Source organism: Sorangium sp. So ce836, from assembly GCF_028553905.1.
Classification (GTDB): Bacteria; Myxococcota_A; Polyangia; order Polyangiales; family Polyangiaceae; genus Sorangium; species Sorangium cellulosum_D.
The window spans coordinates 10,173,631-10,288,973 of the sequence record NZ_CP102233.1 but is presented as its reverse complement, the minus strand read 5'-3'; the positions used below and the strand labels follow the sequence as shown (position 1 = coordinate 10,288,973).

General features: G+C 71.9%; 88 protein-coding genes, 1 tRNA gene and 2 pseudogenes (1 of these 91 running past the window's edge). 41 read left to right on the top strand and 50 right to left on the bottom strand.

What is annotated here, in order from left to right; translation table 11 throughout:
* Nucleotides 1–757 precede the first annotated feature (757 nt).
* Nucleotides 758–1,282, top strand: a complete 525-nt coding sequence (locus NQZ70_RS37405) for a hypothetical protein (RefSeq protein ID WP_237244391.1) — start codon at nt 758–760, stop codon at nt 1,280–1,282.
* 202 nt (nt 1,283–1,484) lie between these two features.
* Here NQZ70_RS37405 and NQZ70_RS37400 read toward each other — a convergent pair whose 3' ends face one another.
* Both NQZ70_RS37400 and NQZ70_RS37395 read right to left on the bottom strand, forming a co-directional pair.
* Nucleotides 1,485–2,093 (bottom strand): hypothetical protein, encoded by a 609-nt coding sequence (locus tag NQZ70_RS37400; protein ID WP_129578503.1) that lies wholly within the window; start codon nt 2,091–2,093, stop codon nt 1,485–1,487.
* A gap of 418 nt (nt 2,094–2,511) precedes the next feature.
* Nucleotides 2,512–2,778, bottom strand: coding sequence for a hypothetical protein (locus NQZ70_RS37395; RefSeq protein ID WP_207218056.1), 267 nt, complete (start codon nt 2,776–2,778; stop codon nt 2,512–2,514).
* A 733-nt stretch (nt 2,779–3,511) separates the two neighbouring features.
* Here NQZ70_RS37395 and NQZ70_RS53550 point away from each other — a divergent pair.
* The 3 genes and pseudogenes from NQZ70_RS53550 to NQZ70_RS37380 form a co-directional block, all read left to right on the top strand.
* A pseudogene (locus NQZ70_RS53550) lies at nt 3,512–4,123 on the top strand (tyrosine-type recombinase/integrase); the annotation flags it as partial.
* A 218-nt stretch (nt 4,124–4,341) separates the two neighbouring features.
* Nucleotides 4,342–4,425 (top strand) — tRNA-Leu (locus NQZ70_RS37385).
* A 733-nt stretch (nt 4,426–5,158) separates the two neighbouring features.
* Entirely contained in the window at nt 5,159–5,359 is a 201-nt protein-coding gene (locus NQZ70_RS37380) for a hypothetical protein (RefSeq protein ID WP_129578501.1), read from the top strand.
* 168 nt (nt 5,360–5,527) lie between these two features.
* Here the strand turns inward: NQZ70_RS37380 and NQZ70_RS37375 are convergent, their stop codons facing one another.
* On the bottom strand, nt 5,528–5,875 hold the full coding sequence (locus tag NQZ70_RS37375; protein WP_237244389.1) for a hypothetical protein: 348 nt from the start codon (nt 5,873–5,875) through the stop codon (nt 5,528–5,530).
* A 107-nt stretch (nt 5,876–5,982) separates the two neighbouring features.
* A complete protein-coding gene (gene hutH / locus NQZ70_RS37370; protein ID WP_237244388.1) occupies nt 5,983–7,581 on the bottom strand; it encodes a histidine ammonia-lyase in 1,599 nt (532 codons plus the stop codon).
* A 240-nt stretch (nt 7,582–7,821) separates the two neighbouring features.
* Between hutH and NQZ70_RS37365 the strand changes: the two genes are divergently transcribed.
* Together NQZ70_RS37365 and NQZ70_RS37360 are read left to right on the top strand one after the other, a co-directional pair.
* Nucleotides 7,822–9,609 (top strand): hypothetical protein, encoded by a 1,788-nt coding sequence (locus tag NQZ70_RS37365; protein ID WP_237244387.1) that lies wholly within the window; start codon nt 7,822–7,824, stop codon nt 9,607–9,609.
* A 187-nt stretch (nt 9,610–9,796) separates the two neighbouring features.
* Nucleotides 9,797–10,786, top strand: a complete 990-nt coding sequence (locus tag NQZ70_RS37360; protein ID WP_129578499.1) for a D-cysteine desulfhydrase family protein — start codon at nt 9,797–9,799, stop codon at nt 10,784–10,786.
* A 92-nt stretch (nt 10,787–10,878) separates the two neighbouring features.
* Here the strand turns inward: NQZ70_RS37360 and NQZ70_RS37355 are convergent, their stop codons facing one another.
* Nucleotides 10,879–11,646 (bottom strand): NTP transferase domain-containing protein, encoded by a 768-nt coding sequence (locus NQZ70_RS37355; protein WP_129578498.1) that lies wholly within the window; start codon nt 11,644–11,646, stop codon nt 10,879–10,881.
* A 141-nt stretch (nt 11,647–11,787) separates the two neighbouring features.
* On the opposite strand from NQZ70_RS37355, the gene NQZ70_RS37350 reads away from it, so the two are divergent.
* Nucleotides 11,788–12,561, top strand: a complete 774-nt coding sequence (locus NQZ70_RS37350; RefSeq protein WP_129578497.1) for an acyl-CoA desaturase — start codon at nt 11,788–11,790, stop codon at nt 12,559–12,561.
* 130 nt (nt 12,562–12,691) lie between these two features.
* Here the strand turns inward: NQZ70_RS37350 and NQZ70_RS37345 are convergent, their stop codons facing one another.
* Nucleotides 12,692–13,786 carry a hypothetical protein gene (locus tag NQZ70_RS37345; protein WP_129578496.1) on the bottom strand — a complete coding sequence of 365 codons (1,095 nt, stop codon included), beginning with the start codon at nt 13,784–13,786 and terminating at the stop codon, nt 12,692–12,694.
* A gap of 130 nt (nt 13,787–13,916) precedes the next feature.
* Here NQZ70_RS37345 and NQZ70_RS37340 point away from each other — a divergent pair, with 130 nt between their 5' ends.
* The gene (locus NQZ70_RS37340) at nt 13,917–14,834 is read left to right on the top strand and encodes a TIGR01777 family oxidoreductase (RefSeq protein WP_129578495.1); all 918 of its coding nucleotides are present in this window, start codon (nt 13,917–13,919) and stop codon (nt 14,832–14,834) included.
* A gap of 518 nt (nt 14,835–15,352) precedes the next feature.
* Here NQZ70_RS37340 and NQZ70_RS37335 read toward each other — a convergent pair.
* Nucleotides 15,353–17,224 (bottom strand): HEAT repeat domain-containing protein, encoded by a 1,872-nt coding sequence (locus NQZ70_RS37335; RefSeq protein ID WP_129578494.1) that lies wholly within the window; start codon nt 17,222–17,224, stop codon nt 15,353–15,355.
* 798 nt (nt 17,225–18,022) lie between these two features.
* Between NQZ70_RS37335 and NQZ70_RS37330 the strand changes: the two genes are divergently transcribed.
* The 6 genes from NQZ70_RS37330 (at nt 18,023) to NQZ70_RS37305 (ending at nt 31,012) form a co-directional block, all read left to right on the top strand.
* Entirely contained in the window at nt 18,023–25,330 is a 7,308-nt protein-coding gene (locus tag NQZ70_RS37330) for a SpvB/TcaC N-terminal domain-containing protein (protein WP_129578493.1), read from the top strand.
* A gap of 44 nt (nt 25,331–25,374) precedes the next feature.
* Nucleotides 25,375–25,722 (top strand): hypothetical protein, encoded by a 348-nt coding sequence (locus NQZ70_RS37325; RefSeq protein WP_129578492.1) that lies wholly within the window; start codon nt 25,375–25,377, stop codon nt 25,720–25,722.
* Nucleotides 25,723–25,941: 219 nt separating this feature from the next.
* Nucleotides 25,942–28,011, top strand: coding sequence for an RHS repeat-associated core domain-containing protein (locus NQZ70_RS37320; protein WP_237244386.1), 2,070 nt, complete (start codon nt 25,942–25,944; stop codon nt 28,009–28,011).
* Complete coding sequence (locus tag NQZ70_RS37315; RefSeq protein ID WP_129578491.1) at nt 28,008–28,394, top strand: hypothetical protein; 387 nt, start codon at nt 28,008–28,010, stop codon at nt 28,392–28,394. The genes NQZ70_RS37320 and NQZ70_RS37315 overlap by 4 nt, the downstream gene beginning before the upstream one ends.
* Nucleotides 28,395–28,806: 412 nt before the next feature.
* A complete protein-coding gene (locus NQZ70_RS37310; protein ID WP_129578490.1) occupies nt 28,807–29,355 on the top strand; it encodes a barstar family protein in 549 nt (182 codons plus the stop codon).
* A 406-nt stretch (nt 29,356–29,761) separates the two neighbouring features.
* On the top strand, nt 29,762–31,012 hold the full coding sequence (locus NQZ70_RS37305) for a glycosyl hydrolase family 18 protein (protein WP_129578489.1): 1,251 nt from the start codon (nt 29,762–29,764) through the stop codon (nt 31,010–31,012).
* A gap of 25 nt (nt 31,013–31,037) precedes the next feature.
* Here NQZ70_RS37305 and NQZ70_RS37300 read toward each other — a convergent pair whose 3' ends face one another.
* Nucleotides 31,038–32,123, bottom strand: coding sequence for an acyltransferase family protein (locus tag NQZ70_RS37300; protein ID WP_129578488.1), 1,086 nt, complete (start codon nt 32,121–32,123; stop codon nt 31,038–31,040).
* A 408-nt stretch (nt 32,124–32,531) separates the two neighbouring features.
* Here NQZ70_RS37300 and NQZ70_RS37295 point away from each other — a divergent pair, with 408 nt between their 5' ends.
* The 6 genes from NQZ70_RS37295 (at nt 32,532) to NQZ70_RS37270 (ending at nt 35,974) form a co-directional block, all read left to right on the top strand.
* On the top strand, nt 32,532–33,116 hold the full coding sequence (locus NQZ70_RS37295) for a thioredoxin family protein (RefSeq protein WP_129578487.1): 585 nt from the start codon (nt 32,532–32,534) through the stop codon (nt 33,114–33,116).
* Nucleotides 33,117–33,176: 60 nt separating this feature from the next.
* Nucleotides 33,177–33,362 carry a hypothetical protein gene (locus NQZ70_RS37290; protein ID WP_129578486.1) on the top strand — a complete coding sequence of 62 codons (186 nt, stop codon included), beginning with the start codon at nt 33,177–33,179 and terminating at the stop codon, nt 33,360–33,362.
* 719 nt (nt 33,363–34,081) lie between these two features.
* Nucleotides 34,082–34,285, top strand: coding sequence for a hypothetical protein (locus NQZ70_RS37285; protein WP_129578484.1), 204 nt, complete (start codon nt 34,082–34,084; stop codon nt 34,283–34,285).
* A gap of 83 nt (nt 34,286–34,368) precedes the next feature.
* On the top strand, nt 34,369–34,647 hold the full coding sequence (locus tag NQZ70_RS37280; protein ID WP_129578483.1) for a hypothetical protein: 279 nt from the start codon (nt 34,369–34,371) through the stop codon (nt 34,645–34,647).
* Nucleotides 34,644–34,886, top strand: coding sequence for a type II toxin-antitoxin system RelE/ParE family toxin (locus NQZ70_RS37275; protein ID WP_129578482.1), 243 nt, complete (start codon nt 34,644–34,646; stop codon nt 34,884–34,886). The genes NQZ70_RS37280 and NQZ70_RS37275 overlap by 4 nt, the downstream gene beginning before the upstream one ends.
* A gap of 377 nt (nt 34,887–35,263) precedes the next feature.
* Nucleotides 35,264–35,974: a hypothetical protein gene (locus NQZ70_RS37270; RefSeq protein WP_129578481.1), complete on the top strand. Its 711-nt coding sequence runs from the start codon at nt 35,264–35,266 to the stop codon at nt 35,972–35,974.
* A 1,254-nt stretch (nt 35,975–37,228) separates the two neighbouring features.
* Here the strand turns inward: NQZ70_RS37270 and tnpC are convergent.
* From tnpC to NQZ70_RS37255, 3 genes are all read right to left on the bottom strand, one after another.
* Nucleotides 37,229–39,265, bottom strand: a complete 2,037-nt coding sequence (gene tnpC, locus NQZ70_RS37265) for an IS66 family transposase (RefSeq protein ID WP_165373930.1) — start codon at nt 39,263–39,265, stop codon at nt 37,229–37,231.
* Nucleotides 39,266–39,541: 276 nt separating this feature from the next.
* Nucleotides 39,542–39,943 carry an IS66 family insertion sequence element accessory protein TnpB gene (gene tnpB, locus NQZ70_RS37260; protein WP_129574487.1) on the bottom strand — a complete coding sequence of 134 codons (402 nt, stop codon included), beginning with the start codon at nt 39,941–39,943 and terminating at the stop codon, nt 39,542–39,544.
* The gene (locus NQZ70_RS37255) at nt 39,883–40,296 is read right to left on the bottom strand and encodes a helix-turn-helix domain-containing protein (RefSeq protein ID WP_129572580.1); all 414 of its coding nucleotides are present in this window, start codon (nt 40,294–40,296) and stop codon (nt 39,883–39,885) included. The genes tnpB and NQZ70_RS37255 overlap by 61 nt, the downstream gene beginning before the upstream one ends.
* Nucleotides 40,297–40,989: 693 nt before the next feature.
* Here NQZ70_RS37255 and NQZ70_RS37250 point away from each other — a divergent pair.
* The 4 genes from NQZ70_RS37250 (at nt 40,990) to NQZ70_RS37235 (ending at nt 44,042) form a co-directional block, all read left to right on the top strand.
* Nucleotides 40,990–41,235, top strand: a complete 246-nt coding sequence (locus NQZ70_RS37250; protein WP_129578480.1) for a helix-turn-helix transcriptional regulator — start codon at nt 40,990–40,992, stop codon at nt 41,233–41,235.
* A 410-nt stretch (nt 41,236–41,645) separates the two neighbouring features.
* Nucleotides 41,646–41,831, top strand: coding sequence for a hypothetical protein (locus NQZ70_RS37245; protein WP_129578479.1), 186 nt, complete (start codon nt 41,646–41,648; stop codon nt 41,829–41,831).
* A gap of 553 nt (nt 41,832–42,384) precedes the next feature.
* A complete protein-coding gene (locus NQZ70_RS37240) occupies nt 42,385–43,251 on the top strand; it encodes an STAS domain-containing protein (RefSeq protein ID WP_129578478.1) in 867 nt (288 codons plus the stop codon).
* Between the two features lie 35 nt (nt 43,252–43,286).
* A complete protein-coding gene (locus NQZ70_RS37235; RefSeq protein WP_129578477.1) occupies nt 43,287–44,042 on the top strand; it encodes an SAM-dependent methyltransferase in 756 nt (251 codons plus the stop codon).
* Between the two features lie 214 nt (nt 44,043–44,256).
* On the opposite strand, the gene NQZ70_RS37230 is transcribed toward NQZ70_RS37235, so the two are convergent.
* Both NQZ70_RS37230 and NQZ70_RS37225 read right to left on the bottom strand, forming a co-directional pair.
* The gene (locus NQZ70_RS37230) at nt 44,257–45,756 is read right to left on the bottom strand and encodes a hypothetical protein (RefSeq protein WP_129578476.1); all 1,500 of its coding nucleotides are present in this window, start codon (nt 45,754–45,756) and stop codon (nt 44,257–44,259) included.
* A gap of 2 nt (nt 45,757–45,758) precedes the next feature.
* Entirely contained in the window at nt 45,759–47,981 is a 2,223-nt protein-coding gene (locus tag NQZ70_RS37225; protein WP_129578475.1) for a bifunctional serine/threonine-protein kinase/formylglycine-generating enzyme family protein, read from the bottom strand.
* A 487-nt stretch (nt 47,982–48,468) separates the two neighbouring features.
* Here NQZ70_RS37225 and NQZ70_RS37220 point away from each other — a divergent pair, with 487 nt between their 5' ends.
* Complete coding sequence (locus tag NQZ70_RS37220) at nt 48,469–49,896, top strand: porin (RefSeq protein WP_129578474.1); 1,428 nt, start codon at nt 48,469–48,471, stop codon at nt 49,894–49,896.
* Here NQZ70_RS37220 and NQZ70_RS37215 read toward each other — a convergent pair.
* The 3 genes and pseudogenes from NQZ70_RS37215 to NQZ70_RS37205 form a co-directional block, all read right to left on the bottom strand.
* Nucleotides 49,897–50,070 (bottom strand): annotated as a pseudogene (locus tag NQZ70_RS37215) (transposase); the annotation flags it as partial.
* 90 nt (nt 50,071–50,160) lie between these two features.
* On the bottom strand, nt 50,161–50,616 hold the full coding sequence (locus NQZ70_RS37210) for a DUF6968 family protein (RefSeq protein ID WP_129578473.1): 456 nt from the start codon (nt 50,614–50,616) through the stop codon (nt 50,161–50,163).
* Nucleotides 50,617–50,625: 9 nt separating this feature from the next.
* On the bottom strand, nt 50,626–50,943 hold the full coding sequence (locus NQZ70_RS37205) for a hypothetical protein (RefSeq protein ID WP_129578472.1): 318 nt from the start codon (nt 50,941–50,943) through the stop codon (nt 50,626–50,628).
* 520 nt (nt 50,944–51,463) lie between these two features.
* Between NQZ70_RS37205 and NQZ70_RS37200 the strand changes: the two genes are divergently transcribed.
* The 3 genes from NQZ70_RS37200 (at nt 51,464) to NQZ70_RS37190 (ending at nt 55,315) form a co-directional block, all read left to right on the top strand.
* Nucleotides 51,464–53,053 carry a DUF1565 domain-containing protein gene (locus tag NQZ70_RS37200; protein WP_237244385.1) on the top strand — a complete coding sequence of 530 codons (1,590 nt, stop codon included), beginning with the start codon at nt 51,464–51,466 and terminating at the stop codon, nt 53,051–53,053.
* 38 nt (nt 53,054–53,091) lie between these two features.
* Complete coding sequence (locus NQZ70_RS37195; RefSeq protein WP_165374360.1) at nt 53,092–54,645, top strand: hypothetical protein; 1,554 nt, start codon at nt 53,092–53,094, stop codon at nt 54,643–54,645.
* A gap of 211 nt (nt 54,646–54,856) precedes the next feature.
* Nucleotides 54,857–55,315, top strand: coding sequence for a VOC family protein (locus tag NQZ70_RS37190; protein WP_129578470.1), 459 nt, complete (start codon nt 54,857–54,859; stop codon nt 55,313–55,315).
* 151 nt (nt 55,316–55,466) lie between these two features.
* Here NQZ70_RS37190 and NQZ70_RS37185 read toward each other — a convergent pair whose 3' ends face one another.
* From NQZ70_RS37185 to NQZ70_RS37145, 9 genes are all read right to left on the bottom strand, one after another.
* A complete protein-coding gene (locus tag NQZ70_RS37185; RefSeq protein WP_165374359.1) occupies nt 55,467–56,144 on the bottom strand; it encodes a hypothetical protein in 678 nt (225 codons plus the stop codon).
* Nucleotides 56,145–56,312: 168 nt separating this feature from the next.
* Nucleotides 56,313–57,371, bottom strand: a complete 1,059-nt coding sequence (locus tag NQZ70_RS37180; RefSeq protein WP_207217587.1) for a hypothetical protein — start codon at nt 57,369–57,371, stop codon at nt 56,313–56,315.
* Complete coding sequence (locus NQZ70_RS37175; RefSeq protein WP_129578466.1) at nt 57,371–58,654, bottom strand: lactonase family protein; 1,284 nt, start codon at nt 58,652–58,654, stop codon at nt 57,371–57,373. Before NQZ70_RS37175 ends, NQZ70_RS37180 begins: the two co-directional genes overlap by 1 nt.
* Nucleotides 58,655–58,706: 52 nt before the next feature.
* Nucleotides 58,707–59,387, bottom strand: a complete 681-nt coding sequence (locus tag NQZ70_RS37170) for an NrsF family protein (RefSeq protein WP_129578465.1) — start codon at nt 59,385–59,387, stop codon at nt 58,707–58,709.
* Nucleotides 59,377–60,063 carry an RNA polymerase sigma factor gene (locus tag NQZ70_RS37165; protein WP_237244384.1) on the bottom strand — a complete coding sequence of 229 codons (687 nt, stop codon included), beginning with the start codon at nt 60,061–60,063 and terminating at the stop codon, nt 59,377–59,379. Before NQZ70_RS37165 ends, NQZ70_RS37170 begins: the two co-directional genes overlap by 11 nt.
* A gap of 53 nt (nt 60,064–60,116) precedes the next feature.
* Nucleotides 60,117–61,133 (bottom strand): putative DNA-binding domain-containing protein, encoded by a 1,017-nt coding sequence (locus tag NQZ70_RS37160; RefSeq protein WP_129578463.1) that lies wholly within the window; start codon nt 61,131–61,133, stop codon nt 60,117–60,119.
* On the bottom strand, nt 61,130–62,011 hold the full coding sequence (locus tag NQZ70_RS37155) for a DUF692 domain-containing protein (RefSeq protein ID WP_129578462.1): 882 nt from the start codon (nt 62,009–62,011) through the stop codon (nt 61,130–61,132). The genes NQZ70_RS37160 and NQZ70_RS37155 overlap by 4 nt, the downstream gene beginning before the upstream one ends.
* A gap of 31 nt (nt 62,012–62,042) precedes the next feature.
* Complete coding sequence (locus NQZ70_RS37150; protein WP_129578461.1) at nt 62,043–62,447, bottom strand: hypothetical protein; 405 nt, start codon at nt 62,445–62,447, stop codon at nt 62,043–62,045.
* 185 nt (nt 62,448–62,632) lie between these two features.
* Complete coding sequence (locus tag NQZ70_RS37145; RefSeq protein WP_129578460.1) at nt 62,633–63,481, bottom strand: hypothetical protein; 849 nt, start codon at nt 63,479–63,481, stop codon at nt 62,633–62,635.
* Between the two features lie 402 nt (nt 63,482–63,883).
* Here NQZ70_RS37145 and NQZ70_RS37140 point away from each other — a divergent pair, with 402 nt between their 5' ends.
* Nucleotides 63,884–64,519, top strand: a complete 636-nt coding sequence (locus NQZ70_RS37140; protein WP_237244383.1) for a hypothetical protein — start codon at nt 63,884–63,886, stop codon at nt 64,517–64,519.
* 312 nt (nt 64,520–64,831) lie between these two features.
* Nucleotides 64,832–65,206, top strand: coding sequence for a hypothetical protein (locus tag NQZ70_RS37135; RefSeq protein ID WP_129578459.1), 375 nt, complete (start codon nt 64,832–64,834; stop codon nt 65,204–65,206).
* A gap of 56 nt (nt 65,207–65,262) precedes the next feature.
* Here NQZ70_RS37135 and NQZ70_RS37130 read toward each other — a convergent pair whose 3' ends face one another.
* The 3 genes from NQZ70_RS37130 to NQZ70_RS37120 all read right to left on the bottom strand — a co-directional run bounded on the left by NQZ70_RS37130 (nt 65,263) and on the right by NQZ70_RS37120 (nt 69,901).
* Nucleotides 65,263–65,520, bottom strand: a complete 258-nt coding sequence (locus tag NQZ70_RS37130; protein ID WP_129578458.1) for a hypothetical protein — start codon at nt 65,518–65,520, stop codon at nt 65,263–65,265.
* A gap of 101 nt (nt 65,521–65,621) precedes the next feature.
* A complete protein-coding gene (locus NQZ70_RS37125) occupies nt 65,622–68,174 on the bottom strand; it encodes an ATP-binding protein (protein ID WP_129578457.1) in 2,553 nt (850 codons plus the stop codon).
* 104 nt (nt 68,175–68,278) lie between these two features.
* Entirely contained in the window at nt 68,279–69,901 is a 1,623-nt protein-coding gene (locus NQZ70_RS37120) for an ABC-F family ATP-binding cassette domain-containing protein (protein WP_129578456.1), read from the bottom strand.
* Nucleotides 69,902–70,099: 198 nt separating this feature from the next.
* Here NQZ70_RS37120 and NQZ70_RS37115 point away from each other — a divergent pair, with 198 nt between their 5' ends.
* Nucleotides 70,100–71,260: an SMP-30/gluconolactonase/LRE family protein gene (locus tag NQZ70_RS37115; RefSeq protein WP_237244382.1), complete on the top strand. Its 1,161-nt coding sequence runs from the start codon at nt 70,100–70,102 to the stop codon at nt 71,258–71,260.
* A 114-nt stretch (nt 71,261–71,374) separates the two neighbouring features.
* Complete coding sequence (locus tag NQZ70_RS37110) at nt 71,375–71,731, top strand: arsenate reductase family protein (RefSeq protein WP_020739063.1); 357 nt, start codon at nt 71,375–71,377, stop codon at nt 71,729–71,731.
* Nucleotides 71,732–71,821: 90 nt separating this feature from the next.
* On the opposite strand, the gene NQZ70_RS37105 is transcribed toward NQZ70_RS37110, so the two are convergent.
* The 4 genes from NQZ70_RS37105 to NQZ70_RS37090 form a co-directional block, all read right to left on the bottom strand.
* Complete coding sequence (locus tag NQZ70_RS37105; protein ID WP_129578454.1) at nt 71,822–72,535, bottom strand: hypothetical protein; 714 nt, start codon at nt 72,533–72,535, stop codon at nt 71,822–71,824.
* A 326-nt stretch (nt 72,536–72,861) separates the two neighbouring features.
* Nucleotides 72,862–73,920 carry a hypothetical protein gene (locus NQZ70_RS37100; protein ID WP_237245700.1) on the bottom strand — a complete coding sequence of 353 codons (1,059 nt, stop codon included), beginning with the start codon at nt 73,918–73,920 and terminating at the stop codon, nt 72,862–72,864.
* A gap of 113 nt (nt 73,921–74,033) precedes the next feature.
* On the bottom strand, nt 74,034–75,677 hold the full coding sequence (locus tag NQZ70_RS37095) for a serine/threonine-protein kinase (RefSeq protein ID WP_129578452.1): 1,644 nt from the start codon (nt 75,675–75,677) through the stop codon (nt 74,034–74,036).
* 354 nt (nt 75,678–76,031) lie between these two features.
* Entirely contained in the window at nt 76,032–78,104 is a 2,073-nt protein-coding gene (locus tag NQZ70_RS37090) for a hypothetical protein (RefSeq protein ID WP_129578450.1), read from the bottom strand.
* 348 nt (nt 78,105–78,452) lie between these two features.
* Here NQZ70_RS37090 and gndA point away from each other — a divergent pair, with 348 nt between their 5' ends.
* Nucleotides 78,453–79,985, top strand: coding sequence for an NADP-dependent phosphogluconate dehydrogenase (gene gndA / locus NQZ70_RS37085; RefSeq protein WP_129578449.1), 1,533 nt, complete (start codon nt 78,453–78,455; stop codon nt 79,983–79,985).
* 76 nt (nt 79,986–80,061) lie between these two features.
* Here gndA and NQZ70_RS37080 read toward each other — a convergent pair whose 3' ends face one another.
* The 5 genes from NQZ70_RS37080 to NQZ70_RS37060 form a co-directional block, all read right to left on the bottom strand.
* Complete coding sequence (locus tag NQZ70_RS37080; RefSeq protein ID WP_165374357.1) at nt 80,062–80,550, bottom strand: hypothetical protein; 489 nt, start codon at nt 80,548–80,550, stop codon at nt 80,062–80,064.
* A 361-nt stretch (nt 80,551–80,911) separates the two neighbouring features.
* The gene (locus tag NQZ70_RS37075) at nt 80,912–82,054 is read right to left on the bottom strand and encodes a hypothetical protein (RefSeq protein WP_129578447.1); all 1,143 of its coding nucleotides are present in this window, start codon (nt 82,052–82,054) and stop codon (nt 80,912–80,914) included.
* A gap of 130 nt (nt 82,055–82,184) precedes the next feature.
* Complete coding sequence (locus tag NQZ70_RS37070; protein ID WP_129578446.1) at nt 82,185–83,429, bottom strand: AgmX/PglI C-terminal domain-containing protein; 1,245 nt, start codon at nt 83,427–83,429, stop codon at nt 82,185–82,187.
* 220 nt (nt 83,430–83,649) lie between these two features.
* On the bottom strand, nt 83,650–84,114 hold the full coding sequence (locus NQZ70_RS37065) for a response regulator (protein ID WP_129578445.1): 465 nt from the start codon (nt 84,112–84,114) through the stop codon (nt 83,650–83,652).
* 319 nt (nt 84,115–84,433) lie between these two features.
* On the bottom strand, nt 84,434–88,549 hold the full coding sequence (locus NQZ70_RS37060; protein WP_165374356.1) for a chemotaxis protein CheB: 4,116 nt from the start codon (nt 88,547–88,549) through the stop codon (nt 84,434–84,436).
* Between the two features lie 248 nt (nt 88,550–88,797).
* Here NQZ70_RS37060 and NQZ70_RS37055 point away from each other — a divergent pair, with 248 nt between their 5' ends.
* Nucleotides 88,798–89,475: a hypothetical protein gene (locus NQZ70_RS37055; protein ID WP_129578443.1), complete on the top strand. Its 678-nt coding sequence runs from the start codon at nt 88,798–88,800 to the stop codon at nt 89,473–89,475.
* Here the strand turns inward: NQZ70_RS37055 and NQZ70_RS37050 are convergent, their stop codons facing one another.
* Nucleotides 89,476–90,090 carry a hypothetical protein gene (locus NQZ70_RS37050; RefSeq protein WP_129578442.1) on the bottom strand — a complete coding sequence of 205 codons (615 nt, stop codon included), beginning with the start codon at nt 90,088–90,090 and terminating at the stop codon, nt 89,476–89,478.
* A gap of 98 nt (nt 90,091–90,188) precedes the next feature.
* The gene (locus tag NQZ70_RS37045) at nt 90,189–92,690 is read right to left on the bottom strand and encodes a M1 family metallopeptidase (protein WP_129578441.1); all 2,502 of its coding nucleotides are present in this window, start codon (nt 92,688–92,690) and stop codon (nt 90,189–90,191) included.
* Nucleotides 92,691–93,053: 363 nt separating this feature from the next.
* On the opposite strand from NQZ70_RS37045, the gene NQZ70_RS37040 reads away from it, so the two are divergent.
* A complete protein-coding gene (locus tag NQZ70_RS37040; RefSeq protein WP_129578440.1) occupies nt 93,054–94,268 on the top strand; it encodes a hypothetical protein in 1,215 nt (404 codons plus the stop codon).
* 11 nt (nt 94,269–94,279) lie between these two features.
* Complete coding sequence (locus NQZ70_RS37035; RefSeq protein ID WP_129578439.1) at nt 94,280–95,746, top strand: OmpA family protein; 1,467 nt, start codon at nt 94,280–94,282, stop codon at nt 95,744–95,746.
* 98 nt (nt 95,747–95,844) lie between these two features.
* Here NQZ70_RS37035 and NQZ70_RS37030 read toward each other — a convergent pair whose 3' ends face one another.
* From NQZ70_RS37030 to NQZ70_RS37005, 6 genes are all read right to left on the bottom strand, one after another.
* Nucleotides 95,845–96,894 (bottom strand): hypothetical protein, encoded by a 1,050-nt coding sequence (locus NQZ70_RS37030; RefSeq protein WP_237244381.1) that lies wholly within the window; start codon nt 96,892–96,894, stop codon nt 95,845–95,847.
* On the bottom strand, nt 96,872–98,530 hold the full coding sequence (locus NQZ70_RS37025) for a protein kinase domain-containing protein (protein WP_129578438.1): 1,659 nt from the start codon (nt 98,528–98,530) through the stop codon (nt 96,872–96,874). The genes NQZ70_RS37030 and NQZ70_RS37025 overlap by 23 nt, the downstream gene beginning before the upstream one ends.
* Nucleotides 98,531–98,605: 75 nt before the next feature.
* Nucleotides 98,606–99,658 carry a TOMM precursor leader peptide-binding protein gene (locus NQZ70_RS37020; RefSeq protein ID WP_129578437.1) on the bottom strand — a complete coding sequence of 351 codons (1,053 nt, stop codon included), beginning with the start codon at nt 99,656–99,658 and terminating at the stop codon, nt 98,606–98,608.
* 22 nt (nt 99,659–99,680) lie between these two features.
* Complete coding sequence (locus NQZ70_RS37015) at nt 99,681–100,463, bottom strand: SagB/ThcOx family dehydrogenase (protein ID WP_129578436.1); 783 nt, start codon at nt 100,461–100,463, stop codon at nt 99,681–99,683.
* An 11-nt stretch (nt 100,464–100,474) separates the two neighbouring features.
* Nucleotides 100,475–102,622, bottom strand: a complete 2,148-nt coding sequence (locus tag NQZ70_RS37010) for a TOMM precursor leader peptide-binding protein (RefSeq protein ID WP_129578435.1) — start codon at nt 102,620–102,622, stop codon at nt 100,475–100,477.
* 236 nt (nt 102,623–102,858) lie between these two features.
* Nucleotides 102,859–103,116: a hypothetical protein gene (locus NQZ70_RS37005; RefSeq protein WP_129578434.1), complete on the bottom strand. Its 258-nt coding sequence runs from the start codon at nt 103,114–103,116 to the stop codon at nt 102,859–102,861.
* Nucleotides 103,117–103,677: 561 nt separating this feature from the next.
* Between NQZ70_RS37005 and NQZ70_RS37000 the strand changes: the two genes are divergently transcribed.
* Nucleotides 103,678–105,561 carry an amidohydrolase family protein gene (locus tag NQZ70_RS37000; protein WP_237244379.1) on the top strand — a complete coding sequence of 628 codons (1,884 nt, stop codon included), beginning with the start codon at nt 103,678–103,680 and terminating at the stop codon, nt 105,559–105,561.
* 89 nt (nt 105,562–105,650) lie between these two features.
* On the opposite strand, the gene NQZ70_RS36995 is transcribed toward NQZ70_RS37000, so the two are convergent.
* Nucleotides 105,651–106,742: a serine/threonine-protein kinase gene (locus NQZ70_RS36995; protein ID WP_272826402.1), complete on the bottom strand. Its 1,092-nt coding sequence runs from the start codon at nt 106,740–106,742 to the stop codon at nt 105,651–105,653.
* Between the two features lie 257 nt (nt 106,743–106,999).
* Here NQZ70_RS36995 and NQZ70_RS36990 point away from each other — a divergent pair, with 257 nt between their 5' ends.
* From NQZ70_RS36990 to NQZ70_RS36975, 4 genes are all read left to right on the top strand, one after another.
* Nucleotides 107,000–107,155, top strand: a complete 156-nt coding sequence (locus NQZ70_RS36990) for a hypothetical protein (protein WP_165374355.1) — start codon at nt 107,000–107,002, stop codon at nt 107,153–107,155.
* A gap of 494 nt (nt 107,156–107,649) precedes the next feature.
* Nucleotides 107,650–108,918: a hypothetical protein gene (locus NQZ70_RS36985; protein WP_272826401.1), complete on the top strand. Its 1,269-nt coding sequence runs from the start codon at nt 107,650–107,652 to the stop codon at nt 108,916–108,918.
* 124 nt (nt 108,919–109,042) lie between these two features.
* Complete coding sequence (locus NQZ70_RS36980) at nt 109,043–109,696, top strand: MBL fold metallo-hydrolase (RefSeq protein WP_129578431.1); 654 nt, start codon at nt 109,043–109,045, stop codon at nt 109,694–109,696.
* 258 nt (nt 109,697–109,954) lie between these two features.
* Nucleotides 109,955–111,076, top strand: coding sequence for a branched-chain amino acid aminotransferase (locus NQZ70_RS36975; protein WP_129578430.1), 1,122 nt, complete (start codon nt 109,955–109,957; stop codon nt 111,074–111,076).
* An 83-nt stretch (nt 111,077–111,159) separates the two neighbouring features.
* Here the strand turns inward: NQZ70_RS36975 and NQZ70_RS36970 are convergent, their stop codons facing one another.
* The 4 genes from NQZ70_RS36970 to NQZ70_RS36955 all read right to left on the bottom strand — a co-directional run.
* Nucleotides 111,160–112,554: a sigma-54 dependent transcriptional regulator gene (locus NQZ70_RS36970; protein ID WP_129578429.1), complete on the bottom strand. Its 1,395-nt coding sequence runs from the start codon at nt 112,552–112,554 to the stop codon at nt 111,160–111,162.
* A 189-nt stretch (nt 112,555–112,743) separates the two neighbouring features.
* The gene (locus NQZ70_RS36965) at nt 112,744–113,142 is read right to left on the bottom strand and encodes a CBS domain-containing protein (RefSeq protein ID WP_165374354.1); all 399 of its coding nucleotides are present in this window, start codon (nt 113,140–113,142) and stop codon (nt 112,744–112,746) included.
* A 252-nt stretch (nt 113,143–113,394) separates the two neighbouring features.
* Nucleotides 113,395–113,844 carry a response regulator gene (locus tag NQZ70_RS36960; protein ID WP_129578427.1) on the bottom strand — a complete coding sequence of 150 codons (450 nt, stop codon included), beginning with the start codon at nt 113,842–113,844 and terminating at the stop codon, nt 113,395–113,397.
* Nucleotides 113,845–113,913: 69 nt separating this feature from the next.
* Nucleotides 113,914–115,343: the 3' portion of a protoglobin domain-containing protein gene (locus tag NQZ70_RS36955; RefSeq protein ID WP_237244377.1), read on the bottom strand. Its footprint extends 172 nt past the window's final position; only the last 1,430 of its 1,602 coding nucleotides appear in the window; its start codon lies beyond the right edge, outside the window; the stop codon is at nt 113,914–113,916.

The window sequence follows — 115,343 nt, the reverse complement described above, 5'->3', positions numbered from 1 at the left end:
CGTCGAGGGTGAGGACCCGATCTAGCGCACACTGCGGATCGTCGTGTTCGAGCATGCGCGCTGGCTACCGTTCCTCACTTCGCCGGTGACGGCGTGCTGGGCGGTCCGTCGCCAAGCGACCCGGTGCGACTGGTTTCGGAGCGCGTCCCAGAGATTGTCCTCGGATCGGGCCGGTACTTGCTTCCGGCGTTCCTGGCGGCGATGAGCAGCTGCTGGTTCCAGGCGACATCACCCGGATTGAGCCGGGGGCGGAGTGGTAGCAGGAACTGCGCCAGAAGGTAGCCCTGCAGAGCTCGGCCACGACCGGCGCGTTCGGCCGATCTGCGGCTGGCGTGGCATCGAGCTGATCTCCGACTGTGCGCCCCACGAGCGATACCGCACGGAATCGACGCAGCTCCGCGCCCCGTCGTGCTCCGATGTGCAGTGGAGAAGATCCGATGCCCCCGATGAACCCTACCGCCACGGTCCGGCCACCCGCGCGATCGCTGCCGGTCTCGGCGCAAACCCCGGCCTGCCTCCACGCGGCACCGCGGGGTCACTCCGAGATACCAAATTGACCCCTTCGGACCCCCTCTCTCTTGGCCCCTCTGCAGCGCTTCCCAGGGTAGCTAACCCCGCGTGATTACAACAATTTCCTCCACGAGCATACAAGGGTAATTCGCGTGGAGATACCTTCGGCTCCGAGATACCTTTTCGGGCGTCTTCCGGCAGCGTCGGTCACGGTTGCCCACGAACCCTACACGGATGGAGGTACGGCATGGCATCGGTGGCTCTCGCGCGTGGCTCGTCACAGCTTGCTATTTGTGGGGCTGACAACAGTATACGCGCGATCGAGAGGACGTTCCCGGCGACGCCCATGGGCGGATCGCAGCGCCCCAGGGTGAGCAACCCCTCTGCCACGGCCACTGCGACGCTCGCGATCCCGCTTGACGGGCTCACCATCGCAGCGCCGCAGCCGGAGATGCTCTCGCAGAAGAACGTCGAGTCGGTCACCGGCATCCCGGCGCGCGTCTTCCTCGACACCATCCGCGCGCCCGGCTTTCCCCTGCCGGTCACGAAGCTCGGCAAGCTGCGCCTGGTCCAGCGCGAGGCGTTCGTCGGCTATCTCCAAGCGCTGGCCAGTGATGACCCGGCACCGCGCCGACCCGTGGCGGCGGACGAGCGGACGGGGGTCGCTGCGGTGCTGGCCGCTGCCGGTCTTGAACCGGTCCGGCAGCCGCGGGCTGGCCGGGCGAGCGCTCCTCCCGAAGGGGCGAGGCGTGGCAGGCTGCCGCCAAAGTAGAGCGGTCCGCTTGGTGCTACCACCGGCTCGGCGCGGACGCGTGTGGCTGGCCGGGGGCCATTACGACAGCGCCGGCCTCCCAGCTCCCGGTGCTGGGCGCTCCGCGCAGGGCCGCCTGTGGATCGCGAGCGTGCGCGCCGGCTGAGCGCGCGGTCCATGGCAGAGGTGGACCACCTCCACGCTCGAGGTCCCCGGAGGGCTCTCAGGGCGTGGTTTCGCGAGGTCGCCGGCCCTTCTTTGAAGGCGCCCCAGGCATGGACGCGACCGGCGGCGCGGCGAGGCCAGCCCTCTGAGCGAGCGCTCCCGAGCGGGCGCCGATCCGATCGACGAGTGCGCCGAGCGCGGCTTGCACCGCGGCGTCGGCTTCGTGGAGCTTGTCGAGACGGCGCACCCAGGTCGAGAAGCGCACGCCCGGCGGTCGTTGCGGGATCGGCTCCCGCGGGTCTGGCCCGGCGCCGAGCGCGGCCCGTGCCCTCGTCCGGCGTGCGAGAGCCTGCTCGAGGACACGCTCCTCGGGACGATGCCGTGGCGAACGATAGACGAGCCCGGCGCAGCGACGGCAGCGCAGGCCTGGCGCATCAATGTAGAGCACCGCCGCCCGTGCGGAGCACCCGGGGCAACGCACCCAGACCCGGAGGTGGCCCGCGGCCATGCGGGTCGTCTCGAGCGGCAGGGCGACCGTTCCGGCCAGCACGAGGCGCGCGTCGGCGATGTTGATCTCGACATCGGTGTCGACCTCGCCGCGTCGTGCGGCGCTGGCAAGGGCAGCGATGTTGACAGAGGCGATCTCAGCGGTCGTGCGCCTGGGCACGCCGGCAGCGTAGCAGGGTTTGAGGCCTGCAGGCGGCTGCGAATGTCAGAGTTCCGGTGCGGGACGTCGTGCCGGCACGTCCTGCCCGCGCGCACGCACCTTAGGAGTTCAGTCCACCCTCCAGGGCATCGAGGCCGGCGCGCGCTTACCTCCGCGACGACCTTTTCGTGCGGGATTCAGGGGCCGTCAGCTGGCTCCGCGACCGCTTTACGCTCCTCGTTGGTGATCATTTCGCTCTCGACCACGGGCGCGCGAAGAAACGCCTGCCAGACCGGATCGTCTGCGGATAACCCGCTGGCGAACAGCAGCGGCGGTGCTGTTTCGTTGAGGGCTCATGGATCAGGGCTACGACGAGACGCCTGTTGGAACGACGGCGCCAAGTTTGGAAAACGCAGGCCGCAGCGTGGAATGGACCACCTCAACGTCGCGCGTTTTCCCGCTCCCAGCGCTCCTGCGCCGCGATCGCGTCGTCCGCGGCGCGGACACCCGAGACGAAGAGCGCTGCGTCCGCAGGGTCGTTCAGGTCGAGGCCAAACCGGAGCATCACGGCGCGGTCGCGCGGCGGGACGGAGCGGAGGATCTCGGCGGCGGAGCGGTCGCGGCGGTAGGAGGGCACATTACGAGCATACCAGACGTTCCGTGCTGACGTCGTAAACGAGAAGTATAAGAAGGTGCCGCTCGTCATCACCTTGTCGGGCGAGCGGCGTTGATGGCCCGGCTCGACCCGGCTCGAGACGAAGCATCACGCCGCCCCTGCGCTCCCGGAGCGCTCCCGGAGGACGACCCGAGCAAGGGGGCGGCGCAGCGGCGGTGCTCCGTGAGGCCGGCCTCCGGCTGGCCCCAACGCCGACGGGCCGTCCCAGGCGTGAGCGCGGCCGCAATTCGCGGTAGAAGAGAGCCGCCATGCCCCGCAGGCCCACTGGATCGCTCTTCCGCAACGCCGCTGACCGGCTCTACATCCGCGTCCTCGTCGGCGACAACGACCGCGAGAGCTTCCCGCTCGACCCCAAGCTGACCGAAAAGCAGGCTGAGCAGCGCAAGGAGCTCGTCGCCGACCTCGCCGCGCGGCTGCGCGCCTCGCGCAACGTCACGCGGGATGCCATCGTCGCGCTGCTGGAGCGTGCGGCGGTACGCGAGGGCAGGGCGCTCCGCGACGTCATCGAGGCGGTCGAGGTCGTCTGCAGAGGCGGAGCACAAGCAAAGGTGGTCCCCGGCAGCGGCTCGGTACCGAAGCAGGTCACCCTCCAGCAGTTCGGTGAGCTCTGGACCTCGGGCGAGCTCGCGCGCATGTACCCCGACCACGTCAAGCCGAAGCGCAGCGTGGAGCAGGACGTCTACCGCTTCGACCGCCACATCTACCCGATCGCCGGCCGCGTCCCCGTCGCGTCCTTCACGCTCGACGACGCGGAGCGCGCGTCATGCGCGCGCTCCCGCCGATGTCGCCCGCGTCGCGCCGTCACATCGCGCAGCTCCTGCACCGGCTCATGGCGATGGCCGTCTTCCCCTGCCGCCTTCTCGCGACGAACCCGCTCCCCCGCGGCTTCCTCCCGAAGCTCGGCCCTGCGAAGGCGAAGGCCTGCCTCTACCCAGACGAGGACGCTCGCCTGCTGGCCTGCACCGCGATCCCGCTCTGCTGGCGCGTTCTCTGGGGCTTCCTGAACCGCGAGGGCCCCCGCATCAGCGAGGCGGCGCGCCTGCAGGTGCAGGACATCGACCTCGACCGCGGCGCCCTGCGCCTCGAGAAGAACAAGACCAACGACCCGCGCGCCTGGGCGCTCTCGTCCGGCGTGCCACAGGCGCTCCGCGCCTGGCTCGCGCTCCGCGGCAACCCGCCTCCCTCCGCGCCGCTCTTCGTGAACGAGGACGGCGATCGCTTCAGCGTCGAGCACGCCGCCGAGCGCTTCCGCGCTCATCTCCAGCTCGCCGGCATCGACCGCCCGGAGCTCTTCGAGGGCTCCGCCGAGCGCCAGCAGGTGCGCGCGCACGACACGCGCTTCACCTTCATCACCGTCGCCCTCGCGAACGGCCGCAGCGAGACCTGGGTCGCCGACCGGACCGGGCGCCGGAGCTCCGTCATGAGCCAGAGGCATCGCCAGGCGGCCAGGACGTTTGCAGAGCTGGGCCTTGGCGAGCTAGCTTCCCTCGCCGAGGCGATCCCCGAGCTCGGGGGAAAAGCCAGCGGAATAGCCAGCGGAGGGGGTGGTGCGGAGCAGGTCGAAGCGATAATATCCAGTAAAATCAACAACTTGGCCCCGTGGCGAAATGGCAGACGCGGTGGATTTAAAATCCGCGGCCCCTCGCGGGCGTGCCGGTTCGAGTCCGGCCGGGGCTACCTCATGGAGGACGTACCGAGCTGGTCCGCGCTGTGACGTGATGGGGGCGCTCGGTGCTTCCAGCTGAAAGCCGCCGGGCGGCTCGAGCTTCGCCCCGGAGGCGGGCGGGCCCTGCCGGGAGTGCACATCGACGACCTACAGCTGTCGAGCTCTGCGCGTTCCGCCAGTTCCGTGTGACCGCGTGCCCTCCAGGCTCGTGGGCATTCTGCCGTCCCTCGCGCTCCCTTACCCCTGAGCTTCCTGCCTGACACGCTCGTCCTGAGCCCTCCCAGACATACGCTCTGCCGTCGCTCATGGCATCTCACACCCTCCGGGGCTGTGGAGTGTTTCACCCGCCCTGCGGTGAGCTCGGAGCTTCGCATGACGTCGCGCGTCAACCTCGGGCGGGAGCCGAGCGGAAGCGGCGGCTCGCCCATCCACGGCGGCAGCTCGCTCATCCGCGGCGGCGGCTCGCCCATCCACGGCGGCAGCTCGCCCATCCGCGGCGACAGCTCGCCCATCCGCGGCGGCGGCTCGCCCATCCGCGGCGACGGCTCGACCCGAGCAGCTTGCTCGCCTCGAACGGGACCAGGTCGCTCTGTGTCCCACGTGGCGCCGACCTGCCGGGGACGTCGCGCGCCTGTCACGGTCTGATGGCGCTTGTCGTGGTCTGAAGGGAGGCGGCGCGCGCCCCGTTGGGGTCCTCTGGGGCTCGACAAACCAAGTGGATTCGAGTAATGGGAGCGCCACTACATGGATCTGGACATCGATTGTCTGCGTGAGGCGAAGGTAGAGAACGTAGAACGTCTTGCACACGCTCTGGGCGTCAGGCTGCCCGAGCACAAGCGTCATGACAGGCGTGCTTACACCCGCGAGCTCATTCGCGTGGTGATGCAGGGCATCCGGCGCGATGCCGAGCGGTCCCGCGGCCGCAGGTTCTTCGGTCGCAGCTGACGATTCTACCCACACAGTACGCACCCTGAGCGTGCCGGCTGGACTGTCCGTTCCCGCCGAGCCCCGCTTTTGTGCCTCTGCTGTAGCCGTCCCTTGCTCCTGGCCGAACCGTAGGCCCCTAGCCACCGTCGTTTTCTCGCCGGCTCCTCGCCAGCCCCCGCCGCCCCCCTACCGCCCCTGGGGCTTGCTCCGCATGGCCAGCCGGCTCCCCGTCACGCGGCTCCGCGCCGCCAGCAGGAGCGGCGCCGCCGGCGTGAGCGGATCGACCAGGTCGTTCACCTGGAGCATCGCCTTGTCCGTCACCTTCCACGCCGCCGAGTGACCCGACACCCCCTGCTGGGGCGACCCCGCCAGATCCAGCGCCCGGCTCAGCTCCCGCCCCACCCGCGCGATGCGCGCCAGCTCCTCCCGCGACGCCCCCCCGTCCTTCGCCGCCGCGTAGATCGCCCGCACCACGCCGAGCAGATCTCGAACGGCATCGAATGGAAACGGCGGGGTGCTGACCGGAATGGGCACTGCGCCAATGTACAGCAACTCGCCCTTCGATGGAGCATTTGCATTCCGATGAGCCGCGTCAGATTTCCACAGGATCGTCTCAGTTGTAATTCTTAAAACAGAAAAAATCAGTTGAGCGGACCCACCGCCTCCTCCACCGCGGCGATCAGCGCTCCGCTCCGGATGAGCTCGGTGGCCGCCGCGATGTCCAGGTAGAGCGGCCGGTCCTCGACCAGCTCGGGCACCACCCGGCGGATGGCGGCGTGGGCCGCGGCCACCCCCGCGCTCGGGCGGAGCGGCCGCCGCTGGTCCACGCCCTGCGCCGCCGTGATGAGCTCGATCGCCAGCGAGCTGCGGACGTTCTCGATCACCTGCGCGAGCTTCCGCGCGCTGATGCTGCCCATGCTCACGTGGTCCTCGCGGCCGGCGCTCGAGGGGATCGAGTCGACGCTCGCCGGGTGGCAGAGCACCTTGTTCTCGCTGACCAGCGACGCGCTCGCCACCTGGGCGATCATGAACCCCGAGTGCAGCCCGCTCCGCGGCGCCAGGAACGGCGTGAGGCCGGTCGAGAGCGCCGGGTTGACCAGCTGCTCGACCCGCCGCTCGCTGATGTTCGCGAGCTCCGCCGCCGCCACCGCCGCGAGATCCAGCGCCAGCGCCACCGGCTGCCCGTGGAAGTTGCCGCCCGAGATCAGCTCGGCGACCCCCTCTCCGCCCCCTTCTCCGAGGAACACTGTCGGGTTGTCCGTCACGCTGTTGACCTCCCGGGTCAGCACCTCGGCGGCCCAGGCGAGCGCGTCGCGCGTCGCGCCGTGCACCTGGGGCATGCAGCGGAGCGAGTAGGCGTCCTGCACCCTCGGGCAGTCCGCGTGGCTCTGCATGATCTCGCTGCCCCCGAGCAGCGCGCGCAGGTTGCCGGCCGTGCCGGCCTGGCCCGGGTGCGGGCGCACCCGCATGAGCCGCTCGTCGAACGGGCGCTTCGAGCCCATCAGCGCCTCGAGGCTCACCGCGCCGGCGATGTCCGCCACCGTGCAGAGCGCGGCCGCGTCCCGCAGCGCGAGCGCGCCGAGCGCCGTCATGTACTGGGTCCCGTTGATCAGCGCGAGCCCCTCCTTCGCGGCGAGCTCGATCGGCGCGAGGCCGGCCTTCGCGAGCGCCACCGCGCTCGGCATGAGCTGCCCCTCGAGCCGCGCCTCCCCCTCGCCGATGAGCGACAGCGCGAGGTGCGCGAGCGGCGCGAGATCGCCCGACGCGCCGACCGAGCCCTGCGCAGGGATGCGCGGGCACACGCCGCGCTCGAGCAGGGCGGCGAGCAGGTCGAGCACCTCCGTGCGCACCCCCGAGTGCCCCAGCGCGATCACCTGCGCGCGCAGGAGGATCATCGCGCGCACCTCGGCCTCGCCGAGATCCGGCCCGACCCCGCAGGCGTGGCTCCGCACGAGGTTCCGCTGGAGCGCACGGATGTCGTGATCGGCGATGCGCGTCTCCGCGAGCGCGCCGAAGCCGGTGTTGATCCCGTACACCGCGGGCGCGGCGTCGCCCGCCGCCGCGATCGCGTCGATCGCGCGGCGCGAGGCCGCGGCCCGCTCGCGCGCCTCGGCGCAGACCGCCACCGGCCGCCCGCGCCGCGCGACATCGTCGAGATCCGCGAGCGAGAAAGGGCGGCCCAGGAGCAACGGAGAAGGAGAAGGAGAGACGGCGGCGGCGCGCGGCGTGGAGAGGGTCACGGGGGCGCACGCTAGAGCGGCGGATGCCTCGAGAAAAGCCGCTGGCGCCGCGATCCGCGGCGCCGCCCGGCCGCCCGCCAGCGACGGACGAGGCCCGGCAGCGCCCCGGCTGGAAAGCGCGGAATCGCGCTCCGCCGCCGCCGATGAGCGCGGAATCGTGCTCCGCCGCCGCCGATGAGCGCGGAATCGTGCTCCGCCGCCGCCGACGGGCCGCCCCGCCGGCGACGGAAGAAGAATCCAGTGCCCCGCAGGGATCGATCCGCCTATCCTGCCGGCGCGCTCCGGCCTGCGCCGGCGCGCGGCCGCTTGCTTCCGATGCGCTTCGCCCTGGCCCACCTCGCCCCCCTTGCGCTCGCCGCCGCGCTCGCCTCGCCGAGCGCCGCGCAGCCCGTCGAGGGCGCGAACGCGGGGCAGGGCGCGCCGCCGGCCGCGGCAGACGCCGACCGCTTCGAGGAGCGGCTCGTGCTGGACACCGGCCGCGCGCCGCCGCCCCCGCCGGACCCGACCCGGTCGACGTTCTCGGTGCAGGGCGAGTACCAGCTCCGCTACCGCGCCATGACCGACCTCCGGCTCCGGGCCCCGCGCCTCTCGGATCCGGGCGCGACGACGCTCGGGCAGAACCAGTACATCGCGCACTGGCTGCGCCTCTCGCCGCGCTTCCACTACAAGGACAAGGCGTCGATCGTGGCCCAGCTCGACGTCGTCCGCGGGCTCATCGCCGGCGACACCACGCGGCACGTCGAGCAGGTGCGCGACGCGCGCGCCGCCCTGGCCTGGTACGACGTGCACCCGCGCTACCTCTACCTGGAGCTGCCGTCGTCCGTCGGCGTCTTCCGGCTGGGCCAGCAGGGCGCGCACTGGGGGATGGGGCTCGTCGTCAACGACGGCGAGCGCGCGACCCTCTTCGGCGACTACGAGCGCGGCTCGCTGGTCGAGCGCGTCATGCTCGAGGCGACGCCGATGGGGCGGGCCGGGCCGCTCGTCGTGACGGTCGCGGCGGACCTCGTGTTCGAGGACAACGCGGCCGACCTGCTCGGGAACGACGTCGAGGGGCAGGACGAAGGGGAGGGCGATCGCGCGGTCCAGGCGGTCGTGTCGGCGCTCTGGCGCGAGCGGCGCGGCGAGGTCGGGATCTACGGCGCCCTCCGGCGGCAGGCCCGCGAGCGCCGCGCGAAGACGAGCCCGGCCCGGTTCACCGAGGCGCTCGCGGCGGCGGTGATCGACGTGGCCGGCAGGTTCGACGCGCCGGTGCCGGGGGGCGGCGCCCACGTCTACGGCGAGCTCGAGGCCGCGGTGATCCTGGGCGCGACGTCGTTCGTCCCGCGCGGGCCCGCGCCGCTCGCGGGCGCGGCGGCGGGGCGCGCGCCCGTGGCGGTGCGCTCGGTCGGCGGCGCGGCCACGCTCGGGGCGGTGCACGTCGCGGGCCGCGGGCGGCGGCCGGCCGAGCGGTGGGGGCGCGTCGTGACCGAGCTCGAGGCCGGCTACGCGTCGGGCGACGACGACCCCAGGGACGACGTGGCGCGGCGGTTCACCTTCGACCCGAGCCACAACGTCGGGCTCCTCCTCTTCGACCAGGTGCTCGCCTGGAAGACGGCGCGCTCGGCCACGATCGCCGAGCGGGAGCTCTTCGCCGCGTCCCCCGAGCCCGGGATCAGGTCGCTGCCCTCCAAGGGCGGCGTGTTCGGCGCCGCCTACGTGAACCCGCGGATGGTGGTGCGGCCGGCGCGCTGGCTCGACCTCAAGGCGGGCGCGGTCATCGCCGAGGCGACGGCCGACGTGGTCGACCCGTACGGCACCCGGTCGGGCGGCAACCTCGTCAACTACGACGGCGGCGACAGGCGCCGCCGCGATCTCGGCGTCGAGCTCGACCTCGGCGTCGACGCGCGCATCGCGATGGGCAGGCTCGTCACCATCCAGCTCGGCACCGAGGCCGGCGTCCTCTTCCCCGGCGGCGCGTTCGACGACGCCGCCGGCACGGAGCTCCCCGATCAGTACCTGCTCACGCTCAAGCTGGGCGTGATCCACTGATCCGGCCGGGGCTCGCCGGCCTTCGAGCGAGCTCGCGCGCGACACGGCAGACGAGGGCCGCCCAGGGTGGTAGAGGGCGTCTGCGTGGCGGGCGCGGCGCGGCGCGGCGGGCGCGCGGCTCGTCGAGGTCGGGCGACGGCGCCGGCCGCGGCCTCGCCCTCCGGAGGAGAGACATGGGAGAGAACCGATGCGCAAACGACTCGCGCTGAGCCACCTTCCGACCCCGATCCAGCGCCCGCGGCGGCTCGCCGAGGCGCTCGGCGTCGACCTCTACGTGAAGCGCGACGACATGACCGCCGGCGCGGAGGCCGGCAACAAGATCCGCAAGCTCGAGTACCTGCTCGCCGCCGCGCAGGAGGAGGGCGCCGACTGCGTGATCACCTGCGGCGGCCTTCAGTCGAACCACGCGCGCGCGACCGCGCTGCTCTGCGCCTCGCTCGGCCTGCGCTCCTTGCTGTTCCTGCGCGCCGCGGACCCGTCGGCCGGGGCGCCGCTCGCGGGCAACGCGCTGCTCGACCGGCTCGCCGGCGCGGAGATCCGGCTGATCTCGCTCGAGGCGTACCGGGGCCGCGACGCCGTCATGGCCGAGGCGGCCGCCGAGATCCGCGCGGCGGGCGGCCGGCCGTACGTGATCCCCGAGGGCGGCTCGAACGGCCTCGGCGCGCTCGGCTACGTGCGCGCGATGGAGGAGATCCGGAAGCAGCTCGACCTCGGCCTCGCGGGGGGCAAGCCGTTCGACGTCCTCGTGCACGCGTGCGGCTCGGGCGGGACGGCGGCGGGCGCGGCGCTCGGCGCGGCCCGCTACGAGGTGGCCGGCGAGGTGCGCGCGATGGCGGTGCGCGAGGACAAGGCGACGTTCGCGCGCGTCGCGGTCGAGATCATGGACGACGCGCGCTCGCTCGATCCGCGCCTCGGCGCGCCGGCCCACCTCGTGATCGACGACTCCGCCCGGGGGCCGGCCTACGGGGTGTCCACGCCGGAGCAGCGGGCGCGCATCGTCAAGGCGGCGCGGCTGTCGGGGCTCGTCCTCGACCCGGTGTACACGGGCAAGGCGTTCTGCGGGCTCTGGGACATGGCCGAGCGGGGCGAGCTCTCGGGCAAGCGGGTGCTGTTCCTGCACACCGGCGGGCTGCCCGGGCTCCTCGCGCAGGGCGCCGACTTCGCCGACGCTTTCTAGGGCGGGCGCTCGCGCCGGCCGCGCGCCGGCCGCATCTCAGGCCCCGCCGCGCGCCGGCCGCATCTCAGGCCCCGCCGCGCGCCGGCCGCATCTCAGGCCCCGCCGCGCCACCACGCGTCGGCCAGCGACGCGTCTTCCAGCGTGTCGATCTCCATGTAGCCGCCGTGCGTGTCGATCTTGTGCAGGGCCGCGCCCGACTCGAGCATGTGCTGGAGCAGATCGATGAGGTAGGCGCGCCGGAACGAGCGGCCCTCGCGGAACTCCGGCCGCTCCGCGAACGCGGCGCGCGCGGCGTCGAACGCGGCCAGCAGCCGCGCGGCGCCCAGCGCGGAGAGCTTCATCACCCCGATGAACTCGCCCGTCGCCGCCTCCGAGGGGATGCGGCGCGAGATCTCCACGACGCGGTCCCCGTCGGCGCGGAGCTTCTCGGCGTCGGTCTCGGGGTGCTGCGAGCGGTTCACATACCGGCGCCGCCAGTCGGTGTCGCAGGCGAGCGCGATGTCGTGCGGGGAGCGCACCAGATCCGCCACGATCCCGGGCCGGTAGACGATGTCCGCGTACGTCGAGACGAAGCCGCCCTCGAGGTGCTCGCGCGCGCAGAGGAGCGAGAGCAGGATGTTGTTCTGCTCCCAGTCGCGGTTCTCGACGTACGTGAGGTCCGGGTAGGCAGCCCGGATCACCTCGGCCTTGTAGCCGCAGACGAACACGACGTCCGACCGCTTGAAGCCGCCCGCCGCGAGCGCGTCGAGGATGCTGTCGAGCATCGGGCGGCCGAGGATCGGGACCAGCGTCTTCGGCAGCTCTTCGGTGAGGTGACGCAGCCGGCTGCCCCGGCCCGCCCCGATGATCACGGCCTTCACGGCTCCGCCGTTACCACGGACGGACGGGGAGATCCCAGGGACGTGAGGAGCCGCGAGAAAACACGCGGGATCCCGGCCCCGTTACGGAAACGTGACCGTGCGCTGACCCCCTGCCGCGGACCGCCGGGCTACGACCCGAGCATGGAGATCGTGATCGTCCTCATCGCCCACTCTACGCTCTCGGTCTTTTTCCAGACCTTCTTCCTGCACCGGTACGCCTCGCATCGGATGTTCACGATGTCGAAGCGATGGGAGCGGACTTTTCACTTCCTGACGTACCTGACGCAGGGGTCTTCGTATCTGGTTCCGTGGGTTTACGCGATCTTGCACCGCATGCACCACGCGTACAGCGACACGCCGAAGGACCCGCACTCGCCGCGGTACTACTCGAGCGTCGTCCCGATGATGCTCGACACCGCGAAGCGCTACGACGCGATCTACGACGGCACGGCCGACGTGGAGCCGCGCTTCCGCGGCGGCTACCCCGAGTGGCGCACGCTCGATCGCATCGGCAACTCGTGGATCAGCCGGCTCGCGTGGGGCACGGGCTACGTGCTCTTCTACGCGGCCTTCGCCTCGCACTGGTGGCAGTTCCTGTTCCTCCCGCTCCACTGGACCATGGGCCCGCTGCACGGGGCGATCGTGAACTGGTGCGGCCACCGCTACGGCTACCGCAACTTCAACAGCGACGACGACTCCCGCAACACGCTGGCCCTCGACCTCGTGACGCTCGGCGAGCTCTTCCAGAACAACCACCACAAGTACTCGATGAGCCCGAACTTCGCGGTGCGGTGGTTCGAGATCGACCCGGCCTACCAGGTCATCCGCGTGTTCGCCTGGCTGGGCATCCTCCAGATGTCCGACAAGGTCCAGGTCGCCCGCCTCGAGCCCGAGGTCGCGCGGGCCGAAGGGTAGGGCGACCCGCTCCCCCGGCCGCGCGTACGGCGCGGCCGGCCCGCGAGACCGCGCGCACGGCGCGGCCGGCCCGCGAGGCCGCGAAGCGAGGCGCGCGGCGCCGAGGCCCCGCGCGCCGACCCCCTCGACGTTACTCGAACAGCAGCCGGAACGCGCCGGGCACGTCCTTCGGCCCGATCTGCGCCTTGCGCTCGTTGAACTCCGGGAGACAGGCCTGGTAGGCCGCGTCCACCCGCAGATCGCTCCCGTCCCAGCTCGGCCGCCAGATCTCCATCGTGTCGCGCGCGAGATCGATGACGTCCCTGAACTGCCCGCGCTCCTTCAGGATCTGCGTGCTGAGCCCGTACATCAGCAGCCCGCCCGGGATCGCCCCGAGCGCCGTCGTCGCCAGGGCCGGGTAGCAGATGCGCGCCGTCTTCACCCCGAACCGCCCCTGGATCTCCGCCATCGTCTGGCGCTGCAGCTTCTTCGCGCCGGCGAGCGGGCCCATCGCGTAGACCGGATCGTCGCTCGGGTAGTCGTAGTCGCAGAACGACACCACGCTCTCGCCCTTCGCGAGCAGCCCCGCCGCGGCGAGCGGCTCGGCCCACAGGAGCGACGATGTGCCCATGAACTTGTTCGTCCGCTCGATGTCCGCGTCGTTCGCGACGTCCACCTCGACGAGCCCGAGCTTGCGGATGTTCTCGGCGCGCGAGAAATCCGGCACCTGGAGCACCGGATCGAACGCGACGTCGAGGTCCTTCACCTTCGTCGGCCCGTGCTCCGCGTACCGCTTCATCGCGCCCGCCGCGATGCCGTTCACGAGGTGCACCGCCCGATACCGCTCCTTCAGCGCGGCGACCACCTCGTCGATCACCTGCGGCCTCGTGGCGTCGTTGTTCCAGAAGCGCGCCGTGAGCCCCTCGGCCGCCGCCGCGTCCGTGATCGCCTTCACGTGGTGCGGGCCGATCTGCATCTTCTCGCTGTCGAAGTGCACCGCGAAGACGGCGGCCCGCTCCCCGAAGAGCAGCTGCAGCGCGAGCGCCCGGGTGATGCCGTTCGAGCCGCCCAGGATCAGCACCGCCGTGTCCGGGGCGATCTGCGTGCCCGCCGGGCTGATGCGGGCGCGGTGCGCCGCGAGCTGCTCGTTCGCCACGCGCGCGCCGTGCTCGGCCAGCGCGCCGACGAACGAGCGGCGATCCAGGCCGCCGAGGGGAAGCTTCTTGAAGGTCTCTAGGTCATCCATCACGTCCGGCGTCTTACCGTCTCCCGCGCTCCGCGTCACGACTGGACAGCTGGCGCCCGTCCCGGCGCGCCCCCGTCGCGGCGCCGAAGGCGGAGCCCCGCCTCCGTCCGAGCCGTGATAGAACGATCCCGTGAAAACGGTTCTTGTCACCGGCGGCAGCGGGTTTATCGGGCGCGGTCTCGTGAAGGAGCTGCTCGCGCGGGGGGATCGGGTGACGGTGCTGACGCGCGACGTCGGGCGGACGCAGGCGGCGCTGCCCGGGGCGCGCGTCGTGTCGTGGAGCCCCTACAGCGCGGGGCCCTGGTTCGAGGAGCTCGACGGGGTGGACGGCGTGATCCACCTGGCGGGCGAGTCGATCGTCAAGCGGTGGTCCGAGGAGGCGCGGCGCGAGATCGTGAACAGCCGCATCGACACGACCCGCCTCATGGGCGAGGCGATCGGCAAGGCCAAGCGCAAGCCGGGCGCGTTCGTCTGTGCCTCCGCGGTCGGCTACTACGGCCCGCAGCCGGGCGAGAAGGTGCTCGACGAGGGCGCCCCGCCCGGGCAGGGCTTCCTCGCCGACGTCGTGGTCCGCTGGGAGGAGGCCGCGCGCGCCATCGAGGAGCAGCACGGCGTCCGCTCGGTGCAGCTGCGGATCGGCGTGGTGATCGGCGAGGGCGGCGGCGCGCTCGACAAGATGATCGCGCCCTTCCGGTTCTTCCTCGGCGGGCCGATCGGCGACGGCAAGCAGGTGATCCCGTGGATCCACCGCGACGACGTCGTGGCGCTGACCCTGCTCGCCCTGGACAGCGACGCGGTCCGCGGCCCGCTCAACGTGACCGCGCCGCACGCGGCGACCGGCGAGGAGGTCGCGCAGACGATCGGCGCCGTGCTCCGCCGGCCGTCGTGGCTCCGCGTGCCCGAGGCCGTGGTGAAGCTCGGGATGGGCGACGCGGCCGAGATCGTGACCACCGGGCAGCGCGCCTACCCCCGGCGGGCGGAGGAGCTCGGCTACAAGTTCCGCTACGCCCACCTGACGCCCGCGCTCCAGTCGATCTTCAGCCGCTGAGCGACGGGCCCGCGCCGCGGAGCGCCCGCGGCGGAGCGGGCGCCCATCCGCCCCGGCAGCGAAGGATCTGCCTGGGCAGCTGGGCGCCGCGGCGCGGCGCCCAGCTGCTGCCCACGCAAGAAGAGCCGCCGGTGGCGCGCTGAGAAGTCGACCGTTGTCGAGCAGCGCACCATCGGGAGCCCGGACGGCGGTTTCCCAGCGCTCCCCCAAGCGCTCCGTCCGCTTCCATGCTTACGACATCGCGCACCGAGAAGCTTTCGGGATGAGTTGGATTGGCGCGTGCAGGGTATCCCGACTCATGGGCGCAGCGCAGCCCCCCATCGCGACGCCAGACACAAAGTCGTTAGGGGAATCCCCTTGCCGCAGCGCACAATCGCGGGGTTGCTCGTCGTAGGCGGTTTTCCAGCGCGTGAGCGGGGGTGAGGGGCGGACGCAGCCAGCTGTCGCCGTCCGGACAGGCAACTACCCCGGCTCCACGCGGGGCGGCGCGGCGGGGGCGGACAGGCGCGCTTGTGCGCTCATGGGCTGATGCCGCGACTCTGGAGGATCTCGCGCACCACGGCCTGCGTCGAGGCGGGCAGCTCGGCGAGCGAGGCGCGGGCGAGCTCCACGAACTTCATGCCGCGCGCGCGCTTCAGCGCCTCGACGGCCGCGGCGCGCTCCTCGGCGCCCTCGTGCTGGAGGATGCCGAGGAGCATCTCGCCGGCCTCCAGCGTGTCGATCTTCGCGATCGCGCGCACGGCGCTGGCGCGGACGGCGGGCGCCTGCGACTCGCGGTAGATGCGGGCGAGCGGATCGAAGGCGTGGGCGAAGCGGAGCTCTTCGAGCGCGCGGGCGGCCTCGTGGACGACGGTGGGGTCGGGGTCCACGAGCGCGTCGCGGAGCGTGATGAACGTGCGCTTGTAGAGGAAGCGGGAGAGCGCGCGGACCACGGCCACCCGGATCTTCGGCTCGGGGCGGCGGAACAGGTGCTCGAGCGGCGAGAGGATCGTGTAGAGCTCGACCGTCGCGAGCTGCTCGGCGAGGCTGATGAGCTGCTGCGCGGGCGAGCGCTGCGCCGGGGCGGCCTCGGGCGTCGCGCCCTCGACGGCGAGCGCGGTCAGGCGGGCGAGCATCGCGCGGCGGCGGGTGACCTCGGACCACTGCGCCGGGTCGAGGACGATGTCGCCGCACGCCTGGCTGGCGCTGCCGGCCTGCTCCCACTCGACCAGGTCGATGTGCCAGACGTCGGGGAAGCCGAGCTCGTGGCGGAGGTGCGCCGGCAGCGGTGACGCGTCGATCGGCAGGTCCTGCGCGTTGACGTAGCGGCCGCCGGCGCGGGCGTAGTGCTTCTTCCGGTTCTCGTCGAGCGGCAGCTGCGTGAGGGCGCGGTAGACGCTGCCCACCTTGCTGTACTGCCCCGCCTCGCCGAGCGCGATCACGGCGGCGAGCAGCGCGTTCTCGGCGATCTCGGGCGGCGCGGCGCGCTTCTGCGAGACGGCGGACACCTCCTGCCAGAGGCGGGCCTGCGCGAGCACGGCGAAGTTGGCGACGGCGGTGAGCCCCTCTTTGCGCGCGTACGCGGCCATCTCGCGGGCGAGCGTGGCGGCGGCGGAGATCTCCCCCTGCTTCTCGGCCGCGGCGACCGCCTCCTCGTAGGACTGGAGTGCGTAGTAGCGCAGGTGGTCCTCGCGCAGGATGCGGATGACGTTCACGTAGCCCTCGAGGACGTGCTCGAAGGCGCGGCTCTCGCGGCCGACGGCGATGAGGACCTGGTAGCAGTCGAAGGCACGCTCGCGCTGGCCGATGGTCTCGTACCGGTCGGCGGCCTCCTCGAGCAGGTGGACGGAGGCGAAGACGGCCTCGCGCGCGGCCGCGGCGTCGCCCGTGCGGAGCGAGGTGCGGGCGAGGTTGAAGCGGGCGAGGCCGGCGGCGTAGAGGTCGCTGCCCGACGAGGAGAGCAGCTGGGCGAGGCGCGACCAGAGGGCGCGGGCGCGGGCGAAGTCCTGGCCGCGCTCGCGGGCGATGGCGGCCTGCGCGACGAGGCCGGCGGCCTCGTACTCGTCGGCGGCGCGGGCGTAGAGCCGCTTCTGCCGCTCGGGGTCCTGCTCGCGCTCGGCCCAGGCGAGCACGGTGCGCGCGCGGTCGATGGGCGGGACGTGGGCGACGAGGGGGCGCTGGCTGTGCTCGCCGCCCGCGTACCAGGCGACGGTGAGGGCGCTCCTCGGGTCGCCGAGCCGGACCAGCACGTCGCGGAGCTCGTCCGTCATGGCGACGTAGTCGTCCTCGCGGGCGATGGTGTGCTGGAGGGCGCTGAAGAGCGCGTCGCGCGCGCGGGAGAGGTCGCTCCTGGCCAGCGCGGAGCGGGCCTCGTCGCGGAGCTCGTGCAGGGGGCGGACGCCTTGGGTCATGCGGGTGGCCGGCGGGGGAGCGTAGTACAGGTCGGGGAGGGCGGCGCGGCGCCTGCGAGGGCGGCGCGCCGCCTGCGCTCCCGTCCTCTCGCGTGGGAGGTCGTTTGCCGTCGCTGCGAGACGAGGTCCTGTCATGGCACGAAGCCCGACCACACGAGGTGCGATCCGGGCATGCTGGGGCCCGACGCCGGGCGGCCGGGGCTTGAACGGAGGGCCGGCGGCCGGCGGGGGCGCAGGGGAACGGGCGGTCGGACCGCCCGGCGAGGCGCGATCTCGATGGGCAGAGGGCGGTCGGACCGCCTGGCGAGGCGCGATCTCGATGGGCAGAGGGCGGTCGGACCGCCCGGCGAGGCGTGATCTCGATGGGCAGAGGGCGGTCGGACCGCCCGGCGAGGCGTGATCTCGATGGGCAGAGGGCGGTCGGACCGCCTGGCGAGCGGTGATCTCGATGGGCAGAGGGCGGTCGGACCGCCTGGCGAGCATGGGCGCGTGTTGGTCCAGCGCGTGGATCTCGTGGATACACATCCGGATCACCAGATGGGCCGGGCGTTTTTTCGCTCGCGATGTGGGACGAGGCGCGCCACGATAGCTCCTATCGAGCATCTCCTGCGTGCGGTGTCGGGCCGTGAGCCGCGGACGCTCGCAAGGAGTCGATTGAGCCATCGAGTAGGCTCGGCAGGTCCGGCTTTGGCGCGTGATCCCGTATCGAGGCCAAGGTCGGCCGGTGGAAGACGTTACCGTGCCGGAGCGAGGCGCTCCGGGCGCAGGCCGCCCATTGCCATGGGAAGAGGGAGACGGATGAACGCTCGTGAGCCCAAGAAGGAAACCACCGCTGCGCAGGCAGCATCACCGGCCGCGCCGGACGCCGGAGCACGCGGCAAGAGCCGAGACCCCGCGTCCGCCCGGGCGGGGTCCGGTAAAGGCACCGAGGCGCCGAAGGGCCTCCCCGGCGCGCCCAAGGCGCCGGAGCTGCCCGCGCCCGCGCTGCCGAAGGGCGGCGGCGCGATCCGCGGGGTGGATGAGAAATTCTCCGCGAACCCGGTGACGGGCACGGGGTCGTTCTCGATCCCGCTGCCGCTGAGCCCCGGTCGCGCCGGGTTCGGGCCAGCGATGGCGGTGACGTACGACTCGGGGGCTGGCAACGGCCCGTTCGGCGCCGGCTGGCAGCTGTCGATTCCGCGCATCGCGCGGAAGACCGACAAGGGCCTTCCGCGTTACGACGACGCGCACGAGAGCGACGTGTTCGTGCTGTCCGGCGCGGAGGATCTCGTGCCCGCGCGGTCGATCGACGGAGCCGAGCTCGATCGGTACGAGACCGAGAGCGAGAAGGTGATCCGCTACCGTCCCCGCGTGGAGGGCGCATTCGCGCGGATCGAGCGCCGCGAGGTGAAGGCGAGCGGGAACGTGTACTGGACGGCGACGACGCCGGACAACGTCACGAGCGTCTACGGGCGGAGCCCGGAGGCGAGGATCGCCGACCCGGCCAGGCCGGAGCGCATCTTCTCATGGCTGCTGGAGGAGACGCGGGACGACAAGGGCAATGTCGTGGCCTACGCGTACAAGGCGGAGGACCTGACCGGCGTTGCGCGCGACGAGGCGGCGGAGGGCCACCGCCACGCGGGCCGCGCGGCGGTCGCGAACCGCTATCTCAAGCGCGTCCGCTACGGGAACACCGTGCCGGGCGACGCGGAGAGCAGCCTGTTCGAGGTCGTCTTCGATTACGGCGAGCACGACGCCGAGGCGCCCACGCCCCAGGAGAGCGCTTCGTGGCCGGTCCGCCAGGACCCGTTCTCGGTGTACCGCGCCGGCTTCGAGATCCGCACGTACCGGCTCTGCCGTCGCGTGCTGATGTTTCACAAGATGTCCGAGCTCGGCGAGGCGCCGTGCCTCGTGCGGTCGCTCGATCTCACCTATGCGGAGAACGCTACCCTGACGCGGCTCTCCACCGCGACGCAGGCCGGCTATGTCCGCGATCCGCAGACGCAGGCGTACAGCCGCGAGGCGCTCCCGCCGATCGCGCTGACGTACAGCGAGCCGGTGATTCACCGCGAGGTGAAGTCGCTCGACCCCGAGAGTCTGCGCGGCCTGCCCAGCGGCACGATGGGGGCTGGGCGGCGGTGGGTCGATCTCGACGGGGAGGCGCTGCCCGGCGTGCTGATCGAGGAGGGCGAGGCGCTGTATTACAAGCAGAACCTCGGCGGGGGCCTCCTGTCCCCGGCGCGGCCGCTGCCGTCGCGGCCGGCGGTCCTGAACGGCGGGCAGCTGCTCGACGTCGACGGGGACGGGCGCAAGGAGATGGTGGTGTTCGAGCGGCCGGTGGCGGGCTACTTCGACCGCACGGACGCTGGTTGGGCGCCGTTTCGCCCGTTCGCGTCGCAGCCGAACGTCGACTGGAGCGACCCGAACGTCCGTCTCATCGATCTGAACGGCGACGGGCACGAGGACATCCTGATCACGGGGCCCGACACGTTCACGTGGTATCCGTCGCTCGCCAAGGGCGGCTTCGACCGGCCGATCACGATCACGCGCCCGAGCGACGAGGAGCGCGGGCCGTCGCTCGTCTTCGCCGACGCCACGCAGAGCATCTTCCTGGCCGACATGAGCGGCGACGGGCTGGTCGATCTCGTGCGGATCCGGAACGGCAACGTGTGTTACTGGCCCAACCTCGGCCATTGCCGCTTCGGCGCCAAGGTGCAGATGGGCGGCAGCATGCGGTTCGACCACGAGGGCCGCTTCGACCCGAAGCGCATCCGGCTCGCGGACGTGGACGGCTCGGGGACGACCGACATCGTTTATTTGCACGTGGACGGCGTGCGCTTCTATGCGAACAACGCCGGCAACACGCTGGCCGCGCCGGTGCTCCTGCCGCGGCTGCCGGACGTGAGCGAGCTCGCGGCGGTCGACGTGATCGATCTGCTCGGCTCCGGGACCGGGTGCCTGGTGTGGGCCTCGTCGCTGCCCGGGGCGCGCCCGGCGGTGCGCTACATCGATCTGCTCGGGAGCAAGAAGCCGCATCTGTTGACGTCGGTCGCCAACAACCTCGGCAGAACCACGACGGTGACGTATGCCCCGTCGACGAAGTTCTACCTCGCCGACCGGGCGGCGGGCCGGCCGTGGGTGACGAAGCTGCCGTTCGTGGTGCACGTCATCGAGCGCGTCGAGGTGTTCGACGCGGTCTCGCGGCATCGCTTCGTGACGACGTATGCTTACCACCACGGCGACTACGACGGGGTGGAGCGGGAGATGCGCGGCTTCGGCATGGTGGAGCAGCGGGACACGGAGTCGTTCTCGGCGTTCAGCGGGACGGGCTTCGCGCCGCCCGCGGCGAACGCCGATCCCGAGCTGCACCTGCCGCCGGTGCTGACGAAGACGTGGTTCCACACGGGCGCCTGGATCGAGGGGGCGAAGATCTCGGCGCAGTACGAGAGCGAGTATTACGCCGGCGACGCAGGGGCGGTTCGCCTGGAGGATACGGTGCTTGCCGAGGGGCTCAGCGCCGTGGAGATGCGCGAGGCGTGCCGGGCGCTCAAGGGGCGGCCCCTCCGCCAGGAGGTCTATGCGCTCGACGGCTCGGCGGAGGAGCCGCGTCCGTACGTCGTCGCGGAGAGCAGCTATGGGCTCCGGCGGCTCCAGCCCGCGGTGGGCGGTGCGCACGCCGTGTTCTTCGCCCATCCGCGCGAGGCGCTGGAGTACCACTACGAGCGCAACGAGAGCGACCCGCGCGTCGCGCACGCGCTCACGCTGGAGGTCGACAACCACGGCGCGGTCAAGCGGACGGCACAGATCGGGTATCGCCGGCGGGCGGCGTGGGCGGAGTTCCCCGAGCAGGAGGAGGGGAAGGCGACGCTGACGGAGCACGACGTGGTGCACCTGATCCCGGAAGAGGACGGTGCTTATCGGATCGGGGTCCCGACCGGGAGCCGGACCTACGAGCTGCACGGCGTGCCGCTCGGCTCGGACGGTGTGCTCGCGTTCCAGGACGTCCTCGACGCGGCAGATGGCGCGGCGGACCTCGCATACGACGGGACGCCGAGCGGGGGCTTCGAGAAGCGCCTGCTGCAGCACACGCGCACGAGGTACTGGAGCGACGATCTCACGGGGCCGCTGCCGTTCGGCGAGATCGGCAGCAGGGCGCTGCCGTATGAGAGCTATGCCAAGATCCTCACGCCCTCGCTGATCACATCGGTGTTCGGAGCCAGCATCACGAGCGGCGTGCTTGCGGAGGGCGGCTACCTGCAGCTCTCGGGCGATCCGGACTACTGGGTGTCCTCGGGGCGGGCGGTGCCCTCGGCGGCCCACTTCTACCAGCCGACGGCGTTCGTCGATCCGTTCGGCAACACATCGCAGGTGGTCTATGACGCGTATCGCCTGCTCGTGACCCAGGTGACGGATCCTCTGAGCAATGCCGTGATTGCCGTCCCCGACTACCGCGTCCTCACCCCGCGGCAGCTCACCGATGCCAACGGCAACGTGAGCGAGGTGCGCTTCGACGCGCTGGGCAGGGTCACGCTCTTGGCGGTGATGGGCAAGCCGGGGGCCGGCGAGGGCGACACGCTCGAGGATCCGACGGCCACGTTCGCGTACGACCTCGAGCGATTCGTGCTCACCGGCAAGCCGAACGTGGTGCACGCCCGCGCCCGCGAGCAGCACGGCGCTGGCAACACGCGCTGGCTGGACACGTATACGTACTCCGACGGCTCGGGCAACGAGGTGCTGCGCAAGGTGAATGCGGAGCCGGGGCTGGCGCCCGAGCGCGACGGGACCGGCGCGCTGGTGCACGACGCGCAGGGCGACCTGGTCTTCTCGCACGCGACGTCGCGCTGGGTCGGCACCGGGCGCACGGTGCTGGACAACAAGGGCAATCCGGTCAAGCAGTACGACCCGTTCTTCAGCGCGACGGAAGAGTACGAGGACGAAACGGAGCTCGTGGAGTGGGGGGTCACGCCGATCCTGCGGTACGACCCGCTCGGCCGGCTCATCCGGACCGACCTGCCGAACGGCACGTTCTCGCGGGTGGTGTTCGACGCGTGGAAGCAGACGTCGCACGATCCGAACGACACGGTGCTGGAGAGCGCGTGGTACGCGGCGCGCCAGGCGCTGGCTGCAGGCGACCCGGAGCGGCGGGCGGCGAACCTCGCGGCGGCGCACGCCGGGACGCCGGCGGTGAGCCACCTGGACGCGCTGGGGCGGGTGTTCCGCGCGGTGGCGGACAACGGCACCGAGGGGCAGTACGTCACGCAGAGCACGCTGGATATCGAGGGGCAGCCGCTCCTGATCACGGATGCGCGCGGCAACATGGCGATGCAGCACCGGTTCGGGCTGGGCGGGCAGCTGCTGTATCAGAGCAGCAACGACGGCGGCGAGCGGCGGATGCTGGCGGGCGCGACCGGCCAGCGGCTGTGGGCGTGGAACGGGCGTGGATTCGCCTATCGCTCGTCGTACGATGGCCTGCGCCGGCCGACGCACGAACACGTGCAGCTGGGCTCGGGCAGCGAGCGGGTGGCGCGCCGATACGTCTACGGCGAAGCGCATCCGCAGGCGACGTCGCTGAACCTGCGCGGTCGGGCGTACCAGGTGTATGATGGCGCGGGTGTGGTGACGAGCCAGGCGTACGACTTCAAGGGCAACGTGCTGCAAGCGTCGCGGCGGCTGCGGAGCGACGTGCACGCGGACGCCGACTGGTCGGTGCTGGCGGGGCTGACGGATGTGTCCGCCATCGCGACGACGGCCGAGCCGCTGCTGGAGACGGAGAGCTTCGGGACGCAGACGGCGTACGACGCGCTGAACCGGCCGACGAGCGTGACGGCGCCGGATAACAGCGAGATCAAGCCGACGTACAACGAGGCGGGGCTGCTGGAGCGTGTGGAGGCGCGGATTCGCGGCGCGGTGGCGTGGACGACGTTCGTGGACGACATCGACTACGACGCGAAGGGGCAGCGCGAGCGGATCGAGTACGGCAACGGCACCTTCACGGATTATACGTATGACCCGCTGACGTACCGGCTCACGCGCCTGAAGACGACGCGGAGCTCGGACAGCACGGTGCTGCAGAACCTGAGGTACGTGTACGACCCGGTCGGTAACATCGTGGAGATCGGGGACAGCGCGCAGCAGACGGTGTTCTTCAACAACGACGTGGTGTCGCCGAGCGCGCAGTACGTGTACGACGCGGTCTACCGGCTGATCGAGGCGACGGGGCGGGAGCACGCGGGCGGGCTGTCGGACGCGCCGCGTGACCAGAACGACCTTCCGATCCAGTCGCTGCCGCACCCGAACGACCCGCAGGCGCTGAGGAACTATACGGAGCAGTACGTCTATGACGCAGTGGGCAACCTGCTGCGGATGGTGCACCAGGCGGGTACGGGGAGCTGGACGCGGTGGTATGCGTACGAGACGGCGAACAACCGGCTGATGAGCACGACCGGAGACCCGGAGCACGGGCCGTTCCGCACCTATGCGCATGACGCGCACGGCAACATGACGTCGATGCCGCACATCACCGCGCTGACCTGGGACGAGAACGACCAGGTGCGGAGCACGGATCTCGGCGGCGGCGGCGATGTCTATTACGACTACGATGCTGCGGGGCAGCGCGTGCGCAAGGTGTGGGAGCACAGCGGGCTCGTGGAGGAGCGCATCTACCTCGGCGGCTACGAGGTGTACCGGAGGCACAACAGCTCGGGGCTGGAGCTGGAGCGGCAGACGCTGCACGTGATGGACGGCGCGCGGCGGGTGGCGATGGTGGAGACGAAGACGGTGGACACCTCGGGGCCGTTCACGGTGACGCCGCGGGTGCGCTACCAGCTTGACAACCACCTCGGGTCGGCGTCGCTGGAAGTCGACGGGACGGGGCTGGTGATCGGGTACGAGGAGTATCACCCCTATGGGACGACGGCGTACTGGTCGGCAGCGTCGGGGATCGAGGTCTCGCAGCGGCGGTACCGGTACACGGGCAAGGAGAAGGACGAGGAGACGGGGCTGTACTACCACGGGGCGAGGTACTATGCGCCGTGGCTGGGGAGGTGGACGAGCGCGGATCCACTCTGGCCTCCGCACGTCACCATGTACGCTTATGGAGACTCCAGTCCCATTATTAAGAGCGACCCCAGCGGGCTACAGGCGACACCCGGAGCTGACGACGTCATTTATCAGGGCAATGTGACAATCGACGGTGTCGAGCATCGGCAGTACTCCACGTACGCCGGCGATTTCGTCTGGCAAGAGCCTATTATTTCTGCGGATCACTCGCCGCCATTGCCGGGATCTTCTAAGCCCGCAGCAAGGCCACCCTCTAAGCCCGCAGCAAGGCCACTCGCCCCGTCGGCTTCGCAGCCGAAATTCTCGGAAGCCTCGGACTCGTCATCCTGGAAGGATAACTCCTTGGTGCAGTTCGGCGCCGGGGCGATCATTGGTGGTCTTCAGGGTTGGTTACCGTTCGGTTTCGTTGGAAACGCAGTGTCGATGCCCACGCGATACTCCGAGCTGGGCCGCGGCGTCGGCGAAGCCGCCATGGGCTTGGCGCAGATCATCGGCGGGATCGGGGCCATCATCGGCGGCGGAGGTGCAGCGGTGGGCGGCGTGGCGGCCGCGCCTGTCACAGGCGGCGCGAGCATCCTCGTCACGCTGGCAGGCGGATCCGCCGCTGTTGGTGGATTGGCAGCAGTTGCCCAAGGGGTCACAAACGTCGTTGCTGCTGCTGGTTCGATAAGCCATGCGATGTCGATGTCGGGGTCTAGTGGCGGCGGAAACGGTCCAAAGAAGGCACCCGAGAGTACAAAGATCGATCCGAGCGAGTATGAGACTCATGCGCGAGACGTACTCGGTGGAAAGAAGCAATCCGTTGATATTCCGGGGGACACGCCTGTAGATATTGATGCTGCTACAGAAACCCACTTCTGGCAAATTAAGCGCATCACGAGTTTCAACAAATGGCCCGTGGATCGGCTTCCGGGGGATCTGGTGCGCCAGCTCGAGAGAACCAAGGCGGCGGCTGCGCTCCACGGCAAACAGATCGGTATTGCGACTCACCAGCCAATTCCAAGTAACTATGCCGAGATGATAAAGAAGCTCGTCCCAGGTGTCCAGTTTCGTGTGATTTCTCCGTAGTCGGATCGTTGGTTTCGTTGTCTCTGTTTTACGCGTGGGGTGTTATGGCAGGCAGCCTTTTGCATGGGCCGAAATTTGAGCAGGTCTGGTACACCGCCGGCGATGGCCAGCGGCATTACGAGCTGTTGCCGCGCGGCGGTGACATTGAGGTGATGTCCAATTCGTCGTGGCAGGAAGTTGTTGAGTACTTTGAGTCTCTGGGTGTGCCACGGGAGATGTGGCCGGTTTGTGAAAGCAACATAGATGCTCCGTTGACGAGGATCCTGTCGCAGAACGAAGATCTGCGTAGAGTTTTTCGCGATGTGACATTGGGCCCGGTGCGTCCAAGCTGGGCCGATTTTGTATTCCGAACTGTCGCCGCTGGCGAATTCTTGTTCTATTGCGTTGAATAGTCTCTGAGCTCGTCGTTCGAAATGATGTCTCGTCTGGCCCGGTGCGAGAGTTTTATTCTCAACGACAGCGTCCGTCCGACCCGCGCCGGTCCAGCCGCAGTGCCGCTGGGCCGTCGGAAGCTGCTCAATCCGGAAGGCTCTTGTCTCGTCTGTCGAAGATTCCCGACGAACCGTCAATGCGGGCACTGCCTGAAGACGACGCGGAGCCCGGACAGCACGGTGCTGAAGAACCTGAGGTACGTGTACGACCCGGTCGGTAACATCGTGGAGATCGGGGACAGCGCGCAGCAGACGGTGTTCTTCAACAACGATGTGGTGTCGCCGAGCGCGCAGTACGTGTACGACGCGGTTTACCGGCTGATCGAGGCGACGGGGCGGGAGCACGCGGGCGGGCTGTCGGACGCGCCGCGCGACCAGAACGACCTTCCGATCCAGTCGCTGCCGCATCCGAACGACCCGCAGGCGCTGAGGAACTATACGGAGCAGTACGTCTATGACGCAGTGGGCAACCTGCTGAGGATGGTGCACCAGTGGGTGCACCAGGCCGGGCTGGGGAGCTGGACGCGGTGGTATGCGTACGAGACGGCGAACAACCGGCTGACGAGCACGACCGGGGACCCGGAGCACGGGCCGTTCCGCACCTATGCGCATGACGCGCACGGCAACATGACGTCGATGCCGCACATCACGGCGCTGACCTGGGACGAGAACGACCAGGTGAGGAGCACGGATCTCGGCGGCGGGGGCGATGTCTATTACGACTACGATGCTGCGGGGCAGCGCGTGCGCAAGGTGTGGGAGCACAGCGGGCTGGTGGAGGAGCGCATCTACCTCGGCGGCTACGAGGTGTACCGGAGGCGCAACAGCTCGGGGCTGGAGCTGGAGCGGCAGACGCTGCACGTGATGGATGGCGCGCGGCGGGTGGCGATGGTGGAGACGAAGACGGTGGACACCGCGGGGCCGTTCACGGTGACGCCGCGGGTGCGCTACCAGCTCGACAACCACCTCGGGTCGGCGTCGCTGGAGGTCGACGGGGCGGGGCTGGTGATCGGGTACGAGGAGTACCATCCGTACGGGACGACGGCGTACTGGTCGGCAGCGTCAGGAATCGAGGTCTCGCAGAGGAGGTACAGGTACACGGGCAAGGAGAAGGACGAGGAGACGGGGCTGTACTACCACGGAGCGAGGTATTACGCGCCGTGGCTAGGGAGGTGGACGAGCGCGGATCCGGCGGGGATGGTGGACGGGCCAAACCTGTATGAATACGTGCGAGGGAGTCCGGCTCGGCTGAGGGATCCGAGTGGAACGCAGGGAGACGAGCCCAACTACGGGCTTGAGGCGCTCCAGCGGATCAACGAGGTGAACGCAGCCCAGCTCGGGGTGCCCTCTGCAACGCCGGAAGAGCAGAAGGCGCGGAGAAAGCACGCAGCCGAGGCAGCGACGGCCAGAGCGGAAGCTGCTAAGGAAGCGGCCCTGAGGGCTCGTGCCACTCCTGCGACGAAGGAGGAGCGCTGGGAGGCCGCCAAGACGGGCATCAAACACGATGTGACCGAGAGCGCTGGGCACGCTCTGCTTGCCTCGGCGCTACTGCCAGCCGGACCAGTGCTCTTCTTGGGGTCCCTGTTCGTCGACCTCAGCGGGCTGCATGGCGAAGCGCCGTCTGCTGGCGCAGAGGGGCTACGCAAGTTCCAGCTAGAGGATAACTACGAGACTGGACGGGCGATTTCACAGACCGTTCAGGCAGGAGCCGCTTTCGTCCCGTGGAGCGAAATCGCTGCGGGGGCGCGAACGGCAGCGGGGAAGCTGCCTGAGTTGTACGGCCTGGGAGCAGGCGGCGGCGGCAAGGTGGTCACCTTCTCGGAGCGGTTCGCCGCGGAAGCAGCCGCTGAGACTGGCGCCGCCGCAAGGGTAGCACCCAGGACCTTCACCAGCACCGATCCGCAGGTTGGAGAGCTGGCGACCGAGATCGAGAGGCGCGTTCCCGGGATCGTGGAGGATGTCAACATAAAGACGATGCGGCCCAACGGGCTGCCTGGTACGGACCTCGACATCGCGTTGACCGATGGGCGGGTGATTCAAATAAAGACTGGCAATACGAAGGGTTTGACGACTCAAATGGAGGAAACTGCGGCGCGCGGCTGGGATCCCATCGCCTATGCGCCCAATGCGTCAAGAGCCTTACAAACACAATTCGCGCAGAGATGGTGGCCGCTGGCCACCACCCCAGAGAATCTTTATGATATTGTAAAGGCCGGTCCTCGGCCATCGCATTGGATCCAAAAGCCATGACCGATACCCTAACGATTGCCGCACCGCCCGGGGAGTTCATTGAGAGCCTCGCCGCGCCACTTGACGAAGTGTTTCAGCTCACCAAGACGGAGTTTGGTGGGATCACAATTGCCGCCCCTGGGGAGAGGTGGATCGTTCTCAATCCAAACCCGTACGCGGAGATCGAGGATCCTGATACCGTCCCAATGATCACTAGGCTCATCGGAGCTGCTCCGAGTTTCTTCACCCTGACGACGAGCAACCTGCCGCTCACGCGTCGGGTGGTGCAGAAACTCGCGGAACGACGTGACCTCGTGGTGGATACGCAGCATGGCATCATTCTGCCGCTTCACGAATTCGCTGAATTGATCCGAGCTCGACCAATGTGGGACTGGCGTCGGTGAAGGAGGGCGGTGCAGCAGCCGCTCGTCCAATCCAAGCGCCTTCGACCAGCCCGGTGTTGTTAGTGTTGTGTTGTTGTTGTTGACGCTTGCCATCGACCGCTGTTCATGCGCCAGGTGAGCGGGCCGAAGATGGGGATGGTGAGCGCCCGGAGCGGATAGCGGAGCGGTTTCCAGCGGCGGTGTTCCAGAAGCTCAAGCTTGCGGCACACCGCGTTCCCCCGGATCGACCCATCGGATCTCCCGGGAAATCAGCGCATCGAGCAGCCGGCTTCGAGCGAAGCTTCTGGGACGCCGCCATCATGGGCTCGAAGCGGCAGATGGAGGACCGAGGACGACAAGCAGAGCTTCTCGGCCGCCTTCCGGATCGAGAAGCCCCGGGCACTAAGCTCGATCGGAGCAAGTGAGCAATTCGATGATCATGGATCTGATGCATTTTCAAGGCTCTGTTGAGCGGGATATTCACGTCTTTCGTGATGGTGTGCGGATCGAGAGCGTCGAGACGGCGCTGCGGCAGGTTGCGCGCGATCTGTCGTATCAGTTTACTGTGCTTCGCGGGGATCGAATGGCGAATGAGGCGGAGGTGTTAAGAGAGCTCGCTCAAGCGTTCGGGTTGCCTCATCGTGGTGATGCGGGCTATAATCGGAGCTGGGATGGTGCCGCAGACTGTATCACGAGCATGCGTTGGTCGCATCGGTCGCAGTCGCCCAGTGAATCCCAGCGTGGGCATGTCGTGCTGTTTCGCGAGCCGGCGCATCTCATCGCCGCCGATGCGCTCTCGTTCGCAACGTTGCTCGATCTCCTCGGCACGCGAGCCGAGTCCCCCGAAGGCCGCGAGGTGCCGTTTCACGTCGCTGTCGGCCCGATGAGCTTCCGCCACGAGTTTTTTGCGACCCTTCTAAAGGTGGAACGACACTTCTGCCATGACTGCCAGCTGGTGGACCGAGCCGAGGAGGACGAATAGGCTCTGCGCGCCGAGGCCAGGGACTGACGGCGAAGGCGTGAAGGAGTCCGTAGTCCACGCCGAGTAAAGAATCTGCACCACGTCCGTGCGCCACGTGACGACGCCTAGCCCACTCGGGTCGGGGAGCCGTTCGCCGGGCCCGTGCGCCCTCGACCTACCCGGTGTTGTTGATCTTGAGCCTCGCCACCTAGCGATGTCCATGCGCCAGGTAAGCAGTCCGAAATTTCAGGCTCGGGCGCCTGAAGACGACGCGCAGCGCGGACAGCGCGGTGCTGCAGAACGGGCGCTCGGCGCGGAGATGGAGCGGCCGTCAAACGGCGCATCTCGGGCGCATCGTGAGGCGCCCCGCGGAACCGCGCGATCCCGGCTGTAGCTCGGGCCGCGGGCTGCTAGAGGGGCGGCCGCCATGAAGCTGCTCCTCCGGATCCTGCCGCTCGCCTGCTCCGCCGCTGCCGCCGCCTCGTGCGGCGGCGGGGTGGAGCGCACGCCGCTCGTCGTCGAGGTCGGGAGCGCCGAGCCGGGCGCGTCGGGGGCGCCGGGGGCGCCCGACGCGCCGCGCGCCGCGGCGCCGCGCGAGGGGGCGCCGGGCGATCACCGCTTCTGCGGCTGGCTGCACGAGTTCCTCGGCGATCCCGCGTCCACGGATCTCGGCTACGACACCTTCGCGGCCCGCGCCGAGGCGTTCGACGCCGTCCACCCGAAGTGGTGGCGCGTCGCCTCGCCGACCACGTTCGAGAACCACCCGCGCGGCCGGTCCGCGCCGTTCGCGGGCTTCCACGACCGGCGCGTCCTCGACCGCACGACGCCCGGCGGCGGGCGGACCCGGCTCGTCCCGCTCGTCGCCGCGGTCGACCGGCCGGACGTCGTCGCGGTGCACGCGATGATCCACGATCCCGCGCTCCGGGCGCAGCACGTGGCGGGCCTCGTGGCCCTCGCGGTGGAGAACGGCTACGACGGGCTCGACATCGACTACGAGCACCTCGCGTCCGTGCTCGGGCCGGGCGAGACCGTGGAGGCCGAGCGGGCCTCGTTCTCGGCGTTCATCGACGAGCTCTCGCGCGCGCTCCACGCGGCCGAAAAGACGCTCTCGCTCGCGGTCCCGGCGGTCGCCTCCGCGACGGGCGTGTTCGACTACGAGGCGCTGAGCGCCTCGGCGGATCACGTGCACGTGATGAGCTACGACTACCACTTTGGCGGCGGCGCACACGCCGGCCCGGTCGCGCCGCTCGGGTGGGTGGAGCGGACCGTCGCGTACATCGGGGGCCTCGACGGCGGCGCGCGCCGCGAGAAGTTCATCCTCGGTCTGCCGAACTACGGGCTGCTCGGGCCGGAGGCGCCGGGGGACGCGGGTGCCGTGGTGGGGTGCGAGCCGCTCGGCAAGTGCCTGGAGCTCGCGGGCGGCGACGGCTACGACACGAGCACCGACCACATGCGCCGGTGCCCGGAGGACGGGGCCGCGCGGCTCGCGGCGGGGAGGGCGCCGAACCGGGTCCTCGCGAGCGGAGAGCACCTCTTCTTCGAGGACCTCGGGTCGCTCGAGGAGAAGGTCGTCGCCGCCAAGCGGGGCCGGCTCGGCGGGGTGACGTACTGGAGCATCGGCGGCGAGCCGGGCGAGGCGGCGTTCTTCTCGATGATCGAGCGCCACTTCCCCAGGTGATCGCGCCGCGGCGCGCCCGGGCGCCTCAGACCTTGAGGAAGATGCCCCGGCGGTGGAGGGGGTAGAGGAGCACGAGCCAGAGGGCGACGGCCGCGAGCGCGAAGGCGAGGGAGGCGTTCAGCGGCGAGAGCCACGACGCGAAGAGGCGCGTGTAAAGGAGCTCCAGCGCGCTCGTCCTCGCGCCGTCGTCTCCGGTCCTGCTCACGTGATAGAGCAGGTGTCCCATCATGGTCGAGCCCACGTAAGCCGCGATCGGGTTCGCCCCGAAGATCAGGAATGGAGCGCCCCAGCGCCGCCATCCCTTCAGGTCCACGATCCACACGCAGGCGGCGAGGACGACCGCGGCCACGCCGGCGGTGAGCAGCGCGAACGAGCTCGAGTACAGGCTGCGGTTCCACGCGAACCACGGCGCCCAGGCGGCGCCGAGCGCGATCCCCGCGGCGCCGGCGGCGAGGAGCCCGGCGACGCGCGCGCGGAGCCCGGCGGGCGCGGTGAGCCAGCGGCCGCAGAGGCTCCCCAGCATCACCGTCATCGCCGCGGGGAGGGTGGGGAGGATGCCCATCGCGTCCCAGCCTTTGCGCGCGATGTGCCCCCCGAGGAAATATCGGTCCACGCGGGCCGCCAGCGTCTCGTGGGGATCGTCGAGCGGAGAGAGCTGGAGGACGAGCCAGTAGCCGATCAGGGCCGCGGCGACGATGCCCGCCTGTTGCCTGGCGGTGGTCTTGAGGCAGAGGAGCGCCGCGAGCACGTACGCGGCGCCGATGCGCTGGAGGACGCCCGGGATGCGCAGCTCCGTCAGGCGCTCTTCGGGAAAGAACGGGAACGCCGACAGGAACAGCCCGAGCAGGATGAAGATCGCGCCGCGCCGTACGATCTGGAGGGCGAGCTCACGGTCGGTCGCGCCGCGCGCGCGGCGCCCTGAGATGGAGATGTGCAGGGTCACGCCGACGATGAAGAGGAAGCAGGGAAATATCGTGTCTGCGAGTGTGCAGCCCTCCCAATACGAGTGGGCCAGGGGCGGATAGATGGCCGGGAAGCTGTCCTGGAAGTTGACGAGGAGCATCGCGACGATGGTCATTCCGCGGAAGATGTCCAGCGATTGGAGCCGCATGCGATGAATGTAGTGCGCGTGGCATGATGAGCCATGACAGCGTCTCTCCGTCGTGCGTCGTCCGTCAGCGGCATGACGAGGGCGTCTCTCTGTACGTGCCTGTCCGGCGTGCCCGGCTGTTCGGGGGTTCGTGGCGCCGGCGCGCCCGCCTCGGCCTGTCGCGCGCCGGCCGCCGGCCGGTCCTGGTCGCGCGGCCCGGCGGGTGAGCCGGCGCGGGCCGGCCCGGGGCAGCCGAGCGGAGCGACGGCCGGCGACCTCGGGCGGCGGCGCGGGCGGGGCCGCCGCGGTGCGCGCGGGCGGGGCCGCCGCGGTGCGCGCGGGCGGGGCCGCTGCGGCGCGCGGAGGGGAGCGCGGCCGTCCCGCTGCGTGGTATGGTGCGCGCCGTCACAGCGAGAGGAGATTTCTGCCATGGCACGCACCCCGTCCACGATGCTTGAGCTCGGCACTCCGGCGCCCGACTTCCGGCTGCCGGATTTCACCGGAAAGCAGGTGGCGCTGTCGGATTTCACCAGGGAGCGGGCGCTCCTCGTGATGTTCATCTGCAATCATTGTCCGTTCGTCAAGCACGTCCGTCACGAGCTCGCCCGGCTGCGGCGCGATTATCGCCCCGAGGATGTGGCCATCGTGGCCATCAATCCGAACGACATCGTCGCTTATCCGGCGGACAACGCCGAGGCGATGGCGAGAGAGGCGCGCGAGTTCGGTTATACGTTCCCGTACCTCCTCGACGAGGCGCAGCAGGTGGCCAAGGCCTATCGGGCGGCCTGCACGCCGGATTTCTACCTCTTCGGCCCGGATCGCCGGCTGGTCTACCGCGGTCAGCTCGACGACAGCCGCCCTGGCAACGACGTCCCGGTGACCGGCCGCGACCTCCGCGCCGCCATCGACGCGGTGCTCGCGTCGGCGCCCATCCCCTCGGATCAGCGCCCGAGCATCGGGTGCAACATCAAGTGGAAGCCCGGCAATGAGCCGGAGTATTACGGGCGGATTTAGCGGGAATCACAGCCGATTGGATCCGGGTGGAGGTCCGCTCGGCGTGGCAGGCTCGCGCACGTGCCCCGCCCTCGCTCCGCTGCCGAGATCCTCTGCTCGGTCCCGCCCCGCGATCGCGCCGTGCTGCTCCGGCTCGGCATGGATCTGGACGACCGCGAGGCCGCGGAGCTCTTCGTCGAGGGCGTCCGCGCCGCCGACGACGCGATCGCGGAGCAGGTGCGCTGGGAGCGGGAGCACCTCGGCTGAGGCGGAGCATTCCGGCCTGCCGTGCACACTTTCCATGCCCGGCGCCGTCGATCTGGCGAGGGGCCCGTAGTATCCTCCCGGACATGGGCCCGCGACGAGACAGCGCTGCCCCCGCCAGGAAGCGTGTGATCCCCGAGAACGACCCGGTCTGGCCGTGCTGCGCGCGCCGACGCGCTACGACGAGGAGATCAGCGACGAGGAGCGTGCCGCGGTGGCGGCTGACGCGAATGCTCCGGGGATTCCTGGCGAAGTGGTGACAGCTGAGATCCGTAAGAGGGCGGAAGCCGAGGGCGCCTTGGCGGAGTACGAGGAGATCATTCGGGCCCACGGGCGCGCACCGTCCCTTCCTCGATGACCTGGCAAGTCGAGTGGACGCCCGCAGGGCACCATCTCGCTTCAGCGGATCTCATGGCAGGACGTCGAGCGCATCGACGCGGCTGTCCAGCGCTTCGCAACTACCGCAGAGGGCGACGCTTACCGGCGTCCCGGAGACGACATCACAACCGTGCGGCTCCTACGACGTCCGCGCCACGTTCGACCCATGGGACGGCACGATGCGGGTCTGGTGGGTGTACTCGGTGCAACGCCCGCTCGCCGAGCGCGGCGAGGCACCACGTCGCCGCGACGATGCGGTCGCCTTCCTCGGCTAGCCGCCCGCCTCCGGCGCTCGCTGGCGGCACCGAGGTATGCCTTCGAGGGCTGGGCGCCGATGCCGCCGAGTGGTCGGAGCGACGCTCGTGGGCCGCCGCCGCTCCGCCGCCGAGATCCTCCGCTCGGTCCCGCCGTGCGACCGCGCCGTGATGCTCCGGCACGGCCTCGACCTTGACGACCCCGAGGCCGCGGAGCTCTTCGTCGAGGGCGTCCGCGCCGCAGACGACGCGATCGCGGAGCAGGAGCGCTGGGAGCGGGAGCGCCTCGGCTGAGGCGCGAGCATTCCGGCTTGCCGCGCGCATTTTCCATGCCGGACGCCGTCGCTCCGGCAGGAGGCCCGTAGTACCCTGCCGGCATGAGCCCCCGACGAGACAGCGCCGCCCCCGCCATGGCCCCCGACCTCGGCGACGATGAGGATCCGGTCCTCCGCGCTTTCCGCCTCGCGCCGGTGGTCTACGACGAGCAGATCTCGGACGAGGAGCGCGAGGCGGTCGCGGCCGGAGCGGCGGGGCCCTTCACGCCGCACGAGGAGGTGAGGGCCGAGATCCGGCGGCGTGCGGAAGCCGAAGGCGCTTCGGCGGAGTACGAGGGGATCATGCGGGCCCGCGGGCGCACGACCTCTCGTCCTCAATGACGTGGATCGTCGACTGGACCCCGCCCGGACGCGTCGCGCTGGAGCGTCTCCCGTGGACCGACGCCGCCAGGATCGATGAGGCCGTCGAGCGCTTCGCCCGGGCGGGCGAGGGCGACTTCTACCGGCTGCCGGAGGACGACGCTGTGACGCTGCGCCTGCGCGTCGGTTCGTACCGCGTGCGGCTAACGCGTGACGTACGGGAGCGGGTGCTGCGGGTCTGGTGGGTGTACCGGGTGTAGCGCGCCCCGCGGCCGGCGATACGGAGCGCTCCTGCGTTCGTGCCCTCTACTCGCACGCGCAGATCCCGCCGTGGTGTGAGCAGCATCCGCGTCGTGGGGTGGAGCAGGTTGGCGACACGCTGCCGTCGCAGCAGCAGACACGGCCGACGTTCTGAGCAGCGCGCTCCCGAGCCTCAGCGGCCCGCTCGGGAGCGCGCTGCCGCTCCCGCGCGGACTCGGAGGCGGCATCGCGCAGCCTGGTGAGCGTGTTCCGCAGGGAGGCCACCTCGTAGGCGTCGTCCGTCGCGGCGAAGATAAGGCGCTCGGTCTCTGAGGTGCGCGTCGCTCCTAGCACCAAACGGCAGTCGGTCGCCTCCCGATGCTGGTAGCCTGGTTGCATGGGGGACGACAACCCGACGCGCTGCGAGCGGTGCGACATGCGGGCGCCGGAAGGGCAGACCTACTGCGACGCGTGTCAGCGGGTGCGGCGCGCCCAGGCGACCGCCGACGAATCGGGCTGGGGCGGGCTCACGTTCATCCAGAAGACTGGCGTCATACTCCTGCTGTCCGCGATGTTCGCGTTCATCGTCTCGGGAGCGTTCGACGACCTCTCGCCGCCGGACGGCAGTCACCGCCCGAACCCGGACGCGGATGTCTTCGCCAGGACCGTGCGCGCGAACCAGGCGCGTCGTGAGGAGCAGGAACGAGAGCAGCGAGAGCGCGAGCGGAAGCAGGAGAAGGCGCGCCTTGCGGCCATCGAAGCGGCCAGGCCACCGGCGGAGCGCGCCGCCCTCGCGACCGAGGCCCTCACGAGCGACGGCCGTGACGCGAAGGAGGCCTATTGCCGCGCCCGTGAGCTGCTCGACCCGATCGAGCCCAAGGACAGAGGCGCCGCGGACGTCCGCAGGGCGCTGTCGCTGGTGAAGGTGACGGAGGCTCGAGTGCTGCAGGCTGAGCGCGCGGCCTTCGAGCAGACGCGCGGACTGATGTGCAGGGACGGGACGATGAGCCCCACCTGCCGCTGCCATGGGCCGCACCGCGGGTGCTGCTCCCATCACCGCGGCGTTGCTGGCTGTGAGCCGCTGCCAACGGAGGTCTCCTGCCCGTAGCTGGCGCGCGCGGCGCACCGCCATTCCGAAGGACTGGGGGGGCTACAGCGAGCCGAGCACGCCTAGGTCGAGGCGGACGCGCGGAGGGACCGGAGCGAGGGGAGGTCGCGCGGGCGATACGGCTCCTCGCGGTGGACGCGGCCGAGCTGGGAGCTGGCGCCGGGCTTGCGACGAGGTGCTGGTGTGGGCTGACGACGTGAGCCGCCTCGCCGGGCGGCACCGCAGGAGCGGCTTCCGCATGGCGCAGTGGGTCGAGCGGTGGCTCGGGCTGGACCGAGAGACGACCCGGGCCCGACGCCTCCTCCGCCGGCGAGGACCCGGTAGCGGCGGCATCATGGCCCGACGCCCGTGGCTACCCTCCAGGCGCTCGGCGAGCTGGTAGAGACGCCCGGCCAGCGTCGCCACCGGGCCGCACCGGAGCACGCGGACCGGCTCCCCGAGGTGGAGGCGGCGAAGCCGAAGGTGGAGGCTCTCCGGGTCGACCGGCTCTACCCCGAGAGCAGCGAGAAGCCGCACGCGTGCCGCCGGTACCTCGCAGCGAAGAGCCAGGCGGCTTACCTGCGTCGGCGCGCCGTGGCGGAGTTCTGCGAGGCGCATAGGTGGAGGGAGTTTGCCGCACACTGCGCACATGAACAGTGCGCGAATCCAAGGCGGATATGGACTTCCGCTGAGGGGGCGCCCGCCTATACCAGCCCCATGCAAAACTGGATCGACAGTCTCTTTCCCGGTAGCCGCTCCGCAGAGCGCGTTCCGAAGCGTGCTTGTGGAAGGCGGCCCCGTGCGTACAGTCGCGGTGCGATGACGAAGCGACGGAGCGGGGATGCAGGCGTCGAAGTCCCGAGCCTGACGACAGCGGTGCTGAAGCTGTCAGCACCGCAGGTCGCATGGCAAGGCCGCGAGGACGCCCCCGCCAGGGCGAAGGGACGCCCGCGTCGCGCGGCTGAGCAGGAGGAGGAGCGCGCAGGAGCGGCCGAGGCCGCCGGCGTGCGGCGCCGCAAGACCGCCGCCCAGCCGTCGGCGGAGGAGGTGGGCGAACGGCGGCCGACCCGAGGCGCGGACAAGCAGCGCCGAAGCGAAGCGAACCGAAGGCGCCCCGTCGAGACGAGCTCGACGGTGGCGGGGCGAAGCGACGACAGCACCGGCTCGACGAGCCGACGCACCTCGGCGCGGACGCGGAAAGGACGCGCGCCTGGCTCGGCCGCTCCGGACGCAACGAGCACTGTGGGCGCGACGCAAGCGGGCGACGCGGCGCGATCAGCGGTCGCGGAAGACGAGCCGCGAGCCGGAGATCCGAGCCAGGTCCAGGTACTTGAGCCGCCCCTCGGCGATGAGGCGTTGTCGCGTCGCGACCCAGTTCTTGGGACTCAGGTCGAGGATGCGGCTGAGCGGATAGCTCGGAGCCACGGTCAGGATCTCCTGCAAGTACAGCTCGGGGTCGAGCCCGTGCATCTGGCAGGTCGCGATGAGCGACGTGACGGCACAGGCCCGGACAGCATGCTCGTCGCTGCCGTGGAAGAGCCAGTTGCGTCGTCCCTTGACGACGCGGCGCAGAGCCCTCTCACTGGCATTGTTGTGGATGGGGACCTCCCCGTTGGAGAGGAACTCGCAGAGCGCCTCCCTCTGGTTGTGCAAATAGACCAGCCCTTCGCGCAACGGCGAATGCTCCGGGACGACCTGCCGCTGCGCCTCGACCCAGGCGAAGAGCTTCTCAATCAGCGGTGCGGACTCGCGCTGCCGGATCTCGAGACGCTCGTCCGGGCTGCACGGGGCGCATTCCTCCTCGACGCGGAAGAGCGCCTGGATGGCCTGGAGCGCGAACGCCGCATCCTTGCCCGCCCCGGCCTTGAACGCCTTGAAGAAGCGCCTTCGTGCATGGCTCCAGCAGCCGGCCTCGCGCGCCTTGCCCGGCCCGAACAGCACGTTGTGGTTGGCCGAGGCATCGGCGACGAGCGTCCCCTGGTAGCCGCCGAAGAGCTTCGCGACGGTGGGACCGTCGTACGTCGGTGTATAGCGGAACAGCACCCCATCGCCCGGCGCGACGAGGACGAAGACATGCCCATAGCGGTGCTTGTCCTTGGCCCGGATGGCGGTGCCCGTCGCATCCATGGCGAACCACGACCGCGAGAGCGCGTCGCTCCAGATGGCATCGGCGATGCGCATCGCAATGCCGCCACAGTCGTACTGCCAGCGTGTCATGTTGCCGCGGCCAATGCGGAAGCCGTGGCGCTCCGACTCCACCTCTTGCCTGTAGTATGGCATGTGGTAGTCGAGCTTGTGGACGAACAGGTGGGCCAAGAGGCTCGGATCGGCAAGGCATCTGGCGATCGGGCGCTCCGGCAGCGAGGCGATCTTCACAGGTCCGCCGCTGTCCTCCGCAGCGTCCGACTCGGGCGTGTAGCGTACGAGGACGCCGTCGACGAAGGGGCTTTGCTTGAAGCCCGTGTCCGCGGGGATCCCCAAGAGCTCGTGCTCCCGCACGACGAGGGGCTCGTCGAGCTCGCGCTTGAAGGCCGGCTCTGCGGCTGGCAAAGAAGCAGGCTCCTCGCCCGCTCCGCGGCTCGCCGCCGGTGCCTCCGCCTTGGCCACGTACTTGGGGCGACGCCAGACGATCTCCACGGGGCCGCCGCGCCGGTGGCCGATCACCGAGCTGTCTTCGACGCCCACACGCTCGAAGCGCTCGCTACCTTGGAGCAGCACCTCCGGCGGCAGCGTCTCGATGATCACCCTCGGGATGACACCGATGCGACGGCGCCCGTGCTCGTGGCGCTGAACTCGCTTGCCACCTCCGGGATCCGAGCTGGAGCAGGACTCTGCGGTCCCCCCACGCTCCGCCGGGCTCGCGAGGCCCGGCGGCGGGATGCTGCCGTCGCTCCGATCCGCCTCAGGCGAGGCGCTGTGGGTCTCGGCCTGCGACGAAGCTTGAGCCGGACAGGCGTCTGGCTCGCCGGCCAGCGAAAGCCGCAGCTGGTCAGGCGAGATCTGCTCGGAGACGTGGCGCCGGAACCCGATCTCCAACGTCCGAATCGTCTCCTGCAGCTGTTGATTGTACGCCTTGAGCGACTCGACAGAGCGAGCGAGCTCTTGGGCCTGTTGCTCCGCCGTCGAAAGCTCGGCCAGCTTCGCCTCGAGCTCCTGCACCCGCCGGAGCAGCGCGTCGACCACCGACGCGGGGTCGGCGGGGCTCCCCTGTCCTTGTCCCCTGGCCTGAAGATAGCCGAGCACGAGCGCCGTGCCGTCAAGGCGCTCTGTCTCCGCCGCCTGCGGGAGCTCGGTCTCACCGGGTCGTGTCAAGGCGCGCCATGGATGCCCCCTCCGCTGGCTCCTGGCAAGTACCTTACGCAGGCACTTTTGGCTGTTTTTGATGAGAATCCTTTGTTGAAAATGGGAACGCGGGGCAAACATGGTGCGCCCTCGACGCCGCGCTCTCGCGAGGTCTTCGGGAGGATGCAACTCGCGCCCTGCTCCATCTCCGCATCAGGCTGAGCCGGCTCCGTATCAGGCTGAGCCGGCCGCCATCGGGCCGCGCTGGCGCCGGCAGCGTGGTGGACGAGCGCCGGCGCAGACGCCTCAGTGGACCAGCCGGCGGCGGCTTGCCAGCTCTTCCACGGGTAGACCAGCGAGCAGCTGCGCGAAGTCCTGTGCTGACAGCTCGATACACTTGCCGTCAGCCTCGGTGAACGAGGGCAGAGCAAATGCACCCTTCGAGAGACGCTTGTATAGAATTGTATACCCGTTGCGGTCCCACCAAAGTGCCTTCAGTCGGTTGCGCCTCTTGTTGAAGAACAAGAATAGCGCGCCGCTGGCTGGGTCCAGGCACAGCACCTGCCGGGTGATCGCGGCGAGCCGGTCGAACGCGCCACGCAAGTCCACTGGACCGACGGCCAGATACACGGCTATCGTCGCGGGGGTCACTGCCCCCTCCGCAACGCCTCGATCGCTTCCACGAGGTCGCGCGCGCCTATCCCACATACCTGCATCCGCGTCCCATCGGTAAATGCGACGTTGAGCCGCAAAGGCGGCGCCTCTCGGCGCTCCGGGCGCACCACGACGGGTAGGAACGGAACATGCTGAGCCGCCTTGGTGGTCGCTGGCAACGCACCATCATCTGCGCGCTCACCGCCAGCCACCCATCGGTCGGCAGTCATCTTGTGGACACCGAGCTCCGTGGCGATCTCGGCCGGCGTCGCCCCCGCCCGGGAACGCTCCCTGGCGTACGCCTCGGCTCGGTCTCGCAGCTCGCTCGGGTACTTCCCACGGCTCTTCTTCTCACGATACCTCGACAGCTCCGCACGCAGCTGCACCAGCTCTCTGCTTCCTGGCATCGCACGCTCCTCTTCGCTCGGCGAGGGCACGCCCCTCATCGGACGTCGCGTAGCGTGCAACCGAAGCTGGCCAGGGGAAAGACGCGGTCTGCGGAGCGGCTACCTTTCCCGAACTCCCCGACGATGTTCGCGAGCACTTCCGCGCCTTCCCCGACGTACGGACTGCCTGGGAGTCCTCAGGTGACGGTGTGTGCATGCTCCGACTCGCGCGCGCTTGCGCGATGACGGCGCGTGCAGCCAACGACGTCGTCAGCGCCGTCATGGAGCCATCGGCCAGGCTTGGCGACGAGGCCAAGGCGCGCATGAATGGCAAGACGGTCACGGACCCGGGGTCGAGATCCCTCACGAGTACTACAGGGACAACGGCGCGCGGCTGGTCAAGGTATCCGTCGGGTTGCAGCGCTGGGACGGCAAGGAGTGGATCGGGGTGCCGGGGACCGCCCGAGAGATCGTGGTTGACGTGCACTTGAGCTCGACGAAGCGGTAGCTGCGCGCCGGGTCGGGTACGGGCTGGGAGGTGGTAGATCGCGCCGGGCCAGGTGACCCGGGAGGGGGCGGGCGGTCGGAGGAGCCACCGTCGCACACCTACACCCCCCTCGAACAGTGGTAAGGGGGTGTCCGGGCGGGGACCTAGCGACTTTTTCGCGCAAGACCCCAAACGTGCTCAGCGTTTATGCGGCACTGCATAGAACGGTGCGCCGAAATGCCCCGGTGCGCAGCGAGGGCAGCGTGATGTTGCGGCGGGCCGCGGGAACGCAGTGGGAGAAGGCGCGGAAGCTCGGGGTGAACCAGCGCACCGTGTCGCGGTGGGAGTCGGGCATGTCCCGCCCTCGCAGCTTCGAGGACCGGGACGCCTGCCGGCGCGTGTACGGCATCCCGTTCGAGGCCAGGATGCGAGCCGCGCCGATCAGCGACGCGGCCGCGATGGCAACCGCATAATCGTCCGCGTCGCGTCGATTATGCCCTAACGCATAGATAGACGCTTCACGCTCCGAGCGTGACGTCTGACCGCTGCACCATCTGCCGGCTTCCAGAGGCGAACCGATCGGCGATCGAGGCAGCGCACTCCACGGCTCTCGCTGCCGCGAACCCGGACGAGGCTCTGCTCGACATGGCTTCGGAGCACAGGTCTCGCGGCTCACGCTGCAGCGGCACCGGACGCATGCGCGCGCCGGCCAGGTGGAGCAGGCCGAGAAGAGCCCCGATGAGCCAGTGCCGCTCAAGCCCGCTCCGACGCGGGCGCGGGTCCGCCCCGTCGAGCCTGCTGCAGTGGAGGCCGACACGGCGCCGCCGTCGGAAGATGCGCCCAGCCAGATGCTGCCGAGAGCTCGCTCGAGCGCGTATCGCTCATGGCCGAACAGGCCTTTCGGAACGCCATCGAGGTGGCGGCGGACCCGGAGGTGACCCCGGCGCGTCTCCGGGAGATCCAGGCCGAGTCGCGGCAATGGGAGGCGCTCCGGGCGAAGTTGCGCGGCGACGCGGGGAAGATCCCGCCGCAGCACGACCCCGACCGGGCGAGCGGCCGGGTAAAATGATCTCGCCGGCCAGCGGGGAGGGAAGACCGCTGTGCGGAGCCGCTCGAGGACGCGCTCCGCCGGCTCCGGACGATGCACCGGATCCGGCCGGCGCGGACGCTTCACGTCGACACCATAATACCGGGTGCGTCATCGGACGACATTGACGTCCTACCGGCGGTCCGCGGCAGGCCCGGAGGGCGGGCGTCGAGGGATCCCCAAGAAGGAGACGCCGGCCATCGCTCCCGTCGGATGCGTCCTCGTAGGGGAGGTGCGGACCCTGCCTGGTACGGCGATTGCGCTGTCGTGGGCTGCGTCTGTGATGGACCACAGGGGGCCAGAACGCTGGTAATGTAGAGACACTGCGCGGGCCTGGGGCCGCATCTCGGGGGGAGCACCTTGCGACGCCACGAATCCATCTGCTTGGCAAGCAGATCGCGGCATCGCGCCGAGCTTCACCCTCCTCTGGCGCGCCGCTCGACTTGCGCGATCCGAAGGTGGCTTGTCCTCCTACTCCATGAACACCCCTACGACACAGCATGGCCAAGGCCAGGGCCAAGGGAGTCGACATCCTATGCAGATCTGGATCGACCCGGAGCGCCAGGTGCTGGTGAAGAGCGCCGCGAAGGCGCTCAAGGACAACGCCGTGCACAACCGCAGCGGCCTCCCGCCGTTCCGGTTGTCGCAGGTCGCGCAGCAGATCCTGGACGAGCTGTTCCACTTCCTCTCCACCGGCGACGCGGCGCCCGTCCTGGCGCTCGGGCAGAAGCTCGGGCAGCAGGGGCTCGGGCTGCGCGCCCTCCTCGGGCTGAGCCGCGCCCTCCTGCGCGAGGTGCTGGCGCGCCTGCCCGAAAACGCACCCGACGCGCTGGAGCTGGTGGCGCGCGTGAACGACTACCTGACGCTGCTCGTGGACGCGGTGGCGGAGCAGGAGAGCCGCGAGATCGGCGTCCAGCGCGACGAGATGCAGCTCGCGCTCGAGCGCGCGATCCAGAACCGCGAGCGCGAGCTGCGCCGCGTGATCCTGGAGCTCTCGACGCCGATCATGCCCGTCCACGACCACATCCTGGTGCTGCCGCTCATCGGCAAGCTCGACGCCGAGCGGGCGGGCAGGATCACCGAGTCGCTGCTGCGCGAGGTGGTGGAGCGGCAAGCGCGCACCGCGATCATCGACGTGACCGGCGTGCCGTCCATGGACGCGGAGGCCGTCGCCGCGCTCGTGCGCACCGCGCGCGCGCTCGACCTCCTCGGCACCCACCCGGTGCTGGTCGGCATCCGCCCGGAGGCCGCCCGCGCGCTGACCGACCAGGGCGCCCACCTCGAGGGCATCGTCGTCCTGGCCAACCTTCAAAGCGGCATCGTCCATGCGCTGCGGCGGGAAGGGCTCGAAGTGTGCGGCAGCCCGCTCCCGCAGCGCGGGGCTGCCCGCTCGTATCGCTGAAGGGGCGCGCCGCGCGCTCGCGCTAGGAGGGCACCATGGAGATCGACATCACCAAGCCGCACATCGGCCGGGTTTACGACTACGTTCTCGGCGGGCACCACAACTACGACGTCGATCGCCGCGCGGCCGCGGCGATCCTGAACCTCGTACCGACCTATCCGAAATGGGCGAAGCTCAACCGCTGGTTCATCCAGCTCGTGGGGCAGCGATGGTCCGACGCGGGCATCACGAACGTGCTCGATCTCGCCTCGGGGCTGCCGACGCAGGGCCACCTCAACGACTACCTGCCCGAGGCGCGCATCCTGTTTTCGGACATCGATCCCGTGAGCGTGATCTACGGCGAGCAGCTCCTCGCCGACAAACCGAACATGCGCTACATCCAGGCCGATGTTCGAGAGCCGTCGTCGCTCCTGGCCGCGGCGGCGCAGTTCTTCGGCGCAGAGCGCCGCGTCGCGGTGGGGTGCATCGGCATCGCGTACATGATGGAGGATGAGCGCTTGAGCGACCTCCTGCGGAGGATGCACGCGTTTTGCGCCCCTGGCAGCGTGCTGTCCCTCAGCTTCATCGAGGCGCGCGCTGTCGCCGCAGCGCACCAGCTGAACGGCGCCGCGGCCCTCGCCGGGGTCAAGGTCTACCCGCGCACGTCCGAGGAGCTGGCGGCGCTCATGAAGCCATGGAAAGTGCGTGAATGCCGGCCCCTCGTGGAGTGGCTCGATCTCGACAACTTCCTGACTCCGGAAGAGTACGAGTCGAGCCCGTTCGACATGCTGGGCTTGATCGCGCACCACTGAGGTGCCCTCGCGCTCCCACCACCCATCCATGCGCCCGAGCCCTCGGCACCGCTCACCCCCGCAAACATCGCCCCCTCACGCGTCTCCCCCCGCGATCCTCGACCCCGCCCCCTTGAACCCCCGTAGGCCCGAGGAGGGAGGTCCCGCCGCGCGGCGCCTGGGGGATGGGCCGATGTCTGAGCACGTGCCCTGAGCCTTACCCGCAGGGTAAGGCTCAGGGCACGTGCGAGTTCGGCGGGGCCCCCAGGCGCCGCGCGGCGGGACCTCCCTCCTCGGGCCGGTCCTGCCGGTCTTTCTCCACGAGGATGGCCTTGGCCGCGCTCGCCCTCGCCGCCCCGCTCGCCACCGTCGCGTGGTCGACCACCCAGTGCGCGTCCAGGAGGTCCAGGTAGTCGAGATCGAGCTGTCCCCCGGACGGCAGCATGAACACCGCCGAGATGTGCGCGTGGCTCTGCACCGCCTGCACCATCTCCCGCGGGATGTAGAGCGCCGCGTGCGTGAACAGGTGCACCACCGGCGTGCGCGGATCGTGGTGCCGCGTCAGATCGAGGTCCGTCGCGAGCTCGGCGAACACGCGCGCCGGGTTCCTGCCGCGCTCCCCCTTGAACGACAGGAGGTGCGCCGTGGGGAGCTGGCCGTTCTTCGCGCGGTAGAGCTCGTAGAGCCGCGCGTCGAAGAAGCGGAACGCCACGTCCTCGCCCTCGAGCAGGAGCCGCTTGCCCGTGGCGATCGCCATCCCGCGGGCGAACGTCTGGCGATCGCCGCGCATCGAGGCCGACGCGTCGATGAGCAGATAGTGGATGCGCCGCTGCTCGTCCCGGCTCTGCTCGCGCGCGAAATAGAGCACCTCGTTGTCGGCGATCCGGCGCGCGAGCTCCACGTCGTCCCAGGCGAGCTCCGTCAGCACCATGCTGTCGATCGAGCCGCGCGTGCCGAGCCCCGAGTAGCCGTGCGCCGCCGTCGTGCCCGCCGCCGGGCGCGTCTTCGTCTCGAGCACGCTCGGCAGGATCTCCAGCGAGAAGTTCACGATGTCGTTCGCCTCGGGCGACGAGAGCGCCGCGAGCAGGTCGACCTGGGCGAGCGCCCCGGCCGACGCCTCCGAGCCCAGCATGCCGAACAGGCGCAGCGTCTCGACGTCGAGCGCGTCCGACATCGTGAGCACGTACAGCCGCGAGACGTCGAGCGCCTCCAGCGCCCGCTGCTCGAACTCGCGCCGCGCCGACAGGAACAGGCCGCGCAGCTGCGGCTCGATCCCCTCGAACAGCGCCGCGTCCGCCGGGAGCATCGCGCGGTAGGCCGGCGCCGCGTGGGTGCGCGCCGCGACCGCGCCGAAGAGCCGCGAGAGCACGACCGTGACCAGATCGTCGCTCATCCGGAGCTGCGCCGCGCAGCGCGCGGCCTCGCTCTCGGCGAGCTCCCGGAGCATCGACCGGTACCCCTCCAGGATGCGCTCCGCGTCGCGCAGCCGGCCCGCGAGCTCCCTCGCGTCGCAGCGCGGGCCGAGCTCGAGCTGCTCGCGCGGCGTCGAGAAGAGCAGGCCCGCGTCGTGCACCAGCGCGAACGGCAGCACCACCCCGAGCCGCTCGAGGCTCTGGTGCCAGCGGATCGCGCGCAGCGCGAGCGACGAGCTCAGCGGGCGGACCTGCGAGAACGCGAGCGTGCCGAGCGGGCCGGCGATCGAGGGGTTGGCGAGCTGCGAGGCGGGGACCGGCACGGCTACAGGTTCGTGACGCAGCGGAAGCCGATGCCCGGCGCGCTCGCCGTCGCGAGCTGGTGGTAGCGGAACGCCGGGTTCAGCCAGAGCAGGACGCCGCCGTTGTAGCCGCCGCCCCGGATCGCCTTGCGATCGCCGGCCGGCGCGCCCTTCGGGTTCACCTGCTCCTCGTCCTTGTAGGTCTCGAACCAGTCGGCGGTCCACTCCCAGACGTTGCCGACGACGTCGTGGGCGCCGAACCTCGTCTTGCCCTTCGGGAACGAGCCGACCGGCGCCGTGCCGTAGAAGCCGTCGTCGGCGTCGTACATGCGCGTGCTCGGCGTGAGCCCGCGCGCCTTCTCCCACGCGGTGCACTCGGTGCCGCACGCGTTCATGAAGGTCTTGTCGCCGGGCTCGTCGCCCCAGGGGAACTTGCGCCCGTCGGAGCCGCGCGCCGCGTACTCCCACTCGGCCTCGGTCGGCAGGCGCTTGCCGTGGACGTCGCAGTAGGCCTCCGCGAGGCTCCACGGCACGCAGTTGATCGGGTGCTTCTCGAGCCCGGGCTTGCCGAAGGTGCAGAGCTCGGCGAGGGCCGTGAGCGTCTTCTGGTGCTCGGCGGCGGAGACCCCCTCCGCCCTCGGGTAGTCGGGCGCGGTCGGGGGCCGCTTGCACTCCCCCTTGTCCGAGCACGCCTTGTAGTCGCCCGCGGTCACCTCGTAGGCGTCGATGCAGAACGTGTCGACCGTCACCTTGTGCGCCGGCTGCCACAGCTTGAAGTCCGGCTCGTCGGAGCCCATGAAGAACTTGCCGCCCGGCACCAGCACCATGCCGGAAGGGCACTCGGTCCGCCGCTCGGGGACTGCGGCCACGGCGGCCACGGCGCTCGCCGTCGCGACGGGCGCGGCGGACGCGGTGGCGACCGGAGCGACCGGCGCCGCCTCCGGCGCGGGCGGCTCGGAGCGGAGCAGGCTCCAGACGAGCGCGCCGCCGGCCGCGAGCGCGAGCGCGGCGCCGCCGAGCGCCAGCGCGGCCTTCGACCTCGGCGCCGCCGCCGACCGCTGCGTCGCCGCGTCGTTCGCGGTGCCGCCCGTGCTGCTCGTGTCGACGGCGATCGACGTCGGCTTGGCCGAGGCGGCGGGCCCCGGCGCCGTGGCGGGCGCCGCCAGCGTCGGCGCGATCTGCGGAAAGGAGATCCGCGGCGCGGAGGACATCCGCGGGGCGGAGCCGCGGGCCGCCTGTGCCCCGGAGGTGGGCGCGGGCGGGCCGTTGCCCGTGGCGACGGCCCAGGCCGGATCGTCCGGGAAGACGGCGCGGTGCAGCGCCGCCCAGAAGCGGCCCATGGTGGGGAAGCGATCCGCCGGCGCGACGGCGAGCGCCTTCTCGAAGACCGCCTCGACCTCGTCGCTGACGGTGAGCCCCAGGGTGCGCGGGGTCGGCCGGCGCGACGGATCGCGGCTCGCGACGGCGAGCTGGAGGTAGTCGTCGCCCTGCAGCGCCGGCGCTCCGCCCAGCATCGCCTCGATCATGATGAGCGCCATGGCGAAGACGTCGGTCCAGGGCCCGGTCGCGCCGTGGGTGCGGCTGAACTGCTCGGGGGCGCCGTAGCTCGGGGTGAACGCGGTGATGTCCTTGCCGGTGTGGGCGAGCGCCGTCGCCGCCGCCGCGTGCTCGGCCATCACCTTGGCGATGCCGAAGTCGAGCACCTTCACGAAGGTCGAGGCGCCGCGCGGCGGGCCGATGACGAACAGGTTCGCCGGCTTGATGTCGCGGTGCGCGATGCCGCGCGAGTGCGCGAGCTCGAGCGCGACCGCCGCCGACTCGAGCAGCGCGATGGTCGCGAGCAGATCGCGCGGCGGCGCGCGCCGGCTCGTCTCCTCGTAGAGGACCTGGTCGAGCGGCTTGCCGTCGAGCCACTCGAGGACCATGTAGGGCAGCCACTGCCCGTCCGGCGCGTTGAACGTGCCGATGTCGCGCGCCTGGACGATCGCGGCCGAGCGGCTGGAGAGCTCGGCCATGAGCTTGCCCTCCTGGATGAACGCCTGGAGCAGCTGCTCGCGCTGCTCGGTCGGCGCGTCCGCGAGGAGCGTGAAGCACTTGAGGGCGACGGGCTGCTTCCAGATGACGTGCTCGGCCCTGTAGACGACGCTGAAGCCGCCCTCGCCGACGGCGTGATCGACCCTGTACTTGTCGGCGATCAGGCTTCCGGCGATGTTGAGCGGATCGCGGCGGTCCGGGTTCTGGCTCATGAGATCCCTACGCACCGCGACGGGGCGCCGATCGGAGCGCCTCGTGCGTGCGTCGGGTCATCTTAGTGGCCCGGCGGTCGGTTGGAACTCTTTCGCGCGATCCGGCGTCCGCGCCGCCCCGGCGCCCGCCCTCCGCCGCCGCGCCCCGGCGGCAGACGGGGCGGCGCCCTCGATGTCCGGTATGACGGATGGGGTTCGCGCGTGGTTTGGCGCACAATTTCTCGGTTTGAGCGACATTCTCGGTATACTCTGGATGTCTTGACAGTTCTCGATGTCCGTTATATTGGACGTCGGAGCTGGGCGCTTCGCTGGCGTGGCTGATCGCAGCTAGGCGCCCGTGGCAGCGGTCTGGCGTCTGCGCGTGTGGCGCGAAGCGCCGGCCGCGGGGAGCGAGGTGCCGCCGTCCGCGAGGGCGTGGTGCGCCTTCGCGACGGCGGCCTGTGCCCGCCGGACGCGCGGCAGAGGGTTTGATCCGAGGACAAGACGCTTGAAATCGATCCACCGAAAGAAGTCGCACATGGTCCGCGCGGCGGCAGCGCTCTCGCTCTTCGCCGCCGCGCTCCCTTCCCAGGCGTCCGCTCAGGCGCCCGCGGCGCCGCCGGCCGCGCCGCCCCCGCCGCCGGCCGCGCCGGCCCCGACGCCGCCGGAGATCGGGGCGGCCGAGGGCTTCGAGCCGCTGCGTCGCCGGGTCGCGGAGCTCGAGCAGCAGCAGCGCGCGCTGCAGGAGCGCCTCGACGCGGAGCGCCGGGCGGCCGCCGAGGCGGCGGCGAGCGCCGCGGCGCAGCCGGCGAAGGACAAGGGCGGCGACGTCAGCGTGACGGCCGGGGCGGGGAAGGGCTTCACGGTCAAGACGGCGGACGGCCGCTTTTCGTCCACGATCCGGGCGCGCGTGCAGGTCCGCGAGACGTTCACGCACACCGCGGAGGACGACACGCACGAGATCAACGTGAGGACGGTGCGCCTCACGACGAGCGGCCATTTCATCTCGCCCGATCTCAAGTACAACGTGCAGCTCGCCTTCGGCGGCAACGACTTCGAGAAGGACAGCCCCTCTCCCATCTTCGACGCCTTCGTCGAGTACACGGCGATCCGCGATCTCAACGTGCGCGTCGGCCAGTTCCTTGCCCCGTTCAACCGGGCGCGGACCCTGCGCGAGGTCTCCCTCCAGCAGACCGAACGTCCGATCGCCGTCCGCGAGTTCAACCTCGATCGCGACGTCGGCCTGATGCTCTCGTCGCCCGATCTCTTCGGCCTGGGAGGCAGGCTGCAGTACAACCTCTTCCTCGGCGGCGGCGAGGGGCGCAACCGCTTCGGCGCCCAGAAGCACGGCCCGCTCGCGGTGGCGCGGCTCGCCGTCCGCCCGTTCGGCGCGTTCGACGACGATCAGGACGGCGACCTCTCTCGCGAGGCGAAGCCCCGGCTCGCGGTGGGCGTCACGGGCGCTTACAACCATCAGACCAACCGCCAGCACAGCACCTTCGGCACGACGCTCTCGCTCGGCGCGGCCGACTACCTGCACGGCGCGGCCGATCTCATCTTCAAATACGCGGGCTTCTCGCTCGCGGCCGAGGCCGTCGTGCGCCACGCCGAGCGGGACTCCTTCGAGGCCGAGGTCGACGGCGCGGTCGCGCGGGAGTGGACCCGGTCGGGTTACGGCTACTTCGCCCAGGCGGGGTACCTGCTGACCGACCACGTCGAGGTCGCCGCGCGCTGGGACCAGATCTTCGCGGAGCGCGGCACCGATCCGAAGCTCGTCGATCTCGTCGACGCGCAGGGCAAGCAGGTCGGCGGCGGGCTCAATGTGTACCTGAACGGCTATGCGCTGAAGCTCCAGGGCGATTACTTCTACATCTTCGGCAAGGACGCCTCCGAGGGCCGCCACGTCGCGCGCCTCCAGCTCGACGCGAGCTTCTGAGGGGGAGGGGGGCGCCGGAGGGCAGTGTTCACGCTTGATCCAGTCGCGCAGCGCCGTCTCGGTCAGGTCGAGGTCCTTCGCCACCTCGCCGATGCTCCGGTCGCTCGCCTTCGCCAGCCGTACCGCCTCCGCCTTGAACTCGGGCGTGAACGCCCTCCTCTTTCTCCGTCCCATCCCTGCCTCCTGGTGCCGTCGGGGGTGTCGACGGAAGCGGGGGAGGACCAGCAGGAGAAAGTAGGATCTACCAATGCGAGCACATGGCGCTCACTCGCGCTGTGCGTGCGCTCGCGCCATGTACTCGCGCACCTTCGGATCTTGCCGGCTAACCTCCACGACGATCTGGGCCACGGCGTCGATTGCGAGGTCGAGGGCCCGCTCCGCGAGGCGCTGGAACCACAGCCCGTACGGCGAGGAGATCGGGCGGTACAGCCCCAGGTCGCCAGGCTCCCCGCCGGCCCATGTGATGGGCAGCCCGGAGGCTTCCAGCGTCTGCCGAGCGAAACCCTGGGCGAGTTGGAGGGCTTGCAGCGCGTCGACGCCCTCCTGGAAGTGGAACACCTCGTCGCCGAGCCCGGAGATGAGCACGGGGCAGCACCAGTCACCCTGGGACGTACCCGGAGCGATCGGCTTGCCGATGACGAGCACGATCTCCCTGTCGGGCTGTCCTTCAACGCCGTAGCGGCGGACGGCGATGGGTTCGCCGATGCGTTTCTTGGGCATGGGGCTAGCTTAGCCCGGGAACACCGTGATCAGGCAGTAGACCTCCCACCTGGCAGGCGACCCGCTATTCGCCACTTCCCAGCAGGCCCTCCTTTTCACCGAATCCAGCCTCCACTGAGACCTGCAGAAAGCCTCCTTTGCCCGCTGGCTAGCGTATTTTAGGAAGAGGCATACCGCCTTCGCATCAGTTCGCGGCTCTCCCACCGCAGCCTCAGACGCAGCAACGTCCGCGTCCCCCTCTTCGGCCTCCTGCTCCTCGGCCGTGCTCATAACACAGCCCGCGAATAAGACGACAAGTGCGACTCCGATGAACTTCGCGCCACGCATAGCCCCCCTGCTCGACCGCTCGCTACACCTAGAGCCAGGGGAGTTCAGCGGTAGTCGGCGGTCGTATGTGGGTATCACATGCTGGTGTGGGCGGAATCATGGCACCGGACCACACGACGAGCCTCGCGCCCGACGCCGCTACCCGGTCGCTGTGGCACAGACGCTCCGGCGGCGACCCCACGACGCCGGGAGGTCACTCGCGCTGCAAATCCACTCAATGAATTAGGGTGTCCGGAATGCGCCGCGCGAGTGTCCGGAATGAGGATGGCGCCGATGTGGTTCCGGACATCACCGCTCGGCGGAAGGCGGACCGGCGTCCCGGTGGCATGGGACAGGTCGTGGCTGCCTCCTGCACACGTGACGAACGCTTCCAGCGTCGACCTGAATTTTCTCGTTCCGTGGGGCGTTTGATGAAGATTCTCGGCGATTGACGCTGCGCATACAGCATGCGTACCGTGGCTTCGTGCATCGTGTCGCTCTGGCGGGTGGGGCTCGAGGCCGGCGTTCTCTTGCGCTCCTCGTGCTGGGCCTGGTGGGCGTGAGCGGCGTCTCGGGGTGCCTGTACCTGGGGAATCACTGCTGGGAAGAGCAGACGTGCGACGAACCCCTCCCGGCGCTGCCGCCGCCTCCGCCGGATCCGTGCGACGGAGAGCTCGGTGCCGCGCCGCCGCTGGACGAGTGCGGGGTGTTCGTCAGCGCGTCGTCGGGCGACGACGCGAGCCCTGGCACGAGGGGCGCGCCGGTGAGGACCCTCAAGCACGCGATCGGGCTCGCCGCGCACGGACGAGGCGACGGGGAGCCGCCGACCCGGCGCGTGTACGCGTGCGGCGAGACGTTCGAGGAGGAGATCACGCTGCCTTCCGGGGTCGACCTCTGGGGCGCCCGTCGCTGTGAGGACGGCGGCGACGGGTCGTACGCGTGGTCGGTCGTCGGGCCCCATGAACCGACCACGATCGCTCCGCCCGCGGGGATCCCGGTGCGGGTCCTCGGGGGCGAGGACGCGACCTCGACGATCTTCGGCGTGCACGTCGTGGCGGCGGACGCCTCGGCGCGCGACGGCAAGTCGTCGATCGCGATGATCTTGAGCCAGGGGGCCAGGGCGATCGTGCGGGAGAGCGCGATCGTCGCGAGCAACGGCAAGGACGGCGAGCCGGGAGAGGACGCGCCCAGCGAGCGGGCCAAGGACGGCGTGGCGGGGAACGACGGCGCGGACGCGTGCACGGCGGACTTCGCCGTGGGGGCCCTGCCGGTCGTGACCGTGTGCGACGACGGCATCGAATCCGTGGGCGGATCCGGGGGCGACGGCGGCCTCGATTCGGGGCGCGACGGAGCGTCGGGGCAGCCGGAGCCGGCGGAGAATCCGGAGGGCCATGGCCATCCAGGGGGCGGTGCGGGCAGCCTGCCGTGCTCACCGGGGGAAGCGGGCACGAAGGGCGTCGACCGGGAGCGCGCTGCCGGCGCGGCCGGCACCGGCTACCTCGGCATCGATGGCTGGACCGGCGTCCGGGGCGAGGACGGGAAGAGAGGCGGCGTCGGCCAAGGGGGGGGCGGCGGTGGCGGCAGCAAGGCGCGGGGGAACATGATCGCGTGTGATGTGGGCAGGCCCCAGGGCGGCGCGGCCGGCGGCTCGGGCGGGAGCGGCGGCTGCGGGGGCACGGGCGGCAAGGGGGGCGGCTACGGCGGAACCAGCATCGGCATCGTCGCGCTGTACGGCAGCGCGGTGACGCTCGTGGCGACGGAGGTCACCGCGGGCAACGGCGGCAACGGCGGGGTTGGTGGAAGGGGCCAGCCTGGCGGCTACGGTCGACCCGGCGGTCACGGTGGCTTCAGCTTCGTGATGGGGATGTGGGAGGCTTGTCGTGGCGACTGGGGAGGCGACGGCGGTCGCGGGGGCGACGCCGGGGGCGGCCTCGGCGGTTCCTCCTACGGCGTCGCGTCCGCCGGCGCCTCGGTGACCTTCGGACCGGGGGCCACGGTGCACCTGGGGCACGCCGGCGACGGGGGGCCCGGAGGCAATGCAGCTCCCGGCGAAACAGGCGGCAAGGGCGGCACTGGCGATTCCATGCCCTATCGCCAGTTCGATGTGCCCGATCCGGGACCGCCGCGTTGAAGGGCCCCCTGTGCACCATGCGCCGTCGAGGGAGAACCATGAACATGCCCCGAGCGACCTGTCCGTTGCTTGTCTTCCCGCTCCTCGTGGTCGGGTGCAGCACCGCGCCCGACGCCGTCGACCCCGGCGGAGCGCCGTGCGACGGCGCCGCCTCGTGCCACGACGAGGCGCCGCCGGAGGCGTTCTGCCTCGAGCGTCTCGCCGCCGATGTGCTGGAGGACGGGTGCGGCGTGTTCGTGGCTGGCCTCTTCGGCAGCGGCGACGATGCCAACCCCGGCACGCGGGAGAAGCCGCTGCGCACGCTCCAGCGCGGCATCGAGCTCGCGCGCACCGGGCGAGGCCGTGTGTTCGCATGTTACGACGGCTTCTTCGGTCCCATCGCGTTGCCCTCCGGCGTGGATCTCCTCGGAGGGTACGACTGCATCAACGGTTGGGGGCGCCTCGCCGGCGTGCGCACCATCGTTCAGCACGAGGAGGTGAGCAGGCGCCACGAGTTCGTCCTCACCGTGGAACCGGCCAGCGCGGGGGACTCGGGCGCAGCGGACGGGATCTCGACGATCGCCGACGTGGATTTCTTCGCGCAAAGCCCGATCGCCATCATGGTTCGATCCGACACCGCGGTGGAGCTCACCCGGAGCTGGATTCGCTCCTACTATGGAATCGGGGGCGAACCCGGAGAGGGGTGGCCTGGGCTCAATCGAGCCCCCGACGGCGCGCACGGGAAGTACGGCGGCGACGCGTGCTCGGCGGAGACCGTGGTCGGCGGCCCTGCCATCGTGAACCCTTGCGACGGCGGGCTCCCGAGCGTCAGCGGCAAGGGCGGGGACGGGCTTCCCAGCGGCGCCGAGGACGGGGGCGACGGCGCGCCCCGTCCGATGTCGGCTCCCGCGTACTCAGGCGGCGGCGGAGCCGGGGACCCGCCGGGCATGGGGTGCCACAACGGGCACTTCGGCAGCTACGGCACGCCGGGCACCGCCGGTGCGGCGGGCCAAGGCATCGGGCGCATCACCGAGACAGGGTGGGAGGGCGACCAAGGCGGCGACGGCACCCGGGGCATGCCGGGCCAGGGCGGCGGCGGGGGCGGCGGCCGGCGGGGGGGGCTCAGCGCGTGCGGCGTGGCGTCCAGGGGAGGCGCCGGGGGCGGATCGGGCGGGGCTGGCGGCTGCGGCGGCCGAGGGGGACGAGGGGGCGGCAACGGCCATCCGAGCATCGGCATCGTCGCGCTCCATGCTCGGCTCGCCGTGCGCGACATCACGATCGAGACGAACGACGCCGGCCCGGGCGGCGAGGGGGGTCGGCCGGAGCAAGGCGGCAGACCCGGCCGAGGCGCGCCGGGAGGCGCGGTGGGCGATGGCACGTACGGCTGTGAGGGGGGCAACGGGGGCGACGGGGGCGACGGGGGCTATGGCGGCCCAGGCCGCGGCGCCGACTCGATCGGCATCGCCTACCTCGACGAGGACCAGCTCACGATGGAGGGCGTCAGCTTCGAGCTGGGGCCGCCGGGCAAGGGCGGCATCAGCTGGGACTGGGAGGGCAACATGTTCTCGGGCGAGGACGGCGCCGCGGTCGAGACACTTCGCTTTCCCGAATAGGCCGAGCCAAGCGGAGGCTTCGCCCGCATGGAGATGCGATCGGCGGGGTCGCGCGCTCGATGGGGGAACGTGGTCGGAGCTCCAGAAGCGGCCTTCCGGGTGCGCAGGTAAATTTCTTCCAAGACGTCGGCGGCGCGGCGCTCTAGGAAGCTGGCATGCGCCGTTCCCCGGGAACGATCGCGGTTCGATGCGAGCACGAAGGAGCGCGACGATGACGAAGAGCCAGGTCCCCCCCGTCCCCGAAGGGCAGACGTGCTTTCCTTACCTGACGGCGCGGAGCGCCGTGGAGGCCATCGATTTCTACAAGCGCGCTTTCGGCGCGCGCGAGGACCTTCGCGTCACGATGCCCGACGGGCGGATCGGCCACGTCGAGCTGTCGATCGGTCGAGGCCGGTTCTACCTGTCGGACGAGTATCCCGATCTCGGCGCCGTCAGCCCCGCGACGCTGGGGGGCACCAGCGCGAGCGTGGTCGTCTACGTGGAGGACGTGGACGCGCTCACCGCGCAGGCCGCCGCGGCGGGCGCGACGATCGAGCGACCGCCGCGGGACACGCCGTTCGGAGACAGGATGGCGTGGCTCCGCGATCCGTACGGCCATCGCTGGGGCCTCGCGCACCAGATCGAGGAGCTCTCCCTGGAAGAGAAGCAGCGGCGCCTCCCGGCGACGTAGCTCCGTGTCGAGGAGGTTCGAAGAGCCAGAGAGATGAACCGCAGAGGGACAGATGGCGCAGCGGGAGAGGGAATGAAACCTATCTCCCTCTTCCTCTGTGTCCTCTGTGCCTCTGTGGTTCAAATTCTTCTCCATCACGGAGCCAGGAACGTCAGGGGCATCGAGCCGCGGTGTACTCGCCGTTGGCGTCGAAACGGTCGGTCTCGGTGCCGCTCAGCCGGACCACGACGTTCGCGGCGTCGATGCTCACGATCTCCAGCATGCCGGACGTGAAGATGCCGCCGATCCGCGAGCAGTCGCCGTCGCCCCTGTCGGGGCCGTTTACATGATAAAGCGATAGCAGATAAAAATTCTCATCGCTGAAATCGATGATGCCGGGCACCTGCAGCGTAGGGGGAATACGGAAGCTCACGCGCCAGTCGCCGCATTCGAGCGCCGCGTTCGGAGCCGCGCAGGAACGCGTCGGGGCGCCGATGATGACCATGAGATCGTCCGGATCGGGGGAAGGCCCGCCGCCCGTGGCGGAGCTGCTCCAGGGGTCATCCGGCGGCTCGGGGAGCTGACTCCCGAGGAGCGCGATCGCGCCGGCCGTCGCCGACTCGGGGCCGCCCCCGGTGCCGAAGTTGCCGCCGCTCCCGACCGGCGAGCCGCCCCCGGTGCTGGAGTTGCCGCCGCTCCCGACCGGCGAGCCGCCCCCGGTGCTGAAGCTGCCGCCGGCGCCGCCGCTGCCGGTCCCATTGGCGTCATCATCGGGTCCTGCCGCATGACCGCTGTCGTCGCCGACCTCGACGAAGGCGGTGCATCCGGCGCCGAAGGTCTGGAGCATCATCAGCCCAAAGAACAATGAAATGGATGGGTTCGCGAGGCGTCGCATTCCTGTCTCCCCGGGCCTGTCAGCGCAGCCCGTTGTCATCCCCCTGCCCTTTATGGCCGCGAGGGCGAGAGCCTATGAAAGAAAATCGATGCCGGGCGCGAATCGCGGGGAACCAGGGATAATTCAGGGGAAATCGACGCCGAGCAGGACGTCCGCCGTCCCGGCGAGCGGCGCCATCTGGAAGATCTCGCGATCCCGGCCCTGCGCGTCGATGTAATAAAAGGTGTCGCGCACGAGCGGCACGATCAGCCCGAGGCCGCCGCCCGCGGTGAGCGGGCCGACGAGCCGCCGGGTGAGACGGACGTCGAGCGCGCCGCCCGCGGTCAGCCGCTGGTCGGCGCGGTCGACGCCGAACCCGAGGCCGCCGACGCGGAGCGCGCCGAGGCGGGCGCCGGCGCACGCGGAGAGCCGCGTGGCGCTCCCGAGCGAGACGGGGCACGCGGACACGAACCCCTCGCCCCAGGAGAAGCGCGCCGTGGAGGCGCCGGTGGTCGCCTCGTTCGGGAACCAGACGGCCCCCCCGACCTCGAACGACCAGAACCGGGGCGGCGTGAGGCGCGCGCGGATCGCGGCGGCGGCGCCGGGCGAGGGCAGCAGGCCGAGCCCGAAGAGCGGACCGGCGCCGACCTCGACGCGCCACGGCGCCGGCGGCGGCGGCGGAGGCGTCGGCGGCGGGACCGGGATCAGGATGCGCTGCACGACGACCTGCGGCTGCGAAGGCGCGGGCGTGGGCGGCTGCGCTGGCGGCGGCGCCGGCGCTGCCGGAGGAGGCGGCGCGCTGGGGGAAAGGCTCGCGCTGGGGTCGATCATGAGCGCGATGGCCAGGGCGAGCTCGTCGTCGATCGCCCCGCACCGGGGCGACGCCGTGGCGATCTCGCGCGTCCCGAGCAGCGCGCCGTCCGCGTCGGCGACCGCGATCACCGCGCGCCACCCGCCGGAGCCGCCCGGCTCGACGCGCCCCTCGATCGTGAGGTCGGCCCGGGCGGCCGAGACGAGCGCCGCGCGCCCGAGGCGCGCCTCCACCGCCCGCGCGAGCGCGCGCGCCGCGACGCACGCCTCGGCGCCCGCGAGCCGGACCCAGCTCAGCGACGCCGTCTGCTCCCCGGAGGACGCGCGCGCGGGGCGCGCCGCAGCGACGAGCGCCGCAGCGAGGAGCGCGAGGCGTGCTGCGCGGCGCGCCATCACCGGCCCGGCAAGGCCACGATCCCGACGTAGGTGGGCTCGGGGACGGCGGTGACGCGGCCGGTCGGCTCGAGGGCGCCCGTCGCCTCGTCGACCCGGAACGCGACGATGCTGTCCGAGTCCTGGTTCGCGACGAGCATCAGCGCGCCGGACGGCGAGAGCTGGAAGTGGCGCGGCGTCATGCCCTGCGTCGGCGCGTGGCCGACCGGGGACAGCGTCCCCCGGTCGGGATCGACGGCGAAGATGGCGATGCTGTCGTGGCCGCGGTTCGAGCCGTACACGAACCTCCCCGACGGGGAGACCTGGATCTCGGCGCAGGTGTTCCCCCGGCCGCTCACGCCCTCCGGCAGCGTCGAGACGGTCGCCACGGCGGAGAGCGCCCCGCGCGACGGGTCGTAGCTCAGCGTGGTGATCGTGTCGGCGGACTCGTTGATCACGTAGGCGAACCGGCCGTTCGGGTGGAAGTCGAGGTGCCGGGGGCCCGCGCCGGCGGCGAGCGCGACGGCCGCGGGGTCGTTGGGCTCGACCTGGCCCATGTCCGCGTCGAACGTGAGCTGGGCGATGGAGTTGAGGCCGAGGTTTGTGACGAAGGCGAACCGGTTGTCCGGGTCGGTCACGAAGTGGTGCGACCTCGGCATGCGCCCGTCGAAGGCGATCTGGTCGACCGCTTCCCCGAGCGCGCCGTCGTCGCCGACGGGGAGCACCGCCGCCGTGCCCCCGCCGTAGTTGGCGACGAGGACGAAGCGCCCGGCGCGATCGAGCGAGAGGTGGGCAGGGCCCTCGCCCTGCGAGGATGCCCGGTTGAGGAACGCGAGCGTCCCGTCGCCCGCGTCGATCCGGAACGCGGCGACCGCGCCCGACATCTCGCCGTCCACCTCGCCGAGCTCGTTCACGGCGAAGAGGCGCCGGCGGGCCGGATCGACGGCGAGGAAGGTCGGGTTCATCTCGGCGTCGAGCGGGCCCTCCACGGCCGAGAGCGCGCCGTCGGCCTCGTCCAGGCGGAAGACGAAGATGCCCTTGTGCCCCCCGACATAGACCAGGGGCGCGACGGCAGGCGGCGCGCCGCCCGCGCCACCGCCCGCCCCGCCGCTCGCGCCGACGCTGCCCGCGCCGCCCGTGCCGCTGGCCGTCGTGGCGTCGCCCTGGCTCATGCCGCCGCCGCCCCCGGAGATCCCCGCCGTCGCGCCGCCGTTCGCGGGGCCATCGGCGGATCTGCCGCATCCGAGCCACAGCCCAGCGGCCAGACAGAGGAGGAGGGGCTGCATCGATCGGTCGACGTTCACCGGACATGCGTTACCCCCGGCCGGCGCCGCGGGGCAAGCGCCACGGCGCTCGTCAGGCTCGCCCGCGCAGCGCCCCCGCGGCGGCGCCGAGGAGCGCGCCGGCCGCGATCGGGAGGCCGTGGGCGAGGGCGACGTGGAGGAGATCGTCGAGCTCGCAGTGCGTCCCGAGGCCGACCACCACCGCGAGGCCGCACAGGGCGCCGATCGCGGCGCCGCGCCACGCCGGGGCCGAGAGGAACGAGCGGCGCAGCACGAGCGCCGCCAGCGCGAACGGCACGAGCCCGGTGCCGACGGCGCTCGCGATGCACCTGAGGTGCAGCTCCAGCGGCACCGGCGGATCGGCCACGCGCGACGTCGCGACGGCCGCGGTCAGGAACCCGACCGGCACCGCGGCGACGAGCGCCTGGAGCGCCCGCACGCCGGCCGGCAGGCCCCGGGCGCGCGGCCTCAGCGCGAGCAGCAGGCCGAGGCCGGAGAGCGCCGCCCCGACGGCGAGCGGGACGGCGACCCCGGGAGACCCGAGGTCGTCGCGGAAGCCCTCGATCCAGCTGAAGATCAGGATCCAGGCGAGCCCGACCATGCCCGCGATCAGGGCGCGGCGCTCGCGCGCCGGGCGCGTCAGCGACGGCTCGGCCGGCGCCGCCGCCGGGGCGGGCGGCGGGCGGGCGACGAGGTGGGCCGCGGGATCGGGGATGTCCCCGATCCCGCTCAGCAGGTCGCGCTCATTCGCCATCGGCACCTCCCCGGACGCCCGGCTGCCCCTTGCCGCGGCGGTCGCTCCGCTCCGGCCTCGCGGCCGCGGGCCCGCCGCCCCTCTCTCCGGCGCGCTTCTCCGCGCCCCTGCCTTCGCCTGGCTCCGCCTCGGGCTGCCCCTTGAGCTCCTCGAGCGCGGCGCGCAGCGCCTCGTAGGCGCGGAAGGCGCGGAGCTTCACCGCGGTCCCGGTCGTCCCCAGGATCGCCGCGGCGTCCTGCACGCTCAGGCCCTCGTACCGGATCAGGATGAACGCCTCGCGCTGCGACGCCGGGAGGCGCGCGAGCACGCGCTCGACCGCCCGCGCCGTCTCGGTGGCGATCGCCACCGCCTCGGCGTCGGCGCCGCGCGCGTCCGGCGGCTCCGCGCCCGGATCGCTCGGGAGCCGCTCGGTGCTGCGGTGCTTCTGGGCGCGCGCGTGATCGACGTACACGTTTCGCGCGATGGCGTACGCCCACGGCGTGACGGCGCCGCCCCGGGCGAAGGTCGATCGGGCGCGGTGCATCCGCAGGAACGTCTCCTGCGCCAGGTCGCCGGCGAGCGTCTCGGAGCCGCACATCCGGGCGAGGTACGCGAGGAGGCGCGCCGAGAGCGCGCGGTGCAGCTCGGTGAACGCGCGCGCGTCGCCGCACGCGTACCGGTCCATCGCTGCGTTCAAGGCGAGCTCGTCCATGGCGCCTCTGACGGCATACACCGTCTGCGCGCCGGCGATTAGCACGGCGCCGCGCCCGGCGCGCCGGTGGCCGGCGCGCGCGACGGTCCGAGGAGCGCCCCGCGCTCGGCGAGGTCGCTCAGCAGGGCCGCGGTGCTCTCCAACACCGGGCCGTCGACCGGGTGCCCCAGCGCGGCGCAGCCCTGGACCACGGCGTCGCCGAGCGCCGCGCCCGCGAGGAGGCGGTCGAGGATCTCGGCCGCGAGCGGCGTGAGCTCGAGGAAGCGCACGTCGAGCGCGGGGTCGCGGTAGACGAGCAGGCGCGTGGGCTCGCGGGCCGGCTCGTCGCGCGCCGACTCGGCGCCTTGCAGCCGGTGGACCGCGTGTTCGTGGCGCGCGAGCGCCGCGGCCCGTTGGAAGCGCACGCCGCGGTCGAGCGAGAGCGCCTCGCCGGGGGCGGGCGCGCCCGGCGTGTCCGGTCCGCCCGTCGCGCCGGGGCCGCCCGTCGCGCCCGGGCTGCCCGTCGCGCCCGGGCTGCCCGTCGCGACGGCCTCTTCCTCGTCCGGCTCGGCGCACGCCGCCGCGAAGGCGGCGAGCTCGTGGCGCGCGAGATCCGCGAGGTAGGCGGGCACCTCCGGGTCCTCGACCCAGCGCGGCGCCGCGAAGGCCACGAACGCGAAGGCGACGTCGCGGAGGTAGCGCGACCGGGGCAGCTCCGCCTCGAGGAAGCGCGCCGCGTCCGCCTCGAACCGGGCGCCGAGCCGCGCCGCGGTCCGGGGGATGCCGGCGCGGATCGCGCCGGTCAGCCCGCGGCGGACGAGGCTCCGGTAGAGCAGCAGCCGCCTCGGCGGGAGCGCGGCCATCGCGTCGAGGTCCGGTCCCTCGAGCCCGGCGCGGGCGAGCCACGCGCGCGCGTCGGCCGCGATCGCCTCGGCGTCCGGCGCGCTCACGCTCGCCTGGAGCGCCCGCTGCAGCGCCGCGAGCTCGGGCGGCGGCTCGTGCGCCGCCTCGCGCGCCACGCTCGCGCCCGGGAGCTCCGGCGGCGGCTCATCCATCCCCGCGCGCGCCGCGCTCACGCCCGCGCCTCGCGCGCGGCGAGCCCGCGCCGGTACGCCGCGTCGACCTCCGCGAGCTCGGCGAGCAGCGCGTCGAGCGGCGGCACGTCGTTGTCGCGCTCCAGCACGACCGGCACCGGCCCGGTCCGCGCGACCGCGCGGGCGAGCAGGTCGAGCACCGGCTCGACGACCGGCGCGCCGTGCGTGTCGAGGAAGACCTCCGCGTCGTCGCGCCATTCGTGCCCGGCCACGTGCATCGAGACGACGCGTGCGGGTGGAATTTTCTCCAGGTACGCGACCGGGTCGAAGCCGTGGTTCCTGGCGTTGACGTAGACGTTGTTCACGTCGAGCAGGAGCCCGCAGCCGGCGCGCTCGAGCACCTCGACGAGGAAGTCGGCCTCGTCGAGCGAGGCGCGGCCCGGGGCCAGGTAGTAGGTGATGTTCTCGATGGCCATGGGGCGCTCGAGCCGGTCCGCGGCCTCGCGGATGCGGGCCGCGGCGTGGGCGGCGGCCGCGGAGGTGAGCGGGAGCGGCAGGAGGTCGTGCAGGAACCTGCCGTCGACGCCCGAGAAGCAGAGGTGGTCGCTGTGGAACGGCGGGTCGAGCCGATCGACGAACCCGCGCAGCGCGCGCAGGTAGCCGTCGTCGAGCGGATCGACCCCGCCGACCGAGAGGGTGAGCCCGTGCGTCAGGATCGCGCGGTGCTCCCGGACGCGCGCGATCGCGGCGGGGTAGTAGCCGCCGCGGCGCATGTAGTTCTCGGGGGAGAGCTCGAAGAAGGGGACGGCCAGCGCCGCGCCGCGCGCGCCCTCGTCGGGCGCCTCGAGGGCCGCGAGCACCTCGTCGAGGAACTCCCATCGGAGCCCGAGGCCGACGCCGGTGAGCGCGCTTTCGGTCATGGGGGCGCGGGGCGGGCGGGGCCGACCGGGATCAGGCGCAGGTGCCCTGGCCGCAGCCCGCGTGGCCGGGCTTCTTGGCGGCCGCCTTCTTCGCGGCGGGCTTGGGCGCGGCGGTCGGCGTGGGCGGCGTGGGCGCGGTGGCGGCCGGGGTGGCCGTGGGCGCGACCTGCGGCGAGGTCGCGGCGGACTGCGCGTCGCTCGGCGGCGCGGCGGACTCCGGCGCGGCCGGGGCCGCGGGGACGTTCGCGCCCGCGGCGGCGTCGCCGGAGGTCGTCTCGGCCGGCGCGGGCTCGGCCGGCGCGGCCGGGGTCGCCTCTTGCTCGGCGGGGACCTCGGTCGCGTTGACAGGCGCCTGCGCGGCGCCGCAGCCGCCCATCAGCAGGGCGCCGGCGCTCAGCGCGGCGAGGGTCTCGTAAATGCTCTTCTTCGACAGCATCGTGTGGCTCCTCTGGTTGTCGTCGTGACGGGCCTGCGCCCACTACGGGCGAGGCGTGATCCGGTTTCCCGGCGGCGCACGGAGCGCCGTGTCATCTCAGAGCCGCCGCGGCGCCGCAATGGCTCCCGGGCAGGCGGCGGCCCGCTCACCGCGCCGCGCTGGCTCCCGGGCAGGCGGCGGCCGGCTCACCGCGCCGCGCTGCCCGCCGGCGCCGCGGCTGCCGCCGGCGGCGGGGTCGCCGCGCCGGCGGTCGCGGTGAGCTCGAGCGACACCGCCGCCTCCTTGGCGACCTTGGGCGCCAGCACCTCGAGCGTCTTCTGGGCGAGCTTGCCGAACGCCTCGCGCGGCCGGACGTCGTGCTCGGCCAGCCCGACCGAGAACGGCTTCGCGGTCTTCACGGTGACGCCGGCGGGCCTGTCGCCCTCGTACCGGAACGTGGCGATGAGCTCCACGGTCTTCGGGGCCTGCCGCTGGTGCAGCAGGAGGTCGCCCGACGCGGTGACGGTCACCGTCCGCTCCGCGCCGGACAGCTTCGAGAGGTCCTTCTCGCCGGAGGTCGAGATCGACCGGATCGCGAACTGGGCCCTGGCGTTCTTCTCGCGGACGTCGTCGGGCGTGTCCTTCGAGATCTCGAGCCAGGTGCGCGCGTGCTCGTTCTGCACGTCGCTCTTCTTCTCCTCGCCGGGCTTGCCGTCGTCACCCACGGCGGTCTGGAAGAGCTCGAGCGTGGAGAGGTCGACCGTGATGAGGCCCGTCGTCTTCGTGATGTCGGTGGGATCGACCTGCAACGTCCCCCCGGCGGCGCCCTCGATCCGGCCGCGGATCTTCTCTCGCGGCGCATCCATCGCGAGCTCGACGTTGCTGCGCGCCCGGTCGATCGCGAAGGCCGCCGCGGCGGGCGCCTTCGCTTCCGGCGCCTTGAGCTCGGTCGCGGCGGGCGCGAGGGGTTGCGCCTCTCCCTGGCAGGCGGCCGCGCCCGGGGCGGCCGCCGCGAGCACGACGAGGAGCAGTGTCCTTGTCCGGATCGTCTTCACGCTCGTCTCCTGGATTTCATGGGGTTGGTGCTCGCGGCCGTGATCACGTGGCGCTCTCCACTGGAGCAGGAAGGTAGGAAGACGGGAAGGGCGATCGGGGGCTGCCCGGTCTGCCCGCCCGTTCGCTCGATGTCACCGTTGACCCGAGCGATGCCGTGGCCGCGGGCGGCGTCCGATCCGGGCGAGCGGTGGCTCGGCGCGCCTCGCTTGATGCTGCGTACGGGTTTACGTGCGAGCGGCGGAGCGGTTTCGGCGGCGGATGCGGCCGTGAGGCGGCGCCCGCGGGCGTGCGTGCGGCGCGGGCGAGGGCGTCGAGCCCGGGATGCACAGCCGCGCGTGGCGTGCGGTGTGCACGAGGCGGTCGTCGGAGGCGGAACCGGTCCACCGGGGGGGAGAACTGCAATGAGCACGCGACGATTCGCGGCGTCGGCCATGGCTGCCGCCGCCCTGATGGGGCTCGCTGGCGCGGCGGAGGCGCAGGGCGCGGGGCGACAGGACCAGCGCGATCGGCCGGCGGGCAACGTCCCTCCGGCGGATCAGCCGCTCATCCGGCGCATCCCCGAGCCGACGATCGCGGTCGAGGGCGGCTTCGGCATGCTGGGCTACCTGGGGGGGACCGCGGGCGTCGGGCCCACCTGGAACGTGCGCGTGACCGGGAGCATGTCGCCGCGCGTGGCCGTCGAGGCCAACTACATCGGCTCGGTGAACCAGCGGCCGACGATGGGCCGGTCGTTGGTGTTGACGTCGCTCGACGCGGGGCTGCGTTACAACGTCTTGCGCGCCGACGAGGCGATCGTGCAGCCGTTCGTGGTCGCGGGGCTGGGTTACGCGGGCTGGGCGGGCGAGGGAGGCGATGCGTTCGCGCTGACGGTGCCGGTCACCGTGGGGGTGGAGCGGCTGGTCACGCGCAACGTCAAGCTGGGCGCCCGGTTCAACTTCCGACCGGCGTTCTTCGACGACCTGACCGTCCGGGGTGCGGCGAGCCAGACGGGCGGCGACAGCTGGGCGCTGCTCGCGCACGGCGGCGGCGCGTTCTGACCGGGGTTGAGGCGGGCCGGTCCGACCCGGGTTGAGGCGGGCGGTCCGACCCGGGTTGAGGCGGGCGGTCCGACCCGGGTTGAGGCGGGCGGTCCGACCCGGGTTGAGGCGGGCGGTCCGACCCGGGTTGAGGTCGGTGACCCAGGTTGAGGTCGGCGACCCAGGTTGAGGTCGGCGGTCCGACCCGGGGGCCTCCGGCGGCCCAGGCAAAAGCGCCGGACGACCTCATTCCGTGGAGTAGTCTGCCGGGCGCGCTGGTCGGCGACCTGCCTTTCGGCCCCCGGCCCAGCCTCACCCACGGAGAACGACGGCATGAACACGCGCAGCTGCTCGCCCCGCCAGGGCCTGCTCTTCTTCTTTACGGCGTTCGCGCTCGCCGGGAGCGCCGCCTGCACGCCCCGGCAGCAGGCGGCCCAGGGCACGTCGACGACGGCGACCGGCCCGACCCCGGAGCGCGACTGCTCGGTCGGGCCGCTCCTGGATTGCCCCGAGGGCCAGCTCGACGGCTGCGCCAACGGGACCACCTCGGTGCACCGGTGCGTGGAGGCGGGCCCAGGGAAGTGCCTCGACATCCGGGCCGCGCTCGTGAAGTGCCAGGAGGGCGAGATCCTGACCCACGAGGGCTGCCCCGAGCCCGCCTACATGCAGCGCTGCGCGCCCAGGCCCACGCAGCAGCAGCAGCCGTGACCGGCGGCCCATCCGGGGGGGGGCGCGGGCCGCATCATCGACCGATAAACATGTAGCTACGAAGGCTTACGCCCCGATCTCCCCGCCGGGAGCTTCGTGTCCGAGATCACCGGCCCCCCCTCGTACGACCCGGCGCCGCCCTCGCTGCCCCAGCTCTCGACCTCGCCGGGGGGCGCGTCCTCTCGCTCGCCGGAGGACGTGATCGGCCCGCGCACGCCGGGGACGTCCGCCTGCGGGTGGGGCAGCTTCTCCTCGCTGACCTCGCGTTCGGGACGCGGGGCGCCCAGCTGGTCGCGCGTTGTCTCGTCTCCCATGTTTCCTCCTTCCGGAGGCCTCTGGGGCCGGCGCGCTCGATCGTCCACTCCCTCCCGGGGCGGCCGCCCCGGCGCTGACCGCGGGCTCCCCCGCCGCCGGCCTACCCCTCGGCGCTCCCGATGGGGATCGTGAACCGGAACGTGGTCCCCACGCCCACGCAGCTCTCCACCTGGATGGTCCCCCCGTGCGCGACCACGAGCTCCCGGGCGATGGCCAGCCCGAGCCCGGTGCCCTTGTAGCCGTTCCGCTGGCCGCGCCAGAACCGCTCGAACAGGTAGGGCAGCTCGTCCTCCGGGATCCCCGGCCCCGTGTCCGCCACCGAGAAGACGACGTGCTCCTCCCGGTGCTCGCACCGCACCGTGACCGACCCCTGGGCGCCCGTCACCTTGACCGCGTTGCTCAGGAGGTTCGAGAGCACCTGGAGCACGCGATCTCGATCGCACACGACGAGCGGGACGTCCTCGGTCGACGCCACGCCCAGGTGGATCCCCTTCTCCTGGGCCTGCGGCTCGAACGTTTCGACCGCCTCCCGGCTGATCTCCCGCGGGTCCTGCGGCTGCCGGCGCAGCGCCAGCCGGCCGGCGCGCAGGCTCGCGAAGTCGAGCAGGTCGTGGAGCAGCCGATCCATCCGGTGCGCCGACCGCTGGATCGCCTGGATCGCCTTCGCGTCCCCCTTTTCCCCCCGCGCCGCCGCGCGCTTGGTCACCACGGCGGCCGCGGTGATGATCGCGCTCAGCGGGTTCCGGAGGTCGTGGGACACCGTGGCGAGCACGTTGTCCCGGAGCTCGATCGCCCGCTGCGCGGCCTCGTAGAGCCGGGCGTTGTCCGCGGCGAGCGCCGCCCGCTGCGCCAGATCGTGCGCGACCGCCAGGTCCGCCTCGTCGTAGATCCGCCCGGACTCCGCGGTCGCCAGGGTGATGCAGCCGAACGTGCGCCCCCGCGCCACCATCGGGACCACCATGGCCGACGTGATCCCGAGCGCGCGGACGAGCCGGCCGAAGGCGGCGTGCCCGCCGAGCGAGGCGAGCAGCGGGTGCGACAGGTCCCGGACGAGCTCCGGGCGCTCGCAGCAGAGGACCTGCTCCATCAGCGCCGTCAGCGCCGGGGGCGGATCCATCTCGCGGAAGAGCGCGCGCGCCCTCTTCACGGTCTCCGGGTCCGCGTGCGTCACCGTGACCCGCCGCGCCGCCTCGAGCTCCGGGAGCGTCTGGATGACGCACCAGTCCGCGAGCTCGGGCACCGTGAGGCGGCCGAGCCGGTCGAGCGTGCCCTGGAGATCGAGGCTGTCGCTCAGGGCGGCGCTCGCGGCCGCGAGGAAGCGCTGCCCCTGCTCGGCGCGCGTGCGCTCGGTGATGTCGAAGAAGGTGACGACGCCCGCCGAGACGCGCCCGTCCGGATCCCGCACCGGCGACGAGCGCACGAGGATGCGCCCCCACGTGCCGTCGCCGCGGAGGATGTCGATCTCCTCGTCGTTCACGACCTCGCCGGTCGTGACGGTGCGCGCGAGCGGCCACTCCCACGTCTCGTACGGCTTGCCCGACCGCGGGTGGAAGCCGCGGCCGGTGTAGCCCTCGATGCTCTGGATGCCCTCGAACGACTGCCGGAAGATCTCCGTGGCTTGCCGGTTCGTGAGCAGGACGCGCCCCGTCTGCCGCTCGCCGATGATGAGCCCCGCCGGCATCTGCTCGACCACGGTCGCGAGCAGCGCGCGGGCGTCGTCCGCCTGGTGCCGCGACGCGCGCTCCTTCGCGACGAGCTGCGCCTGCACGATGATCCCGGTCGCCCGGCTGGTCATCGTGCGGAGCATCAGCATGTCCTCTTCCGAGAACTCCTTGGCGTTGCGGGAGCCGAGGATCGCGACGCCGATGGCGTGCCCCTCGTGGAGCAGCGGCACGCCGTAGACGGCGCGCAGCCCCCTCGACCGGATCTCGCGCGCCGTCACGGGCAGGGCCGGGAGCGCGGCGTCGAGCGAGGTGGGCCCGCGCAGCGCGAGCACCGCGCGGGCGAACTCCCGCGTCGCATCGAGCGGCGGGCCGAGCAGCGGCCCATCGTCGAGCCCGGCCGTCGCGTGCACCTCGAGGCCGTCCCCGAGCAGGACGATCGCCACGTCCACGGCGGCCGCCGCCTCCCGCGTCGCGCGGATGAGCGCCTTCAGGAAGGTGCCCAGGTCGCTGCTGCCGAGGGCCGCCGTCGAGATCGTGTCGAGCGCCTGGAGCAGGCGCACGCGCGCCTCCTGGTAATGCGACACGGCGCCCGCGATCGCCTCGTCGATCGCCGCGTTCAGCCGGATGAGCTCGCGCCCGCCGTCCCCGCCGCCGTCGCGCTCCCAGAGCTCCAGGATCACGGCGCGGAGCGCCGCGTACTCCATCACCACGTCGGAGAGGTCGTACCCGTGGGCCAGCCGGTTCAGCGCGTGAAGCCCGGGCATGCCGCGGAGCTTCCGGTCGATGGAGGCGTCTGCGCCCTCGCTCCCCGTGGCCTCGGCGATGTACGCGAGGACGCTCGGGATATGGTCGGTCAGCATCGTATCCGACAGCCGCCGCGCCGGGCTCAGCGCTTGGACCCGCTGCTTCCACTTCTCCAGGACCGCGTCGTGGTGGCGCTGGATGAAGTCGGAGAGCCGCTTTGGGTTCGGTCTACCGAGCTGCTCCATCGAGGTCCTTACGATAGCGCGAAACCTTGAGCACGTGTTCACCTCGCGCTCCGCGCCGAGTCGCGCTGGCGCGCGGGCGTCGCTCCCGGGCGGTGCCCGCGCCGTCAGCTCCGGATGCCTGGCGCCTCGTGTCCGCTCTGGGCCACATACTCCAGGTATCCGCCGCCGTAGACGCGCGGCCCGTCGGGCAGGAGCTCGAGGACGCGGTTGGACAGCGCGGCGAGGAAGCGGCGATCGTGCGAGACGAACAGCATGGTGCCCTCGAACGAGGCGAGCGCCTCGACGAGCATCTCCTTGGTCGCCATGTCGAGGTGGTTGGTCGGCTCGTCGAGCACCAGGAAATTCGGCGGATCGTAGAGCATGATCGCGAGCACGAGGCGGGCCTTCTCGCCGCCGGACAGCACGCGACACGGCTTGTCGATGTCGTCGCCGGAGAAGCCGAATGCGCCGGCGAGCGTGCGGAGCGAGCCGATGGAGGCCTGGGGGAAGGCAGCGACGATGGACTCCCAGACGGAGCGGGTCGGGTCGAGGAGCTCCATCGCGTGCTGCGCGAAGTACCCCAGCTTGACGCTGGCGCCGACGCTCACCTGGCCGGCGTCCGGCGCGGAGGCCCCGGCGATCAGCTTGAGGAGCGTGGACTTGCCGGCGCCGTTCACGCCCATGACGCACCAGCGCTCGCGGCGGCGGATCAGGAGATCGAACCCGTCGTAGATGGGGCGGTCGCCGAACGACTTCTTGACCCCGTCGAGCCGCGCCACGTCGTCGCCCGAGCGCGGGGCCGGCTTGAACTCGAAGCGGATGGTCCTCCGCCGCTTCGGCGGCTCGACCTTGTCGATCTTCTCGAGCTTCTTCACGCGCGACTGGACCTGCGCCGCCTTGGCGGCCTGCGCCTTGAAGCGCTCGATGAAGCGCATCTCCTTCGCGAGCATCGCCTGCTGGCGCTCGTACTGCGCCTCCGCCTGCTGCTCGTTGATGGCCCGCTGCTGCTCGTAAAACTCGTAGTTGCCCGAGTAGCTGGTGAGCTCGCCGCCGTCGATCTCGATGATCTTGGTGACGATGCGGTTCATGAACTCGCGATCGTGCGAGGTCATGACGAGCGCCCCTGGATACTGCTTCAGGTACCCTTCGAGCCAGATGATCGACTCGATGTCGAGGTGGTTGGTCGGCTCGTCGAGCAGGAGCGCGTCGGGCCGCATGAGGAGGATGCGCGCGAGCGCGACGCGCATCTTCCAGCCGCCCGAGAGGGCGCCCACGTCGCCATCCATCATGGCCTGGCTGAAGCCGAGGCCGGCGAGGATCTCGCGCGCCTTGGCGTCGAGCGCGTAGCCGCCGAGCTCTTCGTAGCGGGCCTGCGCCTGGCCGAAGCGCTCGATCAGGCTTTCCATCTCGTCCATGCGCTCGGGGTCGGCGAGCGCGGCCTCGAGCTCGCGGAGCTCCGCCGCGACGACGGAGACCGGGCCGGCGCCGTCCATGGTCTCGGCGACGGCGCTCCTGCCCTTCATCTCGCCGACATCCTGGCTGAAGTAGCCGATGGTGACGCCGCGGTCGATCGCGACCTGGCCGCCGTCGGGCGCCTCTTCCTTGGTGATCATCCGGAGGATCGTCGTCTTGCCGGAGCCGTTCGGCCCCACCAGGCCGACCTTCTCGCCGCGGTTCACCGCCGCGGAGGCCTCGAGGAAGAGGATCTGCTTACCGTGCTGCTTGCTGATGGAATCGAGGCGGATCACGAGGGGCGCTGCCGCGGAGAGGCGGCTCCTTTCCGCGCACGTATACCAGACGGCCCGTCGCGCGACGTGGCAATTTTTCCGCCGCAAGGAGGTGACCACACCGGCGGCTGGCCTGTGATAAATCCACGTCGTGTGCGCACCTTGGGATGGAGAACTTTGCTTATGAGAGCTCGATTTTCTCTGTTCGTATGCGGAATCTTGGCTGCGGCCGCGAGCGGCTGTGGTGACGACGCCGGTTCTCCCGGATTTTCCTCGGAAGGGGGCGGCGATCCGGGCGGCTCCACCGGGGGCCAGGTCGCCACGAGCAGCAGCGGCGGCGCGGGCGCGAGCGGCGCGACGGGCGGGGCGACGACGGCGAGCGGGGCGACGACGGCGAGCGGGGCGACGACGGCGAGCGGGGCAGGCGGCGAGGGCGGCGGCGGGTCCGGAGGGGGCGGGCCCGGGGCGGGGAGCGGCGGGGGCGGCGGGGGCGGCGACCTGCGGATCTGCCCGGGTGGGCCGTATGCGGCCGATCCGCTGCCGGCGAACCGCAGGGCGGAGCGGGTGCGCGGCGGGTTCGACTACGTCGAGGGGCCGGTCTGGGTCGCCGAGCTCGGCGCGCTGTTCTTCTCGGACATTCGCCGCATGCAGCAGAACCAGCCGCCGCTCAACGGCCCGCCGGCGACCCTGCGCCGGTTCACGCCTCCAGGCTCGTTCGACGTGTTCATCGAGAACAGCTCGACGAACGGCCTCGCCCTGTCCACGGATGGGAACCTGATCGCGTGCACCCACGACACGCGCGGCATCTCCGCCTTCGACCTCGGCACGAAGGCGCGGCGCCCGGTGGCCGAGGGCTACCAGGGCAAGCGGTTCAACTCGCCGAACGACGTCGCCGTGCGGGCCGACGGCAACGTCTATTTCAGCGATCCGGAGTTCCAGCTCACCGGCTGGCCGGAGCTGCCGACGGCGGTGTACCGCGTGTCGCCGTCCGGCGAGGTGAGCGTCGTGGGCACGATGAACGAGCCGAACGGCGTCGCGCTCTCGCCCGACGGGCGCGTCCTCTATGCCACCGAGTTCAGCATCGGCCGGATCCGGCGATATCCGCTGGACGAAGGCGGCGCGCCTGGCCCCTCCTCCGATTTCGCCTCGAACCTCGAGAAGGCCGACGGCATGGGCGTCGACTGCGCGGGCAACCTCTACGTCGGGTGGAGGGGCGGCGTCGAGGTCCTCGCGCCGAACGGCGCCAGGCTCGGCACGATCGAGGGGATGATCGAGGCGTCGAACGTCGCGTTCGGCGGGGTCGATCGGAAGACGCTCTACATCACGGCGGGCGACTCGCTCTATTCGATACAGATGAACATCCCCGGCTATCCCGACTGAGGGCGCGGCCCGCCGGGCGGATCCATCCGATTCGACGCGAGGCGCAGGGCGCAAAGCAGCGGAGAAGGAGCGGCGGGCCTTGCCACCTCGCGCGCGCGAGGGCAAAGGGCCCGCATGAGCAAGGTCCAGATCCTCTCGTATTCCGGGTGCAGCACCTGCAAGAAGGCCTTGAAGTGGCTCGGCGAGCGCGGCGTCGACGTCGCCGTGCGGCCCATCGTCGACGAGCCGCCGACGGCCGAGGAGCTCGCCCGATGGATCCCGGCCAGCGGGCTCCCGGTGCGCCGGTGGCTCAACACGAGCGGGCAGAGCTACCGCGCCCTCGGCAAGGCGCGGGTGGACGCCGCGAGCGACGCGGAGGTCGCGCGGTGGCTCACCGAGGACGGGAAGCTCGTCAAGCGGCCCGTGCTGGTGAAGGGGAGCCGGGTGCTGGTGGGCTTTCGCGAGGACGACTACGCCGCGCTGTTCGGCTGAGACGTCAGCGTTCTTTTCCGAGCCGGGCCAGGCGTTCGATGTCTGGATCTGACGACGTCGCCTCTTGCCGGTAGGCGCAGGGAGGGCGCCTCAGGGCGCCGAGGTGAAGCGGCCTTGCCGGACCTGGCTCAGCTCGAACGAGCTCTCCGGGTCCAGGGTCTTGTCCGTCGCGCCGCTGCGCGTGCGGCTGATCACGACGTCCACATCGCAGCTCTCGGGCTTCTGCGAGCTCGTCGCTTCCAGCTCGTCCGCGCCGATGGTGTACGTCCCAGGATCGCCCCCGACATCGAACGTCTTGGAGAAGATGCATTTGCCGTCGACGTGGATCACCATGTCGTCGCCCGACCCGCTCGGCGCCCACGTGATCGTGAGGTCCTCGCCGCGCGGGACCGGATCCTTGGGCAGCGCCTCGAGGTCGAACGGGTCGGGGAGCGTCCCGGTGTTGTTCGGCGCGTCGTCGTCGTCCTCGCGGTCCAGCCGCACCGTGAACTCGGTGCCTCCCTCCCCGAGGTTGAAGTGGGCCACGTAGACACCGGGGTCCTCGGAGGACATCTCGACCTCCTCGCCGTCCGCCGTCGCCGAGATCCGGTCGCCCGTGCTCAGGATGACGTAGGTGTTGCTCTCGTCGCCGCCCGCCTTGAGGGTGGCCTTCACGCTCGTCGACGACGCGCTCTCGGCGGTCGCCTCCAGCGTCGCCGAGATCCCTCCGGTGCGGATCTGCTTCGAGTCGAGCGTCTCCGTGCAGCCCGCGAGCAGCCCAGAGGCCGCGAGCCCGAACATGGCCATCGTGGTCTTCGTGATCATGAATTGTCCTTTCCTCATCGCCATACCTTCCCGCCCGGGCGCGCCGGCCTGTAGTTTTTTATTGATGCTACACCGGATCCTGTCCATCGTGTCCACCGACGAAGCGCACGTTTTCGACGCGTCGGGGAGATCCCGACGTGGATTCACCTGCATCGACGCCACAACCTGGGTGCAAGCGGGGTGCAAGGCGACGCCGCAACCTGGGTGCAAGCGGGGCGCAAGGCGACGTGAGCCCGCCGCGGCCGCGCGGACATGCGCAGCGTGATGGGCGCCGCGGGCGCGGCGTTACGGCGCGGTTGCGCCGGCGGCGACGGGCGCGGGCTGGCTCACCACCGGCTCTGGACCGCGACGCCGCCGCCGCTCGGCCCGGCGAGCAGCGACCAGCTCACCGTCCCGGCCTGCAGGCGGCGCGCGGCGCTGGCTTGCGGGCCGGACGGGGACGGCTCCGTCAGGAAGAGCAGCACCGCCGCGCCCGCGAGCGCCGCCCCGGCGCTGAAGCCGATCGTGCTCACCGTCCCCAGGTCCTTCGCGCGGTCGCCGGCGGCCTTCGCGACGGCGGTGTCGCATTCCGCCACGCCGGGGCCGACGTCCTTGCAATCCTTGTTCGCGCGGCTGCTCTCGTTGAGCGCCATCCATCCGGTCACCGAGCCGACGATCAGCCCGCTCACCGCGAGCCCGCCCGCCACGTACGCCAGGACGCGCTGGCCGCTGGGCCCGGACCCCTGCGGGGCCCCCGCGGCGCCCTTCGCGCCGTTCGCGGGCGGCGCGCCGAGCGGGTCGGGCGGCCGAGCCGCCGGCTTGTCGGGCGGAGGCGCCTCGGGGGGGAGCTGCACCTCGAGCGCGATTGTCTTCGCGTCGGACCTGTCGATCGTGAACCGCACCTCGTGCAGCGGCCCCCCCGGCGCCCTCGTCGTCACGACGTGCTCTCCCGGGTTGACGGGGAGCGGAATGCCGAGGGCAGGCCCCTCGAGGGTGATGCCGTCGCGCTGCACGACCGTGCCCGCGGGCGCGTCGTCCGGCAGCGACAGCGTGAGTTGCGGCACGAGCGGCGCGAGCGTGTCGCGCTGCTCGATCGCGACCTTGTAGCGCTCGATCTGCTGGAGCTTCTCGGCCTCCGACATGCGGGAATACAGCGCCAGAAAGTCGTTGTAGCGCGCAACGGCGGTGGCGATGCGCCCCCACTGGGCCTCGCACTCGGCGAGGGTGAACAGCCGACCTGGGCGAGGATCGAGCCGATAGCTCTCGGCGAGGGCAGGGCAGCCTTTCGAATGCCGGCCCGCCAGCATGTCCGCGAGACCGCGGTTGAAGAGCGACTCGGCCACGGCCACGGTGTCGGGTTGCGCGCTCGCCGGAGCGGTGAGAGCAATGCTCAGCAATCCGCTCACTACAGGCGCAGACCAGGCGAAGCGCATCGGTGGATGCATGAGATACCATTCCTGGTATCGCCGCAGGCAAGAAAACGGCCCTCCGCCGTCGCCGCGTCGGCGCGGGTGCTGCGTCAGTCCGCCGAGTAGAGCGATTCCCGGGGCTTGGCCGAGGAGGACGTCGGCGGCGCCGGCGTGCGCGCCGCGCTGGACGACGGCGCTGCGCTGGACGACGGCGCTGCGCTGGAAGGCGGCGCTGCGCTGGAAGGCGGCGCTGCGCTGGACGACGGCGCTGCGCTGGAAGGCGGCGCTGCGCTGGACGACGGCGCTGCGCTGGAAGGTGGCGCTGCGCTGGAAGGCGGCGCTGCGCTGGACGACGGCGCTGCGCTGGAAGGCGCCGTGGCGCGAGGGTGCGGCGTCGCGCGAGGCGGCGGAAGCGCGTCGTTCGCGCTCGCGGACGCTGCCGCGGCGACGGGCGCCACGTCGCCGTCCTCGTGCGGCGCGGGCGTCGCGGGCGCCGCGAGATTTGGCGCTGCGGGCGGCCCGGAGGCCTCGCGGAGAGCGGGCACCGGCACGGCCGATGGGAAGGGCGGTGTGGAGATCGGCGGGGCGGGTGCCGCCAGGGCCGCCGGCGCGTCGGCCGCGCCGGCGCCACCCGGGGCAAAGCGCGCGCCCCCGCCCAGCGAGGCGAAGGCGATGGCGCCGCCGCCGATCAGGGCGACGGCCGCGATCGCGACCGTGGACCAGCTCCGCGGCGACGTGGCGGCGACCCTCGTCTCCAGGCCCGTGTTGGAGGACTGGGCGGGCGCCGGCACCGATGAAGCGGGCCCCTGGTGTGCACGCGGGAGCGGCGTGTCCAACACGGACAGGCGCGACGACTTCGCCGGCGCGGGCGCGATGTCGAAGACCTCGGCGAGCGCCTCGACCGCGGCGGATGCGGTCGGAAAGCGCGCCTCGGGGTCGCGCGCCGTCGCCTTCGCGAACCACGCGTCGAAGGCCGGGGGCAGCTCCACCCCGTCGGCCGTCGCGCGCGCGCACGCGGGCTCCTGCGGGCCGTACATCGCGATCACCGCGAACGCGAGCGTGTTGCTGAACTCCCGCATGTCGTTGAGCCAGTAGGCCTTGCCGACGAGGAGCGTGTACGCGATCATGCCGAGCGCGAAGAGGTCGGCGGCCTTCGAGATGGACGCGCCGCTGAACTGCTCAGGCGCCATGTAGAGCGGCGTCCCGAGGGCCGCGGTCGTCGCCGAGTCGAGCGCGGTCTCCGCGACGAGCTTGGCAATGCCGAAATCGAGCACCTTGATGCGGAACTCGTCGTCGTCGCCGAACGCCGCCAGGAACAGGTTCGCCGGCTTTAGATCGCGGTGGACGACCCCGGCGGCGTGCGTCTTGTCGAGGGCGATCGCCGTCTGGCGCAGGTAGGCGACGGCCTCTTCCGGCGACAGGCGCCCGAGGCGGCGGATGCGCTTGCTGAGCTCCTCGCCGCGGAGCAGCTCCATGACCAGGAACGGCATCCCGGTCTCCGGGTCGATCCCGGCGTCGAACACCTCGACGATGTGCTCGGTGGCGATGCGGGCGGCGACCCGCGCCTCGAGCTTGAACCGGGCGTGGAACTCGGGGTTCTCGGCGAGGTGCGGGTGCATCACCTTGAGCGCCCGACGGCGCTCCGTCTCGATGTGCACGACCTCGTAGACCGCGCCCATCGCTCCGGTCGCGATGCAGCGCACGACGCGGTACCTCCCTGCAAACAGCCTCCCCTCGATGAAGTTCAGCGACATGGGTCCACCGCGTCGATCGAGCTTACACCATGAGGTCGGACGGCTGCATCCAGGAATGATCGTCGCATGTCCGCCTACAGCGCTCGGCCGGTGTAGGCGGCGCTGGCGCGATCCGTGCGCTCTCTTCGCCGTGTCGCCGTCGTGCTGCCGCCGTGTTGCGCCGCTTGCCCAGCTCGATCTCGGCATGGCCGAGCTCCACGCCCACCAGCTCAGTTACGATGCCGTGGAAGAATTCGAAGTCTGGAGCGACGTCTCCTGCTATCGAATCGACGCGGCTCACGCCGCCGATGTCCCGCCGGGCGCCGGCGCCGCTTCGCCCGGGCAGGGCAGCGCCTCCGGCGGCGGCGACCCGCCTCAGAGCACGAGCACCGCGAGCAGGCGGGGCCCGTGGAACAGGTCGAAGCCGCCGATGTCGATCTTGCGGCCGACCGTGTAGGTCGTCTCGTCTCCGCGCCTCGTCGCGTGGATGCTGGACACGATGCCCTGGCCGACCGCCTCGACGTTGTAGGACAGCTCGGTCAACAGGCGGAGCCGGCTGAGGTACGACGTCAGCCGGAGCCGGAGCCCCACGGACAGGTTGCCGGAGAGCGCGATCATCGTCGCCTCGTCGACCTCGCGCGGGCCGCCCGGGACCGCGAGATCCGCCGGGAAGGCGTAGCGCACCGGTCCGGCGCCGCCGTAGAGGCCGAGGTCGCCGAACGGCGCGAGCCGCGGCCACTCGCCGTTGCCCATCCGCAGGCTGAAGCCGCCCTGGTAGAAGCGCGATGTCACGCTCTGAGCAGGGCTCTGCCGCTCGAAGACGTAAACATCGCCGGTGCCCGGCTCCCGCTCGCGGAGGGCATAGAAGATGCGCGGGAGCTTGTAATCCATGTACCGGAAGCCGACGAGCAGCTCCTCGAGGTAGAGATCGTCCGCGGCCTCCGGGAAGAGCTTCGTCACGTCGAAGCCGACGTCGATCTGGCGGACCAGGAGCTGGAACGGCGCGCTCGCCACGGCGCCGGCGTCGCGCCCGGTCGCCGGATCGACGGCGAGCTCGGTGACGTTCCCCGAGGTGAACCGCGCGATCTTGAGGCTCGTGCTGATGCCGACGAGGTCGGCGCCGATGTCGAAGACGTCGCTCGCGAAGCCGTTCAGGCCGATCAGCTTCCCGAGCGAGCTGTCGTACGCGATGTCGCCCCCCGACGAGAACAGCCGGTCCGTCTTGAACCCGGCGTTGAGGCGCGCGGCGTTGCGCACGTGCTCGAAGTCGTACGTGAGCAGCGCGCGGCCGCCGACCATGAACACGGGATCGACGTCGTAGGCGAGCCGCCGCGTCCTGCCCCGGTAATCGTTGATACCGCCCGAGGAGCTCGGGCTCGCGAGCTGGTGGAAGAAGAGGAGCTCGACGTCGCTCTTCAGCTGGAGGTGGACGGCGTCGAGGCTGATCGCCCTGCCCTGCTCGAGCAGGCTCTCCTGCATCTCGAAGCCCGCCGTGTCCTCGAGCGGCGTCCGCGCCGGCACGGCGAGCGCCTCGGCGCAGGCGGAGAGCGCCTCGCGCTGCTCCTCGAGGACCCTGGAGAGCGCCTCCGCGCGCGCCGCCGTGGCCCCGTAGCCCGGCTCGCCGCGCGCGACGCGCCGGGCCTGCTTCACGACGTACGGCGCCACGGCGAGCGCCTCGGTGTGCATCCGCAGGAGGAACGACGTGACGCGGAGGGCGTCGCGCGCGATGGTCGCGGCGGGCTCCTGCCCCGCGCTCGCCGCGCGGAGCTCGGCGGCCGCGGCCGCGATGTCCCGTTGCGCTCCGGCGAGCGCCCGCCGCCGCGCGGCGACCCTCCCCTTGGCGGCGGCGATCTCGGGCGTGTCGGGCGCGCCGAGGGGCCTTCCGGCCGACAGCCGCTCGACGCTCCGCTCCTCGGCGGCGAGCGCCCGCGCGTGCTCCGCGAGCGCCTGCCACGCGGCCGGCAGGCGGCCCGCGGCGCTGGAGGCGGGCGGGGGCGCCGCGGGCGGGGGCGCCGTAGGAACGAGCGCCGCGAGCGCCGCCAGCGCGTCGAAGAGCCGCGCGAACGCGGGCGGCGCCGGCCGAGGCGCCGCCGCGCGGGCGAGCGCCTCGTCGAGCTTCACGCGGTAGAGCTTGGCGAGCGGGACCTCGTGCTCCCCGTCGTACGGCGCGGCTTCCTCGAAGCGCTCGCGGAGCCGCTCGCCCTCGTCGTCGTCGAGCCGGAGCGCCGCGACCCACGCGTCGCCCGGGGAGTAGGGGGTGTTCGCGAGGACCTCGTCCGCCAGCCAGACCGCGCGCTCCAGATCGGCCGCGCGGTCGTCGACGATCGCGCGGCGGGCGTCCTCGTTGGCGAAGGCGCGCGCCGCGCGGACGTTGTACGTGGCGGGGACGCACGCCGAGGCCGCGGCTGCGGCGAGGAGGAGGCCTACGAGCGCCGGGCCCGGTCGCACCGGCGCGAGCCTACCACGGCGCGCGAGCGCGCCTCCACGCCGGCCGCGCGGGGCGAGGCGCGCGCGCGAGGCGCCTCCACGCCGGCCGCGCGGGGCGAGGCGCGCGCCGCCTCCGCGCGTCGCCGGCGTGGCTGGCGTGGCTGGCGTGCAGGCGCGGCGTCCGTTCACGAGCGCACTGGACGCCGCGCCGCCGGCCTGCTCAGAATGCGCGGCCGTGGCTGCCAGCCGACCCAACGAGATTGACGGCGCGCGGGCCGAGGCCTTGCTGAGCCGTTCGATCCGCGCAAGACAGCGCGAGACAGCGGTCGCTGACGGAGCATGAGCAACGCGTGAAGGAGAAGAACCGGGATGAATGATGCCACATCCAGCTGCGACATCGGCATGATCGGGCTGGCCGTCATGGGCGAGAACGTCGCGCTCAACATGGCCGACCACGGGTTCAAGGTGGCCGTGTACAACCGCACGGTGCAGGTCGCGAAGGACTTCGTCGCGAGGAACCCGAGCACCCCCGGCGGCCTGGTCTACTGCGAGACGCTGAAGGACTTCGTCCGCGCCCTGAAGAAGCCGCGCAAGGCGGTGATCCTGGTCAAGGCCGGTCCGCCGGTGGACATGGTGGTCAAGCAGCTCATCGAGGCGGGCGTCGAGCCGGACGATATCGTCGTCGATCTGGGCAACTCGCTCTGGACGGACACCATCCGTCGGGAGCAGGAGTACGCGCAGCAGTGCAAGTTCTTCGGCTCGGGCGTGTCGGGCGGCGAGGTGGGGGCGCGCTTCGGCCCCTCGCTGATGCCGGGCGGCGATCCCGAGTCCTGGAAGCACCTGGAGCCGATCTGGCGCGCGATCGCCGCCAAGGTCGACCCTGCGACCGGCAAGCCGATCGAGGGCGCGGCCCCTGGCAAGCCGGTGGAGGGCGGCGTCCCCTGCACCGCATACATCGGGCCGAACGGCGCGGGCCATTACGTGAAGATGGTCCACAACGGCATCGAGTACATCGACATGCAGCTCATCTGCGAGGCGTACACGCTCCTCGACGGGCTGCTCGGGCTGTCGAAGGACGAGATGTCGCGGGTGTTCGCCGAGTGGAACAGCGGCGATCTCGACTCGTACCTCATCCAGATCACCGCGGACATCCTCCAGCAGAAGGACCCTGTCCAGAAGGACAAGCCGTTCGTCGACTTCGTCCTCGACACGGCGGGGCAGAAGGGCACCGGCAAGTGGACGAGCGGCAATGCGCTCGACATGGGCATCCCCGCGAACGCCATCGCCGAGGCGGTGTTTGCCCGTTGCCTCTCGGCGCTCAAGGACGAGCGCGTCGAGGCCTCGAAGCACCTCTCGGGGCCCACGCCGGTCCCGGTCAAGGATCGGCAGGGGACGATCACGGCGATCCGCGACGCCCTGTATTGCTCGAAGATCTGCGCCTACGCTCAGGGTTTCCAGCTCATGGCCGCCGCCCAGGCGGAGTACAAGTGGAAGCTCGATTTCGGCACGATCGCGAGCATCTGGCGCGGCGGATGCATCATTCGCGCGCGGTTCCTCCAGAAGATCACGGAGGCGTACACGCGCAATCCTGGCCTGACGAATCTCCTGCTCGACCCGTACTTCAACGATCAGATCAAGCTGGGTCAGGCCAACTGGCGCAAGGTGGTCTCGATCGCCGCGCAGAACGGCGTCTGGGCGCCGGCGTTCATGTCGGCCCTGTCGTATTACGACGGCTACCGCGCGGCCCACCTGCCCGCGAACCTCCTGCAGGCGCAGCGCGACTACTTCGGCGCCCACACCTACGAGCGCACGGATCAGCCGCGCGGCAAGTTCTTCCACCTCGACTGGCCCCACCCCTCCCGTCCTCAGCTCGAGATCAAGGGGACCGGCGGCGGCCACTGACCGCCCCCGCGACCGCATCCTGATGGCGCAGGCCTGAGCGGGGCCGGCCAGGCCGCCGGCCCGGCGAGGCCTCGCCTCAGGTGAGGCTGATCCGCGGCCGCAGGTTCCGCTCGCGCAGGAACGGCTCGAGGTCGTCCATGATGTCGAGCTGCACCCCCGCCAGGCTCATCGCCGCCGCGATCGTCTGGATCCCCATGCGCCCCAGCTTGTTCATCTCGGGCGGCGGGCGGACCACGATGTGCTCGATCCGGTCGCGCACGCTGAGCCCCCACTGCGTCAGGATCACGCGCGCCTCGGTCTCGTAGCGCACCATGAGCGCCATGTCGTAGATGAAGTACGCCCGCTCCCCCGGGCGCATCACGCCCACGAGCTTCTGGTACGCGTCGACCGAGATGAACCGCGCCAGCTCGCCCGTCGCCGCCGTCTCCCGCAGGAGCTGCACGACCATGCCCGCCGGCTGCGTGATCCACACGCCGACGCTCCCGCTGTCGTCGAGCAGGTGCGGCTGCCTTCGGAACGCAAATCTGCGGTTCGACGGGAGCATCTCTCTAATGACAATAGCCATTCCGGCTACCGGGGCCCGCCCGCGACGACCGGAGGCGCCCCGCCCGCCCATCCGGCCCGGCAACGCCGAAGCATGCTGCTGTTCCACACATCACCGGCCGAGCTCCTTCCTCGGGGTCAACGCTGCGCCATGGTGGTCCTAAACGGCGAATACGGCCAGAAATGTGCGATTCTGCCGCTTCAGGCCGCCCGTGGCAACGTCGCGCTGCCGCGCCGGACGCCACCGCGATCCCTTGCGGAAACTTCCTGGAAACACTGGAGAACGGCGGCTTCCGCGGCCGCCGCTCAGCCCTGGCACGGCCTGCCCCGGCGCGCCCTTCGCCGGCCGGGACACGCCGAGCGGGGGCGACGCGCGCGGCCGATCAGGCGAACAGCGCGGCGCAGGCCGACCCGATCAGGTTGACGTGCTCGAGCCGGGCGATCCGCGGCTCGACGCGCGCGCCGAGGAGGCCGCGCAGCGTCTCCTGCACCCGCGGCGCGTAGCGCGGATCGCCCCAGAAGAGGCTGCCCTCCGCCAGGACGCCGACCCCCGGGGGGCTCTCGAGCACGTCGGCGACCGCCGCGAGCGCCGCCGCCACGAGGTCGGCCGAGCGCTGCAGCAGGTCGCCGGCGACCCGCCGCGCGTCCCCCGTGCCCTCGTCGCGGAGCCGCACCAGGTCCGCAGAGCTGGTCAGGGGGGCGTGGTCCGGGCACAGCCGCGCGAAGAGCCGCGGCAGGTAGGCCCCGGACACCGCCTTCTCGAAGCGCTGCGCCCCAGGGTTCTCCGAGCTCGCGTCGACCTCCGCGTCGAAGGGCTGGAGGTGCGGAGGGTTGAAGTTGCCGTTCTCGAGGTTGACGGCCATCGGCGCGACGAAGTGCCCCGTCTTGAGCTTCGGGATCCGACCGGCGGGGAGGAACGTGGCCATGTTGGTCCCCGTCCCCACGATGAGGCCGATGAACGCCGCGGGCGAGGCCCCGCCGTGCGCGAACGCGCCGCCGAGCAGGCTCGCCACCGTGTCGTTCAGCACCCGGACCGGGCCGGGCCGGAGCTTCCGCGCGGCGAGCGCCCGGCCGAGCCGCTCGCCCACGCACGTGCCCTCGACCCCCGCGACCTGGACGCCCTTGGTCCAGCGGAGCAGCCGCGCGTCGAGCGACGGCAGCGTCTCCGACGGATACGAGAAGCAGTAGCCCACCGGCAGGCCCTGCACGGCGCCGAGGCGCTCGACCAGCTCCGCCTGCACATCGAAGAAGGCGTCGCCCGCGACCTCGGGCCCGCCCGGGAACTTCGCCGGCGCGGGCCCGGCGACGATGCGCGACACGCCGCCCGGCTGGAGCTCCACGATCGCGGCGCGCAGGTTCGTGCCGCCGGCGTCGACCACCACGGCGCGGCCGGTCATCCCCTCCGGCGGCGGCGCGAGGTAGGCGGGGAGCGCGGCGATCTCGGTGCCGGGCGTGGAGAGGCCGAAGACGATGCGGGCCGCGAGGGTGCGGCGAATGTCCTGGAGCTCGGTGAGCGAGAGCTTCATCAGGGAAATGCTTACCCTCTGGCTCCTGAGAAGGAAATAACTTTGCACGTCCGGCCGCGAGCGTGCTTGGCGCCGGCCCCGCTCGGACGGCAGATGTCCAGCGCGCCGCCGCCCGCGATTGCGCTCTGCGTCACCTGGAGGACGTGGCCGAAGAGCGGTTATCGTCCACACCGAAGACGACCGGATAGACCACCGTGGCGACGCTCTTGCGATCCGTGGCGGAGGGGAATCGGAGGCCGCGGAAGACGTCGAGCACGCAGCCGACGACCTTGGGGTCGCGGAGCGGCGGGGCGGGCGAGGACGGCGCCGCCGCGCCGGGCGAGGGGAGCGCGATGAGGAGGGGCGCGTCGGCGGGCGGGTGGTCGGCGTCGCCCGCGTACGTCACCTTGCCCTGGCCGTCGACGACGAGGTGCACGGGTATCCGCCCTTCGAGCTTTGGATTCGCGCGAACGCCCTTTTCATAGCAGGCGCGCATGGCGCCGAAGTTCTCCTGGACGACGCGCCGCACGACGTGCGGCGGGATGTGGGCTTTGCCCTTGATCGGCTCATAGGGGTTGCTCTTGCAACGGCCGGCGATGCCCCGCACGACCTTCGCGCCCTTGTCGAGCTCCCGCTCCAGCCCGGCGCGCGCGGCGCCCGCCTTCTTCGGGGTGCGGTCGTTGAGGATGAGCGACGCCCGCAGCTTGCGGACCGCGGTGCTCGTGCGGGCGAAGCTCTCCTGGATGTCCCTGGCCTCGCGGGCGAGCTCCGGATCGGCGGCGCGGACCGCGGCGGCGCCGGCCCACAGGTCGAGCCGATCCGCGATCCGCAGCAGCACCTCGGGGGGCGTGCTCAGGTCGGACTCCCGGAGGACCTCGATCATCCGCGAGGCCTTCTGCACCTCGGGGCCGAGCGCCTTGCAATCGGCCTCGATCGAGCGCGCGGCGCGCTCCTTCGAGGGCGAGGCCGCAGGGGCGCGCGCCTTGTCCGCGGCGCGCTCCTTCGAGGGCGAGGGGACGGGGGCGCGCTCCTTCGCGGGCTCGGGCGCGGCGTCGCGGGCGAGCCGGCTCCCGGGCGAGCGCAGCGCAGCGCGCTCCTTCTCTACCGGCGACGGCAGGAGGGCCTCCTCGGGCGACGGCAGGAGGGCCTCCTCGGGCGACGGCAGCGGGGATTTCTCAGGCGAAGGTAGGAAGGCCTCCGCAGGCGACGGCCGGGGGGCCTCTTCGGGCGGGGGCAGGGCGGCGCGCGCCTCTCGGATCGAGCCCTCCGGGACCGCGATCGGGGCAGCGCTCCGGAGGTGCGCGGGATCGGCGTCGGTTGCTGGCTCTCTCTGCGACGCCACCCCGCAGCCCAGCAGGGCATGAGCTCCGACGAGGACGAGCAACGCGCTTCGCATCGGTTCCTCCGAGGTCCGTCCGACGTACGGTCCGCCGTTTTGATACAGTACACCGGTCCTAGCAACCGCCGCACGCGAAACGGCGGCGTCCTTCCGGAAGGTGCGACAGGCGGGGCAGAGGGCCCTCACGCGCTCACCCTCGCGAGCGCCGCCCGCTCGCGAGGCCGCCCGCCCGCGAGGCCGCCCGCCCGCGAGGCCGCCCGCGTCCGGAGCGCGCGGCTCAGTACGGCGAGGAGGGCGTCCGGTCCACCTTGTCGGCATCGACGGCGGGGGCCTTGGACGAGGCGGCCTTGTCGGCATCGACGGCCGGGGCCTTCGACGAGGCGGCGATGAGCTCTCGGATGCTGCGCTCCAGCTGCTCTATCCTGATCGGCTTGCTCAGGAACATCGCGTTCTCCACCTGACGGAGGCTCTCTCGGATCGCCAGATCGCGCGTGCCGGTGAGGAGGATGATCGGGAGGTCGTCGCGGATCTTCCGCACGTTGGAGACCAGCGTCAATCCATTGATGTCCGGCAAGTAATAATCAGTGACCAGGACGTCGGCCTGCATGATGAGCGCCCGGTTCTCGAGGGCATTCCTGCCGTTGAGGAAGCAGTGCACGCGATGGCCGTCGAGCGAGAGGATGTCCTGCCATCCTTCACACAGCTCCTCGCTGTCCTCGACGATGATGATGTTCAGGAGCATGCTCCCACCACCAATCCGACCTGCGTGTCGATGTTCACGCCGGGCATTCACGACGGACTAGCAGCTCGTGTGGCAGACGTCGAGGATTCCAAAATCCCGCGTCGTGTCCCGCTCGAAGCGCTGGGCGGCTCCGGCGCGGCCTCGGCACCCTGGGCGAGGCCGAGAGTAAGGTACTGCCTTACATGAGAACACGTAGTCCAGGCGAGATCGCCGCGGGTTCAAGCCGATTCGGCCGGCCGTGGGGACGAGGCCAGCGCGGCGTCCGGCAGCGGCGCGAGCCCGCGGCGACCCCAGGTGAGCGTCTGGCCGGCGGGCGGGCTCACACCTGCCGCTGGGGCAGCTCCAGCTCGAAGCACGTATTCTTGTGCTCCGTCACGAGCCGCAGGTCGCCTCTGTGGTGGTGCGCGATGTTCCGCGAGAGGCTGAGGCCGAGGCCGGTGCCGTGCTCCTCCTTCTTCGTCGTGAAAAACGGGGTCATGATCTTCTCCGCGAGCGCGGGATCGATCCCCTTGCCGCTGTCGATCACGCGAACGTGGACCCTGCCGTCCGACGGGCGCGCCTCGATCCGGATCCATCGCTCCCGGAGCGCCGAGATGGCTTCGACGGCGTTGTTGATCAGGTTGATGAGGATCTGGACGATCTGGACGGGGTAGCAGTCGATGACGAGCTCCTCCCGCGGCAGATCGAAGCTCAGCTGGACGCTCGCCTGCTGGAGCCGGAAGCCGCTGACGCGGACGGCTTCCCGGATGAGCTCCTGGACGTTGTGAGGGCGGAGCTTCTCGGACTCCATCCGGGTGATGGACCGGAGGCCGGAGATCACGTTGGTGATGTTCTCGACCATGCCGTCGATCTCGGTCGCGACGCGGGCGAGGCGCTCCTTCTCCAGCTGCCCCCGCTCCGCGAGCCGCTTCAGGAGATCGGTCTTCGTGGTGATCACGTTGAGCGGCGTGTTGATCTCGTGGGAGATCCCGGCCGCGACCTCGCCGAGCGACGCGAGCTTGCTGAACCTCGAGAGCTCCTCCTGCTGGGAGAGGATGAGCCGCTGCGCCTGGACCCGCTGTGTGATGTCGAAGATGAGGAGGATGAGATAGCTCGGCTCCTCGCCGCCGAAGCTGACCGTGGCCGTCCTGAGCTCGATCCAGAGCTCGCCGCCCGTCCGCTCCGCCAGGTTGATGGTGAACGACGCGAGCGGCTTCTGGCGGGCCGCCTCCGAGACATCGGCGATGCGCGGCGACTCCGTGCCGCGGAGGACGAGGCCGAGCAGCTCGTCGAGCGCGAGGCCGTGGACCTCGGGCTCGCCCGTGCCGACCTTGTCGGCGAACTCGTTCGAGGCGAAGGTCACCCGGTAGCGCCCCTGGTCCGACTCGAGGATCGCGAGGCCGGCGTTCGACGCGGAGACGACCTTCTTGAAGACCTTGAGGTGCTGCTCCTGGAGCACCCGCTCCGTGATGTCGAGCGCGATGGCGCAGACAGACTGGGCGGTGCGCCGGTCGTCGAGCAGGGGGAACTTCGATGAGAGCCAGTAGCGGAGCTTGCCGCCCACATGCAGGCTCTCCTCCAGCCACATGGGCGACCGGCTCTTCAGCACCTCGAAATCGCGCTCCCGCAGCGCGCTGCCGGCCTTCGGGCCGAACAGCTCCTCGTCCGTCTTCCCCAGCACGTCCTTCTCGGAGCGCCCGAGGACGTCGCAGAAGCGCTGGTTGACGTAGACGTAGGCGCCGATCGAGTCCTTCATGGTCACGAGCGCCGGCGTGTTGTCGAGGATGGCGGAGAGCCGCTCCTTGCTGACCCGGCTCTGCGTGAGCGCGTGCACGAGCTCGGTGTTGTCGACGAAGCTCACGACGGCCCCGTCCACCTCGCCCTTCGACCCCGCGATGAGCTGGATGCGCGCCTCGAAGTGCCGGTCGAGGACCTCGATCTGGAGCCTCATGGGCCGCCGCTCGCGCAGGCTCTCGACGACGAGATCGAGGACGGCCTCGACGCTCAGGTGCGCGAGGGCGGCGCGGAGGTGCTGGCCGCGGTCCACCTCCGAGATGCGGAACAGGTGGCGAGACGCGGGGTTGTAGTCGGTGAGGCGGAGGTTCTTGTCGACGACGAGGAGCGGATAGGCGATCGCGTTCTGGATCGCGACGAGCCGCTGGTTGAGCGTCATGAGCTCGGACGACTTGACGTTGATCTCCTGGTTCAGCGTCGTCAGCTCCTCGTTCGCCGACTGGAGCTCCTCGTTCGTTGTCTCCAGCTCCTCGTTGGTGGACTGGAGCTCCTCGTTGGAGGACTGGAGCTCCTCGTTGAGGGCCTGGAGCTCCTCGCTCGCGGTGTCGTGCTCCTCGATGATGGTCTGGAGGCGCTCCCGCGCCGCCGCGAGCTCCTGCTCGAGCCGCCGGATCTGCTCCTCCGGCGCGAGGCGGGAGCCGCTCGCGGTCGCCCTCGCGGGGCGGGGCGGGTCGTGCGCTTGGCTGAAGCAGACGATGAACTCGGTCCCGCCGTCGGACGGGAGCGGCACGACGGTGAGCTGGAGCTTCTTCTCTTCGCGGTCGACGACGAACGTGTGCCGGTGGTCGCCCTTCGCGGCGTGGCCCGACCGCTCGGCCCGGTGGAGCAGCGCGGAGAGCTCGATCGCCACGTCGGACGGGAGCAGCTTCTGGATCGAGACGGTGGGCTCGCCCTTCGGGAAGTTCAGGTACCGGTTGGCGCTCCCGAAGACGTGCCGCACCCGGTGGTCGTCGTCGACCAGGACCGAGTCCGGCGCGAAGCCGTTCACCATGGCGGTGAAGAGGTCCATCGCCGTGGTGGACTGGCGATCCTTCGTGATGAGCGCGCTCTCGCGGTTGAACTCCTGCCGAGAGTACGACCGCGGGAGGTCGCCCTTCTTGCCGGACCGGGCGAAGATCTTCGCGTTCTTGTCCGTGAGCTCGAACAGGTCGCTCACGGTCGTCGCCGACTCGGACTTGCCGAGGAACAGGGCGCCCTGGTCGTCCATCGCGAAATGGAACGTCTTGAGCGTGTGCTCCTGCAGGTGGGGGTTGAAGTAGATGAGGACGTTGCGGCACGAGACGAGATCCAGCTTGAGAAACGGCGGATCCTGGGCGACGTCGTGGCGCGCGAAGACGATGGCGTCGCGGACGTAGTCCTTGATCCTGAACCACTGGTCCTGCTCGTCGAAGTACCTGGAGCGCAGCTTGGAGGGGATGTCGGCGACCGAGGCCTTCTGATAGAGCCCCTTGCGCGCGACGGACATCGCCTGCTCGTCGATGTCCGTCGCGAAGATCTGGACGTTGAGCTGCTTGTTCGCCTTCGCGAGCGCCTCGAACACGAGGATGGCGATCGAGTACGCCTCTTCGCCCGTGGCGCAGCCGACGACCCAGGCGCGGAAGCTGTCGCCGGTGCGCTTCTTGTCGATCCGCTCTGCGATGGAGGCCGCGAGGGCCTTGAACGAGGCCTCGTCGCGGAAGAACGACGTCACCGAGATCAGGACGTCCTGGAAGAGGAGCCTGCCCTCCTCGGGGCGCGCGCGGAGGTAGTCGGCGTAGGCCTCGAGCGACTCGCAGCGCGTGGCGATGACGCGCCGCTCGATCCGCCGGCGGACGGTGGTCTGCTTGTACTGGGCGAAGTTGACCCGGCTCGCCTTCTCCAGGAAGGTGAGGATGCTGTGATACGGGTCCTGCTGGCTCAGGCTGAGCTGCCGGAGCGAGGCGTCCGGCTGGTCGGAGCGGCCGGCGAGCTCGTTGAACTTGCTGAGCCGATTGGCCATCTCCTCCAGGCCGAGCTCGAGGTCGACGGCGCCGGTCTGCTTCGCGGCGCGCGGCATCCCGTCGTACTTGGCCGACTCGGGGGTCTGGCAGATGGTGACCCCGCCGGCGGCCTTGATGGCGCGGACGCCCTGCGCGCCGTCCGACCCGGTGCCCGAGAGGACGACGCCGATGGCGTTCTCGCCGTAGTGCTCGGCGATCGACTTGAAGAACAGGTCGACCGAGGGCTTCGGACCGACCTTTGTCTCGGGCTGCCGCAGGAGGAGGACTTGGCCGTCGACCACCACGTCTGCGTTGGGCGGGGTCACATAGACCGTGTTCGCGCAGAGGACCTCGCCCTCGGAGACCTCTTTGACGCTCAGGGTGGTGGAGTGGCTGATGATCTCGACGAGCCGACTCCGATGTTGCGGCGCGAGGTGCTGCACGATGACCAGGCTCATCCGATCGGCGGCCTTCAGGCCGCCAATCAGGATCCGGAGCGCCTCGAGGCCCCCCGCGGAGGAGCCGATCCCGACGACGTAGGTGGGGCCAGCCTGGGCGAGCTGCTCGTGGGCGGGCCCGGCCCCGGCGCTCTGGGCGACGGGGCCGGGCGTACGACCCTCCAGCTTGGGTGCGACCTGCGCAGTCGCTGGCTTCTTGTTCCTGCTGGATGGCCGCCTGGCGCGGCTGCTGTTCTTCGTTCTCATGGAGACAACAGATCGCGAGGGCGCTGGATCGTGAGGGTACCGGATGCGGGCGTAGGGAGCCATCCGATACCACGCTGCCCGGGCCGGCGCAGGGGGCCGCGGGCGGTCGCGCGCCCGCGACGCGCCTCGCTCGGCAGCGCCGCTGCGCGGGGAGCGCGCGCCGGGCGAGCGCAGGGGGTGCCGCGCGGGCCGGGGATCGTGCAGGATGCAGGGGGCCTCTCGCGGACGGACGCAAGGGGCGGTCGAGAGTGGACAACGTGAACAAGCGCGAGAAGAACGGCCGCGGCGGGGGCGGGAATGACGAGCACAACAAGGGCGGGGGCGAGCTCGCCGAGGCGGCGCGCGCGCTCGAGCGCGAGCTCATCCGCTTCGAGGAGCTCGCAGAGTCGGCGCGGCGGCTGTCCTTGGACACACGCAAGGGGATCGAGCGCGCGGCGAAGTCGATGACCGAGGCCGCGGAGGCGCAGCAGCGCGTGAGCGTGGCGCTCGGGTCGCTGATCGCGGCGATCGCCGCGGCGCGGGATCGCCACGAGGCGACGGCGACGGCGCTGGCCGCGCGGGGGGAAGAGATCAAGCGGTGTGCGGAGCAGCTCGGGGAGCTGTTTCAGCGCTTCGCGGCGCTCGGCGAGGAGGGGCGGAACATCAACCAGCTGGTCCAGGAGGCGGCGGCGCGCCAGCGCGAGGCGACGAGCCCCGAGCAGATCGCGGAGGTGGTGGCGACCATGGACGAGGTCGAGGGGCGCATGGGGCGCCTCGCCGACGAGGCGCGCGAGCTGGCTCAGGCGGCGACGGCGGCGGGGATCGTGGACCTCGCGGAGCAGGCGGACGGAATGCGGCAGCAGGTGACCGCGATGCGGAACAAGGTGGGGCTCCTGAGAAAGGGGCTGGTCGCGCGGCTCTCGGGCGGGGGGACGCGACCGAACTAGCTAGATCGACGGTGTGCGACAGAGCGTGAAGTAGTGATCGAGCGCCTTCTCTCCCTTGAAGGCGGCGCCGACGGATACGTCCTTGGAGACCCGACGCATGAAGTCGCGCGTTCCATTGTATACGAAGGCCTGGAGGCCTTTGCTGTTGGGGACGACCTGGGGCCAGCCGTCAGGCACGGGGCCGTCCGGGACCTGGAAGTAATCGATCACCACCGCGCCGCGCTCCTGCCAGGCCAGATTGCCGGCCGTCGGGACCGCGACGAAGAAGCCAGGGCCGATCCAGGAGCGCGTGAGACCCTCGTTGTAACCAAAGAGCCGGGCGCTGCCGTCCTCGGGGCGGGCAAAACGCTTCTCGAAGAAGCGGAACGGCGACGGGAGAGGAAGACTGTTCCTGCCCTGGTGATGAACCGCGACACGTCGCGAGATGCCGTCCGGGACGAAGAAGTCGAGCGTGATCGGGGGGGAGTGGCTCGCGGCGGCGTAGAGCGACCGCTGATCCGCGCGGGTCGTGGTCGAGAGGGCGCGGAGGCGCTCGTCGTGCGTCAGGCCATCGAGGTACTCCGCGAGGCGAGCGACCGGGGCGTTCTGGCGAAGAAGGTGGATGAGCTCCGACATGGGCAGAGGAGCATAGCAGCGTCCGCTTTCGACGCAGGCGGCCAGCCTCGCCTCGACGCGAGGCTGGCCGCAGGAGACGCGTCGCGGGGCGCGAAGCCTCAGCGGCAGTCGGCGGGAGAACGCAGCAAGGCGGCGGCGCGATCGGTCAAGTCCGCGCCGTCGAGGGCGGCGGCGAAGCGGCGGAACGCCTGCTCGTCACCGCCCATCAACGCGAACGCCGCGCAGACGGCGCCGGGGTGGACCGAGCGGGCCGCGGGCGCGCGAAGCACCCGAGTCAGGCCCCTGAGCGCTGCCTCGTTGCCAGCCGCCGTGGGCGCGGCAGAGGCCACCACGGCGCGGAGATCCGCGGCGAGGACGTCGGAGACGTCGGTCACGCCGAGCACGCCAGCGAAGAAGTCGCGCCACGCGGGGAGGGCGGCCTGGTCGAGCCCCTCCAGGTACGTCGCGAGGTGCCGGATCGCGAGGACGCGCGCGCGCACCGAGCCCGACGCGAGCGCGACCGGCCCCCACGTGCGGAGCGCCGCGTCGGGCGACAACCTGAACTTGGAGAGGTACTGGAGCCGCGCGTCGGAGACGCCGCCGCACGCGAGCCCGCCCCGCAAGAGGGCCCAGTCCTCGGCGAACAGCTCCTCGGGCGAGACGACGGCGCCGCACGCCGCGTAGCTGTCGACGTAGTCGAGCCCGTAGCTGTGCGGGGCGCCGGCGAGGAGGCCGGCGAGCACGCTCGACCACGCGCCGCGGACCTCGGCGTCGAGGCCCGGCGCGCTCGCGGCGTCGCACGCCGCGGCGAGCGCCACGGCGCGGGCCGCCTCGCCGTCGAGGTCCTCCAGGAAGATCTCGAATTGCTCGGGCGCGAGCCCCGCGGGCAGGCCGCCCTGGAGCGCGGCGAGCTGGTGCGCGCCGCCGACGTCGAGGAAGCGCGAGACCGCCTCGGGAGCCGACGGCACGCGGCGCGGGGCGAGCGCCGCGGCGTAGGCCTCGAGATCGCGCTCGGTGCCGAGGAAGGCCCACTCGGGGTGGCGATCCTGCGGATCGACGACGAGGAGCTCGGAGGGGCGCGCGGGCGCGACCTCGACGCGCTCGCCGGGCGCGAGCGCCTGCACGCGGGTGACGCCGTCCCCGGAGACCCAGGCGAGCTCCAGCGGGGCGACGAGCGCGCCCTCCGGGTCGCGCAGCGTGACGAACGCCCCGCCCGACGGCGCGGGCTCGACGGCGAGCGTCGGGAGCGCCTTGGCCGAGACCGCGCGCCGCGCGCGGGCGAGCGCCTCCGGGCCGAGCGCCGGCGCGAAGGCGTCGAGGAGCTCGTCCGTGCCGATCGTCCCGAAGCGGCGCTCCGCGAGCACGCCGCGGAGCGCCGACCAGAAGGCGTCCTCGCCGGTGAGGCTGCGGATCTGGGTGAGCAGCCAGGCCGCGCGGTCGTAGGGGCCGCTCGTGTACTTCTCGTCCGGCGCGAGCGACGGGTCGCGGACGGCGTCGCCCGCGCGGGGGCCGAGCTCGTCGCCGTTCAGCGTGCCCGCGCCGCTCTCGTCCGTGTAGGCGCGGACGCCCTCCTGCTGGAGCAGCGTCGCCATGCCCTCCTTGATCCAGAGGTCGTCCCACGTCGCCACCGTCACCAGATCGCCGAACCACTGGTGCGCGAGCTCGTGCGTCGTGAGCAGGAGATCCGAGGCGAGCGCGGGCTCGGTGCTCCGCTCCTCGCGCTGGAAGCTGATGCTCGCGTGCTCGACCCCGCCCACCGAGAAGTCCGGCAGGAGCACGAGCGCGTACTTCTCGAACGGGTACGGCCCGAGCAGCTCCTCGAAGCGGCCGATCGCGCGCGCGATCTCGTCCAGCATCTTGCGGTGATCGCCGGGCAGCCCGCGGCGGTGCCAGACCGCGATGGGGAGGTCCCCCTTCGCGCCGCGCTCGACCTCGAAATCGCCGATCGCGAACGCCATGAGGTAGGGCGGCAGCGGGTAGGCGGTCTCGTAGCGGACGAGGCGGCCCGAGGCGCCGAGATCCTCGTCGCCGACGAGATCGCCGTTCGCGATCAGCGACTCGGCGCCGTCGACGCGCATGGCGACCGAGAACACCGCCCGGTCCGAGGGCGCGTCGTGGCACGGCATCCACCGCGACGCCCCGAGCGGCTCCGAGATCGTGTACACCGCGCGCACGGCGACCGGATCGCCCTCGCGCGCGGGCACCGCGCGGAGCGCGTCGCCGGAGAGCGCCTCGTAGTCGATCTCGAGCGCGATCGGCTCGCCGCGCGCCGCCTCGGGCACGCTCGAGAGATCGACCGCGAGCGCCTCGCGCGCCGGATCGATCTCGTGCGGGAGCGCGCCGCCGTCCTTGCGACGGACCTCCTTCACCTCGGCGACGGCGCTGTCGAGCACGACGACCCGCGGGCCGTCGCCGGTGATCGACAGCGTGAGGCCCAGCGTCGCGACGAGGCGGCCCCGCTCCCAGTCGAACTCGCCCCGGAGATCGTACCGCTCGACGTCGAACGCGCTCCCCTCGAGCGGCGCCGGGTCTTCCCCCGAGCACGCCGCGGCGAGCGATCCAAGCAGCAGGCAGGCCACCCGGAACGCTCCGGGGCGGTGTTTCTGGACAGTGCAGTGCATCCGGTCTCCCTCGATCGAATGAGGAGCTTCCCCTCGCCGGGCCGACGCTAGAGCCCGGCATTCGAGCCCGAGCCGACGCAGCGACGCGTAACTGACCGCGGGACAGTTACAGAACCCGGGCCCGTGGCCAAGCGAAGGCGACGCCCCGGAGAACGGCGGCGAGAGGCCCGGCGCTGAAAAAACAGGCGCTCGGTCGCGCGCGCCACGAGCGCGGCGCGCGGGCCGCCGGCGCAGGCGAGCGCGGCGCGCGCGCGGGCGCTGTCCGAGGCGCGCGCACCCCTGCGCACTCTGGGCGCGTCGCACCGGTCATTTCGCCTTTCATTTGCAAGGGTTGCAGCGACCTATGCGAGGATGCGGCCCGCCATGGCACATCATAGAGAGGGGTGCAGGAGGGGGCGCTCGCTGGTCGCGCCGCTGGCTGTGGGCGCGGCGCTCGCCGTCGCGCTCGTTCCGAAGAGCTCGTCCGCTCAGACGTGGACCGACGGGCGGACGACGCCCGTGCTCGACGAGATCGTCGCGGTCGACAGGACCGGGGAGCCGCGCTGGCCGTACGGCAAAGAGGACGTCGCGGGCGACGGCGAGGGGACGTTCGCGGCTCCGGAGCAGTCGATCGATTTCCGCACGGCCTACGCGGTCGCCGACACGGGGCGGCTCTGGGTGCGCGCCTACGTGTCGGGGACGACCGCGATCGGCGCCCAGGCGACGCTCTTCGTGTTCATCGACGCCGACAAGAACCGGGGGACCGGCGGCACGGCCCGGGCGCCCGAGATCGACCCGCGGTTCACGGAGGACGAGTCGCCGGGCGGCTACGAGGTCGTGCTCGGCGTGAAGGGCGACGGCACGCGCGCGGGGATCTGGACGTTCGCGGCGTCGGGGAGCTACGAGCCCCTCACGGTCACCGACCAGCAGGTGGCCACCGAGGCAGGGACCGACGTCGATCCGGTGCTGATCGGCGACGAGACGCGGGGATACGCGCAGGGCTCGATCGCGCTCGACATCGTGAGCGTCGGCGCGACGTGCAACGCGAACCTGTACTTCCGGTCGGTGAACGACGCCCCGGGGCTCGGGGCGGGCGATCTCGACATCGGCATCTCCGCGCCGTGCGTGGCCGGCGATGCGGACGGCGACCGGGTGCCCGACGTGATCGTGCCGCCCTCCGGCTGCACGCGCGACGCGGACTGCGCCGGCCGGGGCATCTGCGTGGCCGGCGACTGCATCCTCCCGGTGTCGTGCGTCGACGACGCGGACTGCGACGCGGACGAGGACTGCTCGCCGGATCACCGGTGCGTCCCCACGCCCAGCGGCACCTGCACGTCGAGCGCCGAGTGCGGCGATCTCGTGTGCGTCAGCGGGCAGTGCGGCCCGTGCTCGCCGGGCTCGTCCGAGTGCGGCGCCGACCTGCTCTGCGCGCCGACCGGGCGCTGCGTCGACGGCGCGGATGCGGTCCAGGGCGGCGCGTGCGCCTGCACGGCGGGGCCCGCGCCCCTCGGCGGCGGCGCCCTGTCGCTGCTCGCCGCCGGCGGGCTCGCGCTCGCCTGGCGCAGACGCCCCCGCCGCGGACCGGGGGCTGGCCGATGAAGAGGAGACCCATGCGCGCACGGACCACCGCCGCCACCGCCTGCAGCATCGTCACGATCCTCGCCGCCGCGACGAGCGCGTCGGCGCAGGAGACAAACCTCGACGTCGAGCGCTTCAAGCCCGCCGTCACCCACGACGCGTTCGTCGTCACCGAGGGCTCCGGCGTCCGTGAGCCCGCGGACCCGTGGGAGTTCGGGCTGCTGCTGAACTACGCGCGCAACCCGCTCATCGTCGCGACCGGCGACGGGGGCGTGCGGACCCAGATCGTGAGCGGCCGGCTGGGCGCCGATCTCATGGCCTCGGTCACCATCGCCGAGCCGTTCGCGCTCGGCCTCGACATCCCGTTCTTTCTCTTCCAGTCGGGGGAGGGCTCGCCGTCGTTCGGGGGCCTCGGCGACATCCGGCTCGTGCCGAAGCTGCGCATCCTCGACGACCGCGACTCCATCGGGCTCGGCCTCGTGGCCGAGCTGCGCGTGCCCACGCACACCGGCGACTTCGCGGGCGGCGCGCGCAACGTCGTGTTCTGGCCGCGGATCGTCCTCGATCACCGGTTCGCGCCCGGCCTCAGGTTCGGCGTCAACGCGGGCGTCGCCATCCGCGAGGGGACGACGTACCGCAACGTCGAGGCGGGGAGCGAGCTGACGTACGCGGCGGCGCTCGGCTACCGCTTCGGCGGCATCGACGGGAAGGTCGAGATCGGCGCGGAGGCCAACGGCGGTATCGGCTTCACCGCGGACGACCTGAAGGAGGAGGAGACGCCGCTCGAGGCGCTCGGCTACGTGAAGATCAACCCGAGCGAGGAGTGGGAGATCGTCGCGGGCCCGGGCATCGGAGCGCTGGCCGGCTACGGCGTGCCGATCTTCCGCGTGTTCGCGGGCGTGAAGTACACGCCGACCTCGCACGACCGCGACCACGACGGGGTCGACGACGAGCGCGACCAGTGCCCCGACGTGCCCGAGGATCGCGACGGCGACTACGACAGCGACGGCTGCCCCGAGGAGGACGCCGACGACGATCACGACGGCGTGCCGAACTCGGACGACGAGTGCCCGGACGAGAAGGAGACGATCAACGGCGTCGAGGACGACGACGGCTGCCCGGACAAGGGCGATCCGCGGGTCACGTACGAGCAGGGCGAGTTCGTGATGCGGGATACCATCCGTTTCCGGACGGGATCGGCCGAGCTCGAGCCGGAGTCGTACAAGACCCTCGACCAGGTGGCGCTCGTCATGAAGGCGAACCCCGAGATCGAGCGGTTGCGGGTCGAGGGGCACACCGACGAGACCGGCACGCGCGAGCTGAACCAGGAGCTGAGCCAGCAGCGCGCCGAGGCGGTCCGGAAGTACCTGATCCAGAAGGGCGTCAGCCCGGGCCGGCTCACGGCCGAGGGCTTCGGGTCGGACAGGCCGGTGGCCGAGGGCAACGATCCGGCGAGCCTCGCGAAGAACCGCCGCGTGGAGTTCGTGATCGACGAGTGAGCGACGTGCGGGGCGCGCTCCTCCTGGAGCGCGCCTCGCCGGCGCGCTGGAAGATGCGAGGGCGGCTGCCGCGCGCTGGAGGCCGCGGCCGACGCTCGTCAGAACCGGCCGTGGATCCCGAGCCCGCCGCCGTTCGCCCCGACGGCGGGCGTGACCACGATCCGCGCCGCCGCGGGCTGCGCGTCGCCGAGCGACGTCACGAACAGCGCGACGCCGGCCGCGAGCCCGACCCCCCCGACCACGAAGCCGATGTTGGACAGCGTCGCCGCGCGCTTGGCGTCGTCGACCAGCGAAACGCCCCGATCGTCGCAGAGCGTCTCGGTCCGGCAGTGCTCGTCCTGGGCCCGGTTCCACCGCGCGCCGGCGATGAGCCCGAAGATCGAGCCGGTCACGACGCCGGCGACGCCGACGCCGCCGGCCACGAAGGCGAGGGTGCGGCGGGTGCTCGCGCCGCCGTCGTCGCCGCCCGCGCCGGCGCCGGCTGCGCCGCTCCGGCCGGCCGCGGGCGGCCCGCCCGGCTGCGGCGGCGCCGCCGCGGACGCCCCCAACGCCGCGGGGTCGTCCTCGAGCGGCGGGATCGCCACGGTGACGAGCTTGCCGGGGCCGGCGGTCTGCGCCTCCACCGAGAACGGCTTCTTGCCGGGCGCGGTCGCCTCGATGCGGTGCTTGCCCGGGTCGACCGGCAGCGGCGCGCCCCACGCGCCGGCGTCGAGGACCGCGCCGTTGCGCCGCACGACGAGCCCGTCGGCCGGCGCGCTCACCGCGACGGCGAGCCGCTCGAGCCGCGCCTCCAGATCGGCCGCGCGGCGCGTCGCCTTCGCCTCGCGGTCGGCCTGGCCGGCCCGGCTCGCCATGTCCGCGGCCTCGCGGAACGCCGCCCAGGCGCTCGCGGTCCGGCCGAGCCGCTCGAGGCAGTCCGCCAGGTTCCACTGGGTGCCGTAGCCCGGATCGAGCCGCTGGCTCGCCGCGAACTTGGGGCACGCCTCGGCGAGCTTGCCCTGCGCGACGAGCTCGCGCCCCTCGCGGAACAGCGCCTCGGCCGCGGCGGCTTGATCCGCCGACGGCTCCGCGCGGGCCAGGCCCGCCGAGAGCGACAGGAGCGCGGCGATGCACCACGCGGCGCGCCTACTTCCTCGATGTCTCGTCATCGTCATTCCTCGGGGGCCTGGGGGGCGGCGGCGGCCTGACGGCGGACGGCCTCGGCGCGGGCGGGCGCGCGGCGACGCCGGCGCTCGCCGACGCGGCGGCGCGCGCCGTCGCCGTCGCCGGCGCCGTCGCTGTCGGCGAGGGCGGCGCCTCGGCCGTCGAGGAAGCCGCGGCCGGCGCGTCCCCGGGCGCCGGCGCGCCGGTGCGCGGCGGCTCGGCCTCGGCGCGCGGCGGCGGCTCGGCCTCGGCGCCCGCGGACGGAGGCGGCGGCTCGGCCTCGGCGCGCGGGGGCTCCGGATCGGCCGACGGCGCGGCCGGGGGCGACCCGCCGCCGCGCACCGCGAGGTAGACGCCGGCTCCGCCCGCGATCGCGGCGGCGAGCACGCCGCCGGCGAGCAGCGCCACGGGCGCGCGCGACGCCGGGCGGTCGCTGCGGTTCGACAGCCCCACGCTCGTGGCGGGCGCCGTGCCCGACAGCGCGTGCGGCACGCCCGACGGCCGCGCCGGGCCCGGCGCGGCGTCGAACGGCACGCCCGACAGCCGGGGCGGGGTCGACGCGGCGTCGAACGGCGCGCTCGGCATGCGCGGCGGGGTCGACCCGGCGCCGAACGGCGCGGCGGCGCTGAACGGCGCGCTCGGCATGCGCGGCGGGGTCGACCCGGCGCCGAACGGCGCGTCGGCCCCGAACGGCGCGCTCGGCGCGGCGGCCCTGAACGGCGCGCTCGGCGCCCGCGACGCGCGCGTGGCGGCGTCGAGCGGCACGAGCATCGCCTCGGCGATCGCCTCGCCGTGCGGCAGGAACGCGCGCAGCGCCGCCGCCAGCTCGCCGGCGCTCGCGGTGCGGCCGGCCGGATCGATGACCAGCGTCCGGTGCACCACGTGGGCGATCTCCGGCGGAACCCACGGCGCGACCTCCTGGATCCAGCGCACGGGGGTCGTGCAGATGGCCAGGACGAGCTCGCCCAGGCCGGTCAGGTGCTCGTTGGGGCGGTGCCCGGACAGGGCGTGGTACAGGCTGATCCCGAGCGACCAGAGATCCGAGCGCGCGTCGATGGCGCCGCTGCCGCGCGCCTGCTCGGGCGACATGTAGAGGGGCGAGCCGAGGAGCGCGCCGCTCTTCGTCATCCCGCCGTTGCCGAGGCTCTGATCGGTCACCTTGGCGACCCCGAAGTCGAGCAGCTTGACGACGCGCTGGCCGCCCTGCTTGCGCGCGAGGAACAGGTTCGCCGGCTTGATGTCGCGGTGGACGACGCCGGCCTCGTGCGCGTGCTCGAGCCCGAGGCACGCCTGAAGGGCGATGCGGAGCGCGAGATCGACCGGCAGCGGGCCGAGCCGCTCGATGAGGGACTGCACGTCCTCGCCGTCGAGGAACTCCATCGCGATGTACGGCGAGCCGGTCTCGCGATCGCGCCCGGTGTCGAACACCTGCGCGATGTGCTCCGACTCGACCGCGCCGACCGCGCGCGCCTCGCGCTGGAAGCGGCGGAGGAGCTCGTCGTCGGCGGCCGGGCCGAGGATGACCTTCACCGCGACGCGGCGGCCGGTGCCGGTGTGCCGCGCCTCGTAGACGGCGCCCATGCCGCCCTGGCCGAGCAGCCGGAGGATCGCGTAGCGCTCGTCGAGGACGCGGCCGATCATGACGGGAGGCCCGGAGCGGCGGCTTGGGGGCGAGCCCTCTTCACGGCCGCAGGCTAGAGCACCTCCGCCCCCGCGTCACGCCTCGCCGCAAACCCTGCACCACGGCAGCCTCACGAGCGTGCGGTACGATGTCTCGAACGTCGAGAGGTCCTGGATCAGGAGCCGGCCCCCGAGCCTCGACGGCGTGTATGCCGAGAGCACCTTGAGCGACTCCAGGGCCACGAGCTGGCCGAGCAGCTGCGCCATCGCGCCGGCCTGGAGCGCGGGTTCGCCCCGGGGGCCCGCGGCGGGCGGGGGGTTCAGCGCGTCGGCCGTCGCGCAGACCCGGCACGCCGTCTCGCCCGGGAACACGAGGGGGCCGAGGACGGCCGTCGCCCCCACGAGGTCCGAGAAGAGGGAGACGATCCGCGCGCGGTGGCCGAACCGCGCGACGCGCTCCAGGAGCTCCGCGTCGTCGCCGCGCACGGCCGCGACGAGGAGGTGGGGGCGGTCCTCCGGCGCGAGGAGGTCGTCGGAGAGGAGCGCTGCGGCGGGGCTCTCGTCCACCCGGCAGCGCGGCGCGCGCTCGCGGATCAGCGCCGCCAGGGCGCCGCGCGCCGCCTGGCCGCGCGCGTCGAGCGCCGCCTGGCCGCGCGCCGGGAGCACCGCGGCGTCGCGCGGGCCGACCGCGACGTCGCCCTCGTCGATCAGGCGGAGCGCGGAGATGCCGGCCGCCGCGAGCGCGAGGGCGGCGGCGGCGCCCCACGGCTCGAGGCCCACGACGAGCACGCGCGCGGCCGCGAGCCGCTGCGCCGCCTGCTCCGGGGCCGAGGTCCACCTGCGGAGGAACTCGAGCTGCCCGCGGAGGCGCTCGCGCTCCGGGGGCTCCGCCGCGTCGGGCGCCGGCTCGATCAGCCCGCGCGCCGCGAGCAGATCGAGGAGCGCGAGCACGCTGTGCCCCGAGTAGTCGGCGAGCGCCTCGACGATCGCCTCCCGATCGCGGGACCCGTCGAGCAGCGGCGCCACCCGCTCGAGGAACGCGCTCACGTCCGCGCCGGTGAGCTGGAAGGTGCCGAGATCGGACCGGAGGATGATCCCCGCGTCCGTGGGCGTGATGCTGGCCGAGCGGCTGAGTCGAATTCTGGACATGGTGCTCTCCGACGCTCCCTGTTCAGCCGCGCTGGGCCCCCGCCGGGCCCTCGGTCGGCCCGGGCTGACCGATGCAGACGATGTACATGGCGTCCTCCTCGGCCGGGAGCGCGAGGAAGGCCTTGAGCTCGTCGTCGTAGAAGCCGCCGATCGCCACCGGGCCGAGGCCCATGGCCGTCGCGACGAGGTAGAGGTTCTGGCCGAGGTGCCCCGCGTCGAGCCACAGGAAGCGATAGCCGCGCTGGCCGTACTTCCACATGGTGCGGAACGGGACCGCCGTGATGATGACCACGACGTTGGCGCTCCGGACCATGGCCTGATCCATCGCCAGATCCGTGAGCGCGGCGTGCGCGAGGCCTCCCCGGCGGAGCTCGAGCTCATGCGCGCGCGCGTCGTAGTGATAGAGGCCGTCCGGGAGGTCCTCCACGGCCTGCGTCGCCACGTAGATCTCGAGCGGATACCGGGCCCCGGCGGACGGCGTCGGCCGATCGCAGCACCAGTCCCCGTCGATCTTTCGCGTCCCGCGGACGCCGTAGCTCGCATGGAGGAGCCGCCCGAGCGTCTCCAGGGGCATCGGCCTGAGGGCGAAGTCGCGGACCGACCGCCGCCGCTCCAGCACCGCGCCGAGCGGGGCGTCGATCGCGAAATCGCGCCCCGGCAGCGGCGTGCGCGTCGAGCCGGGGTAGGTGCGGAAGCGGAGCGGCTGGAGATCTCCGTGGAACGGCGGCTCGACCGGCCGCGCCCTCACGTGGGAGGACTGGAGGTGATAGAGCCGCGCGACGTCCGCCTCTTTGCTCCTTGCCATGGTGTCCTCGCTCAGGCCATCGGGTGAGGGTCCGGGTTGATCCCGTGGGGGGCCATCGAACGGAGGCGCGGATTGCCGAGCCGCGCGAGCTCGTGGCCGAAATGGATCTGCTGGAAATCGGGCCCGAGGGCCCGGACGACGCGGAAGGGGGTCGCCGCGAGATCGGGCGAGGTCACGTCCACGATCGCGATCCGCAGGCCCGCGGCCTGGACGCGCCGGGCGAGCTCGGAGAGGGTGACCTCCTCGGGCTCCTCGAGCTCGGCGGCGGTCACCGTGCGCCCCTGGCGGAGGAAGGCGAAGGCCGCGGCGCGGCTCGGGGGGACGTAATAGATCGCGTGATCCTCGAGCGTGCGCACGTCCTCCGGCCGCTCGGGGATGGCGAGCTCCTCGCCCGCCATCAGGCGGAAGACGTAACCGACGATCTGACCCTGCTCGAGGACGGCTTTCCTGATCGCGGTGAGGGGGCTCAGGTGGGCTCCGAGCGAGACCGTCGCGCCGGGCCAGCGCTTTCCATCGCCGTATCCCACGCACATGACCACGGGGACCGCGATGCCCGCGTCGAGGAGATACAGCTCGATCCGGGCGCCGCGCTCCCCGAGCTGCCGGGCGATCTCGTGCACCTCGGGGTCGACCGAGTCGTCGGGCAGGATGCGCCGCCCTGGCCTGCGAGCGAGCCACGAGATCATGAAGGCATCGCGCTCGATGAGCTCGAGCGCGGCCCCCATCGAGGCCGCCTCGAGCGTCGGGCCGGCGGCGAGCCCGTTCGAGGTCACCTCGCAGAAGTAGGCATCAGGCCCTGCGCAGTCGCCGTAGTAGGTCGGGAGCGCTGGCACGTGTACGGGCGCGCGGGTGTCCAGCCAATGCCCGAGGACCCATTCGATCGGCGTGGTCGGATCGAGCCGCGCATAGGGGAACCCGGGCCTCGCGTACTGCTCCTCGCTGTAGGGACAGAGCCGCTCCGGAGCGATGAAATCGCCCTGCATCTCGGCGATCGGGGCGCGGAGCAGCCCCTGCTTGTCGAAGAGCTTTGCGGAGTAGCGCTCGACCGCCTCGCCGGTCGCCCTGATCAGGGCCTCGACGGCCGTGACGCCCTTTCCGGTGCCGACCTCCGGCTCGTCGCAGCAGCGCGCGTGCGCCGCGCCGCTGATGTAATTGCTGAGGACCGCGCTGGCGATGATCGGCGTCTCGGGGGCGAGCGCCGGGTGCATCGCGCCCAGCGCGAGCCGCCGGACGATGCCGGTCCGTGTGTCGACGACGCCGGCGAGCATCTGCCGGAGCTCCGCCGGATCGCGCGCGTCGCGCAGGCGTGCGCTCGAGCCCCTGCGCGCGCTCCCCGCGCCCAGGGCGCCGGCGGCGCCGCCGCAGATCGGGCACCAGGGCATCTGCAGGACGGCATGAAAGGACGCCTCCAGGTCGATCAGGCTCTGGACCACGAGACGCCCGGCGAGCCGCGACGCGGCGCGGTTCACGAGCAGATCGACGGCCGCGAGCGCGACGGCGTGGCCAAGGAGCGCCGGCGTGGGCGCGAGGTACGTGCGCGCGCGGCGCCCTGTGCGCCCGGCGAGGAGCGTCGCCTGGAGCGCGCGATCCGCCTCGGGCTGATCGCTGGTCGCGAGCCTCCGGAGACGGCAGCAGTTCCAGCACGCCGTCTCGCCAGGAACGACGGCGGGGCCGATCACCGCCTCGAGCCCCTCGAGGTGCGCGCTGAGCGAGAGGGTCGACGTCGCGTGAGCGAAGCGGGCGACGCTCTGAAGAACGAGGAGATCGTCGCCGGAGACGCACGTGAGGATCAGGTCCCAGCCGGCGTCCTCGAGGGCGAGCGGGCGATCCGCGGCCGCGATCAGCGCCCCGGGCGTGACCGCGCAGCCTGGCGCGATCCGCGAGAGCGCGCGGGCGAGCGAAGGCGCGCGGCCCTTCCCGAGATCCGCCTCGGCGAACGGGCCGAGATCGTCCGCCGCGACCTCGCTGTCGTCGAGGACGTGGAGCGCGCCGACGCCCGCGGACGCGAGCTCGGCGGCCGCGACGGCGCCCCAAGGCTCGAGCCCGACCACGAGGACACGCGATCGCGCGAGCCTCCCGCGCGCCTCCTCTGGCGCAAGCGGGGCGCCCCCCGCGAGCGCGGGTGCGGCGGTCGATGAGCTGGGCAGTTGAATGGCCACGCGAGATCTCCAGGTAAGGGCAGCGCCGCCGCGCTGCGCCTTCGGTAACGAGGTTCAGTTCTGGCGCTCAAGGAGCGATATCCCGACAAGCCAAGGAGAGAAGAGCCTCCCATGCGGCCGGCGCGCCGGCTCGCCCGAACGTGGTGAGCCCAGGAAGACGGGAAGATGTCGTTCTCGATTCCTCACGATCCTCATCTTCCTCCGGAGAGCCATCGATCGGCCCCGCCGGCTTCGGGCTAGCTACAGCGGTGGCCGCAGTAGCCGCCACAGCGGTGGCCGCAGTAGCCGCCGCAGTAGCCGCCACAGCGGTGGCCGCAGTAGCCGCCGCAGTAGCCGCCACAGTGGTGGCCGCAGTAGCCGCCACAGTAGCTGGCCGGATTCGCCACATCCATTGCTTCCAGCCTGCTCGACAGTTCGTCGATGGCGTTGCGGAGCTCCTTTACCGACACATCCAGATCCTTCGGCGCACCATTCCCGTTGTTCGAGTCACTCATCGCAGAGCCTCCCACGAGTACGTGAGGCAGGCAAAGGCTCTTCGTCAATCCGATGACTCGTTGTCTGGAGACGGATGTCGCGCTGATTTCCTGTCGTCCAGGGTGACCGCGCGGCGGCCAGCGCGCGCGACCCGGCCGCTGTACAGGGCTGCTTCGCGAGCGCGCCTGGCTCGCGCATCCCATGAATGGCGGCTCTCCCGGGTGGCCCTGCTCGCCCAGGCGCGGCCGAGGCAGCGGCGACGACGGCGCGCGCCCCTCCTGCGGCCTCGCATCGCGGTCGATCCGGCGCGCAGCGCTCGCTCCCTGGATGGGCCCGTTTGCCAAGATCGCCTGTGACCTCGGGCGCCCATCCGCTCGGGCCGGAGAGCCGCCGGGCGTCGGGTATGAACCGCCTCGGTTGCGTCGCTCCGATCCAGCCGAAGAACCCTGGATAACGTGGCGCCCTGCGCGCGCGCATCCATCGTGCCACGAGCGCTGTCTCATTAATTGCCTTCCTTCCCCCTGTCCGGTACCGGGCCCGCCTCCTCCCGGGCGCTCGGCGCTCATCAGCAAAGGGGTGTCATGCATCGTACTTCGCTCGGACTCGCGATAGGTCTCTCTTCCTGGTTCCTCGCCGCGGCGACGTGGCTTTCAGGCTGCGGCGCCGCGGAGCGCTCCTCCCCGCAGGGCCTGGCCGAGGCGGGGTGCGCGGGATGCACCGTGCTGAAGGGAGGTACGGTGTTCGACGGCGCGCGCGCGGCCAGGGCGACGGTGGTGATCGAGGGCGACAGGGTGAAGCAGGTCGTCCTCGACGAGCGCGACGTCGAGATCGCCGGCGGCGAGATCGTGGACGTCACCGGAAAGACGGTGCTCCCAGGGCTGATCGACCTCCACGCGCACTCGCTCAGCGTCGCCGGGCCCTATGCGTATCACGACGGCGACCTCCACCTCGAGGACCACACGAAGGCGATGCTCCGGTCGGGCGTCACCTCGTACCTCGACCTCGGCTCGCTCCAGCACGTCATCTTCGAGCAGCGCGCGCGCGCCCGCGCCGGCGAGGTCCTCGCGCCGCAGCTCTTCGCCGCCGGACCGCTGCTCACGGCGACCGGCGGGCACCCCTGCTATCACGGCAGCCCGCCCGGCGACTTCTGCCTCTTCATCGACTCTCCCGCCGATGTCGCCGGGGCCTTCGAGGCGCTGCTCCCGGGCGCCCCCGACGTCATCAAGATCGTCCTCGAGTCCGGGGGATCGCGGCCGCTCCCGCGCCTCTCGCCCGACTCCGTCGCGGCGATCGCGCAGGCCGCCGGGGCCGCGGGCGTCCGCGTCATCGCGCACGCGACCTCGGCCGTCGACATCGAGGTCGCGCTCGGCGCTGGCGTGACGCGCTTCGCGCACATCCCGGACCAGGACCGGATCTCGCCCGAGCTCGCGCGCCGCATGGCCGCCGCCGGGGCCGTCGTGATCCCGACGCTCGCCCTGGACGACGGGCTGTACCGTGCGGCCCACGGGACGCTCGCCGAGCTCGACGACCCTGCCCTCGGCGACGACGTGCCGGCCGACGTGATCGCCGCCCTGCGCGACCCGTCCCTGATCGCGGAGCTCAGGACAGCCAGCTACAAGGAGCTCGTTGCGGGGTGGCGCGCGCGCGCGGTCGAGAACCTCATGACGTGCTACCGGGCCGGGGTCACCATCGCCGCCGGCTCCGACGCCGGCAACCCGGCGGTCTTCCACGGGCTCGCCCTGCGCCGCGAGGTCGCGCTCCTCGTCGAGGCGGGGATGCCGCCGGTCGACGCGCTCGCCGCCGCGACGCGCGTGGCCGCGGACGTGCTCGGGCGGCCCGAGCTCGGGCGCATCGAGGAGGGGGCGCTCGCGGACGTGCTCGTGGTGGACGGCGATCCGCTCGCCGACGCCCGCGCGCTCGAGCGGGTCTCGCGCGTCTACAAGTCGGGCGTCCTCCTCGATCGCGACGCGCTCGCGCTGCCCCGCGGGACGAGCCTCACGAGGCGGCCGCGGACCGGCGCCGGCCGCGGCGACACGTGCCTCGGCGCGCCGGAGTGCGGCGACGCGCTGTCGTGCAGCCCGGATCAGCGCTGCGCCGCGACCTGCGAACGCCGCTCGGCCTGCGCGCCGGGGAGCGCGTGCGTCTTCGACGGCGGCTCGCCCACGGGCGGGTCGTGCGTGGAGGGCGACGGCTGCGACCTCATCGCGCAGGACTGCGAGAACGGCGCCGCGTGCGTGTTCCTGGGCAACGGCGCGACCTCGTGCTGGTACGCCGGCGCGGGCTCGGGCGGGCAGCCGTGCGACGCGCTCCTCGCCTGCGCGCCCGGCAGCCAGTGCGACGAGGCGTCGAGCACGTGCAAGGACCTCTGCGACCCGCGCGGAGAGCGCGCCCGGGCGTGCCCGGGCGGCAGGAAGTGCGTCGACCTCTCGGCGATCGCGGGGCTCCCCGTGGGCGTCTGCGAGTAGGCCGCTCCGGGCGGCGCGAGGCTCTTCTCTCGCCGCGCCGCGCCGCACTCATCGCGACGGCGCGCGGCGCCCCCCTCGCCGCGCCGCGCTCACCGCGACGCGAGCATCCAGGCGATCACGCTCCCCAGCGCGAAGAACAGGAGCCCCGCGCCGGCGAGCACGGCGCGCGAGGTCCGCCGCTCGATGAAGCTCGCCGCCGCCCGGAGGCTGGCCGGGGCGGCGATGGCGAGGCTCGTGTCCGGCGCGCTCATCCTCTGGATGGCGGCGTCGAGCGCCACGAGCACCGCGCGCGCGTGGGGGAAGCGGTGGTCCGGATCCTTGGCGAGCAGGCGCATCACGACCGCCTCGAGCGCGGGCGGGACGACGATGCCGGGGGTGCGCTCGGCGATCGGCTGCGGCGGCGTCGACCGGTGCTGGGCGAACAGCGCCGAGGGCTCCACCGCCGTGAAGGGGTGCTTGCCCGCGAGCATCTCGTAGAGGATGACGCCGAGCGCGTAGAGATCGGCCCGCCGGTCGACGGAGCGCATGCCGAGCGCCGCCTCGGGCGCCATGTACGCCACCGTGCCGAGCAGCACCCCGGCGTTCGTGAGCGAGCGGCGCGAGCCGTCGCCCGTCGTGAAGGAGAACTGCTCGATCGGGACCTTGGCGAGGCCGAAATCGATGAGCTGGACGCGCTCCTCCGGCCCGTCGAGGACCATGATGTTGAGCGGCTTCACGTCCCTGTGCACGATCCCGAAATCGTGCGCGGCGTTCAGGGCGGTCGCGATCTGGCGCGCGATGTTCGCCGCGCGCGGCGGGGGGATGGGGCCCTGGTCGATGAGCTTGCGCAGCGTGATGCCGCGGATGAACTCCATCACCATGAACCACGCGCCGTCGTCGAGCTGGTTGATCTCGTAGACCGCCGCGACGTTGGGGTGGAAGATGTGGCGGCCGGCGACGGCCTCGCGCTCGAAGCGCTCGATGAGCTCGGGCAGCTCCTCCGCGTCCGGGTGGAGCACCTTGACGGCCACGTCCTCGCCGGTCGCGAGCTTCGTGGCCCTGAAGACGGCGGCGATGCCGCCCATCGCGACGAGCTCCTCGAGGCGGTAGCGGTGGAGGAGCGTGCGCCCGATGAGCGCCATCGCCCGCTCGCGCGCCGCCGAGCTCGCCTGACCCCCCGCGAGGTACACCGAATCGCTCATGCGGCGGCGCCTCCCGGCCGAGCCCCCCGCGCGCCGGCAGCGCCGCGGCGCAGGGCGCGCGCAGCCGCCCGGCGCCCGCAAGGCGTCTGGCGGCGGAACAGCGCTTCCACCCTGGCTGACATCATACGCGCTCGCACCGGGCGTCCCGAGGGTAGCGCCCCTGCGGGCGCAGCGCCATCGTCACGGTTCGGCCTGGCGGCGGGACGCGCGCTTGCGCGGGCTCATGCGGCGCGGAGGCTGGAGCTCGCGGAGCGCGGGTGAGCCGCGGCGCCGAGCGCGCGTCGCGCGAGGTTGCGCTCGACGCGCTCGACGCGCTCGACGCGCTCGACGCGCTCGACGCGCTCGGCGCGGGCTGCCCGTCGATCGCCGCGCCCTCGCGGCTGTTCGCCCGGGATTCGACCGCTCCGCCGTGATGCCGAGTCGCCCGCCGCGCCGTCTCCCGCGCTCATGGCGCGGGCTCATCGCGACTCCGGCCGGACAGCGCGCGAGGAGCCCTCATGGCCTGTGGCCCGCGGCGGCGCGCGCGAGGAGAGACGCTGGTCGTGAGATGCGGAGTCGCGCCCGCGCCCCGTCGACGCGAGACCCCCACTCCGCGCGGGGCGGCGGCCGCCCGTCGCCGGCGGAGCGCGACCACCTCTCGGTAGATCCCGCGACCTCGCCGGGCCCCGTTCCGCGGGGATCCGCGCGCGGGGAGGAGGAGGAGAGGAGATGAGATCGCGAGGGCAGGGCCACGGACGAGCCGGCTCTGGCGCGCGGGCTCGACCACGGCGGTCGCGCCACGAGCAGCCCACACCGGCGCCCGTCGTGCGTGGACGAACGCGGTGTGATCAACACGCCAAGTTCGCAGATGCGTTTTTTCGGTGGGCTCGTGTAGCCTCTATTCGTGGAGGTTTCCATGCACAGCACCATGCGTCGCACCGTTCTCCCCGCGCTCTTCTCCGGACTTGCCGTGGCAGCTTGCTCCGCTCCCGACGCGTCGAGCCTCTTCGCTACCGGCGGCTCCGGGCCGGGGGGCGTGACCTCCGCAGGCGGAGGCGACGGCGGCGCGCCGGGCGACGGGGGCGCCGGCGGCGAGGGCGGCGAGGGAGGCCGTGGCGAGGCGGGCGCGGGCGGAGGCACCGGGGGCGCGGGCGCGGGGCCCGTCATCGTCGACGAGCCGCCGGAGTGCGGCGACGTCTACGTCGACTGCGATGGGGACGAGCGGAACAGCTGTGAAGTCAACGTGACGAACGACGCGCTCCACTGCGGTACCTGCCCCGTCACGTGCAACGGCATCTGCCGGGACAGCGCCTGCGGCCGCCCGACCCGCCACGTCTCCGGCCAGCAGGATCCGCTCTACATCGCGGTCTCCCGCCGCACCCTGTTCTGGACCAACGGCGAGCAGGGCGTCGTCAGGCAGTATGTGATCGGCGACGAGGTCGCGAAGAACCTCGCCACCGGCCAGGTCCAGCCGGCGGACATCAAGGCCGACGACACCCACGTCTTCTGGGCCAACCAGGGCAATAGCGGCGAGCGGGACGGCCAGGTGATGAGGACGCGCATCGGCGGCGAGGAGGAGCCGGTCGCCATCGCCGCAGGGCAGGCCGCGCCCTTCGGCGTGGCGATCGACGACGAGTTCGTCTACTGGACGAACCGCGAGCGCGGCGGCTCCGTGGTCCGCGCGCGGAAGGACTCGAACGGCAATGGGCCGTTCGTCGTCATCTCGGAGGGCGAGGGGACGACCCACGCCCTCGCGGTCGACGCGACCCACGTCTACTGGACGATCCGCGACGACAGCGGCCGCGTGCTGTCCGCGCCCAAGGGCTCCACGGGCAACGTCCAGCCCAAGGAGCTGGCGGCCGATCAGGGCGAGGTGCGCGAGATCGCGGTCGACGCGACGCACGTGTACTGGACGACCAGCAGGACCGGCACGGTCATGCGCGTGGCCAAGACCGGAGGACGGCCCACGGCGATCGCCACCGGGCTGGGGAACCCGAGGGGCATCGCCGCCGACGCGACAGGCGTCTACTGGACCGACCCGACGTCGCCGAACATCATGAGGATGCTGCCGAACGGCATCATCGGGACCTTCGTCGCCGGGGAGCCTTCGCCCTACGGCATCGCCCTCGACGCGGAGCGCGCCTACTGGACCAACGGGCTCGGCACGGGCGGCACCCTCATGAGCGCTCCGAAATAGCGACCGCAGGCGGCGCGGGGGGATCCGCGCCCGCGCCGCCTCGCGGCCGAGGCGGCCCGCCGCCCACCAGGCGTCGACGCGTCGCCGCCCCGGCCCTCGTCGCGCGTGGAGGCGGGGGCGCGGCGTGCTACAAGCTCGCCCCGTGCTGCTCGAGACGTTTGCCGTCGGCCCGCTGGGGTGCAACTGCTCGATCGTGGTCGATCCGGCCAGCAAGGCCGCGGTGGTCGTCGACCCGGGGGGCGATTTCGACAAGATCCGCGCGCGCCTCGAGCAGGCCGGGGCGACGGTCGCGGCCATCGTGCACACGCACACCCATATCGATCACGTCGGCGCCACCGCGCCTCTCCAGCGCTGGTCGGGCGCCGCGGCGCGCATCCACGAGGCCGACCGCTTCCTCTACGACATGCTCCCGGTGCAGGCGGCGTTCCTCGGCATCGCGGCGCCGGAGCGCTGCGAGCTCGACGGCGACCTCGACGACGGCGCGGTCGTGAAGGCCGGCGGGCTCGATCTGCACGTGCTCCACACGCCGGGGCACACGCCCGGCAGCGTGTCGTTCCTGGCCCTGTCCGCGGCGGGCGCGGTGGCGTTCACGGGGGACACCCTGTTCCGGCACGGCATCGGCAGGACCGACCTGTGGGGCGGCGACTCGCAGGCGATCTTCCGATCCATCCGGAGCAAGCTGCTCACGCTCGACCCGTCGACCCGCGTGGTGACCGGACACGGGCCCTCCACGACCATCGGTGAGGAACGCGACAGAAACCCTTATCTGCGCGCGTGATCCGCCGCGCGTCGGCCGCGGCGTCGCGGCGTCGCGCCCCCGCGCGAACGCCGGGGCGCGGAGGCGGGAAAACGGGGAGAAAATTCCCGTCGATCTCTCCGCCTTCCAGCCTTGAACGCCCCGCGCGCCGGCGCCGCTTTCCGGCGAGAAAGTGCTTGCATCCCGCCAGGATTCTTCTGAAAAATGCCGCACGACGAGAGCGCGCGCCGCGCCCGCTGGAGCGGGGTCGACCGCCGTCCGTCACGGAAGTCGAGCACGATGAGCACCGATAGCGCGCCCGCCACGAAGGTCGATCTCGAGATCCTCCCCACGCAGCACCCCCTCGGCGACGCGGATCGCGCGCAGCGCATGCAGAACCCCGGCTTCGGGCGCGTGTTCACGGAGCACATGGTCGTGATCCCGTACGCGGCGGACAGGGGCGGCTGGCTGCGGGGGCAGCTCAAGCCGTACGCGCCGATCACGATGGATCCCGCGGCGATGGTGCTGCACTACGGTCAGGCGATCTTCGAGGGGTTCAAGGCCTACCGCCAGCCGGACGGGCGCATCAAGACGTTCCGGCCGGAGGCGAACGCGCACCGCTTCAACAGCTCTGCCCGGCGCCTGGCGATGCCGGAGATCCCGGTCCCGCTGTTCGTGGGCTCCGTCGACGCCCTGATCCGCCAGGATCGCGCGTGGGTGCCCGCGGCGGTGGGCGAGAGCCTGTATATCCGACCGTTGATGTTCGCGACCGAGGCGGCGCTCGGGGTGCGGTCGTCACGCGAGTACGATTTCCTGGTGATCGCGTCGCCCGCCGGCGCGTATTTCCCCCAGGGCGTGAAGCCGGTGACGGTCTGGATCTCGGAGGATTTCGTCAGGGCGGCGCCGGGCGGCACGGGCGCGGCCAAGTTCGCCGGCAACTACGCCGCGAGCCTGCTCGCGCAGATGAACGCGGCGGCGGAGGGCTGCGCGCAGGTGGTCTGGCTCGATGCGGTCCAGCGCCGATATGTCGAGGAGATGGGGGGAATGAACATCTTCTTCGTCTACGAGGAGGGCGGCCGCACCGTGCTCGTGACGCCCGAGCTGACAGGCACGCTCCTCCCCGGCATCACCCGCGACAGCATCATCCAGCTCGCCCGCGATTTCGGCTATGGCGCGGAGGAGCGCAAGGTCACCTTCGAGGAGTGGCGCGCGGCGGTGCGCGAGGGCCGCATGACCGAGGCGTTCGCGTGCGGCACGGCCGCGGTCATCACGCCGATCGGCGCGGTGAAATCCCGCGAGGGGACCTTCGCCATCCACGACAACGAGACGGGGCCGGTGGCGGCGCGCTTCCGCGAGGCGCTGCTCAACATCCAGCACGGCGTCGCCCCCGACCGGTACGGCTGGATGCACGACGTGGTCTGACGAGGAGCCGCGCGCCGCGCGCGGTCCTCGCTCGACGCGCGGCGCGGGCCTCGTGAGCCGCGCGGCGCGCGGGCGCGCGGCGCCTACTCCGCAGCCTGCGATTTCTTCGATTTCGCCGTCAGACCGTATTCGTGCAGGCGGTACTGGATGGTGCGAATGCTGATGTCGAGCAGCTCGGCCGCGCGCGTCGTCGAGCCGTTCGTCGCCTCGAGCGTCGACAGGATGGCATAGCGCTCGATCTCCGCCATGGTGGCGCCCGGGATCCGCAGGGCGCCCTTGGCGACCGGCGCCGCGTCGATGGGGAGGTGCTCCGCGTCGATGCGCGTCTCGTCGCAGAGCACCACGGCACGCTCGATCGCGTTCTCGAGCTCGCGCACGTTCCCCGGCCACCGGTGCGCGACCAGCTTCGCCCGCGCCTCGTCGGTGAACCCCTCGATCTTGCGGTGGTTCTCCGCCGCGAACCGCCGGAGAAAGTGGTTCGCGAGGAGCAGCACGTCGGTGTCGCGGACGCGCAGCGGGGGCATGTCGATGTGGACGACGTTGAGCCGGTAGTAGAGGTCCTCCCGGAAGCGGCCCTCCTGCACGGCCGCCGCGAGATCGCGGTTCGTGGCCGCGATGAGGCGCACGTCGATCGACACGGTGTCGTTGCCGCCGACGCGCTCGAACGTCCTCTCCTGGAGCACCCGGAGCAGCTTCACCTGCGTCGAGGGCGCGATCTCGCCGACCTCGTCGAGGAAGAGCGTCCCGCCGTGCGCCTGCTCGAACCGCCCGATGCGCCGCTTGTCGGCGCCGGTGAAGGCGCCCCGCTCGTGGCCGAACAGCTCGCTCTCGAGCAGCGACTCCGCGAGCGCCGCGCAATGCAGCGTCACGAAGGGCGCCCTGGCGCGCGGGCCCTTCGCGTGGATGGCGCGCGCGAGCTCCCCCTTGCCCGTGCCGCTCTCGCCGGTGATGAGCACCGTCGCCCGCGCGCCCGCCACCTGCCGGGCCATCCGGTAGACCTTCTGCATCGCCGGGCTCGCCCCGATGAGCCCCTCGACGCCCTCGCCCTCGCGCTCGCGCAGCTGCCGGCGCAGGTTCTCCGCCTCGACGCGGAGCGCGCTCCGCTCGAGGGCGCGCTCGAGGGAGACGAGCAGCGCGTCGAAGTCGACCGGCTTCGTCAGGTAATCCTCGGCCCCGGCCCGCATCGCCTGGACCGCCGAGCTCACGTCGCCGAACGCGGTGACGACGATCACCGGCAGCGCCGGATCCTGCGCGCGGAGCTTCCCGAGCAGCGTCACCCCGTCCATCTTGGGCATCTTCAGATCGGTGACCACGACGTCCGGCGGCCGCTCCGCCGCGATCTCGAGCGCCGCGGCGCCGTCGGCCGCCGCGTCCACGACATAGCCCTCCTGTCGCAGGAGCTTCTCCAGCCCCGAGCGCGCGCTCGCCTCGTCGTCCACGACGAGCACCCGCGCGCCCTGTCTCTTCTCAGCGTTCATGTCGTCCCTTCCGCAGGCCGCCAGAGGATACCGCGCCTCTCGGGCGTCGCGATCCTCCTTCTGCGGCGGCGCGCCTCCGCCGACGACGGCGCGCCGGCGAGCGCCGCCCGGAGGCCGGGCGCGAGGCCGCGCCGTCGCCGTCGTCGACGGAGGCGCGCCGCGCGGTCTCGCGGAAGCGACGAGGCGCCGTCAGCGGCTCTCGGTCGCGTCGACGTTGTCGCGGATGCCCGCGCCGAGGTCGGAGAGCTCCGCGGCGAGCATCACGGTGAGATCGTCGGCCGTGACGATGCCGGTCACCTTGCCGTCGTGACGGACGATCGGCAGCCGCCGGACGCCGCGCTCGCGCATCAGGCGGAGCGCCGTCTCGATGCTGTCGGACTGCTGGAGCGTCGTGGGGTCGTACGTGACGATCTCGGACACCAGCGTCTTCTCGGGCTCGCGCGCGTCGGCCATCACCCGCATCACGAGATCGCGATCGGTGAGGATGCCGATGGCGCGCGCGCCCTGCGTGACGACGACGCAGCCCACGCGGAAGTCGCGCATCCGGCGCGCGACGTCGATTGCGGTCTCGGTGAGCTCGGCGCTCACGGCGCCATGTTCGAAGCGGCTGAGGCACATGCCCGAACCCGGTGCACGACGCGCGCCACGCCGGCCGCGCCCGGCGCTGCGTGCCCGGCGTCGCGCGGCCCCGGCCCGCGACCGCGCCGCGGGCCCGGATCCGCGGCATCCATGGCCGCGGGAGGCCGCGCGGCGGCCGGCCGCCGCGCGCGGCGGGTCGCAGCGGTTGCACGAGGGCGCAAGCCGTTCGCCGGGCCGGGCGCTCCCAGACGAAGGCGGGGCTCAGGCTGGGGTGGGGGAGGGGCGCGGCGCAGGGGCGCTCGGCTGCGCGCCGGCGGCGCGAGAGGACACCGCCTCCACGCTGGCGCGGAGCTCGGCGCTCAGGGCGGCGTAGTCGAGCGGCTTCGTGTGCACCACCGCCTCGGGCTCGAGCCCGCGCCCGAGCCGCGCCATGAGCTCGGGGTAGCCGGTGAGCACGAAGAGCGGGAGATCGGGCCGGAGCGACCGCGCGAAGCGCGCGACCGCGAGGCCGTCGGCGTGGGGCATGCGGAAGTCGGTCACCAGGACGTCCGGGACCGGCGTCCGGGCGAGCCGCGCGAGCGCGAGGGCGCCGTCGGTGGCCAGCTCCACCCGGAAGCCGTCGTCTTCGAGCAGGCGCGCGAGCAGGCGCGCGGTGCGGACGTCGTCGTCCACGAGGAGGATCAGCGGCTCTTCGAGGCTGCGCGGTTCCACGCCGGGCGATCTACCAACTTGCGTGCCAGCGCCGTGGGGCGGCCCGCGCGCGCCGCGGCGGCGGGGAGCTCAGCCGGAGAGGCGGATCGGCAGCGTCACGCGAAACAGCGTCTTCCCCGGGCGGCTCTGGAACTCGATGGCCCCCTCGTGATCGGTGATGATGCGGTGGGCGATGGCCAGGCCGAGCCCGGTGCCGTTCGGCTTCGTCGAGTAGAACGGGTCGAAGATCGGCGCGTCCTCGCTCGCGATCCCGGCGCCGTCGTCCTCCACCTCGAGGACGGCGTGGCGCGGCTTCCGGCGCGCGCGGAGGGTGACGGCGCCGCCGCCGGCCGCGCCCACCGCCTCGAGCGCGTTGCGGAGGAGGTTCAGGAGGACCTGCTCCATCTTCGCGGGATCGAGGTCGAGCACGACGTCGGTCGAGGGCAGATCGACCTTCACCTCGGGGCGCGCGCCGCCGCCGTCCGAGGACACGGCGACGCGCGCCGCCCGCTCGCAGAGCGAGACGAGGGACGTCGGCTTCACGACCAGCGGCTTCGGCCGGGCGAAGTCGAGGAACTCGCTCACCAGCTCCGACAGGCGGCGGATCTCGTCGCGGACGACCTGGATCGCCTCCAGCGTGTCCGGATCCCTCATGCCGGCGCGCGCGAGCCCCCGCTCGAGGAAGGTCACGTGGAGCTGCGCGCCGTTGAGCGGGTTCCTGATCTCGTGCGCGAGGCCGGCCGCGAGCGTCCCGACCGCGGCGAGCTTCTCGCTCTGGCGCACGCGCGCGGCGAGCGCCTTCTCGTCGGTCGTGTCCTGCCCGATGGCGAACAGCGCCACCTCGTCGTCCGCCGAGGAGGGGGCGTACGCGAGCTGCCATCGCACGTCGCGGATCTTGCCGGAGCGCGTGCGGAGGCTGCTCTCCAGGAGATCGGCGCCGGGGCGGCGGCCCGCGGCGACGTCCTTCACGAGCGCGCCGTGATCGGCGCGGAGCTCCTCGGGGAGGAGCGCCTCGACGAACGGCGCGCCGAGGATGTCCTCGCGCGCGAACCCGGTGATCCGCTCGGCCTCCCGGTTGAAGAGCCGCACGACCGCCTGCGCGTCGAGGCCGACGACGAGGACGCGGGCGAGCTCGACGGCGCTCTTGTACCGGTGCTCGGTGCGCGCGAGCGTGCGGCCGACCTGCTCGCGGTCGAGGCGCTCGGCGCGCTGCGCGCGCGCGAGGAAGTCGTCCCGGTACGTCTCCAGCATGATGGCGAGCTCGAGATCGAGCACCTTGCTCACCGCGGATCGGACCGCGATCGCCTGCGCGAAGCGCGCGCCCTCGGCGATCTCGTCGAACGCGAGCCGGATGAGCGTCATCGCCGTGAACATGTACCGCTGCGGCAGGCCGACCCGGACGTGGATCCGCCCGATCTTCGCGGCCTCGTCGAAGTACGCCTCGTCGTAGGGCCCGGTGCAGATCCGCGTCATCCAGCGGACGAGCGATCGCTTGAGCCGCTCCACCTGATCTTCGCCGG

Excerpts from the sequence above, each read along its gene's own strand:
- NQZ70_RS37405 (WP_237244391.1), top strand. The coding sequence starts at position 758 with ATGGCATCGGTGGCTCTCGCGCGTGGCTCGTCACAGCTTGCTATTTGT.
- NQZ70_RS37395 (WP_207218056.1), bottom strand. The coding sequence starts at position 2,778 with ATGACGAGCGGCACCTTCTTATACTTCTCGTTTACGACGTCAGCACGG.
- NQZ70_RS37380 (WP_129578501.1), top strand. The coding sequence starts at position 5,159 with ATGGATCTGGACATCGATTGTCTGCGTGAGGCGAAGGTAGAGAACGTA.
- NQZ70_RS37360 (WP_129578499.1), top strand. The coding sequence starts at position 9,797 with ATGCGCAAACGACTCGCGCTGAGCCACCTTCCGACCCCGATCCAGCGC.
- NQZ70_RS37350 (WP_129578497.1), top strand. The coding sequence starts at position 11,788 with ATGGAGATCGTGATCGTCCTCATCGCCCACTCTACGCTCTCGGTCTTT.
- NQZ70_RS37345 (WP_129578496.1), bottom strand. The coding sequence starts at position 13,786 with ATGGATGACCTAGAGACCTTCAAGAAGCTTCCCCTCGGCGGCCTGGAT.
- NQZ70_RS37335 (WP_129578494.1), bottom strand. The coding sequence starts at position 17,224 with ATGACCCAAGGCGTCCGCCCCCTGCACGAGCTCCGCGACGAGGCCCGC.
- NQZ70_RS37330 (WP_129578493.1), top strand. The coding sequence starts at position 18,023 with ATGAACGCTCGTGAGCCCAAGAAGGAAACCACCGCTGCGCAGGCAGCA.
- NQZ70_RS37325 (WP_129578492.1), top strand. The coding sequence starts at position 25,375 with ATGGCAGGCAGCCTTTTGCATGGGCCGAAATTTGAGCAGGTCTGGTAC.
- NQZ70_RS37315 (WP_129578491.1), top strand. The coding sequence starts at position 28,008 with ATGACCGATACCCTAACGATTGCCGCACCGCCCGGGGAGTTCATTGAG.
- NQZ70_RS37310 (WP_129578490.1), top strand. The coding sequence starts at position 28,807 with ATGATCATGGATCTGATGCATTTTCAAGGCTCTGTTGAGCGGGATATT.
- NQZ70_RS37305 (WP_129578489.1), top strand. The coding sequence starts at position 29,762 with ATGAAGCTGCTCCTCCGGATCCTGCCGCTCGCCTGCTCCGCCGCTGCC.
- NQZ70_RS37300 (WP_129578488.1), bottom strand. The coding sequence starts at position 32,123 with ATGCGGCTCCAATCGCTGGACATCTTCCGCGGAATGACCATCGTCGCG.
- NQZ70_RS37295 (WP_129578487.1), top strand. The coding sequence starts at position 32,532 with ATGGCACGCACCCCGTCCACGATGCTTGAGCTCGGCACTCCGGCGCCC.
- NQZ70_RS37280 (WP_129578483.1), top strand. The coding sequence starts at position 34,369 with ATGAGCCCCCGACGAGACAGCGCCGCCCCCGCCATGGCCCCCGACCTC.
- NQZ70_RS37275 (WP_129578482.1), top strand. The coding sequence starts at position 34,644 with ATGACGTGGATCGTCGACTGGACCCCGCCCGGACGCGTCGCGCTGGAG.
- NQZ70_RS37270 (WP_129578481.1), top strand. The coding sequence starts at position 35,264 with ATGGGGGACGACAACCCGACGCGCTGCGAGCGGTGCGACATGCGGGCG.
- tnpB (WP_129574487.1), bottom strand. The coding sequence starts at position 39,943 with ATGTGGGATAGGCGCGCGCGACCTCGTGGAAGCGATCGAGGCGTTGCG.
- NQZ70_RS37255 (WP_129572580.1), bottom strand. The coding sequence starts at position 40,296 with ATGCCAGGAAGCAGAGAGCTGGTGCAGCTGCGTGCGGAGCTGTCGAGG.
- NQZ70_RS37245 (WP_129578479.1), top strand. The coding sequence starts at position 41,646 with ATGGCCGAACAGGCCTTTCGGAACGCCATCGAGGTGGCGGCGGACCCG.
- NQZ70_RS37240 (WP_129578478.1), top strand. The coding sequence starts at position 42,385 with ATGCAGATCTGGATCGACCCGGAGCGCCAGGTGCTGGTGAAGAGCGCC.
- NQZ70_RS37235 (WP_129578477.1), top strand. The coding sequence starts at position 43,287 with ATGGAGATCGACATCACCAAGCCGCACATCGGCCGGGTTTACGACTAC.
- NQZ70_RS37225 (WP_129578475.1), bottom strand. The coding sequence starts at position 47,981 with ATGAGCCAGAACCCGGACCGCCGCGATCCGCTCAACATCGCCGGAAGC.
- NQZ70_RS37210 (WP_129578473.1), bottom strand. The coding sequence starts at position 50,616 with ATGCCCAAGAAACGCATCGGCGAACCCATCGCCGTCCGCCGCTACGGC.
- NQZ70_RS37205 (WP_129578472.1), bottom strand. The coding sequence starts at position 50,943 with ATGCGTGGCGCGAAGTTCATCGGAGTCGCACTTGTCGTCTTATTCGCG.
- NQZ70_RS37195 (WP_165374360.1), top strand. The coding sequence starts at position 53,092 with ATGAACATGCCCCGAGCGACCTGTCCGTTGCTTGTCTTCCCGCTCCTC.
- NQZ70_RS37190 (WP_129578470.1), top strand. The coding sequence starts at position 54,857 with ATGACGAAGAGCCAGGTCCCCCCCGTCCCCGAAGGGCAGACGTGCTTT.
- NQZ70_RS37185 (WP_165374359.1), bottom strand. The coding sequence starts at position 56,144 with ATGATGCTCCAGACCTTCGGCGCCGGATGCACCGCCTTCGTCGAGGTC.
- NQZ70_RS37180 (WP_207217587.1), bottom strand. The coding sequence starts at position 57,371 with ATGGCGCGCCGCGCAGCACGCCTCGCGCTCCTCGCTGCGGCGCTCGTC.
- NQZ70_RS37170 (WP_129578465.1), bottom strand. The coding sequence starts at position 59,387 with ATGGCGAATGAGCGCGACCTGCTGAGCGGGATCGGGGACATCCCCGAT.
- NQZ70_RS37155 (WP_129578462.1), bottom strand. The coding sequence starts at position 62,011 with ATGACCGAAAGCGCGCTCACCGGCGTCGGCCTCGGGCTCCGATGGGAG.
- NQZ70_RS37150 (WP_129578461.1), bottom strand. The coding sequence starts at position 62,447 with ATGCTGTCGAAGAAGAGCATTTACGAGACCCTCGCCGCGCTGAGCGCC.
- NQZ70_RS37140 (WP_237244383.1), top strand. The coding sequence starts at position 63,884 with ATGAGCACGCGACGATTCGCGGCGTCGGCCATGGCTGCCGCCGCCCTG.
- NQZ70_RS37135 (WP_129578459.1), top strand. The coding sequence starts at position 64,832 with ATGAACACGCGCAGCTGCTCGCCCCGCCAGGGCCTGCTCTTCTTCTTT.
- NQZ70_RS37130 (WP_129578458.1), bottom strand. The coding sequence starts at position 65,520 with ATGGGAGACGAGACAACGCGCGACCAGCTGGGCGCCCCGCGTCCCGAA.
- NQZ70_RS37125 (WP_129578457.1), bottom strand. The coding sequence starts at position 68,174 with ATGGAGCAGCTCGGTAGACCGAACCCAAAGCGGCTCTCCGACTTCATC.
- NQZ70_RS37110 (WP_020739063.1), top strand. The coding sequence starts at position 71,375 with ATGAGCAAGGTCCAGATCCTCTCGTATTCCGGGTGCAGCACCTGCAAG.
- NQZ70_RS37105 (WP_129578454.1), bottom strand. The coding sequence starts at position 72,535 with ATGATCACGAAGACCACGATGGCCATGTTCGGGCTCGCGGCCTCTGGG.
- NQZ70_RS37095 (WP_129578452.1), bottom strand. The coding sequence starts at position 75,677 with ATGTCGCTGAACTTCATCGAGGGGAGGCTGTTTGCAGGGAGGTACCGC.
- gndA (WP_129578449.1), top strand. The coding sequence starts at position 78,453 with ATGAATGATGCCACATCCAGCTGCGACATCGGCATGATCGGGCTGGCC.
- NQZ70_RS37080 (WP_165374357.1), bottom strand. The coding sequence starts at position 80,550 with ATGGCTATTGTCATTAGAGAGATGCTCCCGTCGAACCGCAGATTTGCG.
- NQZ70_RS37075 (WP_129578447.1), bottom strand. The coding sequence starts at position 82,054 with ATGAAGCTCTCGCTCACCGAGCTCCAGGACATTCGCCGCACCCTCGCG.
- NQZ70_RS37070 (WP_129578446.1), bottom strand. The coding sequence starts at position 83,429 with ATGCGAAGCGCGTTGCTCGTCCTCGTCGGAGCTCATGCCCTGCTGGGC.
- NQZ70_RS37065 (WP_129578445.1), bottom strand. The coding sequence starts at position 84,114 with ATGCTCCTGAACATCATCATCGTCGAGGACAGCGAGGAGCTGTGTGAA.
- NQZ70_RS37060 (WP_165374356.1), bottom strand. The coding sequence starts at position 88,549 with ATGAGAACGAAGAACAGCAGCCGCGCCAGGCGGCCATCCAGCAGGAAC.
- NQZ70_RS37050 (WP_129578442.1), bottom strand. The coding sequence starts at position 90,090 with ATGTCGGAGCTCATCCACCTTCTTCGCCAGAACGCCCCGGTCGCTCGC.
- NQZ70_RS37045 (WP_129578441.1), bottom strand. The coding sequence starts at position 92,690 with ATGCACTGCACTGTCCAGAAACACCGCCCCGGAGCGTTCCGGGTGGCC.
- NQZ70_RS37040 (WP_129578440.1), top strand. The coding sequence starts at position 93,054 with ATGGCACATCATAGAGAGGGGTGCAGGAGGGGGCGCTCGCTGGTCGCG.
- NQZ70_RS37035 (WP_129578439.1), top strand. The coding sequence starts at position 94,280 with ATGCGCGCACGGACCACCGCCGCCACCGCCTGCAGCATCGTCACGATC.
- NQZ70_RS37030 (WP_237244381.1), bottom strand. The coding sequence starts at position 96,894 with ATGACGAGACATCGAGGAAGTAGGCGCGCCGCGTGGTGCATCGCCGCG.
- NQZ70_RS37025 (WP_129578438.1), bottom strand. The coding sequence starts at position 98,530 with ATGATCGGCCGCGTCCTCGACGAGCGCTACGCGATCCTCCGGCTGCTC.
- NQZ70_RS37020 (WP_129578437.1), bottom strand. The coding sequence starts at position 99,658 with ATGTCCAGAATTCGACTCAGCCGCTCGGCCAGCATCACGCCCACGGAC.
- NQZ70_RS37015 (WP_129578436.1), bottom strand. The coding sequence starts at position 100,463 with ATGGCAAGGAGCAAAGAGGCGGACGTCGCGCGGCTCTATCACCTCCAG.
- NQZ70_RS37005 (WP_129578434.1), bottom strand. The coding sequence starts at position 103,116 with ATGAGTGACTCGAACAACGGGAATGGTGCGCCGAAGGATCTGGATGTG.
- NQZ70_RS37000 (WP_237244379.1), top strand. The coding sequence starts at position 103,678 with ATGCATCGTACTTCGCTCGGACTCGCGATAGGTCTCTCTTCCTGGTTC.
- NQZ70_RS36995 (WP_272826402.1), bottom strand. The coding sequence starts at position 106,742 with ATGAGCGATTCGGTGTACCTCGCGGGGGGTCAGGCGAGCTCGGCGGCG.
- NQZ70_RS36985 (WP_272826401.1), top strand. The coding sequence starts at position 107,650 with ATGCGTCGCACCGTTCTCCCCGCGCTCTTCTCCGGACTTGCCGTGGCA.
- NQZ70_RS36975 (WP_129578430.1), top strand. The coding sequence starts at position 109,955 with ATGAGCACCGATAGCGCGCCCGCCACGAAGGTCGATCTCGAGATCCTC.
- NQZ70_RS36970 (WP_129578429.1), bottom strand. The coding sequence starts at position 112,554 with ATGAACGCTGAGAAGAGACAGGGCGCGCGGGTGCTCGTCGTGGACGAC.